The 115,343-nt window shown below is 65.2% G+C and carries 98 protein-coding genes, 1 tRNA gene and 2 pseudogenes (1 of these 101 running past the window's edge); 48 read left to right on the top strand and 53 right to left on the bottom strand.

The window, feature by feature from the left end:
• On the top strand, positions 1 to 352 hold the 3' portion of the coding sequence (locus U1H99_RS27220; protein WP_323144765.1) for a YgjP-like metallopeptidase domain-containing protein. The gene continues 167 nt to the left of window position 1, outside the view; only the last 352 of its 519 coding nucleotides appear in the window; its start codon lies beyond the left edge, outside the window; the stop codon is at positions 350 to 352.
• Between the two features lie 91 nt (positions 353 to 443).
• Here the strand turns inward: U1H99_RS27220 and U1H99_RS27215 are convergent, their stop codons facing one another.
• The 5 genes from U1H99_RS27215 to U1H99_RS27195 form a co-directional block, all read right to left on the bottom strand.
• On the bottom strand, positions 444 to 3,575 hold the full coding sequence (locus U1H99_RS27215; RefSeq protein ID WP_323144764.1) for an efflux RND transporter permease subunit: 3,132 nt from the start codon (positions 3,573 to 3,575) through the stop codon (positions 444 to 446).
• Positions 3,576 to 3,585: 10 nt separating this feature from the next.
• The gene (locus tag U1H99_RS27210) at positions 3,586 to 4,809 is read right to left on the bottom strand and encodes an efflux RND transporter periplasmic adaptor subunit (RefSeq protein ID WP_323144763.1); all 1,224 of its coding nucleotides are present in this window, start codon (positions 4,807 to 4,809) and stop codon (positions 3,586 to 3,588) included.
• Positions 4,810 to 4,817: 8 nt separating this feature from the next.
• A complete protein-coding gene (locus U1H99_RS27205; protein WP_323144762.1) occupies positions 4,818 to 6,095 on the bottom strand; it encodes a TolC family protein in 1,278 nt (425 codons plus the stop codon).
• A gap of 83 nt (positions 6,096 to 6,178) precedes the next feature.
• Positions 6,179 to 6,553, bottom strand: a complete 375-nt coding sequence (locus U1H99_RS27200; RefSeq protein WP_323144761.1) for a hypothetical protein — start codon at positions 6,551 to 6,553, stop codon at positions 6,179 to 6,181.
• A gap of 92 nt (positions 6,554 to 6,645) precedes the next feature.
• Positions 6,646 to 6,978, bottom strand: coding sequence for a YnfA family protein (locus U1H99_RS27195; RefSeq protein WP_375341655.1), 333 nt, complete (start codon positions 6,976 to 6,978; stop codon positions 6,646 to 6,648).
• 271 nt (positions 6,979 to 7,249) lie between these two features.
• On the opposite strand from U1H99_RS27195, the gene U1H99_RS27190 reads away from it, so the two are divergent.
• From U1H99_RS27190 to U1H99_RS27175, 4 genes are read left to right on the top strand one after another with little or no spacing between them, the layout of a single operon-like run.
• Positions 7,250 to 8,530 carry a hypothetical protein gene (locus U1H99_RS27190; RefSeq protein WP_323144760.1) on the top strand — a complete coding sequence of 427 codons (1,281 nt, stop codon included), beginning with the start codon at positions 7,250 to 7,252 and terminating at the stop codon, positions 8,528 to 8,530.
• 1 nt (position 8,531) lies between these two features.
• Positions 8,532 to 8,984, top strand: a complete 453-nt coding sequence (locus tag U1H99_RS27185) for a phosphate ABC transporter substrate-binding protein (RefSeq protein ID WP_323144759.1) — start codon at positions 8,532 to 8,534, stop codon at positions 8,982 to 8,984.
• Complete coding sequence (locus U1H99_RS27180) at positions 8,981 to 11,683, top strand: bifunctional diguanylate cyclase/phosphodiesterase (RefSeq protein WP_323144758.1); 2,703 nt, start codon at positions 8,981 to 8,983, stop codon at positions 11,681 to 11,683. The genes U1H99_RS27185 and U1H99_RS27180 overlap by 4 nt, the downstream gene beginning before the upstream one ends.
• Positions 11,684 to 11,688: 5 nt before the next feature.
• On the top strand, positions 11,689 to 12,798 hold the full coding sequence (locus U1H99_RS27175; RefSeq protein ID WP_323144757.1) for a diguanylate cyclase: 1,110 nt from the start codon (positions 11,689 to 11,691) through the stop codon (positions 12,796 to 12,798).
• Here the strand turns inward: U1H99_RS27175 and U1H99_RS27170 are convergent.
• From U1H99_RS27170 to U1H99_RS27160, 3 genes are read right to left on the bottom strand one after another with little or no spacing between them, the layout of a single operon-like run.
• On the bottom strand, positions 12,795 to 14,450 hold the full coding sequence (locus U1H99_RS27170) for a glycoside hydrolase family 43 protein (RefSeq protein ID WP_323144756.1): 1,656 nt from the start codon (positions 14,448 to 14,450) through the stop codon (positions 12,795 to 12,797). The two genes, U1H99_RS27175 and U1H99_RS27170, sit on opposite strands and share 4 nt — an antisense overlap.
• Positions 14,447 to 15,994 (bottom strand): glycoside hydrolase family 28 protein, encoded by a 1,548-nt coding sequence (locus U1H99_RS27165; RefSeq protein ID WP_323144755.1) that lies wholly within the window; start codon positions 15,992 to 15,994, stop codon positions 14,447 to 14,449. Before U1H99_RS27165 ends, U1H99_RS27170 begins: the two co-directional genes overlap by 4 nt.
• On the bottom strand, positions 15,994 to 19,149 hold the full coding sequence (locus U1H99_RS27160; RefSeq protein ID WP_323144754.1) for a TonB-dependent receptor domain-containing protein: 3,156 nt from the start codon (positions 19,147 to 19,149) through the stop codon (positions 15,994 to 15,996). Before U1H99_RS27160 ends, U1H99_RS27165 begins: the two co-directional genes overlap by 1 nt.
• A 196-nt stretch (positions 19,150 to 19,345) precedes the next feature.
• On the opposite strand from U1H99_RS27160, the gene U1H99_RS27155 reads away from it, so the two are divergent.
• A complete protein-coding gene (locus U1H99_RS27155; protein ID WP_323144753.1) occupies positions 19,346 to 21,511 on the top strand; it encodes a hypothetical protein in 2,166 nt (721 codons plus the stop codon).
• On the opposite strand, the gene U1H99_RS27150 is transcribed toward U1H99_RS27155, so the two are convergent.
• From U1H99_RS27150 to U1H99_RS27130, 5 genes are all read right to left on the bottom strand, one after another.
• On the bottom strand, positions 21,460 to 22,296 hold the full coding sequence (locus tag U1H99_RS27150) for a DeoR/GlpR family DNA-binding transcription regulator (protein ID WP_323144752.1): 837 nt from the start codon (positions 22,294 to 22,296) through the stop codon (positions 21,460 to 21,462). The genes U1H99_RS27155 and U1H99_RS27150 overlap by 52 nt on opposite strands.
• 368 nt (positions 22,297 to 22,664) lie before the next feature.
• A complete protein-coding gene (locus U1H99_RS27145) occupies positions 22,665 to 23,228 on the bottom strand; it encodes an LOG family protein (RefSeq protein ID WP_323144751.1) in 564 nt (187 codons plus the stop codon).
• A 9-nt stretch (positions 23,229 to 23,237) separates the two neighbouring features.
• Complete coding sequence (locus U1H99_RS27140) at positions 23,238 to 23,939, bottom strand: TetR/AcrR family transcriptional regulator (RefSeq protein ID WP_323144750.1); 702 nt, start codon at positions 23,937 to 23,939, stop codon at positions 23,238 to 23,240.
• Positions 23,940 to 23,974: 35 nt separating this feature from the next.
• Positions 23,975 to 24,925, bottom strand: coding sequence for an esterase/lipase family protein (locus U1H99_RS27135; protein WP_323144749.1), 951 nt, complete (start codon positions 24,923 to 24,925; stop codon positions 23,975 to 23,977).
• A gap of 223 nt (positions 24,926 to 25,148) precedes the next feature.
• A complete protein-coding gene (locus U1H99_RS27130; protein ID WP_323144748.1) occupies positions 25,149 to 25,907 on the bottom strand; it encodes an RNA methyltransferase in 759 nt (252 codons plus the stop codon).
• 181 nt (positions 25,908 to 26,088) lie between these two features.
• On the opposite strand from U1H99_RS27130, the gene U1H99_RS27125 reads away from it, so the two are divergent.
• The 7 genes from U1H99_RS27125 (at position 26,089) to U1H99_RS27095 (ending at position 32,317) form a co-directional block, all read left to right on the top strand.
• A complete protein-coding gene (locus U1H99_RS27125; RefSeq protein ID WP_323144814.1) occupies positions 26,089 to 26,868 on the top strand; it encodes an inositol monophosphatase family protein in 780 nt (259 codons plus the stop codon).
• A gap of 342 nt (positions 26,869 to 27,210) precedes the next feature.
• Complete coding sequence (locus tag U1H99_RS27120; protein WP_323144747.1) at positions 27,211 to 28,689, top strand: DEAD/DEAH box helicase; 1,479 nt, start codon at positions 27,211 to 27,213, stop codon at positions 28,687 to 28,689.
• Positions 28,690 to 28,981: 292 nt separating this feature from the next.
• A complete protein-coding gene (locus U1H99_RS27115) occupies positions 28,982 to 29,419 on the top strand; it encodes a MarR family winged helix-turn-helix transcriptional regulator (RefSeq protein WP_323144746.1) in 438 nt (145 codons plus the stop codon).
• Positions 29,420 to 29,500: 81 nt separating this feature from the next.
• Positions 29,501 to 30,277 carry a 2-oxo-tetronate isomerase gene (gene otnI / locus U1H99_RS27110; protein WP_323144745.1) on the top strand — a complete coding sequence of 259 codons (777 nt, stop codon included), beginning with the start codon at positions 29,501 to 29,503 and terminating at the stop codon, positions 30,275 to 30,277.
• Between the two features lie 85 nt (positions 30,278 to 30,362).
• The gene (locus U1H99_RS27105) at positions 30,363 to 31,229 is read left to right on the top strand and encodes a hypothetical protein (RefSeq protein ID WP_323144744.1); all 867 of its coding nucleotides are present in this window, start codon (positions 30,363 to 30,365) and stop codon (positions 31,227 to 31,229) included.
• Between the two features lie 24 nt (positions 31,230 to 31,253).
• Entirely contained in the window at positions 31,254 to 31,865 is a 612-nt protein-coding gene (locus tag U1H99_RS27100; protein ID WP_323144743.1) for a hypothetical protein, read from the top strand.
• Between the two features lie 95 nt (positions 31,866 to 31,960).
• Positions 31,961 to 32,317 (top strand): TraR/DksA family transcriptional regulator, encoded by a 357-nt coding sequence (locus U1H99_RS27095; RefSeq protein ID WP_323144742.1) that lies wholly within the window; start codon positions 31,961 to 31,963, stop codon positions 32,315 to 32,317.
• Between the two features lie 105 nt (positions 32,318 to 32,422).
• Here the strand turns inward: U1H99_RS27095 and phbB are convergent, their stop codons facing one another.
• The 5 genes from phbB to U1H99_RS27070 form a co-directional block, all read right to left on the bottom strand.
• On the bottom strand, positions 32,423 to 33,166 hold the full coding sequence (phbB, locus tag U1H99_RS27090) for an acetoacetyl-CoA reductase (RefSeq protein WP_323144741.1): 744 nt from the start codon (positions 33,164 to 33,166) through the stop codon (positions 32,423 to 32,425).
• A gap of 158 nt (positions 33,167 to 33,324) precedes the next feature.
• On the bottom strand, positions 33,325 to 33,879 hold the full coding sequence (locus tag U1H99_RS27085) for a hypothetical protein (RefSeq protein WP_323144740.1): 555 nt from the start codon (positions 33,877 to 33,879) through the stop codon (positions 33,325 to 33,327).
• A 137-nt stretch (positions 33,880 to 34,016) separates the two neighbouring features.
• The gene (locus tag U1H99_RS27080; RefSeq protein ID WP_323144739.1) at positions 34,017 to 34,889 is read right to left on the bottom strand and encodes a M90 family metallopeptidase; all 873 of its coding nucleotides are present in this window, start codon (positions 34,887 to 34,889) and stop codon (positions 34,017 to 34,019) included.
• Positions 34,886 to 35,692: a glutathione peroxidase gene (locus U1H99_RS27075; RefSeq protein ID WP_323144738.1), complete on the bottom strand. Its 807-nt coding sequence runs from the start codon at positions 35,690 to 35,692 to the stop codon at positions 34,886 to 34,888. The genes U1H99_RS27080 and U1H99_RS27075 overlap by 4 nt, the downstream gene beginning before the upstream one ends.
• A gap of 156 nt (positions 35,693 to 35,848) precedes the next feature.
• A complete protein-coding gene (locus U1H99_RS27070; protein ID WP_141828820.1) occupies positions 35,849 to 36,457 on the bottom strand; it encodes a winged helix-turn-helix domain-containing protein in 609 nt (202 codons plus the stop codon).
• A gap of 601 nt (positions 36,458 to 37,058) precedes the next feature.
• On the opposite strand from U1H99_RS27070, the gene U1H99_RS27065 reads away from it, so the two are divergent.
• The 4 genes from U1H99_RS27065 to U1H99_RS27050 all read left to right on the top strand — a co-directional run bounded on the left by U1H99_RS27065 (position 37,059) and on the right by U1H99_RS27050 (position 39,967).
• Positions 37,059 to 38,090 carry an OmpA family protein gene (locus U1H99_RS27065; protein ID WP_323144737.1) on the top strand — a complete coding sequence of 344 codons (1,032 nt, stop codon included), beginning with the start codon at positions 37,059 to 37,061 and terminating at the stop codon, positions 38,088 to 38,090.
• A gap of 98 nt (positions 38,091 to 38,188) precedes the next feature.
• Positions 38,189 to 39,208, top strand: a complete 1,020-nt coding sequence (locus U1H99_RS27060; protein ID WP_323144736.1) for a YihY/virulence factor BrkB family protein — start codon at positions 38,189 to 38,191, stop codon at positions 39,206 to 39,208.
• Positions 39,209 to 39,449: 241 nt separating this feature from the next.
• Complete coding sequence (locus U1H99_RS27055) at positions 39,450 to 39,665, top strand: hypothetical protein (protein ID WP_323144735.1); 216 nt, start codon at positions 39,450 to 39,452, stop codon at positions 39,663 to 39,665.
• A gap of 167 nt (positions 39,666 to 39,832) precedes the next feature.
• On the top strand, positions 39,833 to 39,967 hold the full coding sequence (locus U1H99_RS27050) for a hypothetical protein (protein WP_323144734.1): 135 nt from the start codon (positions 39,833 to 39,835) through the stop codon (positions 39,965 to 39,967).
• Between the two features lie 15 nt (positions 39,968 to 39,982).
• Here U1H99_RS27050 and U1H99_RS27045 read toward each other — a convergent pair whose 3' ends face one another.
• The 3 genes from U1H99_RS27045 to U1H99_RS27035 form a co-directional block, all read right to left on the bottom strand.
• The gene (locus tag U1H99_RS27045; RefSeq protein ID WP_323144733.1) at positions 39,983 to 41,275 is read right to left on the bottom strand and encodes an AI-2E family transporter; all 1,293 of its coding nucleotides are present in this window, start codon (positions 41,273 to 41,275) and stop codon (positions 39,983 to 39,985) included.
• A 47-nt stretch (positions 41,276 to 41,322) separates the two neighbouring features.
• Positions 41,323 to 41,637, bottom strand: a complete 315-nt coding sequence (locus U1H99_RS27040; RefSeq protein ID WP_323144732.1) for a BON domain-containing protein — start codon at positions 41,635 to 41,637, stop codon at positions 41,323 to 41,325.
• 91 nt (positions 41,638 to 41,728) lie between these two features.
• The gene (locus tag U1H99_RS27035) at positions 41,729 to 42,277 is read right to left on the bottom strand and encodes a hypothetical protein (protein WP_323144731.1); all 549 of its coding nucleotides are present in this window, start codon (positions 42,275 to 42,277) and stop codon (positions 41,729 to 41,731) included.
• Between the two features lie 214 nt (positions 42,278 to 42,491).
• On the opposite strand from U1H99_RS27035, the gene U1H99_RS27030 reads away from it, so the two are divergent.
• Both U1H99_RS27030 and U1H99_RS27025 read left to right on the top strand, forming a co-directional pair.
• Complete coding sequence (locus tag U1H99_RS27030; RefSeq protein ID WP_323144730.1) at positions 42,492 to 42,959, top strand: outer membrane lipoprotein; 468 nt, start codon at positions 42,492 to 42,494, stop codon at positions 42,957 to 42,959.
• A gap of 91 nt (positions 42,960 to 43,050) precedes the next feature.
• Positions 43,051 to 43,431, top strand: a complete 381-nt coding sequence (locus U1H99_RS27025) for a hypothetical protein (protein WP_323144729.1) — start codon at positions 43,051 to 43,053, stop codon at positions 43,429 to 43,431.
• A 230-nt stretch (positions 43,432 to 43,661) separates the two neighbouring features.
• Here U1H99_RS27025 and U1H99_RS27020 read toward each other — a convergent pair whose 3' ends face one another.
• From U1H99_RS27020 to U1H99_RS26995, 6 genes are all read right to left on the bottom strand, one after another.
• Entirely contained in the window at positions 43,662 to 44,036 is a 375-nt protein-coding gene (locus U1H99_RS27020; protein WP_323144728.1) for a hypothetical protein, read from the bottom strand.
• 28 nt (positions 44,037 to 44,064) lie between these two features.
• The gene (locus U1H99_RS27015; protein WP_141828811.1) at positions 44,065 to 44,451 is read right to left on the bottom strand and encodes a phage holin family protein; all 387 of its coding nucleotides are present in this window, start codon (positions 44,449 to 44,451) and stop codon (positions 44,065 to 44,067) included.
• A 21-nt stretch (positions 44,452 to 44,472) separates the two neighbouring features.
• A complete protein-coding gene (locus tag U1H99_RS27010; RefSeq protein ID WP_141828810.1) occupies positions 44,473 to 44,811 on the bottom strand; it encodes an ElaB/YgaM/YqjD family protein in 339 nt (112 codons plus the stop codon).
• A 44-nt stretch (positions 44,812 to 44,855) separates the two neighbouring features.
• Positions 44,856 to 45,392, bottom strand: a complete 537-nt coding sequence (locus tag U1H99_RS27005) for a ferritin-like domain-containing protein (RefSeq protein WP_141828809.1) — start codon at positions 45,390 to 45,392, stop codon at positions 44,856 to 44,858.
• A gap of 64 nt (positions 45,393 to 45,456) precedes the next feature.
• Positions 45,457 to 46,380, bottom strand: a complete 924-nt coding sequence (locus tag U1H99_RS27000; RefSeq protein WP_323144727.1) for an OmpA family protein — start codon at positions 46,378 to 46,380, stop codon at positions 45,457 to 45,459.
• A gap of 31 nt (positions 46,381 to 46,411) precedes the next feature.
• On the bottom strand, positions 46,412 to 46,810 hold the full coding sequence (locus U1H99_RS26995; protein WP_255517274.1) for a DUF4398 domain-containing protein: 399 nt from the start codon (positions 46,808 to 46,810) through the stop codon (positions 46,412 to 46,414).
• 182 nt (positions 46,811 to 46,992) lie between these two features.
• Here U1H99_RS26995 and U1H99_RS26990 point away from each other — a divergent pair, with 182 nt between their 5' ends.
• From U1H99_RS26990 to U1H99_RS26980, 3 genes are all read left to right on the top strand, one after another.
• The gene (locus U1H99_RS26990) at positions 46,993 to 49,062 is read left to right on the top strand and encodes an AsmA family protein (RefSeq protein ID WP_323144726.1); all 2,070 of its coding nucleotides are present in this window, start codon (positions 46,993 to 46,995) and stop codon (positions 49,060 to 49,062) included.
• A gap of 264 nt (positions 49,063 to 49,326) precedes the next feature.
• Positions 49,327 to 49,641 (top strand): BON domain-containing protein, encoded by a 315-nt coding sequence (locus U1H99_RS26985; protein WP_323144725.1) that lies wholly within the window; start codon positions 49,327 to 49,329, stop codon positions 49,639 to 49,641.
• A gap of 29 nt (positions 49,642 to 49,670) precedes the next feature.
• Positions 49,671 to 49,892, top strand: coding sequence for a YMGG-like glycine zipper-containing protein (locus tag U1H99_RS26980; RefSeq protein WP_141828806.1), 222 nt, complete (start codon positions 49,671 to 49,673; stop codon positions 49,890 to 49,892).
• A 131-nt stretch (positions 49,893 to 50,023) separates the two neighbouring features.
• On the opposite strand, the gene U1H99_RS26975 is transcribed toward U1H99_RS26980, so the two are convergent.
• Complete coding sequence (locus U1H99_RS26975) at positions 50,024 to 50,755, bottom strand: Crp/Fnr family transcriptional regulator (protein ID WP_323144724.1); 732 nt, start codon at positions 50,753 to 50,755, stop codon at positions 50,024 to 50,026.
• A gap of 213 nt (positions 50,756 to 50,968) precedes the next feature.
• Between U1H99_RS26975 and U1H99_RS26970 the strand changes: the two genes are divergently transcribed.
• The 6 genes from U1H99_RS26970 to U1H99_RS26945 all read left to right on the top strand — a co-directional run bounded on the left by U1H99_RS26970 (position 50,969) and on the right by U1H99_RS26945 (position 57,134).
• Complete coding sequence (locus tag U1H99_RS26970; protein WP_323144723.1) at positions 50,969 to 51,772, top strand: glycine zipper 2TM domain-containing protein; 804 nt, start codon at positions 50,969 to 50,971, stop codon at positions 51,770 to 51,772.
• A 208-nt stretch (positions 51,773 to 51,980) separates the two neighbouring features.
• Entirely contained in the window at positions 51,981 to 52,199 is a 219-nt protein-coding gene (locus U1H99_RS26965) for a hypothetical protein (RefSeq protein WP_323144722.1), read from the top strand.
• A 91-nt stretch (positions 52,200 to 52,290) separates the two neighbouring features.
• Entirely contained in the window at positions 52,291 to 52,437 is a 147-nt protein-coding gene (locus U1H99_RS26960) for a lmo0937 family membrane protein (protein WP_105378160.1), read from the top strand.
• A 131-nt stretch (positions 52,438 to 52,568) separates the two neighbouring features.
• Positions 52,569 to 53,240 (top strand): YiaD family glycine zipper/OmpA-like lipoprotein, encoded by a 672-nt coding sequence (locus U1H99_RS26955; protein WP_323144721.1) that lies wholly within the window; start codon positions 52,569 to 52,571, stop codon positions 53,238 to 53,240.
• 350 nt (positions 53,241 to 53,590) lie between these two features.
• Positions 53,591 to 56,455 carry a TonB-dependent receptor gene (locus U1H99_RS26950; RefSeq protein ID WP_323144720.1) on the top strand — a complete coding sequence of 955 codons (2,865 nt, stop codon included), beginning with the start codon at positions 53,591 to 53,593 and terminating at the stop codon, positions 56,453 to 56,455.
• Between the two features lie 109 nt (positions 56,456 to 56,564).
• Positions 56,565 to 57,134 (top strand): DUF3617 family protein, encoded by a 570-nt coding sequence (locus tag U1H99_RS26945; protein WP_323144719.1) that lies wholly within the window; start codon positions 56,565 to 56,567, stop codon positions 57,132 to 57,134.
• Between the two features lie 150 nt (positions 57,135 to 57,284).
• Here U1H99_RS26945 and U1H99_RS26940 read toward each other — a convergent pair whose 3' ends face one another.
• Entirely contained in the window at positions 57,285 to 58,121 is an 837-nt protein-coding gene (locus U1H99_RS26940) for a branched-chain amino acid aminotransferase (RefSeq protein WP_323144718.1), read from the bottom strand.
• Positions 58,122 to 58,246: 125 nt separating this feature from the next.
• Between U1H99_RS26940 and U1H99_RS26935 the strand changes: the two genes are divergently transcribed.
• Positions 58,247 to 60,373: a site-specific recombinase gene (locus tag U1H99_RS26935; protein ID WP_323144717.1), complete on the top strand. Its 2,127-nt coding sequence runs from the start codon at positions 58,247 to 58,249 to the stop codon at positions 60,371 to 60,373.
• The gene (gene cls, locus U1H99_RS26930; RefSeq protein WP_375341654.1) at positions 60,370 to 61,785 is read left to right on the top strand and encodes a cardiolipin synthase; all 1,416 of its coding nucleotides are present in this window, start codon (positions 60,370 to 60,372) and stop codon (positions 61,783 to 61,785) included. The genes U1H99_RS26935 and cls overlap by 4 nt, the downstream gene beginning before the upstream one ends.
• A gap of 15 nt (positions 61,786 to 61,800) precedes the next feature.
• Here the strand turns inward: cls and U1H99_RS26925 are convergent, their stop codons facing one another.
• From U1H99_RS26925 to U1H99_RS26915, 3 genes are read right to left on the bottom strand one after another with little or no spacing between them, the layout of a single operon-like run.
• Complete coding sequence (locus U1H99_RS26925) at positions 61,801 to 62,637, bottom strand: metallophosphoesterase family protein (RefSeq protein ID WP_323144716.1); 837 nt, start codon at positions 62,635 to 62,637, stop codon at positions 61,801 to 61,803.
• Between the two features lie 22 nt (positions 62,638 to 62,659).
• Positions 62,660 to 63,589 (bottom strand): diacylglycerol/lipid kinase family protein, encoded by a 930-nt coding sequence (locus tag U1H99_RS26920; RefSeq protein ID WP_323144715.1) that lies wholly within the window; start codon positions 63,587 to 63,589, stop codon positions 62,660 to 62,662.
• A complete protein-coding gene (locus U1H99_RS26915) occupies positions 63,586 to 64,293 on the bottom strand; it encodes a phosphatase PAP2 family protein (RefSeq protein ID WP_323144714.1) in 708 nt (235 codons plus the stop codon). Before U1H99_RS26915 ends, U1H99_RS26920 begins: the two co-directional genes overlap by 4 nt.
• A 162-nt stretch (positions 64,294 to 64,455) precedes the next feature.
• Here U1H99_RS26915 and U1H99_RS26910 point away from each other — a divergent pair, with 162 nt between their 5' ends.
• The 4 genes from U1H99_RS26910 to U1H99_RS26895 all read left to right on the top strand — a co-directional run bounded on the left by U1H99_RS26910 (position 64,456) and on the right by U1H99_RS26895 (position 68,161).
• The gene (locus U1H99_RS26910) at positions 64,456 to 64,668 is read left to right on the top strand and encodes a hypothetical protein (protein WP_323144713.1); all 213 of its coding nucleotides are present in this window, start codon (positions 64,456 to 64,458) and stop codon (positions 64,666 to 64,668) included.
• A gap of 89 nt (positions 64,669 to 64,757) precedes the next feature.
• Complete coding sequence (locus tag U1H99_RS26905; protein ID WP_323144712.1) at positions 64,758 to 65,768, top strand: sulfate ABC transporter substrate-binding protein; 1,011 nt, start codon at positions 64,758 to 64,760, stop codon at positions 65,766 to 65,768.
• A 306-nt stretch (positions 65,769 to 66,074) separates the two neighbouring features.
• Complete coding sequence (locus tag U1H99_RS26900) at positions 66,075 to 67,112, top strand: SDR family oxidoreductase (protein WP_323144711.1); 1,038 nt, start codon at positions 66,075 to 66,077, stop codon at positions 67,110 to 67,112.
• 14 nt (positions 67,113 to 67,126) lie between these two features.
• The gene (locus U1H99_RS26895; protein ID WP_323144710.1) at positions 67,127 to 68,161 is read left to right on the top strand and encodes an SDR family oxidoreductase; all 1,035 of its coding nucleotides are present in this window, start codon (positions 67,127 to 67,129) and stop codon (positions 68,159 to 68,161) included.
• Between the two features lie 180 nt (positions 68,162 to 68,341).
• Here U1H99_RS26895 and U1H99_RS26890 read toward each other — a convergent pair whose 3' ends face one another.
• Entirely contained in the window at positions 68,342 to 68,779 is a 438-nt protein-coding gene (locus U1H99_RS26890) for a hypothetical protein (protein WP_323144709.1), read from the bottom strand.
• A 199-nt stretch (positions 68,780 to 68,978) separates the two neighbouring features.
• Entirely contained in the window at positions 68,979 to 69,848 is an 870-nt protein-coding gene (locus U1H99_RS26885) for a porin (protein ID WP_323144708.1), read from the bottom strand.
• Positions 69,849 to 70,281: 433 nt separating this feature from the next.
• Here U1H99_RS26885 and U1H99_RS26880 point away from each other — a divergent pair, with 433 nt between their 5' ends.
• Positions 70,282 to 71,529: an alpha-amylase family glycosyl hydrolase gene (locus tag U1H99_RS26880; RefSeq protein WP_323144707.1), complete on the top strand. Its 1,248-nt coding sequence runs from the start codon at positions 70,282 to 70,284 to the stop codon at positions 71,527 to 71,529.
• Positions 71,530 to 71,701: 172 nt separating this feature from the next.
• The gene (locus U1H99_RS26875; protein WP_323144706.1) at positions 71,702 to 73,873 is read left to right on the top strand and encodes a TonB-dependent receptor plug domain-containing protein; all 2,172 of its coding nucleotides are present in this window, start codon (positions 71,702 to 71,704) and stop codon (positions 73,871 to 73,873) included.
• A 16-nt stretch (positions 73,874 to 73,889) separates the two neighbouring features.
• On the opposite strand, the gene U1H99_RS26870 is transcribed toward U1H99_RS26875, so the two are convergent.
• Entirely contained in the window at positions 73,890 to 74,621 is a 732-nt protein-coding gene (locus U1H99_RS26870; RefSeq protein ID WP_323144705.1) for a transcriptional regulator, read from the bottom strand.
• 183 nt (positions 74,622 to 74,804) lie between these two features.
• Here U1H99_RS26870 and U1H99_RS26865 point away from each other — a divergent pair, with 183 nt between their 5' ends.
• A complete protein-coding gene (locus U1H99_RS26865) occupies positions 74,805 to 75,374 on the top strand; it encodes a TssQ family T6SS-associated lipoprotein (RefSeq protein WP_323144704.1) in 570 nt (189 codons plus the stop codon).
• Positions 75,375 to 75,448: 74 nt separating this feature from the next.
• Here the strand turns inward: U1H99_RS26865 and U1H99_RS26860 are convergent, their stop codons facing one another.
• A complete protein-coding gene (locus U1H99_RS26860; RefSeq protein WP_323144703.1) occupies positions 75,449 to 76,012 on the bottom strand; it encodes a porin family protein in 564 nt (187 codons plus the stop codon).
• Positions 76,013 to 76,425: 413 nt separating this feature from the next.
• Positions 76,426 to 78,141 (bottom strand): pectinesterase, encoded by a 1,716-nt coding sequence (locus U1H99_RS26855; RefSeq protein WP_323144702.1) that lies wholly within the window; start codon positions 78,139 to 78,141, stop codon positions 76,426 to 76,428.
• Positions 78,142 to 78,440: 299 nt separating this feature from the next.
• Between U1H99_RS26855 and U1H99_RS26850 the strand changes: the two genes are divergently transcribed.
• A complete protein-coding gene (locus U1H99_RS26850; RefSeq protein ID WP_323144701.1) occupies positions 78,441 to 79,478 on the top strand; it encodes an acyltransferase family protein in 1,038 nt (345 codons plus the stop codon).
• 321 nt (positions 79,479 to 79,799) lie between these two features.
• Here the strand turns inward: U1H99_RS26850 and U1H99_RS26845 are convergent.
• The 3 genes and pseudogenes from U1H99_RS26845 to U1H99_RS26835 form a co-directional block, all read right to left on the bottom strand.
• Positions 79,800 to 80,133: pseudogene (locus tag U1H99_RS26845) on the bottom strand (transposase); the annotation flags it as partial.
• 69 nt (positions 80,134 to 80,202) lie between these two features.
• Entirely contained in the window at positions 80,203 to 83,184 is a 2,982-nt protein-coding gene (locus tag U1H99_RS26840; RefSeq protein WP_323144700.1) for a CHAT domain-containing protein, read from the bottom strand.
• 74 nt (positions 83,185 to 83,258) lie between these two features.
• Positions 83,259 to 83,783, bottom strand: coding sequence for a hypothetical protein (locus U1H99_RS26835; protein ID WP_323144699.1), 525 nt, complete (start codon positions 83,781 to 83,783; stop codon positions 83,259 to 83,261).
• 593 nt (positions 83,784 to 84,376) lie between these two features.
• Here U1H99_RS26835 and U1H99_RS26830 point away from each other — a divergent pair.
• The 6 genes from U1H99_RS26830 to U1H99_RS26805 all read left to right on the top strand — a co-directional run bounded on the left by U1H99_RS26830 (position 84,377) and on the right by U1H99_RS26805 (position 92,054).
• Positions 84,377 to 85,750: a GTPase-associated system all-helical protein GASH gene (locus U1H99_RS26830; RefSeq protein WP_323144698.1), complete on the top strand. Its 1,374-nt coding sequence runs from the start codon at positions 84,377 to 84,379 to the stop codon at positions 85,748 to 85,750.
• Positions 85,751 to 85,757: 7 nt separating this feature from the next.
• A complete protein-coding gene (locus tag U1H99_RS26825) occupies positions 85,758 to 86,708 on the top strand; it encodes a TRAFAC clade GTPase domain-containing protein (protein WP_323144697.1) in 951 nt (316 codons plus the stop codon).
• Between the two features lie 3 nt (positions 86,709 to 86,711).
• Entirely contained in the window at positions 86,712 to 87,548 is an 837-nt protein-coding gene (locus U1H99_RS26820) for a TRAFAC clade GTPase domain-containing protein (RefSeq protein ID WP_323144696.1), read from the top strand.
• Positions 87,538 to 90,048 carry a GAP1-N1 domain-containing protein gene (locus tag U1H99_RS26815; protein ID WP_323144695.1) on the top strand — a complete coding sequence of 837 codons (2,511 nt, stop codon included), beginning with the start codon at positions 87,538 to 87,540 and terminating at the stop codon, positions 90,046 to 90,048. The genes U1H99_RS26820 and U1H99_RS26815 overlap by 11 nt, the downstream gene beginning before the upstream one ends.
• A gap of 26 nt (positions 90,049 to 90,074) precedes the next feature.
• Positions 90,075 to 91,166 (top strand): caspase family protein, encoded by a 1,092-nt coding sequence (locus tag U1H99_RS26810; RefSeq protein ID WP_323144694.1) that lies wholly within the window; start codon positions 90,075 to 90,077, stop codon positions 91,164 to 91,166.
• Positions 91,167 to 91,805: 639 nt separating this feature from the next.
• Positions 91,806 to 92,054, top strand: a complete 249-nt coding sequence (locus U1H99_RS26805; RefSeq protein WP_323144693.1) for a helix-turn-helix transcriptional regulator — start codon at positions 91,806 to 91,808, stop codon at positions 92,052 to 92,054.
• Between the two features lie 118 nt (positions 92,055 to 92,172).
• On the opposite strand, the gene U1H99_RS26800 is transcribed toward U1H99_RS26805, so the two are convergent.
• From U1H99_RS26800 to U1H99_RS26770, 7 genes are all read right to left on the bottom strand, one after another.
• The gene (locus tag U1H99_RS26800) at positions 92,173 to 93,312 is read right to left on the bottom strand and encodes a Fic family protein (RefSeq protein WP_323144692.1); all 1,140 of its coding nucleotides are present in this window, start codon (positions 93,310 to 93,312) and stop codon (positions 92,173 to 92,175) included.
• Positions 93,313 to 93,368: 56 nt separating this feature from the next.
• Complete coding sequence (locus U1H99_RS26795; RefSeq protein ID WP_323144691.1) at positions 93,369 to 94,565, bottom strand: tyrosine-type recombinase/integrase; 1,197 nt, start codon at positions 94,563 to 94,565, stop codon at positions 93,369 to 93,371.
• A 190-nt stretch (positions 94,566 to 94,755) separates the two neighbouring features.
• Positions 94,756 to 94,845: transfer RNA gene (locus tag U1H99_RS26790), tRNA-Ser, on the bottom strand.
• 65 nt (positions 94,846 to 94,910) lie between these two features.
• Positions 94,911 to 96,971 carry a putative bifunctional diguanylate cyclase/phosphodiesterase gene (locus tag U1H99_RS26785; protein WP_323144690.1) on the bottom strand — a complete coding sequence of 687 codons (2,061 nt, stop codon included), beginning with the start codon at positions 96,969 to 96,971 and terminating at the stop codon, positions 94,911 to 94,913.
• Positions 96,964 to 98,100, bottom strand: coding sequence for an HDOD domain-containing protein (locus U1H99_RS26780; RefSeq protein WP_323144689.1), 1,137 nt, complete (start codon positions 98,098 to 98,100; stop codon positions 96,964 to 96,966). Before U1H99_RS26780 ends, U1H99_RS26785 begins: the two co-directional genes overlap by 8 nt.
• Positions 98,101 to 98,231: 131 nt before the next feature.
• Complete coding sequence (locus U1H99_RS26775; protein ID WP_323144812.1) at positions 98,232 to 98,903, bottom strand: response regulator; 672 nt, start codon at positions 98,901 to 98,903, stop codon at positions 98,232 to 98,234.
• 31 nt (positions 98,904 to 98,934) lie between these two features.
• Positions 98,935 to 100,320, bottom strand: a complete 1,386-nt coding sequence (locus tag U1H99_RS26770; protein WP_323144688.1) for a cache domain-containing protein — start codon at positions 100,318 to 100,320, stop codon at positions 98,935 to 98,937.
• 259 nt (positions 100,321 to 100,579) lie between these two features.
• On the opposite strand from U1H99_RS26770, the gene U1H99_RS26765 reads away from it, so the two are divergent.
• From U1H99_RS26765 to U1H99_RS26750, 4 genes are all read left to right on the top strand, one after another.
• Complete coding sequence (locus tag U1H99_RS26765; protein ID WP_323144687.1) at positions 100,580 to 102,658, top strand: carbon starvation CstA family protein; 2,079 nt, start codon at positions 100,580 to 100,582, stop codon at positions 102,656 to 102,658.
• Positions 102,658 to 102,855, top strand: a complete 198-nt coding sequence (locus U1H99_RS26760; RefSeq protein WP_141828777.1) for a YbdD/YjiX family protein — start codon at positions 102,658 to 102,660, stop codon at positions 102,853 to 102,855. The genes U1H99_RS26765 and U1H99_RS26760 overlap by 1 nt, the downstream gene beginning before the upstream one ends.
• Before the next feature lie 287 nt (positions 102,856 to 103,142).
• On the top strand, positions 103,143 to 106,070 hold the full coding sequence (locus U1H99_RS26755; RefSeq protein WP_323144686.1) for a response regulator: 2,928 nt from the start codon (positions 103,143 to 103,145) through the stop codon (positions 106,068 to 106,070).
• Position 106,071: 1 nt separating this feature from the next.
• Complete coding sequence (locus U1H99_RS26750; protein ID WP_323144685.1) at positions 106,072 to 108,270, top strand: putative bifunctional diguanylate cyclase/phosphodiesterase; 2,199 nt, start codon at positions 106,072 to 106,074, stop codon at positions 108,268 to 108,270.
• 71 nt (positions 108,271 to 108,341) lie between these two features.
• Here U1H99_RS26750 and U1H99_RS26745 read toward each other — a convergent pair whose 3' ends face one another.
• The 6 genes and pseudogenes from U1H99_RS26745 to U1H99_RS26720 all read right to left on the bottom strand — a co-directional run.
• Positions 108,342 to 110,756 (bottom strand): penicillin acylase family protein, encoded by a 2,415-nt coding sequence (locus U1H99_RS26745; RefSeq protein ID WP_323144684.1) that lies wholly within the window; start codon positions 110,754 to 110,756, stop codon positions 108,342 to 108,344.
• 403 nt (positions 110,757 to 111,159) lie between these two features.
• Positions 111,160 to 112,053 (bottom strand): DUF2334 domain-containing protein, encoded by an 894-nt coding sequence (locus U1H99_RS26740; protein ID WP_323144683.1) that lies wholly within the window; start codon positions 112,051 to 112,053, stop codon positions 111,160 to 111,162.
• A 4-nt stretch (positions 112,054 to 112,057) separates the two neighbouring features.
• The gene (locus U1H99_RS26735) at positions 112,058 to 113,224 is read right to left on the bottom strand and encodes a glycosyltransferase (protein WP_323144682.1); all 1,167 of its coding nucleotides are present in this window, start codon (positions 113,222 to 113,224) and stop codon (positions 112,058 to 112,060) included.
• Between the two features lie 131 nt (positions 113,225 to 113,355).
• Positions 113,356 to 113,946, bottom strand: a complete 591-nt coding sequence (gene recR, locus U1H99_RS26730) for a recombination mediator RecR (RefSeq protein ID WP_323144681.1) — start codon at positions 113,944 to 113,946, stop codon at positions 113,356 to 113,358.
• Positions 113,947 to 113,959: 13 nt separating this feature from the next.
• Positions 113,960 to 114,286 carry a YbaB/EbfC family nucleoid-associated protein gene (locus tag U1H99_RS26725; protein WP_323144680.1) on the bottom strand — a complete coding sequence of 109 codons (327 nt, stop codon included), beginning with the start codon at positions 114,284 to 114,286 and terminating at the stop codon, positions 113,960 to 113,962.
• A 51-nt stretch (positions 114,287 to 114,337) separates the two neighbouring features.
• Positions 114,338 to 115,343, bottom strand: a pseudogene (locus U1H99_RS26720) (DNA polymerase III subunit gamma/tau); the annotation flags it as partial.

The raw sequence follows: 115,343 nt of genomic DNA, 5'->3' as shown, positions 1-115,343 counted from the left end.
CCTGAAGGACGAATACCTGCGCAACGCCGATCCGGTGACCAAGGTCGAATACGACAGCAAGATCGCCATCGTGCAGCAGGCGCTCGGCCTGCACACGCAGATCTCGCGCGTCCAGGGCGGTAAATTGAAAGCCAAGCGCGAGATCCGCATCGGTACCGTGTTCCGCGACGCCCCGCCCGCATTCCTGCGCATGATCGCCGTGCACGAGCTGGCGCACCTGAAGGAAAAGGAACACGACAAGGCTTTCTATAAGCTCTGCTGCTGGATGGAGCCGGACTACCACCAGCTCGAATTCGACGTGCGCCTGTACCTCACCCAGCTCGAGCTGGGTGGGGACAGGCTGTGGGCTTAGAGCGTCTAACAAAGCCTTCAGGGCAAGGCGCGGCGTCGAAGACAGTACGCTAGTACGGCGAGACGCCGCAACGCTGTCATGAAGGCTTCTGTTAGGCGCTCTTAGTTTCCTTCCGGTGCGCCCATGCGTACAACGCGGGCAAAATAAGTAGGGTCAGCGCCGTCGACGACAGAATCCCGCCGATCACCACCGTCGCCAGCGGCCGCTGCACCTCGGCCCCGGTGCTGGTCGCCAGCGCCATCGGCAGGAAGCCGAGCGAGGCAACCAGCGCCGTCATCAGCACCGCCCGCAGGCGCACCTGCGCCCCTTCGCGCATCGCCTGCTCCGGCCCCATGCCCTGCTCGCGCAGCGCGCGGACAAAAGAGATCATCACCAGGCCGTTCAGCACCGCCACCCCGGACAACGCGATGAAGCCGATCGCCGCCGAGATCGACAGCGGCAGGCCGCGCAGCCACAGCGCCAGCACGCCGCCGCTCATCGCGAACGGGATGCCGCTGAAGACCAGCAGGCCGTCCTTGACGCTGTTGAACATCAAATAGAGCAGCGCGAACACCAGCGCCAGTGCCGCCGGGATCACCAGCGCCAGGCGCCGGCTGGCGGTCTGCAGGTTCTCGAACTGCCCGCCCAGGCCCAGCCAGGTGCCCGGCGGCAGCTTCACGTGCGCCAGCCGCGCCTGCACGTCGCCGACGAAGGAACCGAGATCGCGCCCGCGCACGTTGGCACTGACGACGATGCGGCGCTTGCCGTTCTCACGGCTGATCTGGTTCGCCTCGGGCACGAAATCGAGAGTGGCAATCTCCGACAGCGGGATGCTGGCCGCCGGTCGCCCCGCCACTGCCGGCAGCGCAACCGGCATGCGGCGCAGGACGTCGATGTCGTTGCGCTGACCTTCCCCAAGCCGGATCGTGAGCGCGAAGCGGCGGTCGCCCTCGAACACGGTGCCGGCATCGCGGCCGCCGACCAGCGCGCCGAAGGTATCCTGGACGTCGGCCACGTTCAAGCCGTAGCGCGCGGCCCGGGCGCGGTCCACCCTCAGCGTCAGCGCCGGCAAGCCTTCGACCTGCTCGACCTTGACTTCGGTGGCGCCCGGCACCTCGTTCAGCACCCGCGCCACCTGCTGCGCGGTAGCCGCCATCGCCGCCGGATCGTCGCCGAACACCTTGACGGCGACGTCGCTGCGCACGCCGGAAATCAGTTCGTTGAAGCGCAGCTGGATCGGCTGCGAGAACTCGTAGTTGTTGCCCGGGATGCGCCCCGCTGCTTCCGTGATGGCGGCAACCAGCTCGGCATGGCTCTTGCGCGGCGCCGGCCAGTCGCGCTCGGGACGCAGGATGATGTAGCTGTCGGCGGCGTTCGGCGGCATCGGATCGGTCGCCACCTCGGCCGTGCCGATGCGCGCGAACATGCGCTCGATTTCCGGGAACTGCTGCAACAGCGCGCTTTCCAGGTGCTGCTGCATCGCCACCGACTGCTGCAGGCTGGTACCCGGGATGCGCATGGTCAGCACGGCGAGGTCGCCCTCGTCCAGGTTGGGGGCGAACTCGATGCCCAGGCGCGTCGCCAGCATCCCGGACAGCAGCACGGCCAGCACCGCAAAGGCGAGCGCCACCGGGCGGTTGCGCAGCACTCGGTCCAGCAGCGGCAGGTAGAGGCGGCGTGCGCCGTGCACCAGCCGGTTCTCGTGCTCGGCCACTTTCCCGCGCACGCACAGCGCCACCGCCGCCGGCACGAAGGTCACCGACAGCAGCATCGCCGCCGCCAGCGCCATCACCACCGTGATCGCCATCGGGTGGAACATCCGGCCCTCGACCCCGGACAGGGCAAAGATCGGCAGGTAGACGGTGATGATGATCAGCTGGCCGAACAGCAGCGGACGACGCGCCTCGGCCGCCGCCGCGGCAACTTCGGCAAAGCGCTCCTCTCGCGTCAACAGCCGTCCGTGCCGGGCCTGGGCCGCGCCCAAACGCCGGATACAGTTCTCGACGATCACCACGGCGCCGTCGACGATGATGCCGAAGTCGAGCGCGCCCAGGCTCATCAGGTTGGCGCTGACCCCGGCCTGCACCATGCCCGTGAACACCATCAGCATCGACAGCGGAATCACCAGCGCCGTCACCAGCGCCGCGCGCAGGTTGCCGAGGAAAAGGAACAGGATCGCAATCACCAGCACCGCCCCTTCGAGCAGGTTGCCGCGCACCGTGGCGATGGCCTTGTTGACGAGCACCGAGCGGTCGTACACCGGCAGCGCCTGCACCCCGGCCGGCAGCGAACGGTTCACCTGCGCCAGTTTCAGGCGTGCAGCCTCGGCCACGGCGCGGCTGTTCTCGCCGATCAGCATGAACACCGCGCCCAGCACCACTTCGCGCCCGTTCTCGGTGGCGGCACCGGTACGCAGCGCGCGCCCCGGCTCGACCGCGGCGACGTCGCGCACCCGCAGCGGCATGCCGTCGGCCAGCGCCAGCACGATGTCGCGGATCTGGTCGAGCGATTGCACCTGGCCCGGCGCGCGCACCACGAACTGCTCGCCGCCGCGCTCGATGTAGCCGGCGCCGGCGTTGGTGTTGTTGCGCTCGAGGGCGTCGTGCAGCGCGCCCAGCGACAGGCCGTGCGCCGCCAGCTTGTCCATGTCGGGCGCCACCTGGTATTCCTTGAGGTGGCCGCCGATGGTGTTCACCTCTGTCACACCGGGCACGCCGCGCAGCTGGGGCGCGACGATCCAGTCCTGGATCTCGCGCAGGTCAGCCGGGGTGTACGGCTTGCCGTCCGGCTTGCGCGCGCCCTCCTTCGCTTCGACGGTCCAGTAGAAGATCTCGCCCAGGCCAGTGGCGGTCGGGCCCAGCCCCGGTTCGACGCCGTCCGGCAGGCGCGCGCGCGCCTCCTGCAGACGCTCGTTCACCAGCTGGCGCGCGAAATAGATGTCGGTGCCGTCCTTGAACACCACCGTCACCTGGGACAGCCCGTACTTCGACAGCGAGCGCGTGCCCTCCAGCCGCGGCAGGCCGTTCATCACGCTCTCGATCGGGAAGGTGATGCGCTGCTCGGCTTCGAGCGGCGAGTAGCCGGGGGCGGCGGTGTTGATCTGCACCTGCACGTTGGTGATGTCGGGCACGGCGTCGATCGGCAGGCGCCCGTAGTTATACACGCCGAGGCCGCCCAGGCAGGCCACGGCGAACAGCACCAGCCAGCGCCGGGCGATGGCGAATTCGATGAGTTTCTGGAACATGGTCGCTCGCTCAATCCTCGTGTTCGGCTTCGCCCTTGCCGAGATCGGCCTTGAGCAGGAAGCTGCCGGCGGTGGCATACGGGATGCCGGCCGCCAGGCCGTTGATGATTTCGGTGCGCTTGCCGTCGGTGCGGCCCAGGGTGACGGCCTGGGCGCGGAAACCGCCCGTGGTGCGCACGAACACCACCGGGCGCTCGTGGACGGTCTGGACCGCATCGCTGGACACCGTCACCGCCACGGTCGACGCCGGTCCCAGCAGGTCGACGCTGGCCAGCATGCCGGGCCGCAGCGCACCCTGGGGGTTCGCCAGCACGATGCGCGCCGTGGCCATGCGCGAGGTTTCGCCCAGCACCGGGGCGACCAGGTCGACCTTGCCCTCGATCGGCTGCGGCCGGGTGCCGATGCTGACCTGGGCCGCCATGCCGGTGCCGACCTGGCCCAGGCTGCCCGCCGGCACCGCCGCTTCGACCCACACCTGCGACAAATCGGCGATCGTCAACAGCGGCTTGCTGTCGTCGACGGCCTGGCCGGCCACCGCCGGCTTGTCGACCACCACGCCGTCCAGCGGCGCGCGCACCGTCAGCGCGCTCGATATGCCATCGCGGGCGGCGTCGATACCCAGGGCATCGAGCCGCTGGCGCGCGGCCTGCACGGCGATCCCGGCTTCCTTCAGCGCGGCGTCGGCGGCGTCGAGGTCCTGGCGCGCCGAGATGCGCTGTTCCCACAGGCTTTTCTCGCGCTCGTAGGTCGTGCGTGCCAAGGCCTGGCGCTGGCGCGCGGCCACGAGTTCGGCGCGCCACTGCGCCACCGCCGGACTGCGGATCACGGCCAGGGCCTGGCCCTTGCGCACCGCGCTGCCGACCGATACCGCCACCGATTGCACGATGCCCTGGGCCGGCGCCGCCAGCGCCACGGTGCGCTCGGCATTCGCCGCGATCCGGGCAGGCAGGTGCAGGCGTTCGCCGATCAGCGCCGGGCGCGCGCTGTCGATGGCGATGCCGTTGGCCTTGACCTGGGCGTCGCTCATCGCGACCACGCGGTCGTCGGCATCGGCGCCGGCGTCGGCGGGCGGGCCGCCCTCCGAAGGGTGGCGATCGTCGTGGCCGTGGGAATCCTGATGGGCGTCGTGGCCTGCGCCGGCGGGTGCTGCCGGTTGGCGCCACAGCATCAGGGCGGCCAGCACGGCGGCGACCGCGCACATCAGCGCGATCGTCCATTTCTGTTTATTCGTCATGTTCGTTCTCATTCGGATGGGTCGTCGGCGCCGGCCAGGCGCTCGATGTCGGCATAGGCGTTCCAGGCCGCCAGCAGCGCGCCGGCCCGGCGCACGCGCGCCTGGAACCAGGTGCGCTGGGCGTCGAGCACGTCAAGGAAGCCGAACTTGCCGGCTTCGAAGCCGCGCAGCGTCAGCGTCCAGGCACTGTAGGCGTGGGGGATGGCGTCGCGCTGCAGCAAGGTGGCTTCGTCGCGGGCGGCGGCGTAGCGGGTCCAGGCGGCGTCGAGGTCGGCGCCGGCCGCGCGCTCGGCGGCGGCCAGCTCGTCGCGCGCCTTGTCGGTACGGCGCAGCGCTGCCGCCAGGCGGCCATCGTTGCGGTCGAACAGCGGCAGCGGCACCGATACGCCGAACACCGCCTGCCTGCGCCCGGCCGTGCGCAGTTCCGGCTCATCCTCGCGTTGGCTGCCGAGCGTGATCGTCAGGTCGGGCACCCGCGCCGCGCGCTCGACCCCGGCCTGCGCTTCCTGCGCCGCCAGCTGGCCGCGGGCGCGCACCACCGCGCCGCTGCCAGGCACGCGCGCCTGCAAGGCCGGCCGCGGCGGCGGTGCGGGCAGCGCATCGGCGGCGCCATCCAACGCGGTGGACGGCGGCGCGGCGCCGACCAGTGCGCCCAGCCGGGCGCGGGCGACGTCCAGTTCGGCCCGGGCGCGGGTCAGTTCGGTGGCGGCATCGACCGCGCCGAGGCGGGCCCGGGTCTCGTCGATCGGCGACACCTTGCCGGCCGCGACCCGCCGGGCGACCACGTCGACGCTGCGCTGCGCCAGTCCGGCCAGTTCCTGGGCCAGCGCCTGGCTGTCCTGCGCCACCAGCACCGTGTACCAGGCGGCAATGACGTCGGCGCGGATGGCACGCCGGCGCAGCGCCAGCTCGCTGCGCGCGACATCGGCCTCGCTGCGCGCCAGCGCAATGCGGGCCTGGCGCTTGCCGCCCAGCTCGATCGGCTGGCTGATCTGCACGGTGGTGCTTGGGGCGCCGGCCTGCTGGCCTTCGCGCAGCCAGGAAAGTACCGGGTTGGGAATCTTGCCGGCCTGGCCGACGGCGGCGTCGCTGGCCGCCACCTCGTGGCCGGCGGCGCGTACGGCCGGCTGCTCGAGGGCGCGCCGGATCGCGTCCGCCAGCGTCAGCGGCGCAGCAAGGGCTACCGTGGGTGCGGGCTGTGCAGTGCTTGCACCAGGTAATGCAAAAAGAAATGCGAAAAGAAATGCGGCAGGCATGCGCGCCGGCCGCATGGATCGAGGGTCCATGATCTGCTCCTGATAACGATGTCGTTCAGGCGCGCAGGCGGGCGCGGGCCTCGCGGCTCGCGGAAAAAGGAAAAACCTGCGCGCTACTCAGTGGCGGCGGCAGGCCATTTGGGACGTTCGGGACGCGCCGCGGACAGCGAGTCGCGCAAGGACGGGACGGCGGCGACGGCCGGCCCATGATGCGGCCGGACCGGGATCACGCCGGCCTCGGAAGGCAACGTCAGGATGTGGCCGAACATGCAGGCCGGACAATGCGGGTCGGCCATCGAGGGGCCGTCGTCGTCGGCCAGGAACACTGGTTCCGGCACGGCAGCCCAGCCGTCGTCCAGCATCGTCACCGTCTGCGCCACGTGGTGGGTCACGCCGGCGGCGGTCGTCACGCAGCACTTGTCCGCCATCGCCAGGGCAACCTGGAATGGATAGACCAGCAGCAGGAGAATGAGGACCCAGCGGCGCATCGGGGTGGTTGGCGGTTAGTGGTTGAGCTGACGTGATTGAATGCTGGCGCAATGATACCTGCAATCGGCGCCGCGGGGGATGTTCATGGCGCTCAGCCGCTGCGGCCCCAGCCCGACACGATGATCGCCATGCCGCACAGGGCCACCGCCGCCCCCGCCCAGTCGCGCGTGGTCAGCGCGACGCTGTCGACGAACCGCAGCCAGCCCAGCGCGGTGGCCACGTACACCCCGCCGTAGGCCGCATACACGCGTCCGCTGGCCGCCGGGTGCAGCGTCAGCAGCCAGACGAACAGCGCCAGGCTGGCCGCGGCCGGCACCAGCAGCCATGCCGGGCCGCCCTTGCGCAACCACAGGTAGGGCAAAAAACAGCCGAGGATTTCGGCGATGGCGGTCAGGATGAACAGCAGGCCGGTCTTCAGTATCAATTCGCATTCCGGTTGGCGTGGACAGGCCAGCATCATAACCGCCCGGCGTCAGACACCGATATAGTTACCTATACGCAACAATATTTTACAAATTGCATAACAGTCATCCGAAATCCTCGACTTTCCTGTAGGCTACGTTTACAGTCAAGGGTCGCGCACACTCGTGCGCCCGGCCTGCCCTGTCCCAGCAGGCCGCCAATGCGCACTCCGTTCCGGCCATCCATGAACCATGCTGGCCGCGAAGAGGCAGGGCCTACGTAGAAACCAGCACATGCAGCAGCCATTTCGTCGTCACTTCCTGACCTTTACCGGGCTCGCGCTCGGCCTGATGACCGGTGGCGCCGCCCATGCCGAGGATGGCGCGGGCGCGCCGTCCGGTGTTTCCCCGTCCTTGTCGCCGTCCTTGTCGGTATCCGGCTTCGGCACGGTCGGCCTGGTCCATTCCAGCGCCAGCCACGCCGACTTCACCTCGTCGGTACTGAAGAAGAACGGTGCCGGCGCCAGCGGGCGCTGGAGCCCCGACGTCGACACCCGCCTCGGCCTGCAGCTCGACCTGGCGCTGAGCAAGCGCTGGTCGGCGGTCCTGCAGGTGGTCAGCGAACAGGACCTGGACAACAGCTACCGCCCGCGCGTGGAATGGGCCAACATCAAATACCAGGTGACCCCGGAACTGGCGCTGCGCGTGGGCCGCATGGCGCTGCCGATGTTCCTGGCGGCCGAATACCGCAAGGTCGGCTACATCTACCCGTGGGTGCGCCCGCCGGTGGAAGCCTACGGCTCGATGCCGTTCACCAGCGGCGACGGTGCCGACATCAACTACAGCTGGAGCCTGGGGCCGCTGCGCAACGTGTCGCAAGTGTTCTACGGTTACGCCGACATCGGCCTTGGCAAGCCGCGGCGCGCCTATGGCCGCCACATTACCGGCCTGGCCCATACCAGCGACTGGGGCGCGCTCAGCGTGCGCGCCAGCGTGATCGACACCGAAGCCACGACCGACATCGCAGGTGAACTGTTCCAAGCCTTCGACGCCTTCGGCACGGCCGGCGCCGCGATCACGCGCGCCTATGCGATCGACCACAAGCGCTTCACCGTCGCCAGCCTCGGCGTCAACTACGATCCCGGCCGCTGGTTCGCGATGGCCGAAGCCAGCCGCACGCTCACCCACTCGCTGCTGGGCGCGACCCGCAGCATGTATGCCAGCGCCGGCTGGCGCCAGGACAACTTTACCCCATACCTCACCTGGTCGCGCGTGCACGCCGCCAGCGCCACCAGCGACCCGGGCCTGCCGCTGGCCGGTTTGCCGCCCGCGCTGGCGGCCCGCGGCGCGGCCCTGAACCAGCTCCTCAACGGGATACTGGGCACCATCCCCGAACAGACCTCGAGCAGCGCCGGCGTACGCTGGGACCTGCGCACCAACATGGCCCTCAAGCTGCAGTACGACCGCGTCACGCCGCGCCGCGGTTCACGCGGCACCCTGATCAACCCGACGCCCGACTTCGTGTCCGGTCGCACGACCCATGTCGCCAGCGTCGCCCTCGACTTCGTGTACTGACATGCGCCTCATCAAGCTATTCCGTCACGCCGCCGCCGCCGCGCTCCTGCTGCCGGCCCTGGTGTGCGGCGCGAACGCGCCCGCCTCAGCCGCCGAGCTGGTGGTGATCGTGTCCGCCAAAAGCGCGTTGACGACGCTGCGCGCCGACCAGGTGGCGGCGATCTTCCTCGGCCAGAGCGCGCGCTTCCCGGACGGCACCGAAGCGGCGCCGCTCGACCAGCGCCTCGGCACCCCGCTGCGCGACGAGTTCTACCTGCGCATCACCAATAAAACTCCGGCGCTGCTCAAGGCCTGGTGGTCGAAAATGGTGTTCACCGGGCGCGGCCAGCCGCCGCTCGAAGCGCCCGACAGCATCGCGGTGCGGCGCTGCGTGGCCGACAGGGCCGACACCATCGGCTACATCGACCGCGCCGCGCTCGACCCGAGCGTGCGCGCCGTGCTGGTGGTGCAATGATGCGTGCCCGCTCCTGGTTCGGGCGCCTGCTCGAGACCCATTTCGTGCTGCCGCTGTTTGCCCTGCTGCCGCTGGCCGCGATCTGGATCTCGACCTTCCACTTCATCGACGCCGAACGCAGCACCGCGGAAAACACCGCGCGCGACGCCGTGCATGAACTGGTCGAGACCTACGAAGCCCAGGTGGCGCGCAACCTGAACGCGATCGACCAGACCCTGAAGGTGATCAAGTACGCGGTGCAGGTGGACGGTCCCGCCGGGGCGCTGCCGGCGCTGCGCCGCCAGGGCCTGCTGCCGCCCGGCCTGGTGTTCGCGGTGGCGATCGCCGACCGCGACGGCCGCATCGTCGCCAGCAATCCGGACCGCCCGCTGCACGAGGTCGCGCACGAGCCCTGGTTCACCGTGCACCGCGACGGCGGCGCCCAGCCCTTCGTCAGCCGCACCGGGGGCACGCCGGAAGAACCGCACCTGCGTTTCACGCGCCGCATCGAGGCTGCCGGCGGCGGCTTCGGCGGCATCGCCATCGTCGACGTCGACCCGGCCTATTTCACCAGTGCCTACGAACGCTCGCGCCAGGGCGAGCAAGGCCTGCTGGCGCTGGTCGGCAGCGACGGCGTCACGCGCGCGCAGCGCGTCGGCGAACGCCTGTCCTGGGGCCGGACGATCAACGTCGACGCCATCGAGGCAGACGCCAGAGGCGCCGACGTGACGATGCCCGACGGCGTGGCGCGCTGGCTCAGCGTGCGCCGCCTGCACGGCTTCCCGCTGGCGGCGGTGGTCGGCCTGTCCGGGGCCGAACAGATGGCCGAATTCGAGCAGCGCCGCGCCAATTACCTCACAGCGGCGTTGGCCGGCAGCCTGTTGCTGGTAGTGCTGGCCGGCCTGGTCAGCGCCTGGTCGTGGCAGCTGGCCAAGGCGCGCCGGCGCGAACGGCAAGCCCACGAGACCTATGCGGCCGCCTCCGAGGCCAGCCTGGACGCGATCTTCGTGCTGCGCTGCGTCTACGGCGCGGACGGCGCCGTGAGCGACTTCACGGTCGAGGAAACCAACCGCCCGGGCGAGGCGCTGACCGGCTACGCCAGGAACGTGATGAGCGGCCGCTGCCTGTCGGAGCTGATGCCGTCGTACCTGGGCAACGGCATCTTCGACGAGCTGGCGCGCGTGGCCGTGCACGGCGGCGTGGCCGAGGGCGAATGGCAGGCGGTAACGCCGCCGGCCACCGGCCGCTGGCTGCAGCGCCAGGTGGTGCAGGTCGAGAACGGCGTGGTGGCCACGGTGCGCGACATCACCGAGCGCAAGCTGACCGAAGACCGGATCCGCCACCTGGCCCACCATGACGAGCTGACCGGCCTGCCCAACCGCACCCTGATCCGCGACCGTCTGGAAGAGGCGATGCGCAAGGCGCGCGAGGAAGGCGGCTGCCTGGCACTGGCCTTCGTCGACCTGGACGGTTTCAAGCTGGTCAACGACGGCCTCGGCCACAACGCCGGCGACGCGCTGCTGCAGGCGATCGCGGCGCGCATGTCGGGCTGCCTGCGCGGCGGCGACACGCTGGGCCGCCTGGGCGGCGACGAGTTCGTGATCCTGTTGCCCGACGTGAGCGACAGCGCGCAAGCCCTGAACCCGCTGCTGGAAACTATCCGCGACGCGGTCGGCGCGCCGGTGCTGGTCGACGGCCAGGCGGTGCAGGTCGGCTGCAGCATGGGGGTGGTGATGTACCCGCGCGACGGCGCCGACCCCAAGACCCTGATGATGAATGCCGATGCCGCGATGTACCGCGCCAAGGACCTGGGCAAGAACAACTTCCAGTTCTATACGCGCGAGATGAACGCCAGCCTCGAGGAAAAGCTGGTGCTGATGGAAGGCCTGCGCCAGGCGCTTGACGCCACGCTGGCGGCCGAGGCCGCAGGCCAGGGCAGCCCGGACGGCAACGGCTTCCACCTGCTATACCAGCCAAAGATCGACCTGCGCAGCGGCCGCCTGTTCGGGGTCGAGGCGCTGATCCGCTGGCACCATCCGGAGCATGGCATCGTCTCGCCGGCGCGCTTCATCGGCCTGGCCGAGGAGTCGGGCCTGATCGTCGCCATGGGCGAATGGGTGCTGCGCACCGCGTGCCGGCAGGCGCAAGCCTGGCTGCAGGACGGTATGGAATCCTTTACCGTGTCGGTCAACGTCTCGGCGCGCCAGTTCGAGGAAAAGCACCTGGTCGGACGCGTCGCCGCGGCGCTGCAGGCATCCGGACTGCCGCCCGGCGCGCTCGAACTGGAAGTCACCGAGAGCCTGCTGATGCGCGACCTGAACGGCGCCCTCGGCCGCATGGAAGAACTCAAGGCGATGGGCGTGTCGCTGTCGATCGACGACTTCGGCACCGGCTATTCGAGCCTGTCGGCGCTGAAGTCGTTCCCGATCAGCACCCTCAAGATCGACAAGTCCTTCGTGCGCGACCTGGCCGACAGCCCGGACGACCAGGCGATCGCGCTGGCCGTGATCTCGCTCGGCCACCGCCTCGACCTGCGGGTGATCGCCGAGGGCGTCGAGACCGAGGAACAGCGCGACTTCCTGCGCGCCCACGAGTGCGACGAGATGCAGGGCTACCTGTTCAGTCCACCGGTACCGGCGCAGCGCATCGCCGCGCTGCTGCATGACCAGCCGGGGGGCCTGCCCAGGCCAAGCCCGCCGCCCGCAAAACTGGTAGCATGAACGCCATGCGCCCCACGACACAGACCCGCTTCACGATTGCGCGCCTGCTGTTCGGGGCGGATCCCAAGCTGCACCGGATGCTGCAGTACTGGGCGGCGACGGCCGTGCTGTATGGCTTTTTCCTTTTCCTGTTCTACAACCAGCGGATCGCCGCCGCATCGCAGGCGGTCGATGCGCTGGCGCTGTACACCGGCGGCGGCATCGCCGCCTTCTACCTGCTGGTGCGCGCCAGCGGCGTGCTCGGCCTGAAACCCACCACGCTGGCGGTGGCGCAGGGCCTGTTCGGCATCGGCTGCAACATGTGGGCGTATTCGATCGCCGGCCCGCTGCGCGGCACCACGCTGATGGGTCTGATGGTGGTGGTCGTATTCTGCACCTTCGCGCTGCGCCCGCGCCAGACCCTGGCGCTGGCCTTCGCCGGCCTGTCCGGCATGGGCCTCACCATGTGGTGGCACCAGGCCCACGATCCGCTGCATTATCCGCCGGCGGTGGAAGGCGTGACCTTCGCGATCATGGCGGCCTGCTCGCTGGCGGTGACCTTCCTCACCGGCGAGATGACCAAGCTGCGCGCGCGCCTGACGCGCCAGCGCGAGGAGCTGGCAACAGCGCTCGACACCATCCGCAAGCTGGCCACCGTCGACGAACTGACCGCGCTGGCCAACCGCCGCCACATGAACGAGGTGCTGGCGGCCGAGGAACGGCGCCAGCCCGCCGCCGGCGGCGCCGGCACCTGCATCGCCCTGCTCGACATCGACCACTTCAAGCAGATCAACGACCGCCACGGCCATGCCGCCGGCGACGCCGTGCTGCGCAGCTTCGCGGCCGCGCTGCGCGACGGCCTGCGCGACGGCGACGTGGTGGCCCGCTGGGGCGGCGAGGAATTCCTGCTGCTTCTGCCGGACACCGGCGCCGAGCAGGCGGCGGCGCTGCTGGAACGTATCCGCCTCGACGTCGCCGCGCTCGCCGTGGCCGGCCTGGACGGGCTGCGCATCGCTTTCTCGGGCGGCCTGTGCGTGCGCGCCGCCGGCGAGTCGTTTGCTGACACCATCAATCGCGCGGACAAGGCGCTGTACCGCGCCAAGTCCGCCGGGCGCGACCGGGTGGTGGCCGACTAGCGCGGCTGTGCCACCCGCACCCAGTCGACGTCGACGTAGTTCTGCTCGATGCGATGCCCGGCCTCCGCGCTTTTCGGCGCATCGGTTTCCGCCTTGATATAAGTGAACAGGGCCGGCCGGCTGCCCTTCCACCATGAAAAAGGCGCCAGCGGGATCGCCGGACCGACGTCGACAAAGTGCGCGCGGCGCTCTGCCGAAGCGTCGGGCGCCCAGGCGAACTGGACGTCTTGGGCGGCGCTCACCGTGGCGCGCAACAGGATCGCCTTGCCCTCGACGCGCGCCACACGGGTTTCTTCACCGGCATTGGCCCAGGCGAGGAAATTCGCCTGGCCCTCGCGGACGATGCCGATCCAGGGCACCTTGACGCCGAACAGCGCCAGTCCGGCGCGCTGCTGCTCGCCGAGTCCGCCGAGTTCGAGGCGCGCCGTGACCTGCGAGGCCGGCCCCTGCAGCACCTGGGTCAGCACGTTGCGCGCCCCGACCAGGTAGCGTGCCTGGCCGGCTTCGAGGCGCAGGTAGCCGGGCCGCTGCGCCAGGCTCCAGCGCGCGTCGTCCGGATTGTGGTTCCAGGACCACTGCAAGCCGAGCCGCCCGCTCGAGAATTCGTCGCTGTCCTGCAGGCGCTCGCTCGACGGTGCGGCGCCGGTATCGGGCATGGCCCCGCCGGCCACCGGCAGCCCCGCAGTGCCATCGTCTGCCGGTGCGCCGATCACCGGCCAGTCGTCGCGCCACACCAGCGGCTGCAGGTGGCCGATACGGCCAAAGGCGCCGGTGCTGTCGAAGTGGACGAACCAGCCCTGGCCGGACGGCGTCTCGACCCAGCCGCCCTGGTGCGGCCCATCCAGCCCGTTCCCCGGCAACAGCACCTTGCGCTGCTCCCAGGGCCCGTCCAGCCGGCGCGCGCGCAGCACCGCCTGCGGCCCGGTGCTCACGCCGCCGATCGGCGCGAAGATGTAGTAATAGCCGTTGCGCTTGTACAGCTTCGGCCCTTCCAGCACCGGCAGGTTGACCTTGTCCTCGACGATGGTCTTGCCGGCGTCGAGCACGCGGGTGCCGTCCGCGCTCATCGCATGCAGCACCAGCGGGCCGGCGCCGACCTTCGAATGGACCAGGTACGCCTTGCCGTCGTCGTCCCAGAACGGACACGGGTCTTCGTAGCCGGCGCCGGGCAGCACCGCGACCGGCGCGCTCCACGGACCGGCGGGGTCAAGCGCGCTGCTCATGAAGATGCCCTCGTCGGGCGTGGCCCAGTACACGTAGAAGCGGCCGCCGTGATGGCGGATCGACGGCGCCCACACGCCGCCGGCGTAGCGCTGGCCGCTGCCGACCGGCTTCGAGATGGCGTCGGTCAGGCTGTAGGGCGGCACCATGTCGTAGGCGGGGTGGAACGGCAGGCGCGGCAGCACGTGCCCGGCGATGCGCCAGTGCACCAGGTCGGTCGAGTGCAATACCGGGATGCCGGGCGCGAAGTGGAAGCTGGAGGCGACCAGCCAGTAATCCTTGCCGACGCGGATCACGTCCGGGTCCGAATAGTCGGCGTACAGGATCGGGTTGCGGTAGCCGGCGGCGGCCTGGACGGCCCCGCCCTGGGCGGCGTGCGAGAACGCGCCGGCGAGCAGGCAGGCACCCAGCAGTGCCGAGAGGGTCTTCATTCTTTGCATGGGCGGGAAGGATCGTTTGTCGTGGTGCGCAGCGGCAGCAGCATCGGGCGCGGGTCGCCGCCCGGACTGCGGAAGCGCACCCGCGCCAGGCTCAGGCCGCGCACGTCGCGCGTCCACAGGCCGTAGGCCGGCATCACCGCCGAGAACATGTGCGGGTCCGGGTAGTCGGCGCGCGCTTCCGGGATGGCGTCGGCACGCGCCGCCGGCGTGATGGCGGCATCCATCGCCACGTCGACGTCGCGCAGCAGCACGTCCTCGATCGGGCGTTCCGGCAGGCCGGTGAAGAAGGAACCGCGCACGCCATTGTCGTCGCCTTTGACGCGGTCGAACACCAGCCGGCGCAGGCGCCCGGCCGGCGGCCGCGGCTGGCCGGGCATGACGCGGCCGCGGTCGCCCAGGCGCAGGAACAGCGGGCTCTCGGCGCGCACGATATGGGCGTCGTGCACCAGCACGCGCTCGATCGTGTTGCCGTCCACCGACTCCCAGGAGATGCCGCCGTCGGCCTTGCGCCGCTTCAGCGCGCGCATCTCTTTCGACGGTCCGCCCACCTCGACGTGGCGCACCAGCACGTTGCGGAAGTCGCCCTGCGAATCGGTGCCGAACTTCAGCGCATTGCAGGTGCTGTACAGGCGGCAGCGCTCGACCAGCACCTGCTCCATCGGCCGTCCGCCGGCGCCCTTGAAGCACAGGGCGTCGTCTTCGGCGCTGATGAAGCAATCGCGCACGATGACGCGGCGGCAGCCGTCGATGTCGAGGCCATCGTTGTTGTGGTTGGCCTGGTTCTCAACGTGGATGCGCTCGACCAGCAAGTCCTCGCAGTTCAGGTAGTTCTGCATCCAGCACGGCGAATCGCGCATCCGCACATCCTGGATCACGACCTGGCGGCAGTCGAGCATGCGGATCAGGAAGGGCCGGCCCGGCGTGGCGCCGATGGTTTCCTCGCCCGGGAAGTTGTCATGGGTGCCGCGCCCGTCGATCGTGCCCTTGCCGCGGATGCCGACCCGCTCGCAGCCTTCGGCAAAGATCAGCGACTGGTGCATGCCCATGTTGCTGTCCATGACCGTGGGCCGGCGCGCACGCCGCTCGGGGTAGTCCTTGAGATCGGTGCTGGCCAGCAGGCGCGCGCCCTCCCCGATTTCCAGCATCACCCCGGAACGCAGGTCGATCGTGCCGCTGACGTAGTCGCCGCCGGCCAGTCGCACCACGCCGCCGCCGGCGGCCGCACAGGCATCGACGGCGCGCTGGATCGCGCCGGTGGCGAGGATGCCGGGTTGGCGCCCGTAGTCCTCGGGCCGGAACACCCGTGATGGTACCGGCCAGGGACGCAGGCTGCGCGTCAAATCCTGCGCCATCGCATCGAGGTCGCGCCGCAGCGCATCGGCCCAGCCGGGACCCGGGCCGCAATCCGCTGCCGCCGCCACGGGCCGCGGCCACGGTGCGGTGAGTACCGCAGCGGTCGCGGCGCCCAGTACCATGCCCAGCCGGCGCCGGCGCGGGTTTGCCGGCGCATCCACATCCATCGTCGGCCTCTTCATCACAGCTTGACGTTGAGGGTGACGAAGAAGGACCTGCCGAGCGTGTCGTAGGTTGCCGGCACCGTGTTATTCGACGGCAGCTGCGAGGAGCCGAGGATGGGCGGGTCCTTGTCCAGCACGTTGCGCACGCCGCCCAGCAGGTTCACCGTGCGGTTGAATTCGTAGCCGGCGGTCAGGTCGAGGTAGGTGTAGCCCTTGATCTTGGGATTGGTCAGGCTGTCCAGCGCCGGCGGGTTGGCGGCCAGCGCATAGGTGTCGACCGTGACGCCGCCGGTGTAGCGGGCGCGCGCCGACAGCAGCAGCGGGCCGGTCTTCATGCTGACGCGCGCCGTGCCCTTCCAGCGCGGCACCGGCTGGCCGCAGGTGGCGCCCCAGGTGCCGACGCAACGGTTCTTCAGGTCCGGCAGTTCCTGGATCGGCGTGAAGGTCAGCTCGTCGGTGAAGGTCCAGTTGGTGTCGAGGTTCCACTGCATGTCGGAGCCATAGCCGCGACCGGCCCAGCCCTGGCTGGTGCGGAAGCCGTAATGGGCCGCGAGGTCGACACCGCGCGTGAGGATGCCGCCGATGTTGGCGGCGGTCGTGGTCACATAGGTCGGGGCCGCGATCTGGCCGGTGATCGGGTCGCGGTTGATGGCGCGGCAGTACACGCTGGCCGCGTTCTGGATCGTGTTGTAGCACAGGTTGAGCACCGATTGCACGCCGCCGCCGCCGAGGGTCGAGATGGCATCGTTGACGGTGATCCGGTAGAAGTCGGCGCTCATCTGCAGGCCGCGCACGGCGGTCGGCATGTACACCACGCCAACGGTGGTGGTGTGCGAGTCTTCGGCGTGCAGTGCCGGGTTGCCGCCGACGACCTGGGTGATGAAATTGGTCGGCTGGACCGAGGCGTCGAACACGCGGCCGGCCGGCACACCGGTGGCCTCGCACAGCGCGCGCACGGCGGCGGTCTGCTGGGCCAGCGGGGCACGGTTCGAGCACGGGTCGGTGGCGCTTGGGCCGTTGGTGCCCTGCCCGCCGAACAGCTCGCCGACATTGGGCGCGCGGATCGACTTCTGCTTCTGGGCGCGGAAGGTCAGCGAGCGCACCGGTGCCCATTCCGAGCCGATCGAACTGGTCCAGACCTTGCCGACCGAGGCGATGTCGTAGTCGGAACGGCGGAAGGCGCCGCTGACGCTCAGGCTCTTGGCGAAGGGTTGGTCGGCCAGCAGCGGCACGCGCACCTCGCCGAAGATTTCCTTGACGGTGGTCGAGCCGCGCGTGGCGCGCGCCGCGTTCCAGCCCGAGACGTCGCCCGAGGCCAGGAACACGTCCGGGTTGTACTCGCTATAGGAATAGCGGCGCTCCAGCCCCGTCGAGAAGTCGACCGCGCCGGCCGGCAGCTCCATCAACTGGCCGGTGAGGTTGGCGGCGGCCACGTTCTGCTCGGCCAGGATGGTCGATTTCGAGGACACCGCGATGGCGTTGCCCGACGCCTGGGTCAGGTTCTGGCCGAACGGGTTCAGCACCGGCGCCGCGCCGTTCTGCGACAGGATCGCATTCTGGAAGCGGCTGAGCGAAATCGAGCCGCCCTGGTCCTGGGTCTCCTTGGTGCGCGCACGGGTGGCGTAGACGTCGTAGCGCAGGTCGCGCAGGTAGCTGCCGGAGACGTCCGGCAGCGTGCCGCGCAGGCCGAGGGCGATGCGGTACACCTGGTGGTCGGTGTCGGCCACGCGCCCGCCGAGGTCCGAGAAGCGGCGGTTGTAGTTCAGCACCGCCAGGCCGTCGCCAGGCACCGTGGTGATCGACGAGGTGCCGTTGGTGACGCGCGTGGTGCCGCTCTCGCGCAGGTCGAGCTGGCGCAGCACTTCCTTCATCGGCGCGCTCAGGTAGGGGTTGTTGGTGTTGAACAGGAAGTTGCCGCTGGCGCTGGTCGGTCCGATCTGGACGTTGGCCGTGTTGCTGCTGAAGTGCGCCTCCATGTAGCCGATGGCGCGTTCATGGAAATCGTAGTGGGCGAATGCATTGCTCATCCAGCGCTTCTGCGGCGTGACCATGTACGACAGCGGGCCGAGGTCGTAGGCGTCGCCGGGCGCCACGTAGGGGCGGACGGTCTTGCCGGTGGGGTCGAACACGGCGCCGAGCGTGCCCATGCCCTGCAGGCCGGCCGCGATCAGGGCCGCGTTCAGGGCCGGGTTGCTGGCGGCGGAGCCGACCAGCGGCAGGTTACCGATGCGCCCGTTCGGCACGTTCGAGGAGCCGCTGTAGATGAGGCCGGGCCGGCCGCCGGCGCCCTGGCAGGTCTGGCCGGACGGCACCGTCAGCGGCGTGCCGGGACCGGTGGCCGACCAGGAATCCGCGGTGACGCAGCCGTCGCCCAGCGAAGGCAGCGCCCAGCCGCCGCGCTCGCCCCGGGTGAAGCCTTCGCGGTTCATGTAGTTCAGCGAGAACACGACGTTGCCCTTGCCGCCGCCGAAATTCCCGCCCACCGTCAGGTCGAGGCTGTTGGTCGGGGTGCGGGTCGGCTGGTCGGCCGTGTGCTGGGCGTTGATTTCCACGCCTTCGAAATTGTCGCGCAGGATGAAGTTGACCACGCCGGAGATCGCATCCGAGCCGTACACCGCGGACGACCCGCCGGTGACGGTTTCGACGCGCTTGACCAGCGCCGAGGGAATCGTGTTGATGTCGGTCGTGAAGTCGGGACCGGTGATGGCGAAGCGGCGGCCGTTGACCAGCACCAGGTTACGGGTCGGTCCCAGGTTGCGCAGGTTGAGCGTCGAGGTGCCCGAGGGCTGGCCCGGCTGCACGGTGTTGGCGGTCGGGCTGCTCAACTGGTTGGCCGTGAATTGCGGCGTGTCCGACAGCATGACTTCGAGGTTCTGGGTGCCGCTCAGCTGCAGTTCCTGCTGGTCGACCGTGGTGACTGGGGTCGGCGCCAGGAAACCGCGGTTGATCAGGCGGGTGCCGGTGACGACGACCTTGTTCTGTTCGCCCGTCACGGCCGGCCTGGTGTCGGCGGCCGGCGCATCGGTGGTGGCAGTGGCAAGGTCGGGCGGCGGTGCCGCAGTCTGCGCGCTGGCCTGGCAGCCGAGGTTGGCCGCGATCAGCATGGCCGACAGCGAGCCTGCGCGCCTGGCTCGGCTGCGCGCTCCAGAGTGCTTGCGATGATTGGTTTTCATTGTGCGATCCTTTTATTAGGGGCTTCGTCTCCATCAAATCGATGGTAGGCAGGTGCGTGAAAACCGGTCAATCGGCGAGCGCTCACCGGGATGACCAAAACGAGATGTGGTCAAAAACGTGATCGCAATGTCGAAATCCGTATCGCAGGGCCGCGTTATGATTGCTTGCGTACAACAATCAATCATGGAAACGCCGATGCCGCGCCTGCCTCCTGCCCTGCTGTTTGCGTCCGCTCTCGCGGCCCTGCTGCCGATGGCGGCCCATGCGTCCGAGCCGCCCGCCCGGCGCATCGACCGCCAGGCGCTGGTCGCGCGCCATGCGCCGCACCTGAAGGCGATCGATCCCTGGGCGCCGCTCAGCGTCGGCAACGGCCAGTTCTGCTTCACGGCAGACGTCACCGGCCTGCAGACCTTCCCCGACCACTACCGCAGCCACGGTATCGGCCTCGAGACCCAGGCGCGCTGGTCCTGGCACGAAGATGCGAATCCGCAGGGCTACACGCTGGCCGACACCGAGCAGCCCTACACGGCGCACGGCCGCACCGTCAACTATCCGACCCGGCTCGACGTGCCGGCGGCGAACTGGCTGCGCGAGAATCCGCACCCGCAGCCGCTCGGGCAGCTGGGCCTCGCCTACACCCATCCGGACGGCACGCCGCTGGCGCCGGGCGACATCAAGGACATCGACCAGACCCTGGACCTGTGGCGCGGCGTCCTGACCAGCCGCTACACCATCGACGGCCAGCCGGTCGCCGTGACCACGGCCGCCAGCCCGGCGCACGACACGCTGGCGGTGCGGGTCGAATCGCCGCTGCTGGCCAGCGGCGCGCTGGCGCTGCGCCTGGCGCTGCCGCGCGGGTATGTCGGCGGCATCAAGCAGAATCCGCCGCTCGACTGGTCGCAACCGGCCTCGCACACCACCACGGTCGTCACGCAGGATGCCCGCACGCTGGTGCTGGAACACGTGCGCGACGGCGCCCGCTACGCCGCGGCGCTGCGGGCCGGCATGCCGCTGACGGTCACGGCCCCGGCGCCGCACGTGTTCCAGCTCAAGCCGGCGGCCGGGGCGGTGCTCGAATTCACGCTGTCGTACGGCGCGGCGCGGAAGCAGGCCGCGCAATCCGCTTCAGCGCAAGCGGTGATCGGGCACAGCGCGGCCCACTGGCGGGCTTTCTGGCAAAGCGGCGGCGCCGTCGACTTCAGCGGCAGTAGCGATCCGCGCGCGCAGGAACTCGAGCGGCGCGTGGTGCTGTCCCAGTACCTGACCGCGATCCAGTTCGGCGGCACCGCGCATGCCTTTTTACCGCCGCAGGAAAGCGGCCTGACGACGTCCACCTGGTACGGCAAGCACCACACCGAGATGATCTGGTGGCACACCGCGCACTTCGCGCTGTGGGGCCGTCCCGCGTACCTGGAAAACGCGCTGCGCTGGTTCCAGGACACGCTGCCGGCCGCGCGCGTGATCGCCCGCGCGCGCGGACTCGACGGCGCGCGCTGGCCCAAGATGACCGGTCCCGGCGGACGCGAAAGCCCGGGCGGCAATCCGCTGATCGTGTGGAACCAGCCACACACTATCCACCTGGCGGAATTGCTGTACCGCCAGGCGCCCACGCGCGCCACCTTGGCGCGCTACCGCGAACTGGTGTTCGCCAGCGCCAACGCAATGTCGTCGATGCTGCATTGGGACGCGGCAGGATCGCGCTGGGTGCTCGGCCCGCCGCTGTGGATCGCCCAGGAGATCCACGATCCGGCGGCCAGCATGAACCCGGCCTACGAACTGAGTTACTGGTCGACCGGGCTCGAGATCGCGCAGCGCTGGCGCCGGCGCCTCGGACTGGCACCGAACCCTATCTGGGACGCGCAGCGCAAGCAGCTGTCGGCGCTGCCCGTCAAGGACGGCAGGTACGTCGCCATCGAATCGATCCCCGACACCTGGGACAACCCGGCCAGCCGCCACGACCACCCCTCCTTCCTGATGGCGCTGGGCCAGCTGCCCGGCGTCGGCGTCGACCGCGCGACCATGCGCCGCACGCTGGAGGCGGTGCTGGCGCGCTGGGACTGGAACACCAAGATCTGGGGCTGGGACTATCCGATGATCGCGATGACCGCGGCCCGCCTCGGCATGGGGCGCGAAGCGGTCGACGTGCTGCTCAAGACCGATGGCCCCAACAACGCCTACACCGCGGCCGGGCACAACCCGAACACCGAGCTGCCGGTCTACCTGCCGGGCAACGGCGCGCTGCTGGCGGCGGTGGCGATGATGGCCGGCGGCTGGGACGGCGCGCCGGCCGGGGCGGCGCCGGGCTTTCCTCAGGACGGGACCTGGGTGGTCCGCAGCGAAGGCTTGCAGCCCTTGCCCTGAAGCGCGGCATCGGCCGGGGGCACCACGATCACCTCGATCCCGGCCTGCTCCAGCCACTGCACCGACAGGTCGCTGACGCCGCTGTCTGTGACCACGGTGTGCACCTGTTTCAGGCTGCACAGGATGAGGCCGGCGCGGCGCGCGAACTTCGAGCTGTCGACCATCACGATCAGCTTTTCGGCCTGGCCGATCAGGCGCTTCTCGGCGCGGATCAGCATCGGATCCGACTCGACCAGGCCCAGCATCGACAGGCCGTACACGCTCATGAACATCTTCGATGCATATTGGTCGCCGGTGGCGTCGTTGTCGAAGGGCGACAGGATCACGTTCTGGTCGCGGTAGATCCGCCCGCCCGGGATCACGACTTCGTTCTGGCTGGTGCGCAGCAGGTGCTCGGCCATCATGAAGGAATTGGTTATGATCTTCAGGCTCTTACCGGCCAGGAAGTCGGCCATCATGAAGGTCGTGCTGCCGCCGTTGATGATGACGGTCTCGCCATCGCCGCACATGGCGGCGGCGCGGCGCGCGATGGCCAGCTTGCGCTCGGCGTTGCAGCGCACGTTCTGCTCGAAGCTGTCGCCGGCGATGCTGCCCAGGCGTTTTTTCTGCTGCAGGGTGCGCGCGCCGCCGCGGGTGCGCGACAGCAGGTGACGCGCGGCCAGCCAGCTGATGTCGCGCCGGATCGTCGACGGCGAGGCGTCCAGGGTTTCCACCAGCTGGTGGACGGTGGCCGACTGGCGGTCGGCGAGCAGCTTCAGCAAGTCGTTGCGGCGCTTGTTGATCATCGTGTTTGTCTCCACTGTGCACGCCTTCGGGCGCGTTCGTTCAGGCGTGTCGGCACGCTCCTGTTTTCGGCCAGCCGGGCCTGGACGCCAGCGCCCGGCGACCGTTCGCCGAACGATCAACGTGGAAACTGCCGCGCTACTGATGATAGCGCGCTCAAAAATGTTAGGAGTATGTTATTCCAGCGCCGATCAATCGTCTTCGCGAGCGTTGCCGGCGGGCCGCAAAACCGGCCCATCGCGAAATCGATTTCATGAATCGTGGGTAGTTGACGGGCGCCGGGCGCGCCCGAGCGTTCCGCCGCAGTGCCGGCGCCATTTGGATGATTGCGCAAACACGATGGCCGCAGACGGACGCCGCGGCGGCGGCATCAGCCGGCGGCGGTGCCGGGGACCGCGCGCTGCATCAGGCGCTGCACCAGCGCATCCGGGCTGGCGTCCAGCGTCAGCAGCTCGGCGTGGGCCGGGCGCACGAAGCCCTGCCCCACCATGTGCTCGACAAAACGCGCCAGGCCGTCGTAGAAGCCGTCGACGTTCAGCAGGCCGATCGGCTTGGCGTGGATCCCGAGCTGGGCCCAGGTCACCATCTCGAACAGTTCTTCCAGCGTGCCCATCCCGCCCGGCATGGCGATGAAGCCGTCGGCCAGGTCGGACATCATGGCTTTGCGCTCGTGCATGTCCTTGACCACGAACAGGCGCGTCAGGCCGGCGTGGCCGACTTCGCGCTCGACCAAAGCTTTTGGAATAACGCCGCTGGCTTCGCCGCCAAGGCGCAGCACTTCGTCGGCGATCACGCCCATCAGGCCGACCTTGCCGCCGCCGTAGACCAGCGCGATATTGTGTTCGACCAGTACGCGCGCCAGGCTGCGCGCGGCGTCGGCATAGACAGGATCGGCGCCGGGAGAGGCGCCGCAGTAGACAGCGATGGATTTCATGGAGGCTTTCTAGTTGGCCGCGCCGGCGTCGGCATGCAGGGCTTCCGGCGGCAGCTTCTTGAGGTAATCGTCGGACAGGCGCTGGAACAGCGCGCGGGTCTCGCCGCGCAGGTAGGGGCCGACCATCGACAGCACCTGGTAGCAGCCGCGCGCCAGGGCATCGGCGATCGCCTGCTGCTCGCTGTATTTTCTTGGGTTGCGCACGTATTCGTAGGACAGCCAATAGGTCGCCACCACCACCATGTTGGTGGCCATGGCGCCGATCTCGGCGTCGCCGGCTTCCAGCGAGCCTTCGCTGCGCAGGTCTTCGCACAGCTGGCGCGCGACCTTGATCTTGTGGGCCAGGATCGCCTTGAAGCGCAGTTCCAGCTTGCGGTTGCGCGACAGCAGGTCGTTCAGGTCGCGGTAGAAGAAGCGGTAGCGCCAGATCAGCTCGAACATGTGGTGCAGGTAGAACCAGACGTCCTGCATGTTCGAGCGGCGCCCGGCCGGCACGGTCAGGATGCGCTCGATCTCGGCCTCGAACTGGGCAAAGATCGAATTGACGATGTCGTCCTTGTTACGGAAGTGGTAATACAGGTTCCCCGGCGAGATATTCATCTCTTCGGCGATCACGGTGGTCGTGATGTTCGGCTCGCCGAACTCGTTGAACAGCCGCAGCGACAGCTCGAGGATGCGTTCGCGCGTTCGGCGTGGGGCTTTTTGTTGCATGGAAGGCGGCATGGTTGGATTCAGTCGCAAGCATATCATTGCGCGCGCAACCGGGCCACCGCGACATTCAGCGCACTCAACTCGCGCATGACCTCGGCCAGCACGCGCCGGTTGCCGCCTAGCGCCACATGGCCGACGCCGCCGAATGCGACGTGGCGCGCCCCCGGCAGCACGCTGGACAGCTGCGGGGCGACGATGTTGTCGTGGTGGCTGTAGAGCGAAGTGAGCAGCGCGCGCGTGGCCGGGTCTTCGCCAGCGCCGAGGCGCTGCAGCCAGGCCGAGGCGCCATCTGTTCGCGACCAGCGCATCTGCCTGGCGTTGGCGCCCGGACCGAAGCCGGCCAGCGCGGTGCCGTGGTGCGGCGTGCCGAGCGTGATGACGCGCGCCACCTGCGCCGTGCCGCAGGCGCGCATCCAGGCGCGTGCCACCAGCCCGCCCATGCTGTGGCCGACGATGGCCACCTGGCCTTGGCCGCTGGCCGCGCACAATTGCTCGACCGCCCGCTGTACCTGGGCCGCGTAGGCGTCGATGTCGCCGCCGATCGGTTCCAGGTCGACCGTGGCGTGGCTGATGCGTTCGGCGTCCAGCAGCGGCAGCAGGCGCACCCAGTAGCCGCTGTTGCAGCCGTAGCCGTGCACCAGCAGCACTGGCACATTGACGCTGTCCGGATGGATGCGCATGCCGGCCACGGCGCGCGGCATGCGCCACGAGGTGGTCAGCATGCTGGCGCAGAACTCTTCGGCCAGCAGGCGCAGGCGCGCCGCCGGGCCGAGCCGGAACGCGGCCGGGGTCGGGCTGGCAAAGCAGGCCGCCAGCAAAAAATTGTTCATGTTAATCAGCAGGCGCAGCGCGACCACGGCGGCGACCCCGGCGAAGATCGCCCATCCCGCCGTGAGCCCAGCCCAGCGCTGCAGGCACCATCCGATCAGCAATGCAGCCGCGGCCTGTGCCAGCAGGAGGATCCGGGTCATCCAGCGCACGCTCATCCTGCTATCTCCTGAAAATTCGGGGTCAGAGCGCAATCTCTGCCAATTCGGGGTCAGAGCAAAAACTGGCCGGCGCCCGGCGGCAAACAAGCGATGTCATTTTGACGCAAACCTCGCGTGGGGTGTACATGGATGAGCGTGGCGGCGAATCTTCTTTGCCGCGCTACTACGTGAACTTGCACAGCAAAGTGCTCTGACCCCGAATTTCTGCTCTGACCCCGAATCAGGGTGCGCGCCGGCCCTGCATGTGGCGGGCGATGCCGCGCAGGATGTTGACTTCCTCGGTTTCGAGCCCGGTGCGGGCAAACAGGCGCTTCAGGCGCGGCATCAGCTTTTTCGGGTTGGCCGGGTCGAGGAAGCCGATCGCCACCAGCGCTTCTTCGAGGTGGGCATACATGCCTTCGATCTGGGCCAGGCTGGCGGCTTCGCCGTGGAAGCCGACGCCGGTCTGGGTCCGATTTTCACCTTGGGCGGCCAGACGGCACTCGTAGGCCAGCACCTGGGCCGCCTGCGACAGGTTGAGCGACGAATAGTTGGGGTTCGCCGGGATGTTGATCAGCACGTTGCAGCCCTCGACGATCTCGTTCGGCAAGCCGAAGCGCTCGTTGCCGAGGATCAGCGCCGGGCGCAGTTCGGCCCCGTCGGCGACATGGCTGGAGAAGTCGCGCGGCGACCACACCGGCGGCGAGAACTCGCGCAGGCGCGCCGACACCGCCGCCGCGAAATTGCAGCCTTCCAGTGCCTCGGCCACGCTGCCGACGATGCGCGCCCCTTCCAGCACGTCGATGGCGCCGCTGGCAAAGGCAACCGCTTCCGCATCCCGCAGCGGCGCCTCGCAGCGCGGCGTCACCAGCACCAGGTCGGAAAATCCCATGGTCTTCATGGCGCGCGCCACCGAGCCGACGTTGCCCGCGCGGCTGGTTTCCACCAGCACGAAGCGCAGGCGTCGGAAAAGAGATGTGTCAGTTTCGGTCGGGTTCATTTAAAATAGCGCTATCGCGCGGTGACGAGCAGTTGAAATCGGGCCAGGGTCTTGTCGATCCGGCTCGCGATTTTAACGGTTTCGGCACCGCTTTGCTCTTTGTCATTCTCATCGTTCGTCACGTTCACTGCGCCTGTTCGCCGTGGGCGTCAGCATTTTTCACGGAAGCCCTATGCACCCAATGCTCAACACGGCCATCAAGGCCGCCCGCCGCGCTGCAAGCGAGATCAACCGCGCCTCCTTCGACCTCGACCGCATTACGGTCAGCGAAAAGAACCACAACGACTTCGTCACGAATATCGACCAGCTGGCAGAGCAGGTGATCGTGGAAGCCCTGCTGAAAGCCTACCCGGATCACGCCATCCTCGCCGAGGAAAGCGGCGCTTCCAAGAACCTGAACGACGAGAGCGAAAACGTCTGGATCATCGATCCGATCGACGGCACCACCAACTTCCTCCACGGCTACCCCAACTTCTGCATCTCGATCGCGCTGCAGCAGCGCGGCGTGATCACCAACGCGCTGGTGTACGACCCGGTCCGCAACGACCTGTTCACCGCCACCAAGGGCGCCGGCGCCTACCTCAACGAAAAGCGCATCCGCGTGCGCAATCCGGACCGCATCAACAAGGCCCTGATCGGTTCCGGCCACGGTGCCGACCCGCGCGCGCTGGCCGAGTACCTGCGCATGTACGAAGTGGTCGCCTCGCGCTGCCACGGCGTGCGCTCGAGCGGTTCGGCCGCGCTGGAACTGGCCAACCTGGCCGCCGGCCGCACCGACGGCTTTTTCGAAAAAGGCCTGAAGGTCTGGGACATCGCCGCCGGCTCGCTGCTGGTGACCGAGGCAGGCGGCATCGTCGGTGAATTCAGCGGCGAATCGGATTACCTGCACAAGGGCGACATCATCGCCGCCGGTCCGAAGGTGTTCGCCAACATGGTGGCCCTGCTGAAACCGTTCGCATAAAAACGCACATCCGGTCTTTCGCGTAAAATAGAGTCTGTGTAAGTCTGGATCACCCGGTAGCGGTCTGCACGCGCTGATGCGTGCATGACCGCTGCCCAGCCCTGTCGCTTCCGGCCCCCATGAGGTGCCGCGCCTCCCGCTTCCACCGGCCCTGCCCTGATCGGCACGGGCTGCGCTAAATTTCCATAGCGAAACATTTTTAAAATATAATGCTACGTGGCTTCATTGAGCCGCGTCTCGGCGTCCCGGCACCAGTACCGGCCGCCCTGCTTGTGTAATCCGATCGGCTGGACTGGCGCCCAGGTCAACAACGGGCGACGCGCCGATCCCTACCAGAAAACTATGTCATTCAATACTCTCGGTCTTACCGACGCCATCGTGCGCGCCGTTACTGAAGCAGGCTATACCGCGCCGACGCCGATCCAGGCCCAGGCCATCCCCGCCGTCATCAAGGGCGGCGACCTGCTCGCCGGCGCGCAGACCGGCACCGGCAAGACCGCCGGTTTTACGCTGCCCGTGCTGCACCGCCTGTCGACCGACAAGGTGGGCGCGGCGCTGACCAATAAAACTTCCAAACGCGCGATCCGCGCATTGGTGCTGGCCCCGACCCGCGAACTCGCGGCCCAGGTCGAGGAAAACATCCGCACCTATGCCAAGTACACCAACTTGAATTCGGCCGTGATCTTCGGCGGCGTCGGCATCCACCCGCAGATCAAGCTGCTGGCGAACGGCATCGACATCCTGGTCGCCACCCCGGGCCGCCTGCTCGACCACGTCGGCCAGGGCACCGTCAAACTCGACAAGGTCGAGATCCTGGTGCTGGACGAAGCCGACCGCATGCTCGACATGGGCTTCATCCACGACATCAAGAAAGTGCTGGCCGTGCTGCCGCCGAAGCGCCAGAACCTGCTGTTCTCGGCCACCTTCTCGGACGAGATCAAGGCCCTGGCCGACAAGCTGCTGGACAATCCGGCGCTGATCGAAGTGGCCCGCCGCAACTCGACCGTGGAAGTGATCGCCCAGACCATCCACCCGGTCGACCGCGACAAGAAGCACCCGATGCTGGCGCACCTGATCAAGACCAACGACTGGAAGCAGGTGCTGGTGTTCACCCGCACCAAGCACGGCGCCAACAAGCTGGTCGAGCAGCTCGCCAAGGACGGTATCGGCGCGATGGCGATCCACGGCAACAAGAGCCAGTCGGCGCGCACCAAGGCGCTGGCCGAGTTCAAGGACGGCAGCCTGACGGCGCTGATCGCCACCGACATCGCGGCACGCGGCATCGACATCGACCAGCTGCCGCACGTGGTCAACTACGACCTGCCGAACGTCCCGGAAGACTACGTCCACCGCATCGGCCGTACCGGCCGTGCCGGCGCCACCGGCGAAGCCGTGTCGCTGGTCTGCGTCGACGAGCACCAGATGCTCAAGGACATCGAAAAGCTGATCAAGCAGACCCTGCCGCGTGAAGTGATCCCGGGCTTCGAGCCGGATCCGACCGCCAAGGCACAGCCGATCCAGCTGCGCAGCGGCGCGCCGGGCCACACCGGCCGTGGCGGCCGTCCGGGCGGCAACGGTGGCGGCCGCGCACACGGCGGCGGTAATGGTGCGGGCAACGGCGGCAACAAGCCGCGCAGCGCGGCCGGCGCCCCGTCGGGCGGGCGCAGCGGTAGCCCGGCCGGCAACGGCGGCGGCGGCGGCCGTGGCGGCCAGCCGGGTAACCGTGGCGGCAATGGCGGCAATGGCGGCGGCAACGGCGGCCGTCCGCAGAACCGCGGTCCGCGCCCGGCGTCGGCACGCTCGGGTAGCGGCGAGCGTTGATTTTTTGGGGTGGCGATAAGCGCTGACTGACAGCGTTTATCGTAGTCGGCCCCAGCACGTCGTCCCTGCGCAGGCGGGGGACCCAAGTTCTGCAAGCACTCACGATATGCGTGCAACTTGGGTCCCTGCCTTCGCAGGGACGACGTTTTTATTGTGTCGGTGCTCACACCGCCGGCGCATGTCAACCGCCCCCGACATGGCACTATATATTTGATCACTCAAGTACTTGCGCATAATTAAAGCCATGCCTATACTTGACAAATCAAGTACCAATCCACAAAAGGAGCCTGCCATGTCCACCGACACCCTCACCACCGAATTCTGCCTGCGCCTCTCGCGCGCCTGGGCCACCCTGTCGCGTCGCCTCGACAGCGCACTCGGCAGCCACCACGGCATCAGCTTTTCCGACTACCAACTGCTGCTGCAACTGCACCGCGCCCCCGGCGGCCGCCTGCGCCGGGTCGACCTGGCTGAAAAACTGGGGCTGACCGCCTCCGGCGTCACCCGCTCCCTGCTGCCGCTGGAAAAGATCGGCCTGGTCACGCGCCAGAGCGATCCGCGCGACGCCCGTGTCGGCTATGCGCTGATCACGCCGACCGGCAGCGAACTGGTGACCAATGCGACCGTCGTGGTCGACAACGTCAGCCGCAACGCCCTCGTCGGTCCCGGGCGCGACCGGATCGAGGCGGCCTCGTCGCTGATGGCCCAGCTGGCCGGCGTGTCGCAGTAATAACCACGAGGCCGATCTCGTGGGCTAAGTTGCGCCGGATCGTTTAGCATGGCGGGCTGTCCAACCCGAGAAAGCCCTGTCATGCCACGCTTCGCCGCCAATCTGAGCCTGATGTTCAACGAGCTCGGTTTCCTCGACCGCTTCGCCGCCGCGCGCGCGGCCGGCTTCGACGCGGTCGAATTCCTGTTTCCCTACGCCTTCGAGCCGGAACAGATCGCCGGCCGCCTGCAACGCTACAACCTGGAGCTGGCGCTGTTCAATTTCCCGGCCGGCGACTGGGCCGCGGGCGAGCGCGGCTTCGCCTGCGATCCGCGCCGCATCAACGAATTCCAGGACAGCGTCGAGCTGGCGCTCGAATATGCGCCCGACCTCGGGGTCAAGCGCCTGCATTGCCTGTCCGGCCGGCTGCACCCGGCGGTGGCGCCGGAACGCGCCCACGCCACCTTCGTCGACAACCTGCGCTTCGCCGCCGCCAAGATGGCGCCGCACGGCATCGACGTCCTGATCGAGCCGATCAACACCCGCGACATCCCCGGCTACTTCCTGACCGGCACCGCCCAGGCAGCCGAGGTGATCCGCGATGCCGGCGTCGACAACCTGTTCCTGCAATACGACATCTATCACATGCAGCGCATGGAAGGCGAACTTGCCAACACGTTGCGCGAACGCCTGCCGCTGATCCGCCACATCCAGCTGGCCGACGTGCCGGGACGCCACGAACCGGGCACCGGCGAGATCAACTTCCCCTACCTGTTCCGGGTGCTCGACGAGATCGGCTATGACGGCTGGGTCGGTTGCGAATACATTCCGCAGGGCGATACCGTCGCCGGCCTGGGATGGCGCGACACCGTGCGCTGACTTGATAGCGGGCAATATCTCTAGGTAAAACTTTTGGAAGAATGGGACGTTTCGGGCACGGCCTTTTGCCGTCCAGAAAGGACCCATGAACCTGCGCCGCTTTCTTTCGCTTCCCGCCCTCCTCGCCCTGGCCGCCAGCCTGCTGCTGGCCAGTTGCGCCACCCCCACCAGCGGCCCGGTCAGCCTGTACGAGGTGCGCCAGTTCGCCGATGCCTCGGCCCGCATCGGCGGCTATGGCGAACTGTCGCGCCGCTACCGCGACACCTACCAGCGCGAACAGCCCTACCTGTCGCCGGCCGCCGACCGCATCGCCAAGGAAAACGATGCGCGCCGGCGTGCCGTCTACGACGACTTCGTCAGTATCCAGAAAAGCCTGGTGCTCTACATGCAGACCCTGAGCCTGCTCGCCGGCGAAGCGCGCTACGACCTCTCGACGCAGCTCGACGACCTCGGCACCGGCCTCAAGGCCAATGCCGAGTCCGGCTTGCAGGGGCGCCACATCGCCGCCTACACCGGCTTGACGCGGCTGCTGACGCGCGTGATCGCGTCCGGCTACCAGAACCGCAGCGTGGCGACCATGGTCCGCGACGGCGATGGCGACGTGCAGGCGCTGCTGGAAGCGATGATCACCCTGACCCGGCTGTACGCCAAGACCAACGACAACGAGAAGAAGACCGTGCTCGGCATCTTCGACGTCGAGATCCCGTTTTCGGCCAAGAACCAGGACCGCATGCTGGTGACGCTGGCCAAGGTCCACTACCTGAACAAGGCCACCGAATACAAGCTGGTCGACAAACGCTACGACCTGGCCCTGCAGGGCTTGACCAAGGTCGCCCAGGGCCACCAGCGCATGCGCGAGAATCTGAACAACCTGACGGGTGACGAGATGCGCAAGCTGCTGGCCACCTACGGCCGCGACCTGGTGGCGCTGCGCGACGCCCTGTCGGATTGAGCCTTTACGAGGCAAGGAGATAGCATGGCAAACGAATCCCCCCCCCGCCAGCCCGGTGCCGCCGGCGCCGCGGCCGCTGCAAGCCCCGCCGCTCCACCCCCTGCCGCGGCACCCGCATCAAAGCCGCCGGTGCCGGCTGAGGCGCTGGCCACCGCGAAACAGGTCGAGGAGCTGGCCGACAAGCTGTCCGCCTGCGCCGACAGCATCCACGCGCGCGTGATGGCCGACATCCGGCGCCATGGCGGCGGCGAGGTGCCCGAGGCCGAGCAGGCGGTGGCGCGCGCCCTGCTCGACGCCGAGATCGAACTGCGCCAGCGCGCCAACCGCCTGTATGCGGATGCGGCCGCCTGCATCGTGTCGTCGCTGGGCCAGTCGCAGCAGAAGCTGGTGCAGCTCACCATCGATGCCGCCGCAAAAATCCAGCAGATCACGCGCATCAGCGACGGCATCACCCTGGTCGCCCGTTTGCTCGGCCTGGCGGCGGCCGCGGCCAGCGGCCAGGTCATGCCGATCCTGGCTGCGGTCGGCGCGCTCAAGCTCCAGCTCGACACGATCGCCCTCCACAATCCCGCCGCATCGGCAAGCTCGTCGGCAAAGCCGGCGGCAGACGCCAACACCCCCGCCTCCGACGCCTGAACCGGCCGGCCCTCGCGCTCCGCATGGCGCTTGGGCCGCGCCGCGCGGTGCGCTACACTGGTCGCGCAATCGGACCAGCGCCGGGAGGCATCACCATGGACACGTTGACCGAGGAGCAGCTCGGCCTGCTGCGCTCGATGCTGGCGCAGCGCCTGGATGCGCTGGTGCGGGTCGGGGAACCGGCGGCGCGCGAAAGCGGCCTGCCGGTGTCGGAGGTGGAAGCGTCGCCGCTCGACCGCGCCACCGCGCGCCTGCTCAACGACCTGACGCTGGAAGCGGCCGGCCAGCACACCGCCCAGGTACAGGTGCTGCGCCACGCGCTGGCCAAGTTCGAGGATGGCAGTTACGGCATGTGCGAGGAATGCGGCCAGCCGATCGGCGTATCGCGCCTGCTGGCGCGGCCCGAAGCCCGCCTGTGCATCGCCTGCCAGACGCGCGCCGAAAAACGCTGAGCGCCCGATACAGCCGCCATGGCGGCGTTGCAGCGTCTCGACGTACTAATGTACTGTCTTCGACGCTGCGCCTTGCCCTGGAAGCTGTCTCAGGCGCTACTTATATTAGTACATGTGCTGCCCACCGTTGATCGCCAGGTTGGCCCCGGTCATGAAGCCGGCGTCCTCTGACACCAGGTAAGCGATCAATGCCGCCACCTCGTCCGGTTCGCCCAGCCTCCCCATCGGGATCTGCGGCAGGATCTTGCCGCTCATGACCTCGGCCGGGACCGCCTCGACCATTTTGGTGCGCAGGTAGCCGGGCGAGACGGTGTTGACGGTGACGCCGTGGCGCGCCATCTCGAGTGCCAGCGCCTTGGTGAAACCGTGCATCGCAGCCTTGGCCGCGGAGTAATTGCATTGGCCAAAGGCGCCCTGCTGGCCATTGACCGACGAAATGTTCACGATGCGGCCCCAGCGCTGCGCCATCATCGGCTCGATCGCCTGCTTGCTCATGTTGAACACGCTGTCGAGGTTGGCGCGCAGCACGGCCTGCCAGTCTTCGTGGTCCATCTTGCGCAGGCTACGGTCGCGCGTGATGCCGGCGTTATTCACCAGCACATCCAGGCGCCCGAACTCGGCCAGCAGCTTCTGCACCATCCATTCGCAGTCGGCGTAATCGCCGACGTCGACTTTGTAGGCGGAAAAACGGTAGCCTTCGTCGCGCTGGGCTGACAGCCAGGCGTCCGGCGTCGTATTGCCGGGCGAAAAAGTCGTGGCCACCCGAAAGCCATCCGCATGCAGCCGCCGGCAGATCGCCGTGCCCAATCCGCCCATTCCTCCAGTCACCAACGCCACCCGGTTGTCCATGATCGTCTCCTGTCTTATCGTGTCAGCTGCGCTGGATGCGCGGCATGAAACGACGAGTCTAGGACGGCGTCAGCGCCGGACTTTGATCAGGATCAAACCGGCAATGGGATGAACCCGCTTGCCAGCGATGGCATGAGCGAGTAGCAAAATAAATTGATTCAGCGAATGATATCCGGAATGCTCGACGGATCGAAATCGGCCCAGTCGCCATCCACGATATTCCCCTGCGCGCGCTCGATGTGGTGGGCGCCCAGGCGCCGCAGCAGCGCGACCGCCTCCTGTTCCCGGCCCGCATCGTCGAAGGCCACCGCGACCAGCATCCCGGCCGGACGGTTCTCGACCGGCGCGCGGCCGCCCTCTTCTTTTTCGCCGGCATCCTTCATCTTGGAAAAGCTAAACAGCGAGCCGACGTGGGCGCCGACCAGGCCACCGACCACGGCGCCGAGCGGACCGGTGATCGGGGCCGTGGCGGCACCGGCCACCGCCCCCACGGCGGCCCCGGCACCTGCGCCCTGCACCACGCCTTCGGGCGATTCCTTGGCGCCCGGCGAGTGCAGGTGGTCGCCGCCGATCGGCGTCATGTCGTGCTGGCCCGGCTGGCTCAGGTAGAAACCGCTGATGCGCTCGCTGGCGAAGCCGGCATCGACCAGCGCACGGCGCGCGGTCTCGACCTCATCCTGGAGCTGGAAATGACCTGCAATGATATTGGACATGGTTCCTCCGTCGACGGTGGTGCACGCCACAGTCGGCGCGCGGACACGCCCAGCATGCGCGTGCCAGCTCGACCGTTCTGTACGCGAACGCACGCAGCCGGTGCCGCCACGGCGGCGTACGTCGAGTCACGCCGCTGCTACTGCCATTGTCCATAGACCACGCCCCAGGGCTCGGGTTCAAGCCGCGGTGGCGCCGCCAGCCACTCGCGCGGATCGACCCGGAAGTAGGCCTGGAACTCGGCATACAGTTCGGGATGGCGTGTTGCCAGCGCGTGCGGCAATTCGAAAAAGGTTTCGGTCGCCACCGCGAAGAACTCGGCCGGGTTGGTCGCGCCATACGGATCGAGCACGTCGCGGTAGCCCCAGGCAGTGTCGCGCCGTAGCAGCGCGAAGTCGCGCCCCAGCGTTTCCGACCAGCTGCGGTAGCGTTCGGCGCTGCCGAGGAAGGGTGCGCCGTTGGTGCTGCCCGACTCGCTGTCGAGCTGGTGCGCAAATTCGTGCAGCACCACGTTGTGCGTGCCCTCGGCCTCGTGGCCGGCGCGGCGCACGTGTTCCCACGACAGGATCACGCGGCCGTCGCCCCAGGATTCGCCCAGCAGGTCCTGGCGCGTCTCGGTAACCACGCCGGCGGCGTCGACTTCGTTGCGCGGCACCAGGAAGGCGCCCGGATACACCAGCACCGAATGCAGGCCGGGGTACACCTTGCCGGGCCGCCCCAGCAGCAGCAAGCAGGCCTGGGCCGCGATCGTCACCCGCATCTCTTCGGTGACCTCGAGTCCGGCGCAGCCGACGAAAGTCTTGTGATGCAGGAAGCGCTTGACCAGGTCTTGCAGCTCGCTGCGGCGGGCCGCCGCCATGCCGCGGTATTGCGCCACGTTGTGCTCGATGATGGCGAGCTGGGCCGGCGTAAGCGGACGCGCCAGCGCCCGCCGCAGGCGCCAGCGCGGCGTCAGCCAGACCCCCAGCAGCGCCAGGGCCAGCAGCGTGGGAACCAGTGCGTCTTCCATCATGCCCCGCCGCCGGCACTGGCTGCAGCCTCGGCCTCGGGCTGCACCACCGGCGCCGGCCCGAAATGGGCCACCACCTCGTCGGCGCCGCCGATCAGGCGCCCGCCCTCGAATACCTGGGGCCAGGTGGTGCCGCCGGACACGGCGCGCAGCACGCTGGTCGTGATCTTGCTGTCCTGGGAGATGTCGGTGAAGTCGATGCCGCGCGCCTTCAGCACCGCCTTGGCGCGCGCGCAGAACGGGCAGCCCGGCTTGGAAAACATCACCACCGGTTCCGGCGCACTGGCATCGGGCGCGATGTGGCGCAGCATGGTGTCGGCGTCGGATACCTCGAACGGATCGGCTTCCTGGTCGTTCTCGTCCTGGGCCTCGATGAACATGGTGTCGACGACGCCGTCGCGCACCAGCATCGAATAGCGCCAGGAGCGCTGGCCCAGGCCGAGCGCGCGCTTGTCGACCAGCATGCCCATGCCGGCGGTGAATTCGCCATTGCCATCGGGGATCATGGTGACGTGCTCCGCTTCCTGCCCACGCCGCCATTCGTCCATCACGAAGGCGTCGTTGACCGAGATGCAGATGATATCGTCGATGCCGTGGCCGCGCAGGGCTGGCGCCAGTTCGTTATAGCGCGGCAGGTGAGCCGACGAACAGGTCGGCGTATAGGCGCCCGGCAGGGCGAACACCACCACCGTCTTGCCCTTGAACAGCTCGTCGCTGGTGATATCGCGCGACTGGCCGCCGCTGCGCGTCTTGAACGTGACTTGTGGAACAGGTTTTCCTTGCAATGAAGCGGCAGTCGGTAACATTTTCTCTCCTGGATGGGCGGACAAGATGCCGCGTTCGCCTGCATATGCGCGCCATTGCCAGGTTTTCAATGAAAAAAAACGCCACCCTGCACGAAGCAGGGTGGCGCTTATGGGAGAACTGCGCTCAGGAGCGGCCTGCGCTCCTGCCAAGCAAGCTTATTTGGCGACGGTCTGGCCCGGGGCCGGGCCGAACAGTGCGGCGACCAGCGGGTCACGGGTGACCGGGCTGCGGTTCACGCGGATCGCGTAGTGAGTGTCGTCGGCCAGGATGTGGAAGTGGCGGCCGGTGCCAGCCATGCTCTGCTCGCGCAGGCCCGGACGTTCCTTGCGCGGCGATGCGCCTTCGCGTTTCGGCTGGCAGATCGCACCCAGGAAGGTCTTGACGCGGTCCGGATCCGGCGAGATGCGGTACACGGCCTTGCCCAGGTAGGTGGCGGTGCCTTCGATATAGCGGGCCAGCTCGATCACGCCGGCTTCGCGCAGGTCGCGGATGTACTTACGGGCACCCGACGGCGAGAACTTCAGGAACCAGGCGATTTCGTCGGCCAGCATTTCATGGGTTTGCAGCTCGCCAATCAGCTTCTGCATGTTCTCGATACGGCGCTGGGTAGCGGAAGTCGACCGCACACGTTCGATCGGCGCCAGCGAAATCGGGGAGCGTTCGGTCGGTTGCGGCGGGACACGTTCGATCAGTGCAGAGTTGCTGGACGTGTGCACTGCGTTGAGATCGCCTTGCACCGCATTGTGGTGAGTCGCTGCATGCATATTGGTTTGCTCCGTATAAAAGACAGTGTTCTGGTGAGGCTGCGGGCCCATCGTCTGTCTTATGACCTAATGACAACACGGCGGTTCCGCTTAACTGGATACAAGATTGCCTGTGTCATCACGCCTGGTCTGTGCGCCATCCAACATTGCCGGAAAATTCCGAACGAGTAGGAAATGGCTGAGCTAACGCTCTCCACTATGCCCGAACACCTGGCCAGCACACCTTCGCACGATTGAAACGACAAGAAAACAACATGCGGACCAAATATTTTGTTGGCGCTCAAAAAAAATTGTGAATGGGCAAACATGTCGGTTTTATGACATCTTGCACGCTTATGTAGGCTCTATATAGGCAGATTGCTTACATATGGAGCAATATCTGACTGCAAATATGGACAAAAACACTTAATTCCGTAACATTCGGAAACACTCACTCGACAGTTTGTAACCGCTCACGTTGTAAAATTTCCACACCAGCCGTTCCTAGGTGCGCTAGCGCACGGACCTCAACGAGGAACGACTTGTAAGCTTGACATCAACATCACTGCAAGGCATGCGATGTCAGTACCTTTACAACTTATGGGAGTTACCTGTGAATAACATGAAGAAGATCGCTCTGGCTGCCGCCATCCTCTGCTCGGCCGGTTCCACGCTGGCACAAGAAGTCATCAATCCGTCGTGGTACATTGCACCGACCGTCGTCGGTATCAAGCCGGACGCGGATTTCGGCGTCGATGACAAGGACTGGGGCGGCGGGTTGAAATTCGGTAAGCCTGTGCACCCGCTGTGGGACATCCAGATCGGCGCAACCCACGCCCGTGCCAAGGATAACGGCAACGACTACCGCCAGACCCTGGTCGGTATCGACTCCCTGCTGATGCTGTCGCGCCAGAACTTCCGCCCGTTCCTGCTGCTGGGCGTCGGTGGTCAACGTGACCACATGAGCACCCCGCTGCGCCGCGCTTCGGGCTGGTCGCCATACGCGACTGCAGGCCTGGGCTTCCAGGTCGGCATCAACGACCGCCTCGCGCTGCAAGCCGACGTGCGCGCTGTGAAATCGAACCTGCGTGACGACGACAAGTACGGCTTCAACAAGTCCCTGACCAAGTACGCTTCGGTCAGCCTGAACTACGCCCTGAGCCCGGCACCGCAGCCGGTCCCGGTCGCAGCCCCGACCCCGGTCGTCGAAGCCCCGCCGCCGGTCGCTCAGCCGGAACCGGTCGCTCCGCCGCCGCCGCCGCCGGCACGTTTCGAGAAAGTCACCCTGGACGCCAACAAGACCTTCGGTTTTGACAGCGCCACCGTGATCACCCCGGCACCGCAACTGGACGAGATCGCCGCTGCCCTGCAGGCCGACACCTCGATCAGCAACGTCGACGTCACCGGCTACACCGACCGCCTGGGTTCGGACAAGTACAACCAGAAGCTGTCGGAGCGCCGCGCCAACGCCGTGCGTGACTACCTGGTCGCCAAGGGCATCGACGGCAGCCGTCTGCGCGCTTCGGGCAAAGGCAAGGCCAACCCGATCGTGACCGATTGCAAGCAGAAGAAGAAGTCGGACCTGATCGCCTGCCTGGCACCGAACCGCCGCGTGGAAGTCGAGCAGATCACCATCGAACGCCGCGTGCAGTAATTGCTGGCTTGAATTGACGGCGCCCTCCCGGGCGCCAGTCGAGTGGGCGTAGGCCCGAGAACGCGCCTTCGGGCGCGTTCGTCTTTTGGAGATGCGCTATGGAAGTAAAAAACTTTATGCCGTACATGCGCAAGCTCATCCATGTGATGCGCTGCGCCATCACGGAGTGGATAGACCATCGCGCGGCCAGCAAGGGCGCAGCCCTGGCATTCTATTCGCTGTTCTCGCTGGCACCGATCCTGGTGCTGGTGATCGCCGTGGCCGGCTTTTTTTACGGTCGCGAAGCTGCTCAAGGGCAGTTACTTAACGAATTGCGCGGCTTGGTCGGCCCGCAAGGGGCCACTACCATCCAGGCGATCCTGGCCGGCGCCCAAAACAAGGACAGCGGCCTGTTCGCGACCATCCTCGCCTCGGTCCTGCTGGTGGTCGGCGCGACCAGCGCCTTTTCGGAATTGAAGGACAGCCTGGATGAAATCTGGGGCGTGCCGCCGCCCAAGGATGCCAGCTGGTGGGACACGGTGCGCACGCGCCTGCTCTCGTTCGGCCTGATCCTGACCCTGGGCCTGCTCCTGATGACCTCGCTCGTCGTTTCCGCCGCACTGACCCTGGTCGAAAAATACCTGGGCGGGATCTGGCACTCCACCACCGTCATCCTCGGCTGGGTGGCATGGGCATTCGGCTTCCTCGTCATCGCCACCATGTTCGGCGCCATCTACAAGCTGCTGCCGCGCATCCACCTGTCGTGGCACGACGTGACCATCGGCGCGCTCGGCACCGCCGTCATGTTTACGCTGGGCAAATTCGGAATTGGACTGTATATCGGTAACAGCGGCACCGCCGACAGCTTCGGCGCGGCCGGCTCGCTGATTGCGCTGCTGCTGTGGGTATATTACTCAGCACAAATCTTCTTCCTCGGCGCAGAATTCGCACGCCAGTACGCGCTCCAGATGGGCAGCCTGAGCAAGAAAGACCGCCACACGTCCGCGGCGATGGCCACCCTGCCCGACGGCCGCCCGGAACGCCGCATCCGCGAACGCCGCAGCCCGGGCTCGCGCGACCGCCGCGGTAACACCGGCCAGGACCGGCGGCTCGGCGTGGCAGTCAGCCATACGCATTGACCGCAGCGCCTGACGGCGAGCACTCCGCGAACGGTGAAAGCCACCTTCGCGGAGTTTTTTTATTCAATCGAGGAAAAGCACGTCATTTCCTTACCTGGGCAACGTCGTCTATTTCCTGACCAGGGTGCGCCTGCCCCTGCCCTTCGCCACCTTCGCCCTCTGGTCGCTCTGGCGACCTTGACTGCCGCAGCCTGCTTGCGACCGCGAATTACGCCGGCTGCACGCCGAGGGGCGCATCGGCATGGCCAGGCGCTTCGCGAAAGACGGCGAGAGACGGCGCATCGCGGTCGAACATGCCCCGCATACGCTGGTCGGCGATGTAACGATGGTCGTGCTGTGCGCGGGCATCGGCGGGGCGCGCCTGTTCCATGTCCTGGAAAACGGCGACCTGTTCTGGCGCGATCCGCTGGTGCTGATCTCCAGCCGCTCGGGACCGAGCGTATTCGGCGGCCTGTGAGCTGATCGCTACCCCCGGCGTCTATCCGACCCCGGTCTACGAATCGGCGATGGCCCTGTCCTACTTTGGCGTGCTGTGGGCGCTGCGCAGGCATCCGTGACAGGCCGGCTGTTCTCAGGCTGTCTGCTGCTGGCCGGCATGGAGCGTCTGTTGATCGAGCAGATCCGGTGATCGAGCAGATCCGGATCAACGTCAGGTTCGCGCTCTACGGCGTGCATTCCACCCAGGCCGAATGCATTGCCGTCCTGTTCACCGCCATGGGCGCGGTCGGGATGGGCTTGCTGTGCCGCACGCTAACCTGACGGTAAATGGCAACGCTATTCGCCGAGCAGCTCCGCCACCACTTCCATCCCTTCCACGCGCTCGGCGACGACCTTGATCACCATGACCATCGGCACGCCGAGCAGCAGGCCCCACATGCCCCATAGCCAGCCCCAGAACAGCAGACTGACAAAGACGGCCGCCGGGTTCATCTTGGCGATCTTGCCGGTCATCCAGGTGGCAACCACCATGCCGACCAGGGTGGCGATCGCCATCGAGGCGCCGGCCACCAGGATTACCATGCGCACCGACTCGAACTGCAGGAAGGCGACCAGGCCGGTGGCGGTGGTGATCAGCAGCGGGCCGAAATACGGCATCACGTGGGCGACGCCGGCAAAGATGGCCCAGGCGCCGGCATTCTCGAGACCGATCAGGCGCAGCGCCACCCACATGAACAGCGCCAGCAGCACGTTGGTGACCAGCAGCATGAACATATAGTTCTGGATCGAGGTGTTGATGTCCTCGAGGATGTGCACGGTGACTTTTTTCTTGGTCAGCGAGGGGCCGGTCAGCTTGACGAGCTTACGCTTGAAGGTATTACCGGCCAGCAGCAGGAAGAACACCAGGAAGATCACCATGGTCGCCTGCGAAAGGAAGCTGGCGAGGCCGACCGAACCGGCCAGCAGCCAGTCCATGATACGGAAGTTGCTCGAGCCGGCACTGGCCGCCTGCTGGGCGGCCGCTGCCACCGCGCGCCGCTGCTGCGCCGCACGGCGCGCATCGGCGCCGGAGTTCGACGCCGCCTGCTCGATCTCGGCCGCCGCGGCCTGCATCTGCTGGATGGTCGACGGGGTGCCGTCCGAGGCTTGGGTGATCAGCTTGGTCACCTTGTGCGTCAGGGCCGGCAGTTCGTCGACGATATTGAATATTTCGCCCTGTACGCGCTGCACGGTGAGCGCCAGCCCGGCCAGGATCAGGCCGGTGACCAGGGTGGCGCCGATGGCGCGCTTGATGTGCCAGCGCTCGAGCCAGCGCACGACCGGACTGAGCGTGTAAGCGATGAAAATGCCGAGTAACAGCGGCACGAAGAAATTCTTGGCCCATTGCAGGGCGTAGACGAAGGCCACCGTGGCGATGATGCCGAGCGACAGCCCACGCGCATTGACGTGCATCGGCAGGCGCAGCCCGCCATGCTGGGCGCCCAGCGCTTCGCCGGTGGGCGCACCCGCCGGCGACAACAGGCCGGCGGCGCGTGCAGCCGCCTCCGGCTCGGGTTCCGCGGCGGTCGTCGCCGGGTCCGCCGGCTCGGTTGCCTCGGAAGATACCGGGCCTGGTTTGGCGAGCTGCATATGTCCTGCCTGATAAAAATGCCGGATCGACCGGCATTGTAGACTGCTTACTTGACGCGGATGTCGTTCTTGACCGAGTTCACGCCCTTGATGCCACGTGCGACTTCAGCGGCTTTCTGTGCATCTTGCGCCTGAGCCACGAAGCCCGACAGCTGGACGTCGCCCTTGTAGGTCTCGACGTTGATCTCGGTTGCCTTCAGGCTCGGCTCGTTGAAGATCGCGGCCTTGACTTTACCGGTGACGACGGAGTCGTCGACGTATTCGCCGGTCGATTCGCGGGTGCCGGTCGACGAGCAGCCGACGATGGTGAAGGCAACGGTAGCGGTGAAGATGGCGGTAGCGACGCGTTTGGTCATGTTCATGGTGGACTCCTTGTTGTTGATGATGTGTTGCTGGTTGAGCTCTGGTGAGCGGGTGGCGGAGCGATCCGCCCTTCGTTGAAACGATTCCTCGTTACCTGTTGAATGCCGTCCGGGCTGCCGAGACGCACTGGTCCTTGGCGGCACCGGCAAAGGCATCGCATTTCTCCATCTCGACGCGGTAGGCCGCGCTAAGCTTGTCGGCGCGCGCATCGTTGCGCGCCTCGATGGTCTTCTGGTCGGCGCGGGCGTCGGCTTCGGCCGCGACCAGCGTGACCTTGGCCTGGGCCTTGCAGACATCCTTGTCGTTGCCGGTCATGCCGGCGCAGCGTGCCTGGTCGCGCTGGTAATTGGCCGCGGCGATGCGCACGCGGGCGCGGGTAAAGGCCTTCAGCGTGTCTTCATAGCGGGCGCGGGCGGATTCCTCGGCCTGTACGCGCTGGGCCTTGGCCTCGGCGACGCAGATGTCCTTGGGATTGCCGGTGATCGCATCGCAGCGGGCACGCGCATTCTTGTAGGAGGCGCCGGCGGCATCGCGTGCCTGCTGGTAAGCCAGCTTGGCCTCGGGGGTGGCCGCACGCGCATGCCCGGCCGCCCACAACAGGGCGGCGGCCAGCAGCAAGATCATATGGGGTGTTCGCATCACGACTCCTGTTTTCGTTCTTTTCAGTCCTTGATGACGTTTTACTCTGCCGTAAGGAAGCTTTCTGTTCGGTGCCGTACACATGCATCCGAATCCCACTAGAAGCTGATAAAAGTCTATAGCCCTAGCGTATAAAGACACGGTTAGCCATCGCACAGACCCTGGTGCGACGAGTGCTTAAGCTGAACTGACATTTTTGCCAGGAGAACAAGTCATGAAAGCACCTCATACCTTGGTCGCACTCGTCGCGGCCAGCGCGATCCTCGGCGGCTGCGCCAGCAGTAATCCGCAACCCTACTACGGCAGCAACGACGGCTACCGCCACGGCTACGACAACACGGCATCGGCAGGCTACGGCACGATCGAATCGATCCAGGTGAGCAGCGGCGACGGTCGCACCGGAGGCGGCGGTGCCCTCCTCGGCGGCGTGGTCGGTGCGCTGGCGGGCAACCAGGTCGGCAGTGGCGGCGGCCGTACCGCGGCCACCGTGGCCGGCGGCGTGGCCGGGGCCGTGATCGGCAACCGGGTCGAAGCCAACCGCAATGCCGAAGGCCAGCAGATGTATCTGGTCAGGGTCCGCCTGGACAATGGCGAGTACCGCGACGTGACCCAGGACAGCGTGTATGACCTGCGCGAAGGCAACCGCGTGCGCATCGTCGACGGCCGCGTTTACCGGTACTGAGTCGCTACTGAGCCGCTAACGAAGCGCAATCCTACCCGCCGGCGCCTGCGCCGGCTTTTTCATGAGCAAACGGAAATGTGAAGGAGGCACGATGCGCACATCGATCCCGACCTTGTGTAGCCTGGCACTGGCCTGCGCCCTCGCACTGAGCGGCGCCGCCCACGCGCAAAACGACGCCGCCAAGGCGGAAAGCGAAGGTCGCCAGGCAGGCTTGAAAACATTACAGAAGGAAATCGGCGCGGCCTACGACGAAGCGAAGCGCGCCTGCGCCAGGGGACCGGCGAACGAGCGCAGTGCCTGCCTGCAGAAGGCGCGCCAGACCCGGCAGGAAGACATGAAGGCGGCACCGGCCCAGGTACAGGCCGCGGGTGGCATGGGCAGCGTGACGACGACCAGGACCACCACCGTCGGCGACACCAGCACCACCAGCGTGACGACCACGCCGGCGACCGCCGAACCCGGCGTGCGGTAAGCGCACGGGCGCCCGGGCACGCAAGCGGCAGACAAAAAGACGGCGCCCAATCGGAGATTGCGGCGCCGCTCAAGCCCCACCATATGCATTGCGGCATGGCCCCACACCTTGTCGTGCGTGTCATGCCTTGCCATAAACTGCGGCGCCGGACCGACGCATCGGCCCGGCGGCTGCGCGTACCCTGCAGCCGGAAAGAAGCTGCAAAGTGCGCGCTACGGGATCAGCATACCTCAGTATGACACTTGCTGCGCGCGTTTGCGCTGCAAATACCATCCGATCGCGCCAACCAGCAGGCCGGCGCCGAGTGCCTGCTTGCCGAGCTTGCGCTTGCGGATGAAGCTGATCGCGGTCAGCGCGTACGGCGCCAGCACCGACACACTGGTGCCGGTCGGCTTCAGCAGCGCATCGGCGCGGGTACGCAGCACCCAGGTCGCGTGGTCCAGCACTGAGTGGAACATCACTTCCGGACGGGCCGAATGCGTGATCTGGGCACGCGCGTGGGCCACGCCCGCGCGGTAGAACTCGCCGTCGCGCAGCAACGCGCGCTTGCGCTCTTCGGGAGAACCGTTGTGGCCGGGGCTGACGTGGTAGTCTTTTGCTTGCATGGGAACACTCTCCTTTTACATCAGCGCTTTACAGCAACATGTCGCGGTCGTTCCGCAGTTCCTTCATGGTTTCCGGGAAAGTCAGCTTGCCCTGTTTCAGCATCGAGATCCCCTTCATGACCAGCACGGCGGTCAGGACGACGAACACGATGAACATGACCAGCAGGATCTTCCAGCCCATTTCGTCCCAGGCCAGCGCCACGATCGTCGCAGTGCCGTAGGCCAGCGCGAACCAGGTCGCCATGACCGCCACCGCGAAGATGGCGACCAGTTCGATCAGGTGGTTGCGCACCTCGGCCATTTCGAGCGCGGCCAGTTCCGCACGCGAGACCAACAGCCCCACCACGTTCTTGGCCAGCGCGGTGATGCCACCCAGCAGGCCGGGGCTGTGCACGACGTTTTCTTGGTTATCCATGGCTGCTGCCCCCGTCCGCTATTATTTACGTCCTAATGCAACGCCGACCAGCAGGCCGACACCGGCCGCCACGGCGACGGTACGCCACGGGTTATCCTTGACATAGACATCGGCTGTCTTCGCCAGTTCCTTGCTCTTGACGACGGCTTGATCCTGGTACTTGCCAGCCTTGCCCAGCGCGGAATCCAGCAGCGCCATGCCGCGCTCGCGCAGATCGTCGGCCTTGGTGCCGGTCAGGGCAGCGGCGGCGGTCAGGAGCGACTGCGCGTCCTTGACCAGGGCTTTCACGTCGGTGTTGGCATCGTCCAGCTTGCTGTTGACGGCGGCTTCGTTGGCAGTGGCGCGGATATTGTTCAGCATGTTCTACTCCTGTTGTTGGTGGGTGGTTTGTAATCGATTCTGGTTCAGGCCAGCAGGTCGCTCATGTCGTCCGCGTGCTCTTCTTCGGTGGCAAGGATTTCCGTCAGCATCAGCTTGGTGGTCGGGTCCTTGTCGCCGATCGCCTGGATCATCTGGCGATAGGATTCGATGGCGACGCGCTCGGCGATCAGGTCGGCGCGGATCATTGCTTGCACGTCGTCGGAATCGTCGTATTCGGCGTGGCTGCGCTGGGTCAGCGTGGCCGGGTTGAAGTTCGGCGAACCGTTCAGCTGGACGATGCGCTCGGCGATACGGTCGGCGTGGTCCTGCTCCTGCTGGGCGTGCTCGAGGAACTCGGCCTTGATGTGGCCGGTGTTCGGGCCGCTGACGGTGAAGTAGTGGCGCTTGTAGCGCAGCACGCACAGCAGTTCGGTGGCAAGCGCGGCGTTCAGCATCGAGATCACGGCCTCGCGGTCGGCGGCGTAGCCGTCGGTGACCGCGCCGTCTTCGAGGTTGGCGGCGGCACGGCGGATCTCAGCGACGTCGAAGCCGTGGCCGAGGTTGGAATTCGTTTCGTTCATGATGACTCTTCCTTATTTCTTTTGCTTGGGTTAAGACGGTTCAGCGCGCGGTTCAGCGCGCAGTTCAACGTTGCGCTGCGCGCGGCGGAATCGCCGCGCCTTGGTTCGACAGCACGATTTCCACGCGGCGGTTGAGCTGGCGGTTGCCCGCCGTGTCGTTGGCGGCGACCGGGTAGGCCTCGCCGTAGCCGCGCGTGGCCACGCGTTCGCGCGGCACGCCCAGGCCGGTCAGGGCCTGCGCCACGGACGCCGCGCGGCGCTCGGACAGGTCCTTGTTATGGGCCGAGCCGCCGGTGCTGTCGGTAAATCCTTCGACCAGGACCGTGCGGTCCGGGTTCTGCGCCATGACCTCGGCCAATTTGCGCACCGTGGCGACGCCGTTCGCATTCAGTTCGGCACGGTCGGTGCCGAACAGGACGTCGCCGATGGTCACGACCATGCCGCGGTCGGTCTTCTGGGCATGCAGCTCGACCAGGATGGCTTCCAGGCGGGCCGAACGCTCGGCCAGCTGGGCGGCCTGCTGCTGCGCCGCCTGGGCCTGTGCCTGGGCATCGGCGGCCTGGGCCTGGGCGGTGGCAAGTTGGGCCTGGGCAGCAGCGGCGTCGCGCTTGGCACGTTCGGCCTCGGCGGTGCGGGCTTCCAGCTGTACGCGATCGCGTTCGCGGCTGGCGTTGGCGATCTCGGCTTCGGCGGTCTTGGCCTTCGCCACTTCCTGGGCGGTGGCGATGCGCTGCTTGGCCACGTAGGCCAGGCGGTCGATGGTGTCCAGGCTCTCGCGCTTGGCGGCGGCCTGGTTGGCGCGGTCGAGCGCGTCGGTGGCCTGGCGGAATTCGTTCGGCGCGTAGCTCGACACCTGCGGGTTGTTGTTGGCGGCGACGAAGTCGGCGCGCGCCTCGTCCAGGGTGGGCGTAGTGGTCGGCACCGAGCTGCAGGCGGCGAGGAATACGCTGCCGGCGAGCATCAGCGACTTCGTGAAATGCGCTTTCATGTGCTATCCCTTTCTATCGGTGCTGTTTTTCTTATTGCGAATTGGCGCGGTCGACTTCCTGGCGCAGCACGCGCAAGTCCTGGTTGAGTGCGTCGGCGGCGGCCGTGGCCTTGGCCGAGGCGGCCTTGCTCTGGGCCAGCTTGGCGTCGGCCTGGGCCTGCACCGCCAGCTCGCGTGCCAGCTTGTAATCCTTGGCGGCCAGCGCCTGGTTGGCACGCATCATCTTGTCGCGCGCCGCGTTGATTTCCTGCGGCGCCAGTTCCGGCGCGCCGGCCGAGACCGCGTTGTCGACGGCGTTGTGCGACACCGCGACAGCGGCCGTGGCCGGGGTCCTTTCCTCGCTGGCGCAGGCAGCCAGCGACAATACGGCGGCGGCAGCGCCGACCCGCAGCAGCACCTGCAGCGGATTCATCGATTGTTTTGGCATCATGTCCTCCTGTTCAAGCTTTCTGTGTTGGTAACGTTATAACCCTATTAATAGACGCTTTCGGTTCGCTGGCGCACATTGCCCACCGCTTACCCAGCAGTTCCCCCTCTCACGGTGTGCCACCGCACATTGACGGATAAACCTTTACGTTAATCTGCGGCTAACATCTCGTATAGAGGACAGCCATGACAGACCAGCAGACCAAGCCGGCCAGACACATGTCGCGCCCGCTGAAGATCACCCTCAGCATCGTCGGTATCCTGATCGCCCTGCCGATCATCGCCATCATCATCCTGCTCACCTTCGACTGGAACCGCGCCAAGCCCTGGCTCAACGCCAAGGTTAGCGAAGCCATCGACCGCCCCTTCGCCATCGTCGGCGACCTGACCGTGCACTGGGAGCGGCCGTCGGAGAGCATCATCCCGAACCAGCGCACCTGGCGCGACTACATCCCCTGGCCGCACCTGTATGCCAATGACGTCCACGTCGGCAACCCGGCCGGCCTGCCGCAGCGCGACATGGCCAGCGTGCGCCAGTTTTCGTTTTCCCTCAATCCATTTGCCCTCCTGAAGCACACCATCAACATCCCGGTGCTGCGCTTCGACGGCCCGCGTGTCGAGCTGCTGCGCACCGATGCAACCCACTACAACTGGGTCTACAAGCATGAAGAGAAGGAATCGAAGTGGAAGCTCGACCTCGAGCGCCTGGTGCTGTCGCGTGGCCAGGTCCACGTGCTGGATGCGATAACCAAGGCCGACGTCACGGCCGACATCGATACCCTGAACAACGATCCGACCTACGGCATCGGCTGGAAGCTGCGCGGCACCTATAACGACGTTCCGGTCGGCGGTGGCGGCAAGGCCGGCGCGGTGCTGTCGCTGCAGGACCAGGACGCGCCCTTCCCGGTCCAGGCCGACATGCATGGCGGCCCCTATCGCGTCGCGCTGGAAGGCACGGTCACGCGCCCGGCCAAGCTGTCCGGTCTCGACCTCAACCTGAAGCTGGCCGGCCCCAGCATGGCGCGCCTGTACGCCCTCACCGGCGTGGTGCTGCCGGAGACCCCGGCATTCTCGACCGAGGGCCACCTGACCGGCTCGATCGGCGAGGAAGGCAAGAGCCGCTGGACCTACGACAAGTTCAAGGGCAAGGTCGGCCAGTCCGACATCGGCGGCACCCTCAGCTTCGCGGCCCAGAAACCGCGCAACAAGCTGACCGCCACCGTGGTGTCGCACCAGCTGCGCTTCGAGGACCTGGGTCCGCTGGTCGGCGCCGACTCCAACGCCGACAAGAAGAAGCGCGGCGTGGCCGACGTCCAGCCGGAAGGCAAGGCGCTACCGGTCGAGAAATTCCACACTGAAAAATGGAAGGCGCTGGACGCCGACGTCAAGTTCTCGGCGGACCGCATCATCAAGACCGCCAACCTGCCGCTCAGCAAGCTCAACACCCACCTGGTGATGAACAACGGGGTGCTGACCCTGAACCCGCTGAACTTCAATTTCGCCGGCGGCAGCGTGACCTCGCATATCAAGCTCGACGGCAGCAGCGGCGGCAACGCCAAGGGCGACGCCATCAAGGCCACGCTCGACGCCACCGCGCGCCAGATCAAGATCAAGCAGCTGTTCCCGGCGGTCGAGAAGATCCAGCAGGCCACGGCCGGCGACATCTATGCCGAGACCAAGCTCAGCGCGACCGGCGATTCCGTCGCCGAGATGCTGGCCAAGTCGAACGGCGAAGTGAAGGGCCTGGTGAGCCAGGGCGTGGTCAGCAAGCTGCTGCTCGAAGAGGCCGGCCTGAACGTCGGCAACGTCATCATCACCAAGCTGTTCGGCGACAAGCAGGTGCAGCTGAACTGCCTGGCCTCGGACCTCGCCGTGACCAACGGCGTGGCGCAGACGCGCACCTTCGTGCTCGACACCGAGGAAGCAATCGTCGACATCGACGGCTGGGTCAACCTGAACAACGAGCAGATGAACCTGCGCGTGAAACCCGAGACCAAGGGACTGCGCCTGTTCACCCTGCGTACGCCGTTCTACGTCAAAGGCACCTTCAAGAAGCCTGACCTGTCGCTCGACAAGAAGGTGCTGGCGCTCAAGGGTGGCGCCGCGGCCGCGCTCGCAGTGATCGCGGCACCGGCCGCCGCCCTGCTGCCGCTGATCAACACTGGACCAGGCCACGACAGCCCGTGCTCCTCGCTGCTGGCCAAGGCGCGTGCCAAGCCGGAAGCGCCGCCGCCGGGCAAGACGGCCAAGCGCTGACATGTTGGACATGCGCTCGGCAAACCGTAGCGAGCAGCAGCGCTGGCGGTCGCGAAGCGCAACTGTACGGAGGTACGGTGAGCATCGCAGACCGTCAGCGCAACGCGCAGCAGGCTTGCCGTGCGTCCGAGTGTTATTTGACGTACAGAGCGGTAGTCAAAAGAGCACTATTCTGCAGTCATGGTGGTGCGGCGGGAATGTCCCGTCGCTGCCTCCGCAAGAACGAACAATAACTCGCATAAACAATAATTCAAGGACTCCATCATGAAGCATTTCGGTACCACCGCGACCCTGGCAACCGCCCTCCTGCTTGGCATGGTGACCGGCTGCGCCAGCGACGGCGGCAAGCGTGAAAGCGTTGGCCAGTACATCGACGACGCCAGCCTGACGACCAACGTCAAGGCCGCCATCCTCGCGGATTCGCGCCTGAAATCGACCGAGATCAACGTCGAAACCTATCAGGGCGTAGTCCAGCTGAGCGGCTTCGTCGGCCAGGCCAACGATGTGGCGACCGCCGCATCGGTGGCCCGTACCGTGAAGGGCGTCAAGTCGGTCAAGAACGACCTGCGTCTCAAATAAGCAGTAAAACCTCATCAAAGGAGAACATCATGAAAGCCATCAAACACATCATCGCTACCGCTTCGATCGCCACCGTCGCATTCGGCCTGACCGGCTGCGCCGGCATGTCGCAAAATGACAAGAACACCGCTGTCGGCGCTGGCGCCGGCGCCGTGATCGGTGGCGTCCTGACCGGTGGCAGCGCCGTCGGTACCGTGGGTGGCGCAGCCGTCGGCGGCGTGATCGGCAACCAGGTCAAGACCACGCACTGATCGGCCAGCCATATATCCTGCCAGCCACATTTACAAAAAGCCCCGCTAGACGCGGGGCTTTTTGTTATGGGGCTTTTGTTTTTGTTATGTGAGCAAGCGCCGGCAACGGCAGGAAAAACGGATGTGCGGGATCAGGCGAATGCCGGCGCACCGATGCTGGCGCCGGCTTCGCGCACGATTTCGTAGCAGGTGCAGGCCGCCGCCGCCAGGCCGGCGGGATCGAGGATCTCGATATTGCCGCGGCTGTAGTTGATCAGCCCGTGCTGCTGCAGCGCGCTGGCGGCCTTGGTGACGCCGACGCGGCGCACCCCGAGCGCGTGCGCCAGGAATTCATGGGTCAGGTGGAAGCGGTCGGAGTGCAGGCGGTCGCGCGTAACCAGCAGCGAACGCGCGAGCCGTGCTTCGAGCACGTGGTAACGGCTGCAGACAGCGATCTGGATCGCCTGGGCCAGCAGCGAATCGGTATAGCGGTACAGCACGCGCTGCAGCGACGGATTGCGCGCGAATTCGTCGCGCAGGTGGGCAGCGTCGATGCGGCTGGCGCTGCCGGCGCGCTGGACCACGGCGCGGACCTGGGTCACGTCGTGGCCGAGCGCGACAGTGGCGCCGAGCATGCCTTCGCGCCCCACTTGGCCGACCTCGAGCGTCATGCGCCCTTCAGCCACGGCCATCAGCGAGATCAGGCAATCGTGCGGAAAGTAGATGTGGCGAATCGGATCGCCCGGTTCGCACAGGACGGCGCCGACTTCCACCTGGACGTGGTCGAGCGCCGGCAGCATGCGGTCCAGCTCCTCCAGTGGGAGCGCGGCCAGCAGCAGATTGGCGTTGTGCTCGGCAACCACTGGTGGAGCAGGAGAATTCATCGGACCCTCACGGTTGGGCAGCAATGGCGCAGCATCAATACCAAGAACATTTTAAAAATCAAGTACATACGCCAGGCACTAAGGTTAACTAACAACTTGTTACCAGCGTACTGGCTGTGCAGGGCGAAGTATGTACGGTGACGCACGGAACCTGGTGTTGTTGACAAGGACAATCGAGGAACCGGACTGAACACCATATTTTGAGGAACCTTTATGAACCCACACCAGCCACGGCCGGCCACGCCGCGCCAGCACCCTCTCCTGATCGCCGCCGCCCTGGCGGTGATCCTGTTCTGCGCGGTGGGTACCGCCGCCATCATGGGCTGGTTGCCCGCCTCGAAAGGCAGCAGCCGCAACCAGCTCAGCGACACCGACCGCGCCGCGCTGACGGCCGGCCTGCAGCAAGAGACACAGCCGGCCTACGCCCCGCCGCCACCGGCGCTGGCAGCCCCGCAAGCGATGCCGCCGCAGCCGTTAGCGCCGGCAACTGGCGTGCCGGTGCAGGCACTGGCCGCCGCGCCGGCAGCGCCGGCCTACCCTGCCGGCAGCGTCCAGTACGGCGCCAGCGGCAGCCAGGGCGCGACCGTGTCGGGCGCCGCCACGGCCTACCCGTCAGCGCCCGCCGAACCGGTGCGTGAGGCCACGCCCGTACGCACGGCCGAGGCCGATACCGGCGCACGCTGGTGTGGCACCTGCGGCAACGTCGAGTCGGTGCGCACCATCAGCACGCGTGCGCGCGCCAGCGGCGTCGGCGCAGCCGGCGGCGCGATCCTGGGCGGCCTGCTCGGCAATCAGGTCGGCGGCGGGCACGGACGGCAGCTGGCCACGGTTGCCGGTGCAGTCGGCGGCGCCGTGGTCGGCAACCAGGTCGAAGGCAACATGAAGGCGACCCAGAGCTTCGAGATCCGGGTGCGCCTGGATGACGGCACCCTGCGTACCTTCCACCAGCAGAGCGCCCCGCGCTGGCGCAACGGCGACCGCGTGCGCATCGTGAAGGGTTCGCTGCGCGCGGCCTGAGCCGTCATGCATCCTCTGGAATAGGCGTATTCCGGCCCTTTCGGCGTTGCGGGAAGCGGCCTCCAACACCTGGAAAAACGATTTGCCTTGCGGCAAATCGTTTTCTTTTTCGCAATGTGTGCCAGCGCACGGACCTGTTTTTAATTGCATATAAGAATCCTTTCACGTCGAAAGACAATGACGGATACCAACGGAAAGGAAGCACATCATGAACAGCCTTGCATGGATCGGTATCATCCTTTGGGGACTTTTATTGACGGGTTTTGGCCTGGCAAGCGCGCCTCAGGCCGGCGGCGAGCTCGCGCCCCAGGATGTCATCTTCCTGATCGGCGGCGGCCTGCTGACTTGCCTCATCGGTTGCGTCGGCCTGATGGGCTTCATGGGCTGGATCCCGGGATTGCGAAAAGAACAAAAAAATCTGGCGTAATGTACGGCATCGAACGGAGCGTAGCCAGCAATGATCGGATACTGATTTCACGGCACACGCAGCGCCGGTTCAATCAAAAGAGGACACTATCATGCTCTACACTATCGCCGTCATTCTCATCATCCTGTGGCTGCTCGGTCTGGTCACTTCGTACACCGTCGGTGGTTTCATCCACATCCTGCTGGTCGTCGCCGTCATCATGATCCTGGTGCGCCTGATCAGTGGCCGAGGCATCTAGCCTGAGGCATCTAGCCCGACTCATTACGCCAGGCATCCGCCTGACCCGCATTACCTGCGATCCGTTTCGCGATCACGGCTCCCTAACGAGAGTGTGACCACGAAACGGATGTTTTTTTTGGGAGAACGACGATGAACATCACTTTCATCCGGTCGACGCTGTGCGCGACCGCTTTCGCCGTGGCCGCCTCCGGCTGCGCAGACATGAACGCCACCCAGCGCGGCACCGCAACCGGCGCCGGCGTCGGTGCCGGACTGGGCGCCCTGCTCGGCGCCACCACGGGCGGCGGCGGCGGTGGCCGTACCTCACGCGGCGCGCTGCTGGGCGCGGCTGCCGGCGCGGTGGTCGGCAACGTCTGGTCCAAGCGCATGGAGCAGCAGCGCCAGGCCATGGAACAAGCCACCCGCGGCACCGGCGTCGAAGTCTCGCAGACCGCCGACAACCGCCTCAAGCTGCAGATCCCGAGCGACATCTCGTTCGACACCGGACGCGCCGACATCAAGTCGAATTTCCGTCCCATCCTCAACCGCTTCGCCACCACGCTGAACGACAACCCGGCCGCCTTCGTCACCATCATTGGCCATACCGACAGCACCGGCGGCGACGCCATCAACCAGCCGCTGTCGCTGGACCGCGCCGCCAGCGCGCGCAGCTATCTTGCGCAGCGCGGCGTCGCCAGCAACCGCATCACGGTCGAAGGCCGCGCCGCGCGCGAACCGATCGCGTCCAACGACGATCCAGCCGGCCGTGCCCGCAACCGCCGGGTCGAGATCTATGTCAGCGAACCGCAGCAGCAAGGCTGAACACGGGCCCGCGTGAAATACGCGCGATGCGAGCGCGGGCCGCTGTACATCGACAGCGATCAGGCGGGGACCGCAAGCCTGTCCCCGCAATTCCATGCCTGCTTCACATCGCTCACGCCCTACGCCAGGGAAACATATACATAAAAACGCGGTAACGCATCGACGTTATCGCATCCTTTTATACCCGTTGTAATACTCATACAAAATCACAATCCGCTTTGACATTTTCCTATCGAAAATGTTTTCATGCTTGCCCTCGGCTGTCTTGACATCCGGGACATAACAGGCAGACCCGGCCCTTCCAGCGATGGACGGCCCAGGGTTTCAAAGCTTCACAGATTGGAGAGATTTTGACCAAGCAATTCGCAGTCAAGTACAGCGTCATCGCTGTTGCCCTTACCCTTGCTTCACCCGCCACCGTCCTCGCGCAGGCCCAGGAGCCGATGCAGAAGGTCTACGTGACCGGTTCCAACATCAAGCGCGCCGACAAGGAAGATTCGTCGCCGATCAGCGTGCTGAATGCGAAGGAAATCGCTGCCACCGGCGCCAACACCGTCGCCGAGCTGCTGCGCAATATCCCGGCCATGGGCTCGGGCACCGCCAACGACATCCGCGACGACGGCGGCTTTTCTAAAGGCGCATCGACCGCGTCGCTGCGTGGCCTCGGCACCTCGTCGACCCTGGTCCTGCTGAACGGCCGCCGCATCGCCGCTGCCGCCTACGCCGACCCCAACAACGGCAAGTCGACCATCTATGACCTGAACAGCATCCCGGTATCGGCCATCGCCCGCGTCGAAGTGTTCAAGGATGGTGCCTCGGCCGTTTACGGCTCGGACGCGATCGCCGGCGTGATCAACTTCATCACCAAGGACGACTACCAGGGCGCCGAAGTCTCGGCCTCGACCTCGGCCAACGACAACGGCGAATTCAACCGCAACAACGTCAACGGCGTGATCGGCTTCGGCGACCTCGAGAAGAACCGCTTCAACGCCCTGATCAGCTTCGACGTGTCGCAGCGCGGCCGCACCGGCATCAAGGACGTGCGCGACATCGAGCAGGACGAGTACGCCCGCATCAATTACCGCCTGAACGAGTACAGCAGCTATGTCTCGGGCAACCCGTTCATCTTCCGCCAGTCGAAGCCGGGCGCGGCCTTCTCGACGAGCGCCGCCGCTGGCCCGTTCATCAGCAACAGCACCGCCGGCTGTGCCGGCAACCTGGTCACCGGCAGCAAGGCGAACGGTATCGCCGTCAACCCGGGCACCACCTCGATGCTGACCGGCCGCACCTTCTGCAACTTCGACCTCAACGAGTACAACGAAGCGCAGTCGAAGGGCACCGACGTCAACCTGCTGTCGAAGATCACTGTCAAGCTGAGCGATAACGTCAACTCGTTCACCGAGATCGGCTTCTCGCGCGTGGAACGCGAATACAGCGGCGCGCCGAAGTCGATCAACTCGACCAGCGCGACCACCGTGTTCCGCGTCAACGGCCTGCCGACCAGCTACCAGCTCCTGCTGCCGTCGGGCCACCCGGACAATCCGTACACCGGCTACAGCGCCGCTGCCGCCTTCCGCTTCGTAGGCACCGACGCCAGCTCCGAGGCCGTCAACAAGACTTACCGTTTCCTGACCGGCCTGAAGGGCACCACCGGTAGCTGGGATTGGGAAACCGGCCTGCTGTACAACCGCGCCGAGCGCAACGACCTGGGCCACGGCTACCTGTACTTCCCGGTGATCAACCGCATCGTGACCGAGCGCCGCACCATCGCCGCCACCATCGCCGACCCGAACGCCGTGCGCGACGTCGAGAATACCGGCTACTCGCAAGTCACCCAGCTCGACGCCAAGGCCTCGACCTCGTTCGGCAAACTGGCCGGCGGCGAGATCGGCCTGGCCTTCGGCGCCGAGATCCGCCAGGAAAAACTGGGCCTGACCTCGGACCCGGAACTGGCCAAGGGCAACATCATCGGCCTGTCGAACTCGGTGCTGGAAGGCCAGCGCAACGTCAAGTCGGCCTTCGTCGAAATGCGCACCCCGTGGACTAAGACCTTCGAGATGGACTTCGCCGGCCGCTACGACAAGTACCCGAACGCCAAGAGCTTCGTGCCGAAAGTCGGCGCCAAGTGGGCCGCCACCGACAAGGTCACCTTCCGCGGCAGCTTCGCCAAGGGCTTCCGCGCACCGGCGCTGTCGCAGGTGTCGCCGGGCGGCGTGCAGTCGTTCAACAACAACTTCACCGACGTGCTGCGCTGCCCGGACGGCATCGTCCCGGTGGCGGGCGCCGACCTGCTGGATTGCAAGCGAAGCGTGTCGTCGATCTCGACCCCGAACCCGGCGCTGAAGAACGAGACCTCGCGCAGCTACTCGTTCGGCGCGATCATCAACCCGACCCGCAACCTCGACCTGCTGGTCGACTGGTACCGCATCGTCAAGAAGAACGAGACCGTCCTGCTGTCAGCCGGCACCGTGGTCCAGCACCCGGAGCAGTACCCGGGCCTGGCCGTGCGTGACAACAACAACCTGGTCGATGCGAACGGTAACGTGATCCCGAACTCGGGCCAGTTGCTGGCGATCAATCGCACCTTCATCAACCAGGGCAGCACCGACACCTCGGGCATCGACTTCGAAGCCGCATACCGCATGAACCTGGGCGAGTCGGGCCGCATCACGACGCGCGCCAACTACACCTACATGCTGCGCTTCAAGCGCGTCGAGCGTCCGGGCGAAATCTCGCACGACCTGACCGGCACCAACGGCGGCCTGTACGACTGGGCCACCTCGGTCGGCGACATGCCGCGTCACCGCTTCAACCTGGCCTCGACCTGGAGCCGCGGCGACCACAACGTGACCCTGACGGCCGACTACGTGTCGTCGGTCTCGCTGCAGCGCCGCTACGACAGCGCCGTCACCTACCCGGCGCCGTTCTGCCACTACGGCACCAACACCGGCACCTTGCCGGCCAACGTGTCGCTGGGCGGCCTGCCGAACTACCTGGAAACCAACGGCGACTGCAACGTCGACGAATGGCTGACCTTCGGCGCCAGCTATTCGTATACCGGTTTCAAGAACTGGACGCTGGCGGCCAACGTGCGCAACCTGTTCGACACCAAGGCACCGTACGATCCGCGTGAATCGGTTACCGGCTTTAACACCCAACTGCACAACGGCATGGGCCGCTACTTCCGCCTGAGCGCCTCCTACAAGTTCAAGTAATCACCGACTGAACCCAGATGGTCGAGCCGCCCCGCGTCAGCCGGGCGGCTTTTTTCATGAGCACGGTGTATGCTGGGAACATGACTTATTGTCCGACAACAGGAACACCATGAAACGCAGCTTGTCCCTCCTCGCCCTGCTGGCTTGCGCCGGCGCCGCCCTTCCTTCCGCGGCCGGCGCGGCCCAGACCCTGAACATGAAACCCGGCCTGTGGGAATTGAACAACCGGGTCAGCTCGTCCGACCCGCAGATCCAGTCGGCCATGAGCGAGATGCAGAAGCAGCTGGCCAACATGTCGCCCGAGCAGCGCCAGTCGCTCCAGCAAATGATGAACCGCAACGGCGTCCAGCTGCAGCTTGGTGAAGGCGGCAACATCCACTCGTCGGTGTGCATGACGCGCGAGATGATCGACCGCAAGACTTTCCCGGTCCAGGGCGGCGAATGCAGCCAGAACGTGACGCCCTTGTCGGGCAACCGTTTCAAGGTCGCGTTCAACTGCACCAAGCCGCGTGCGCGCGGTGAAGGCGAGATCAGCATGGAGAGCGATACCAGCTACCGCGGGCGCGTGCAGATCACCAGCGAGGAGCGCAGCGGGACGGTGGACATGGATGTGACCGGGCGCTGGGTGGGGGCAGATTGCGGTGGGGTGAAGCCGATGGGCACGCCGAAAGGAAGGTAAGCGGGCGGCGAGTGCTCTTCACTGCGCCGCAATACGCACGTCGCCCCTGCGCAGGCAGGGGCTCAAGTTGCTGGCGTTATCGAAACGCGTACAAACTTGGGCCCCTGCCTGCGCAGGGACGACGACGTTTTATGCGGCGGTCGTTCTACTTCAAGTGGTTTCTGTAAAAGCCAGATACAGCTCCCGCGCCCGCTGCGCCACCGGCCCCGCCGCCATCTCGTGCGCTTCGAAACGCGTGCACGGCGTCACCTTCCCGTAGTTACCGGTGCTGAAGATCTCGCGCGCCGTCGCCAGCTCTTCCACTTGCACCGACCGTTCCTGCACCTGCACGCCCTCTGCCGCCAGCAGCGCGATCACGCGCGCGCGTGTGATGCCGGCCAGGAAAGTGCCGTTCAGGGCCGGGGTCACCACGACGCCGTCGGCCGTCACCAGGAACAGATTCGAGGAAGCGAACTCGGTCACCTTGCCGGCCGCATCCAGCAGGATCGCATTGTCGAAGCCGCGCGCCTTGGCTTCGCGCAGCGCGCGCGAGGTGTTGGCGTACAGGGCCGAGGCCTTGGCGTCGGTCGGGGCCATCGAATTGTCCGGGCGGCGCAGCGTCGACAGGCAGCTCGAGAAGCCGGTGAAAGGCGGCAGCGGCGCGTCGAACAGGGTCAGCACGAAGGAGGCCTTATCGGGCACCGGGATCAGGAAGCCTTCCGAGGCGAACACCAGCGGACGGATATACAGTTCGGCATCCGGCGGGAACTTCGCCACGCCCTCGCGCACCAGCGCTTCCATCTGGTCCACCGACAGCGGGCAGCGCATACCCAGCTTGTCGGCCGAGTCGATCACGCGCTGCAGGTGCGGACGCAAGTCCGGCAGGCGGCCGTGCAGCGCCCGCGCGCCGTCGAATACCGACGAGCCGAGCCAGACGCTGTGGTCCATCGCGCCCACCAGCGGCGTATTTCCTTCGGTCCATTCTCCATTGTAGTAAGTGAGATACATGTGCTTCCCGGGTGGTGACTGAATGCATGAGTATACGCCAGCCGCCGAGCGCTGGGTTCGGTGCCGCACAGCGCCTGCGCCTGACCACGGTTACACTGGCATCTTCAAGTTGTATATCGGAAGTCATGCTAGCCATTCTCGAACGCCTCGATCCGCACAGCGACCAGATCGACCTCCTGGTCGACCTGGTCGACAAGCTGCGGCCGCACAACCCGCGCAACTACGACTATGCGCGCGCCCAGGTACGCACCCTCACCCAGCTGCTCAAGGGCAATGCGGAACAGGCATGGGCGCTGCGGCGCTACATCACCACGCTGCTCGAAACGCGCCGCCATACCAGCCTGTATTCGGACGTCGGGATCCTGTCGAACGACGGCTTCTTCACCGAACTGAAAAAACGCATCGCCTACCGCATCCTGCCGCCGGCGCTGGACGAAAAATATCTCTCCGACACCCTCGACCGCGTGCTGTGCCGCGAAGACGACTACAAGTGGATCCGTGCGGTGCCGACCGCCGACTGGCTCGAATTGTTCGACGTCATCTCCGAGGCGCCGCCGCCCAGCGACGCCGCGCCGGACCGCGCACGCCAGGTCACGCTGCGCGGCCTGCTGGACGCGGTGCGTACCCTGTCCTGCCGCATCTGCGCGCTGGGCCTGGAGCCGCGCCTGATCCATGCCCACATGGAAATCGAGGAAGTCGACTCGCCCTTCCTGATGCAGAACATCGAGACCAACCATTACCTCGACGGCTACGCGCGCCTGATGGCCGGCGACGCCACCGTGATGGAAGACGCGCGCCACCTGCTGGTGATGCTCGACCAGTGCGAGGACGTGGTGCTCAAGATCCGCCGCAGCGCGATGGCGTCCGGCACCACCGTGGCCCTGACCTACCTGCTGGTCGCGCTCACGCAAAGCATCGACCGCATGCGCAAGCTGCTGTACCTGGTCGACACCAGCGGCGCGCTGCCGCCGCCGCCGACGGTCGACGTCGAAGCACTGGCGCGCGAAGCCGCGGCGGCGCTTTCGGCCTCGGGCGGACCGGTGGCGCCGGTGTCGCAGCGCCGCGCGGCCGCGGTCGCCATGGCCGAGGAACTGGCCGAAGCCCACAACACCAAGTACCGGGTGCGCGGCCTGCTGCGCGACAACGTCGACCTGCTGGCGCGCAACGTCACCGAGAATGCCAGCCGCACCGGCGAGCATTATGTCGCCGAACGCCGCACCGAGCTACGCGGCATGTTCCGGCAAGCGGCCGGCGCCGGCCTGATCGTCGGCTGCATGGCGATCATCAAGATCCTGATCTCCTACCAGCACCGGGCGCCGCTGATCGAAGCCCTGCTGTACAGCGTCAACTACGCCTTCGGCTTCATGCTGGTGCACGTGCTGCACTTCACCATCGCCACCAAGCAGCCGGCCATGACCGCGGCGCGCATCGCCGCCGCCCTGCACGAGACCGCGCAGCACGGCAGCGCGCGGCGCCAGGTCGACGTCGAATCGATGGCGTCGCTGGTGACCAAGGTGTTCCGCACCCAGATCGTGGCGGTGCTGGGCAACCTGGTGACCACGATCCCGACCGCCTTCGCCCTGGCCTACGGCTGGTGGTACGTGTTCGGCCAGCACCTGGTGTCGCCGGAAAAGGCGCACCACCTGATCGACGACAGCCATCCGTGGCAATCGCTGGCGCTGCTGCATGCGGCGATCGCCGGGGTCTGGCTGTTCGTGTCCGGTCTGGTGTCCGGCTACTACGACAACAAGGCGCTGTACACGCGCATGAGCCAGCGTGTGCAGCAGCTGCGCTGGCTGCGGCGCCTGCTCGGCCAGGACCGCTCGCTGCGCTTCTCGCGCTACCTCGAGAACAATCTGGGCGGCCTGATGGGTAACCTGGTGTTCGGCGTGCTGATGGGCGTGACGGCCACGGTCGGCTTCCTGCTCGGCCTGCCGCTCGACATCCGCCACGTGACCTTCTCGTCGGCCAATTTCGCGATCGGCTTCGTCGGTCTCGACCAGCAGGTCGACCTCCATAAGGTAGCCATCACCGTGCTCGGCATCGCCCTGATCGGCCTGGTCAACCTGACGGTCAGCTTCGGGCTGGCCCTGTGGGTCGCGCTGCGCGCCCGCAAGGTCCGCTTCCACCACGGCATCCGCCTGCTGCGCGCGCTGGGAAGGCGCGTGCGTACGGCGCCGCTCGATTTCTTCATCGGTCCGCGCGATGCCGACAGCATCGCCGAACCGGCACACCACCGAGGATTCAAATGAAACTCACCGACTTGCTGCGCCCGCGTCAACGCTCCGCTTTCGCGCTGCCGCCCTGGCTGGCAGTGCTCGCCCTGATGTGCGCGCTGGCGTCCTGCAAGTCGCTGCCGGACGTCGAGCCGATCACGCCGGCCAAGCCGGCGCCGACCATCGAGACCGCACGCGGTACGCTGCCGCTGAAGCAGGCGTCCCTGCTGACGTCGAAGCGCTGGGCCAACGCCGGCACCGACCTCCAGGCGCTGGCCGCGGCCGAGGAACAGGCCACCGGCGTGCCGCTGATCGCCGGCAACCGGGTCAGCCTGCTGTTCGACGGCCCGGCCACGATGCGCGAAATGATGGACGCGGCGCGCAACGCCACCAGCAACATCAACCTCGAATCGTATATCTTCGACGAGGACGAGATCGGCACGCAGTTCGCCGACGTCTTGATCCAGAAGCAGCACGACGGCGTGCAAGTGAACGTGATGGTCGACGCGGTCGGCGTGCTGGCAGTCAAGCCGGCCTTCTTCGACCGCATGCGCGCGGCCGGCATCCGCGTGGTGATCTTCAATCCGGTCAACCCGGCCAAGGCCAAGGGCAAGTGGGAAGTCAACAACCGCGACCACCGCAAGCTGATGATCGTCGATGGCCGCACCGCCTTCACCGGCGGCATCAACATCAGCAGCACCTATGCCAACAGCTCGCTGTTCCGGTCCAAATACAAGAAAGCCAAGGTCGACGGCGACAAGGTCGGCTGGCGCGATACCCACGTCAAGATCGAGGGGCCGGCGGTGGCGGCGCTGCAGTATTCCTTCGTCAACCTGTGGCTCGAGCAGGCCGGCAGCGAGCTGACCAAGGCCGACTACTTCCCGCCCCTGGCGCCGGTCGGTGACAAGATCCTGCGCGTGCTGGCCACCAACCCGGACGGCGATTTCGAGATCTACAAATCGCTGATGGTGGCGATCGCCGAATCGAAGAAGTCGGTCCACATCACCTCGGCCTATTTCGTGCCCGACCAGCAGATCGTCGATGCGCTGGTGGCTGCCGCCAAACGCGGGGTCGACGTCAAGCTGGTGCTGCCGGGCGTGTCCGACCACGGCATGATCCGCTACGCCGGCCAGGCCTTCTACGACCAGCTGCTTGCCGGCGGCGTCAAGATCTTCGAGCTGCAAATCGCGGTGCTGCATGCGAAGACGGCGGTGATCGACGGCGCGTGGTCGACCATCGGCTCGTCGAACATCGACCGCCGCAGCTTCATCCACAACTACGAGCTGAACGTGGTCGTGGTCGACCCGGCCTTCGGCGGCGCCATGGAGAGCGCGTTCAACGAAGACCTGCGCGACAGCAAGGAAGTGACGCTGGAGGGCTGGCGGCACCGGCCGTGGGGCGACCGGATCCGCGAGTGGGCGGCCAGCCTGGCCGGTTATTGGATTTAAATACGTGGATCTGACTTAAATGCCGGCGGCCATCATGCCGTCGACGGCTTCGGTCCACACGTTCCCGCTGCGCAGGAATTTTTCGGTGTGCAGCAGCTGGAACTGGGAATGCACCGTGTCCCAGCCCATGCGGTCGACCTCGATCCGGTCGGCATCGATCCGGATCACGTTGAAGGAATTGACCTCGCCGCGTCCGCGCGTGGACGTCGCGGTGCCGGCTTGCACCACCAGTGCCGCGTACTCGCTGATCTTGTAGCGGGCCGAGGTGTTGGCGGCGTGGCTGGTGTGCAGGTGCCCGGCCATCAGCAGGTCGACCCCGACCTGCGAGAACGCCTCCATCGCCATGTTGGCGCGGTCGACCAGGTCGCTTTCCTCCGCGCCCGGCGGCAGGTCGAAGGGATGGTGGGTCACCACCACGCGCGTGATCTTGGGGTCGAGGTCGGCCAGGGTGGCGCGGATCTTCTCGACTTGTTCCTTGTTCAGGCGCCCGTCCTTGACGGTCAGCGAGCGCGCCGTGTTCACCCCCAGCACCGCGATTTCGTCGTCGATGTAGACCGGATCCAGGTCATCGGTGATGTAGCGCTTGTAGCGGTCGAGCGGCTGCACGAAACGGCGGAAGACGTTGTACAGCGAGATGTCGTGGTTGCCCGGCACCACGATCTGCGGCCCCGGCAGGGTGTCCAGGTAAGCGCGCGCCGCTTCGAATTCCTCGCTCTTGGCGCGCTGGGTCAGGTCGCCCGAGATCACCACGACGTCGGGCGCGACTTGGCGGACCAGGTTGCGCAGCGGGTCGAGCAGGGCCGGATCGACGCGGCCGAAATGGAGGTCGGACAGGTGGACGAGTGTTCGCATTGGGTTTCCTTGTCTGTTTTATTTATGGTTTCTTGGTCGGCGGCACCAGCACCCTGAGTGCCCCCGGCAGGCTGCGGTAGTGCAGCGGCGCGGTCATCACCGTGACCTCGCCGTCGGTCGCCACGTGCAGGCGCTTGCGGTGGGTGTCGAGCTCGAACGCCGCTGCGTGCAGCACGTCGAAATCGCGCTCTTCGCCCAGCCGGCCGCGCAGCGCGTCGAACGCGAAACGCAGCAGGCCGAAACGCGTGGGGTGCTGGGCCACGTACAGGCTAAGGGTCCCGGCGTCGAGGCGCTCGCGCGCGCCGATCGACAGGCCCTGCATCGTGTAGGCATTATTACCGATGAAGACGAAAGGGGTGCGTCTTGCTAGACGTTCACCCCCGCCGTCCTCGCCCTTCACCGCGAGCCGGAGCGACAGGAAGGGATAGCGGCGCAGCGCGGCCAGGCTGGCCCATAGCGCGGCCGGCCATTTGCCGCGCCCCAGGCGGCTCTGCTGCTTCTCGCGGTCGCGCACGATGTCCGGGTACAGGCCGAGGCCCGAATTGTTGAGGAAGATGCGGCCGTTCACTTCGCCGACGTCGACGCTGACCGGCACCCCGGTGACCAGGTTGCCGATGGCGGCGTCGAGGTCGAGCGGGATGCCGAGGTCCTTGGCGAAGTGGTTCAGCGTGCCCATCGGCAGCACGCCGAAGCGGATATTGGCGGCCGCGCCGGTCCCCACGATCTGCGAGGCCACCGCGTTCATGCTGCCGTCGCCGCCGCCGGCCACCACCAGTTCCGCCCCGCCCTCGCGCGCCCGGCGGGCAGCCGCGATCAGTTCTCCGCCGCCGGCGGCCAGGGTCAGCTCGGCATCCAGGCCGGCATCGCGCAGCTTGCGCCGCAGTTCGCCGGCACGGTCGTCGTCATGGCCGGTACCGGCGCCGGCGTTCACGATCACTTGTACGGGCTTCATATCGGGTCCCTTCTTTCGCTCCAGGAAGGGCGTCCGCGCACCTTGCGGCGCCGGTGCAGCGTCGACACGGCGGTAACGCATACCGCCAGCCAGAGCGCGCCTTCCATGCTGGCGGCCATCACGTCGGACAGGTAGTGCACACCCAGGTACATGCGCGACAGCGCCACCAGCATCACCATCGCGCAGGCGGCGCCGACGATCAGCACGCGCCGCGGCCACTGCGGGTTGCGGCGCACCAGGTAGCAGGCCAGTACGCCGTAGAACAGGGTGGCGGCCACCGTATGCCCGCTGGGGAAGCTGTAGGTGCTCAGGGTCAGCAGCGGATTGTCGAGGCTGGGGCGCTGGCGCCGGAAAATGTGCTTCAGCACCACGTTCAGCAGCATGCCGCCGGGCACGGTGGCCAGCACCACGATCAGCCAGTAATACGCCTTGCGCCAGGCGAACCAGCACGCCAGCAGCGCCGTCATGACGCCCGTGCCGACGATGCCGTTCCAGTGCGTGACGAACAGCATGGCGCGCGTGAAGCCTTCGGTGGCATGCGCACGGAACCAGTGCGCCAGCTGGACGTCGATGACGGTGATGGTGTCGCCCTCGACCACGTCTTCGGCGATCTCGCCGAAGGCAATGCCCGCCAGCACGATGAGCACCAGGCCGACCGTCAGGTGCAGACCGAACTGGCCTTCCGGCGATAGGCGCGCGGCCAAAAAGCGTTTGATTAAATTGTTTGATGGCAAGCTAAATCTTTCCTTTGCGAAAAAACAACGTGCTTTATGCACACTGGTTTTTTATACAGTAACTGTGGATTTATACAGTGTTTGTGTTATTCTTTACTCACTTGACCAACACTACTCGAAAAAGGGATCGTCATGACCACGCTGAATAGCTCCTTCGGACTGCACACCACCCCAACACCTTTCCTGGCCCGCTTCGGCCGCCGCGAAATCCGGGTGACGCGCGACTTCCGCAAGCGTTTCTACCCGGTCAACCCGCTTATCGAGTGCGACACCGGCATCGAGCCGGGCCACGTCGAAGTGCTGCTGTTCGCGCGCTGGCTCGTCGTGCTGTCCAAGGCCCACTGAAATCCGCATAAGGATCATCGTTTTAATTCGTTTTCTTTCGCTCATCAGCGACCTACCCTAGCGGTTCCTGATCCGTCCGAAAGAAAACGATGTTCCATAAAAAAATCGCAGCCGTCCTCGCAACCGGTCTTTTCTTGGCGCAATCGGCCGCCTACGCCGCCGACTACACCCTGCTCAACGTCTCCTACGACCCGACGCGCGAGCTGTACCAGGACTTCAACCAGGCCTTCGCCAAGCAGTACAAGGCGAAGACCGGCGACAACGTCACCATCAAGCAATCGCACGGCGGCTCCGGCAAGCAGGCGCGCTCGGTGATCGACGGCCTGTCGGCCGATGTTGTCACCTTGGCACTGGCCTACGACATCGATGCTATCAGCGAACGCGGCCTTATCGCGCACAACTGGCAAAGCCGCCTGGCGCAGAACAGCACGCCCTATGCCTCGACCATCGTGTTCCTGGTCCGCAAAGGCAATCCGAAAGGCATCAAGGACTGGGCCGACCTGATCAAGCCGGGCGTCTCCGTCATCACCCCGAATCCCAAGACGTCCGGCGGCGCCCGCTGGAACCACCTGGCCGCCTACGGCTATGCGCTGCGCCAGCCCGGCGGCAACGACGCCAAGGCCAAGGATTACCTGGCCAAGCTGTACAAGAACGTGCCGGTGCTGGATTCCGGCGCCCGCGGCGCCACCACCACCTTCGTCGAGCGCGGCATCGGCGACGTGCTGATCGCCTGGGAAAACGAAGCCCTGCTGGCCGTCAAGGAACTCGGCCCGGACAAGTTCGAAGTCGTGGCGCCTTCGGTCAGCATCCTGGCCGAACCGCCGGTGGCGGTGGTCGACAAGGTCGTCGACAAGCGCGGCACGCGCAAGGTCGCCGAAGCCTACCTGCAATACCTGTACAGCGCCGAAGGCCAGCAGATCGCCGCCAAGCATTACTATCGTCCGGTAGTGCAGCCCTATGCCAAGCAGTACGCGGCCCAGTTCCCGGCCGTGAAACTGTTCACGATCAAGGATGTCGGTGGCGACTGGACCAAGGTGCAGAAGACCCATTTCGCGGATGGCGGCGTGTTCGACCAGATCTACCAGCCGGGCAGCAAATAAGTTCTTGCCAATAATTTAGATACACCCTTGTGGGGCGCCAGCTTGAAAAAGCTCGCGCCCCACACTATTTGCATAGTGCCTGACCAGAGATTGTTCAAAACAGGCCGGGGCTATGCGTGGCGCCGAAGACAGTGCCTTTGCACGGCGAGGCGCTACAACGACGCCCTGGCCTGTTTTGAACAATCTCTTGAAAAAATGACTTGAAATCTCGGGGATGAGCACGATTGTCGTATTCATAACCTCGCGTTGTCGCGTGCTTTTATGCGGTGCGACAACTCTTCTCCAACATCTCTGAAGGAGCAAGTCATGGCAGTGCAACTACGCAAGATCGACGAACAAGTGATGGTGATTACCGGTGCCACCAGCGGCATCGGCCTCACCACCGCCCGCATGGCCGCCGACCAGGGCGCAAAACTGGTGCTGGCGGCGCGCAACGGCGATGCCCTCGACACCCTGGCCAGCGAGCTGCGCCGCAAAGGGTCGCAAGTCTGCACCGTGACCGCCGACGTCGGCGTGCCGGCCGACGTCGAACGCATCGGCGAGGCCGCGATGGAGCGCTTCGGCCGCATCGACACCTGGGTCAACAATGCCGGCATCTCGATCTTCGGCCGCAACGAAGACGTGCCGGTGGAAGACATGCAGCGCCTGTTCCAGACCAACTACTGGGGCGTCGTGCACGGCTCGCTGGAAGCGGTCAAGCACATGAAGACACGCGGCGGCGGCGCCATCATCAACCTCGGCAGCGAACTGTCCGAGCGTTCGGTCCCGCTGCAGGGCATGTATGCCGCCTCCAAGCATGCCGTGAAAGCCTTTACCGATGCGCTGCGCATGGAACTCGAAAAGGAAAAGGCACCGCTGTCGCTGACCCTGATCAAGCCGGCCGCCATCGACACCATGTTCGCCGTCCATGCGCGCAATTACATGGACAAGGAACCGGCGCTGCCGGCGCCGATCTACGCGCCGGAAGTCGTCGCCAACGCCATCCTGTACGCCGCCCAGCAGCCGAAGCGCGATGTCTTCGTCGGCGGCGCCGCCAAGGCCATCTCGTCGAGCAGCTTCGCGACGCCGCGCGTGATGGACAAGTTCATGAACGCCTCGATGTTCAAGCAGCAGCAATCCGATCTCCCGAGCTCGCCCAACCGGCGCGACGCCCTGTACGAACCCGATACGCGCAACGAGCTGCGCCAGCGCCAGGGCATGTCGAACCACGTCGCCGAGAGCAGCGCCTACACCGCTGTCACCCTCCGTTCGCACAAGATCGCGCCTGCCCTGCTGGGCCTGGGTGCGCTGTTCGCGGCCTGGACCCTGGCACGCCGCCCGGCGCTGCGCAAGGCATTCGGTTAAGAAAGGAACATACCATGGCAACCAAGCTCAAGAAACTGAATGAACAAGTGATCGTGATTACCGGCGCCACCAGCGGCATCGGCCTGGCAACGGCGCGCATGGCGGCCGAGGCCGGCGCGAAACTGGTACTGGTCGCGCGCGAGGGCGATGCCCTGGACACCCTGGCGCACGAGATGCGCCAGCGCGGCGCCGAGGTGGCGACAGTCGCGGCCGACGTCGGCGTGCAGGACGAGGTGGCAAAGATCGGCCGCGCCGCGGTCGAGCGTTTCGGCCGGGTCGACACGTGGATCAACAACGCCGGCGTCGGCACCTTCGGCACGCTGGAGCAAGTGTCGCTGGAAGACATGCAGCGCCTGATGCAGACCAATCTCTGGGGCGTGGTCAATGGCTCGCTGGAAGCGGTGAAGCTGCTCAAGACCCATGGCGGCGGCGCCCTGATCAACGTCGGCAGCGAAGTTTCGGACCGCTCGCTACCGCTGCAGGGCACGTATGCGGCCTCGAAACATGCGGTGAAGGCGTTCACCGAATCGCTGCGCATGGAACTGGAAAAGGACAAGGCGCCGATTTCCGTGACCTTGATCAAACCGGCCGCCATCGCCACGCCATTCCCGATGCACGCCAAGAACTACATGGAAAACGAGCCGACCCTGCCGTCACCACTGTACTCGCCGGAGCTGGCCGCGCGCACCATCCTGCACGCGGCCGAGGTGCCGGAGCGCGACCTGTTCGTCGGCGGCCAGGCCAAGCTGGCCTCGGTGCTGAGCCAGATCCTGCCGCGCACGATTGACCGCTTCATGCGCGCCGCGGTGTTCAAGCAGCAGCAAACCGACCGGCCGAGCGCGCCGGCACGGCGCGACGCCCTGCACGAACCGGATGCGCGCCGCGAACTGCGCCAGCGTGCCGACCTGGGCAAGAAGATCACCGAGTCCAGCCCGTATACGGCCTTCCAGATGAAGTCGACCGCGACCAAGACCTTGCTGGTGGGCGGTGCGCTGCTGGCGGCCTGGGCGCTGACGCGCAAGCCGGCGCGGCGCCTGTGGCAGGCTTGAGGCAAGTTCGGAAATGATATAAACGGTTTTTGTAGGGTGGGCACCCTGTGCCCACGCGAACGCTTGCATCATGCCGGCATCCGCGTGGGCACAGGGTCCCTACCCTACAATGCTGGTACTCCAGGTAAAAAAGGCTGGGCAGCTTGCGCTGACCAGCCTTTGTTTTAGTACGCCCCAGATTTATTTACCCGGCGCCGGCCCTTTCGGCGGTTCGCTGCCGAGGAAGTCGACGTCCTCGTCGGTCAGCGGCAGGTCGGGAATCGATTCGATGTGGTCGGTGCCGATATCGGCACCGTCGCGGGCCAAAATGTCGCGGCCGGCGGCGGCGCGTTCACCGGTACCGCCGAAGTCGCTATCGGACTCCATGTTGGGATCGCCAACGTCCGCGCCGGCGCTGTCGTGGGCATAGCTGGCCTCGTTGTCCGAGGTGGTGCCGGTGTCCAGGTCAAGCGTCTGGTCGTCGTCGAGTGCGGCGGCAAAGCCGGGGCCGCCGACGACGTCGCTGCCCGAGTCGGAAATATCGCTGGGGCCGAGCGAATCGACGCCGTGGCCTTTGCCGAGACTGCGGTCTGGTGCTTCCGGGAAGTTATCCGGATCAAGGGTGCTCGTGCCAGTCATAAAACCTCCAATTCAATCCTGTGAAAACATGGTAACAGCCTACCTGCTTTTGCAATTTTGCGGCGCAGCGCAGGCTGTCATGTGAACCGCCAAGACAAGCTCCAGGGCAAGGCGCATCGCCGCAGCGATGGACCGCGAAGACAGTACGCTGGTACGGCGAGACGAATGCAACGCCGCCATGGGGCTTGTCTTAACGGCGCTAGAATGCGTGGCGCATGCCGACGTTGACTGCCGAACTGCCGCTGGGCCGGGCCGCGCCGCCGATCAGGATGCCGGTGCTGTTGGTGTTCACGGTGTGCGAGACCGCCGCATAAAAGTCGGTCTTGCGCGAGACCACGTAACTGGCGCCGAGCGCGAACTGGTTAGCGTCGCGGTTGGCCAGGTCGCGGTCGTTCTTGTGGATGTAGGACGCCAGGAAGGTCGTCGAACGCGTCATCGGCACCGCGATACCGGCGATGGTATCGCGGCTGTTGGTCGACGAGGTGCTGGCGACGCCGGCGCCGTAGGGATTGTCCGGGTTGTACAGCGGCGAGCCGCCCCAGCCGCGGTTGGCGGCGTAGGCGGCATAGGCCGTGCCCCAGCGCGTGCGCAGGTTGGCCGCGAGGATCGAATTCTTCGCATCCATATTGCTGCCGGTCAGGTTGTACAACTGGACCTGGGCCACGTGGCGGTTCTGGTGCGCCGCCCGCAGCGACAGCGGACCGAAGTCGGCGCCGACCGTCATGCCCCAGGCACGGTCGGCCGTCGCATTGCTGCCGAGGGTGTCGACGGTCCAGGAACCACCGGTCGAGATGTGGTCGATCTGGGTGGTGTAATAGCGCACACTGCTCTCGACCGGGGTACCGCTCGGGTTCACCAGGTTGCTGGCCTTGCCGGCGGTGCCGGTATGGAAGGGATCGGCGACATCGGCCCGGGTCAGGTATTCCAGGTTGTACTGGCGGCCCAGCACCATGCCCTCGCCCATCGCCGCGCCGGACTGGCTGCCGCGACCATAGCTGCGGCGCACCGGCGTGGTCCAGTCGGCGCCAGCGTTCGCTCCACGGGCGCGCTCCGGTACACCGCTGTACACGGCAATATTGTGTCCGCCCGCTGACTCATGACGGACGGAACCGTCCGAGGCAGCGGCGTTCTGCGTGGTGTCTTGTGCGTATGAGCATGTCGTGCTGCCACCAAGCACGATGCACGCGATCCAGACCTTGTTCATGGCGTATTCCCTTTCTACGCCTTTACCTTATCCGCTTGTGGGCGGGCTTATCTGTCCAATATCGCACAAACCAAGAGCAAATTCCGCTCGACGTATTGTCAGCAGATTCTGACGCGATTTTCAAGGCTGGTGAAGGGGCACGTTCCAGTCTACAATCGCATGGTCGATAAAGTAATTAAACTACACAATAAAACGAGTGGAGAGACACATGAAACGTACCTTGACTACATTAGTACTGAGTTTGCTTGCAGGCATGACAGCTGTCCCAGTACTGGCAGCAGCTCCTGCCGCTACGCCCATGAACCATGTGGAATGGTCGCGCAACGCCAACATCTACGAAGTCAACATTCGCCAGTACACGCCGGAAGGCAGCTTCAACGCTTTCGCCAAGCACCTGCCCCGTCTCAAGAAGATGGGCGTCGACATCCTGTGGCTGATGCCGGTGCAGCCGATCGGCGAGAAGAACCGCAAGGGCAGCCTGGGCAGCTACTATGCAGTGCGCGACTACACCGCCGTCAATCCGGAATTCGGCACGCTGGATGACTTGCGCAGCCTGGTCAAGCAGGCGCATGGCCTTGGCATGCGCGTGATCATCGACTGGGTCGCCAACCACACCGCCTTCGACAATCCGTGGACCGTCCAGCACAAGGACTGGTACCTGAAGAACGAGAAGGGCGAGATCTTCCCGGTCACCTATACCGACGGCGCCGAGCCCGAGTACTGGACCGACGTGACCGGCCTCGACTGGACCAACAAGGCGCTGTGGAAAGGCATGAGCGATGCCATGCTGTTCTGGGTGCGCGAGGCCGATATCGACGGCTTCCGCTGCGACGTGGCCGGCAAGGTGCCGACGCCGTTCTGGAACGAGGTGCGCACCACGCTCGACCGCGTCAAGCCGGTGTTCATGCTGGCCGAGGCCGACAAGCCGGAACTGCACGAGCATGCCTTCGACATGACCTACGGCTGGGACACCAAGGATATCTTCAAGGAGATCGCCAAGGGCAAGGCCGATGCGCGCACGCTGCAGGCGTTCCTGGCGAAACCGCCGAAAGCCTTCCCGCCGGGCGCCTACCGCATGCGCTTCACCAGCAACCACGACGAGAATTCCTGGTCCGGCAGCGACGTCGAACTGTACGGCCCGGCCTTCAAGGCGATGGCGGTGCTGGCCGCCACGCTGCCCGGCATGCCGCTGATCTACGGCGGCCAGGAAGCCGGGCTCGACAAGCGTATCGCCTTCTTCGAGAAAGACCCGATCGCGTGGAAGACGTATGCCTATGCCCCCTTCTACACCGACCTGCTCGCGCTCAAGCACGGCAACCGGGCGCTGTGGAACGGCCAGTACGGCGCCGAGCCGCAGGTACTGGCGACCGGCAACGACAAGGTGTTCGCCTTCCGCCGCGCCCTGCCCGGGAATGCGGTGCAGGTGACGGTGAACGTGTCCGGCCAATCGCAGCGCTACACCCTGGCGGGCGGCGCCGCGCAAACGCTGGCGCCTTGGGATTACCGCATCGACGTCCAGCAATCCAAGGCGCAAGCGGCGCGCTGAGCGGCGCTACCGGCGCGCGCATGGATCGCGCGCACTCAGCGCGCGCACTCATCCCGCTCCTGGGGGCATTCATCCCAGCCTGCTGGAAAGCTTGACACCGCCCTCGCATAATCCAGCGATCGAACGGGCGCCGCCGGCGCCCGTCTTCCTGACCTGGAAAGCCGGACCCGAGATGCGACCGATTCGAACCCGCGGCGCCGCTGCGCTGCTGCTGGGCGTGTGCGTCCACGCCCCGAGCCTGGCACAGCAGGCGCCGCCACAGCCACAAGAACAGCAGGCAGCGCCCGCCATGCAGCAGGTGATGCAGCAAGTGAGGGTCAGCGCCGGCGCCACCGACCTGCGGCGCCAGTCGACCACCACCGCCATCGTCATCGGACGCGAGGAACTGCTGCGCCAGGGCGACAGCAGCCTGTCCGAGGTGCTCAAGCGCCAGCCCGGCATCACCGTCGACGCCGTGCCCGGCCGGGCGCCGGCGATCCGCATGCGCGGCATGGGCAGCGGCTACGTCGTGATCCTGCTGGGCGGCGTGCCGGCGCCGTCCGGCTTCGCGCTGGAATCGATCAGCCCCGACCTGGTCGAACGGGTCGAGATCCAGCGCGTCGCCACCGCCGAGACCAGCGGCCAGGCGGTCGCCGGCGCCATCAACATCATCCTGCGCAAGGCCGGCGGCGGACGCGACGAAATCAAGGCCGGCAGCAGCGTGGTCGGCGGCTACGCGGCGCCGAGCGTCGTGGCCCAGCATAACGGCAAGGCCGGCGCCCTCGACTGGACCGTGATCGCCACCCTCAGGCGCAACGTCAACCCGGTCAGCGCGGCCGACCTCGAGGAAGGCAATGCGCCGGCGCTGCTGCGGCGTACTGCCTGGAGCGACCGCCAGCGCGAAGACATGCTGGAACTGGCGCCGCGCCTGAACTGGAAGGCAAGCCCCGCCGACACCTTCAGTTCGCAGACCTTCATCCGCGCCCGCCGCATCGACAATCTGGCGGCGCAGCAGCAGACAACCGAGATCGGCACCCCGGCCGAGTTCCAGCGCGCCACCTCGCGCTATCGCACCCAGCCGCTGAAGGCCTACCTCGACGGCGCCTGGACCCGGCGCCTGGACGGCGACGCCAGCTTGAGCACCAAGCTGATCGGGTCCTATACGCGCAGCGAAGCGGATTTCCTGTATCGCGGCATGGATGGCGGCGGCGCGCTGCTGGAGACCCACCAGGTGGCGTCCGGTCCGGTGGAGCGCCAGCTTCTGTTCAACGGCAGCTGGCGCCGTCCTTTCGGTGGCGGCCATGCGCTGGCCGCCGGCTGGGACTTCAGCCAGAAGCGCCGCAGCGAATACCGGCGCGAACACCAGTACGATGCCGCCGGGACCGGACTGCTGGCCACCGACGAAAGCTACCGGGCCACGGTGCGGCGCGCCGCCCTGTTCATCCAGGACGAGTGGGACCTCAATGCGGCATGGTCGGCCTACCTGGGCCTGCGCCGGGAAACGCTGCACACGCGTGGTGGCGGCAATGCCGCCGTGTCGGTGGACGTCGGTGCCGGCGTGTGGAGCCCGATCCTGCAGACGCTATACAAGCTGCAGCCCGATGCGCAAGGACGCAGCGACCAGTTGCGCCTGGCCGTCGGACGCAGCTACAAGGCGCCGGAGATCACCCAGCTGATGCCGCGCCGCTACACGGTCGACAACAACAACAGCGCCAACAACCCCGACCAGCAGGGCAACCCCAACCTGCGGCCGGAACTGGCACTGAACCTCGACCTGGCCTGGGAACGCTACTTCAGCAAAGACAGCATGCTCGGCATCAGCGCCTTCGACAAGCAGATCCGCGACATCACCCTCGACCGGGTGTACCAGAGCGGCGGCGTCTGGATCGTCACGCCGGTGAATGCTGGGCGCGCCCGCGTGCGCGGCCTCGAGTTCGAAGCCAAAGCCACGCGCGGCGCGGTTGCCGGCCGCGCCAACCTGGCCCGCAACTGGTCGCGCCTGGAACAGGTGCCCGGCCCCGACAACCGCATCGACGGCCAGCCGGCCTGGACCGGCAACCTCGGCCTCGACGTGGCGGCCGGCGCCAAGCTCGACCTCGGCGCCAGCGCCAGCTACCGCGGCCGCTACGCCTCGCGCGAGAGCCTTACGCTGGCCGGCAGCGGCTCGCCCAAGCGCCAGCTCGACCTGTATGCGGTATGGAAGAGCGGCCGCCATGCCCGGCTGCGGCTGTCGGCCAACGACCTGCTGCACCAGGACTACACCGAACGCAGCCTCTATACGGATGTGGACAAGGGCCACCGCGCCCGCAGCACCGTGTACCGCCCCCACACGACCTGGCGCCTGATGTGGGAACAGTCGCTGTGACGGGCAGCCGGTTCGACTAGCGCCGCAGCGCCGTGAAGCCGGCCGGCTCCCACTCGCGCAATGCCAGCAGCAGGCCGCTGCCGCGGCGCTTGGGCAGCGGCGAGGCCAGGCTTTCCTCATGCAGTTCGGCAAAACGCGTACGCAGTTGGCGCAGCTCGGCCTGCATGCGCGCGAGCGCGCCCTCGGTCAGCATGCCGTGGGTGAAAGCCAGCGATTCGTCGGCCTTGTCGAAGCGGCTGCCGAGGAAATCGTCGAGGCCCTGGGTACGGAAGAACTGGCGGATCGGGCCATCCGGCAGCCAGTCGAAATCGCGCGCCACGTTCAGGCGGATGCGGTTGCCCGGCATCAGGGCGATCAGGTGCAGGCGGTCCAGGTGCAGCAGCTTCTGCAGGCACTCGGCTTCGCTCAGCCGGTACACGGCCAGCATGTCGCGCAGGGTCCAGTGATTCAAGGCGCATACCGCGACCAGCAACAGCTTGGTATCCGACACCAGCTCTTTCTCCTGGGCCGGCGCCAGCGTGCGCAGCCGGCTTTCGCTGAGCGCCGCTTCCTGGGTCAGCTCGGCCAGGGTGAAGCCGAGCAGGTTGCCGATCTCGACCAGGCGGTCGACGCCCAGCGTTTCCGAGGTCAGCAGGCGCTTGACGCTGGCTTCGGACAAGTGCAGCGCCGCGGCGACGTCGCAGTAGGTCTTGCCCTGTAGCTTGAGCTGGCGCTTGATCGTGCTGAGCAGTTGGGAAACTTCGGACATGGTAGCGGAATCCGATACAGGCGGGCGGAATGATCGATCGACAGCGCTGATCGTATCACGACAGCGGCCAGGGCAATAGTCCGCCATGTAACTTCAGGTTGCAATCTTATCTTGAAAAACGATAAACCGGACTCATCTGCATAAGCCGAGTTACGTTGCGCACCCACGGGTGGCCCACTGGTCATGACACGACATCGCACCCTCCTTGCCTGCCTGCTGTTGCCGCTGTCGCTCGCCGGCTGTGCCGGCATGGCGAATTCCATTACGGCCGCGCGCGGCGGCGTCCGCCCCGCTACCGAAGCCGGCGCGCCCGGCGCCGACGAATGGGCGCAGCGCTGGTCCGCACAGGCGGCTCCGCAGGATCAGGAACCCGAACAGGACCGGATGCGCAAGGCCGCCGCCGCCATGGTGGACGGCATCCGGCTGTACGACAACGGCGATTTCGAGGACGCCATCGCCAGGCTGAGCGAACCCGAGATCCGCAGCGCGCCCGCTCCGATGCGGGTGGAAGCCCTGAAATACATCGCCTTCAGTCATTGCGTCACGCAAGACCTGCCCGACTGCCGCCTCGCCTTCGACACGGCGCTCGCCCTCGACCCCGACTTCGCACTGGGCCGCGGCGAAGGCGGCCATCCGATGTGGGGTCCGGTGTTCGAGCAAGCCAAGGCCGCGAGCGAACAGTTGCGCGAACGCGCGGCGCTGGCCCAAGCGCGCGAGCGCTTGCGCACCCAGGACTTGTGGCGGCCCTGGTAAGACCAGGGGCCGCACAAAAAAAAGCCGGCGCTTCACGGTGGAAGCGCCGGCCTGGATGGGGGTGAAGCGGTGGCTTAGAAGCCGTACTTCAGGCCCACGTTCAGGGCATCGGCCTTCGAGCCAGTGGCCTTGTCCTTGCCGTAGCGCTCGTATTCGCCGACCACCGAGACGTTCTGGTTCACGGCGTACTGCACGCCGATACCGCCGTACACGCCGGTGTCACGGTCGTTGATGCGGCCCAGGCCGCCCAGGTCGTTCTTGCGCTCGCTGTACGATGCGCCCAGCTTACCGTAGGCCGACACGCGCTCGTTGACCGGCACGGTGTACTTGGCGGCGAGGTAGGAATCCGAACCCTTCACCGATGCACGGACCGGGGTCGCGTTGCGGGTGGTGTTGTAGTCTTCGCTGCCGTGGTGGGTGTAACCAGCTTCGACGCCCCAGTTCTGGGTGATGTCATAGCCGGCGAAGACCTTCGGGCTGGCTTTCCACTCGTCGGCGGCCTGGTTCTTGGCGCCGGAGACGGCGACGCCGACGTAAGGACGCGGCGAGTAGGTGTTGGCATCCATCAGGGTGGTTTGTGCCTGGGCTGCGCCTGCGGCGGCGACGGTTGCAGCGACTGCGATGATCAGCTTTTTCATGTGGTGTTCCTCTTCGTATAGTGACTTGGCAGGCAACGTCTATCTGCGTTGCATGAATAGACCTTAACATTGCGACTTTATTCACTCGTAGGCTCAATCCGTAAGGAACTGTAACGAGAAGGGGCATTGCTGACTGTCCGGTCACATATTATTTGTCTAACCCATGGTGGATAACGCCACGTTGCGGGACGTAGCCGGATGTTCTATTGATTGTTGGGATACACAATTTGTTACATCATTACGTAACGTAGTGACACTGTTTTGCCACAAACGGTGATTTTGTTGTTTTTATGTCAGTTTAAGGCTGCCTCAAGTTATTTCATATAGGTGTCGGCTGCAAACGCTCCATCCATGCGGGGCACTACCAAAAAAACGCCCGGTTGATGCCGGGCGTTTCTCGCTCAATGCTTCTCTCAGGGCGCTGGTACCCAGCCCGCGCCGTTGTTCCAGGCGGCGAAGATCTTGCCGCGCGCACTCACCCCGCTCAGGTCCGCCGCAGTGCTGGCATAGCCGCTGCGTCCTGTCACATCAAGCGGCTTGCCGTTCAGGTCCATGCTGCCGCTCTCGCGCCATCCGGCGGCGGCGCTCGGCGTCGACGGGTCCGGCAGTGGCGAGTTGGCCGGCTGGGTGAACCAGCCGGCGCTGGCGATGTGCGGGCCGATCCTGTTGCCGACGAAGGCGATGTTGTCGCAGCCGAGGTTCGGATTGCCGAAGCTGCCGCCCGTATACAGCGTATTGCAGTAGCCGTTGGCGACCGTCAGCCCACCCGAGCGGCCGAGGTAGGCGCTGCCGGCGGGCACGTTCGAGTCCGCGCTCAGGGTGCTGTTCAGCACCACGAAGCCCGGATAACCGTAGGCGTCGCGCGCCTGGAACAGGTAGCCGCCCGAGTAAGGACCGAGCGCGGCCCCGGTCGGATCGTAGACGGTGTGCAGTTCGCTCTCTTCGAACAGCGCCGCGAATGGCGAACCCCAGATGAAATCAACGTCGCCGGCGATGTACGACTGGTAGTACCAGGCCCAACCCTTGGTCTGGACCGTGTCCTGGGCGCTGAGGAAATTCATATAGGTCGCGACGAAGCGGCTGCCGTTCAGCGTGGCGCTGTTGAAATAGATCGTCTCGGCCTGGTTGTTGAAAATGGTCTGCTTGACGTGGGTGTTCTTCAGCGTGAAGTTGCTGAGCTTGAGCAGGTCGGCGTTTTCCACCAGCAGCACCGCGCGGCCGCCGCCGAGCGCACGGCGGGTGGCGCCCTGCACGGTGGACAGCGTGGTCTGGGCCGAGGTCTTGCTGCCGCCGGTGCTGGGGTTATAGGACTCGAAATTCTCGTGGTGGACGACCACGCCGGCGCGGCTTTCGCCGGCGATCGTCAGGTTGTTCACGTTGCGGATGAACAGCAGCTCGTCGTAGTCGCCATTCTTGATCGTGATCGTCTTGGCATCCGCCGCATTCGCGCAGCTGACGCAGCCGTTGGCCATGATCCAGTCCAGCGCGCCCTGCACGCTGCGGAAGTCGGCGCTGCCGTTGTCGTCGACGGTGACCGCCGTCTTCGAAGCCGGCGCGCTCTTGGTGTGGAAGGTCCAGGCCTTGGCGCCGGTGATCGCGGTCAGCGGCGCGCCGTTCGAGCGGCCCGCCAGCGTGCCCGGGTCCATCGTCACGTAGTAATCGGTGCCGTAGGCCAGCACGCCATCGTGCAGCTTGATCGTGGCGGTGTTGCCGGCGATCGTCACCGGCTGGTAGTACACGTAGCGCCATTGGGTCAGGTTGGCGACGTTCTTGCCGATCTGGTCGATCTCGGTGTTCGCATATGGCAGCACCTGCTGGTTTTCGCCGCCGGCGCTCACGATCGTGCTGCCGACATCGATGGTGTCGACCAGGGTGTTGTCGGCCGCCTTATAGACCTTGAAGGTGCCGCTGGTGGCGAGCACGGGTGGTGCGTCGAAAGTGAGTTGCAGGCGGGTGTCGACGTAGGCAGCTTGCTCACCCTGGGCCGGCAGGTAGGTGGCGACCGGGTTGGTGACCGGTGCAGTTGCGCCAGTGCCGGGCTGATTCGTCGATGGATTGTCGCTGCCGCCGCAGGCGGCGAGCAGGATGGCGGATGCGGACAGGCTGGCTGTCGCAAGGAGTTTACGCATGTGTCTACCTCGGTTCTCTTTTCTTGTTCAAAAGCCGATCCGAATCGCGACATAACGCTTTGGGAATGATATATCAGATCGGCATTTCTAATATATCAGAACTGGACGGGTAATTTCTAAAGAAAAAGTTTGTGCAGAATTCGCTGAGTCCCGGTCATTCATTTCTGGTGCCATACATACTGTTGTGATACCTATACTATCTATATTGCATAGTAACAAATTTTGTATATATTTTGCAACTTTTGTAATAGCATAGGGATATTTAACAGACGCGGATGGTTCATAATGAGACGAATTGAATGGATCGATGCCGCCAAAGGCTTGGGCATTTCCTTGTCGTGCTCGGGCACGCATTCCCATCTGCGGCGGGCGCTGCAACGGCGATCTGGGCATTTCACATGCCTCTCTTCTTTTTCCTGTCCGGTCTTACGGCAACGCCATGGTCTGCCGGAGCAGGGCCAAAATTCGTGCGCGGCCTGAAAGGCCTTCTTGTTCCCTATCTTTTTTTCAGCCTTGTTTCGATTGCCCTTTTCATGGCTACCGGGAGCAACCTACCGGAAAAAGGTTCATGGACCGGCCAGCTGCAGCAGAAGGTGTACGGCGTCGCCGGTCCGGATGGACAAATGCGCTACAACGTTCCACTCTGGTTTTTTACCTGTCTTGTGCTGGTTCGGCTGGCTTTCGCTGCGCTTACCTCGAGAGTGCAATCCAAAGGCGCACAACTTGCCTGCGTCTTGTCTGGCGCCTTGATCGCACATGGTTATGTGTTTCCGCACTTTACGTCGATGGTGTGGAACCTTGACGTGGCGTTGGTCGCGCTGGTCTTCTTCACGACCGGCTACTACGTTCAGGGCCTCAACATCAAACCGGGCGCCTGGCCCAGGACACTGCAATGGAGTGCGGGCCTGATGGTGGCCGTGGTTTTCGTCGCCGCAGTCGCCACGAATGGTCGGGTCGACATGAACGGCAGAAGCTTCGGGAATCCGTGGTGGTTTTATGTGGGTGCTTTCGCAGGCATCGCCTTGACGGCCGGTATAGCCAACCGGCTTGGTCACATCAAGTTCATCAAATTGCTGGGTCAAGCATCGATCGTCATCTTTCCGGTCCATGCGTTGTTCTGGCTGCTTCCCAGCCGGGCATTTTCGATGGTGACGTGGTACGCGTCGAAAATCAGCGATACCGATCTCTTCGTTTCCACGGTCGTCGCCTGTATCGAGATCGCCGCATGCCTGCCTGTGTATTTCGCCATCGTACGATGGGTGCCGTTCTTCATCGGACAGCCTGCCAGGCACGTACCAATCTTGCAGACGCAACCCGCACAACTTCCAGTTTCCTAGCGGCGTGGAAGAAAAAAAGCCCCATCGAATGGGGCTTTTTTATTGTTCTTGGCGGAAGCGGTGTCAGCAGTAGTTTGTCTATGAAAACGGAGACATGTTTTTGTGGCTACCCACCGGGGTGCCCACTGGGCTATTTAGGCTAATTTTTACGGCCCGCGATAGTATGGATGCGGGATCGACCTGTCCGCAGGCGCCCGCTATCGACCTATTTCGTTGAAAAATTCTTGAGCAACACAGCCGCCGAGCAGCACTGATGAGGTAACTTTACAGGAACTAAGGCTCGATGGGGCATCGTTTAGCTCGTTCGGTCGGGCGCCAGATTCAAATTCGTAGCTCCTTGGTCAGTCTTTTGGCCATTAGCCGAAGATTTTGCGCCACGGCGGCCAATAGAAACTCGTTGCGTACATCGCTCGGCCCGCGCAGGCGTAATCGGCCAACCTTCAAGATGCGTTTTAGATGGGCAAGTAGAATTTCGACTTTCTTCGGTTCCCGGCGAGATTGACAATAAGCCTCGGTCTTGCCAACGGCGCGTGCCATGTCGCGTGCAGGTTCTTTGGGTGCGATCGATTTTACGGATTGACGTATTGGGGCAGCTCAATGGTTTAAGCTGACAAACCTGATAGTCGTACAGGCTGGCGCGGTAGCGAAATGGGTTCTTCTTCTGCCTACGGTCCGACGTCTCGACCTGATAAGGCTTCGTGTACATCGCCTTCGTCATCGACGTCTAAGAAATCCGCGCCGTAGCAACTATATAGGGAGCCCAATGAGCAGGGTGAATGAACTCTGCTTTGCAGTCGCCGCTAGGTGTCAGCAGTGCTAACTGCGCCTCTCTTGCCGCCAAAGCAGTAGTACCGGCAGAAGGCGAGTTCCCAACGTCGGCGTAAAAGCGGCGGAAGAATGCTGGTGCGGATGCGTCGAACGTCTCCCACAGCGTGGAGAGGACGGTCCGAACCCCGGACCGCAGCAAAACCGAGCTAAAGCCCTCGACGTCAATGTCCTGGCGGGCCGTGCCGCAGGCGGAGAGCACGAACAGGCCGGTATCGCAACCCGATTCCTCAAGCAATGTCCTGAGCGTACGGATGCTTAATTCCTTGTCCAAGAAGGCGAGACTTGAGGACGCATCGCTCGAAGGGTCGAAGCTGGCATGCGTTGCCAAATGAACCAAGCCGCGTCCGCCACGAGGCCTGACGATCTCGCGAAGGAAGCCCTCAACCGTGCACTGCTGGTCGATATAACAGTCGAGTTCCATCGCTGGCCGCATGCTCAATTGCCTAGAGATAATTTCCGCCTCCCGGGCAGCCCCTGGTAGCTCCTCGCCAAGCAGATTGGTGCAAGCGAAAATGGCGGCATGCTCGGCGTTGCCCACACTCGTCGCTGCATCCCCATATAGCGCAACCCTGTTCAGGTAGGCAAGCGAGAAGCGCTGGACCAAGTATCCGTGGCCGTCGTGAAGAGCGGCGAACGGAATGCTGGCAAGGAGCCGGTCACTCTCGATGTACAGGTGCGCGATTTCCTTACCGATGGCGTCTTCGATAGGATCAAACAGGATGTGGTACAGCTTCTGCCCAAGTGCATGTACGGATGGAAGGTCCGATGAAGACGAGCGGCATTGTTGCCTAAATTCGAAGATCAGCAATCCCAGCGCGCGTATATCGATGGGCACCACGAGTTGTTTCTTCTCGTAATAGGTCGACAAGGAGATCGACAGTGCCGATCCGGAGGCAATGAAGCGGAGGATCGCGTCGGTCTTTCCGAGATTCTTCGCCGGATCGATGCCGTCCCTTGCAGGGGGCTGTGCCTCGGAAAAGCGCCTGCTGTCGATCATCCCCTGTATGGTTCCATTCAGCCCCGAAAATATGTCAGCGAGTCGATTGACTATGGCATCTCTGCGATCGAGGCACTTTACGTCAAGGACGGCTGCGCCAAGCCCCGATTGTCGGATTGCGTCCAGTTCGAAGGGTGTGAGCGCGACATGCTGGGCGACGACCGCCTCGGCACCGGAGCGCCGGGTGAACTCGTTGTACTCGTTCTCCTTTAACAGGTCATACGCCAGTTCGCCCTCGTTATACCGCCCGACTTCACTAAGTTCGTTAATCAAGGTTCTATGCGCCAGGGTCCGTGTGCCAATGTATGCTGAAGCAAGGTCCCTAGCTTCCTCCGATGCAAGGTCCTCAATTGCCTCCGATGGGGCCGCGTAATGATGGATCCCGCGGACTGCTGCCTTTGCTAACAGGATAGCGGTATTGGTATCACCTATGTCCGCCAAGACTTCGCTGTACTTTAGCCTCGTATCTTCATCCGGGCTGAAGAAGTGGACGAGGTTTTCGACATTGAGTTGATAATGCGTCGCGCCTGCCAGCAAAGCAGCGGCAAAGCGCCAATGCATGTCGTGCATACGGCCGCAAGCTGCTTCAACCCGCCCGGCGACGGCCCAGACGCGCGCTTCGATCCATCGGTCACGGCGGAGCTGCTGAAGCAATCCAATAGCATGATCGAGGTGCCGCTTGGCATTCGAATACAGGTCCGTTCGTTCGTCATGCCCAGCCGTCCTGGCGAGATTGGAGTACGAATAGCCGATACCGGCATGAGCCTGGGCTACCTGATACTGGACGTCCGGGCTCGTTCGGATCTCGCCGCAGTCGACCAACTTGATCAGTTCCTCGAAATACTGGCGCGCCCACAGATTCCACTCCGCTGCCAGATCTACATTTCCCAAGACGGCATTGCCCGCATTCACGAAGGTCATCGCCAGCGATTCGTCGTCGAGGCCTAGTGGTGGTGCCTCCCGCATGATGCGAAGTACCGTCATGCTTGATAATGCAGCGAGGCCGGGATACCGACTTCGATCGAGTCCATGCATCAGCATATCGATGTCGATAAGATCGTCGGTAGCCGGGCGTCGTTTCGCGATGTGTTTCAATGCTTCCACCGAAACTGCGAAGAGCCGCGGGGGGGAGGTCATGGCGACCATCGCAGTTCGGCAAATCGCCAATGTCCAGGCAATATCCACCTGGAGCGACGACAAACCATAAACTGTTTGGGCGCGCGGTTCGGCCTCGGCATTCAGGAGAAAAACTGTCGCGATCTTGGTTTGCAGGGCGCACACCACAGCTAGCAAGCGCAATGCAAAATCGGCTGTGATGGGCCGGACTGCGCCAGTACGTGCCATCGTCTGAACATGTCGCAACAGCGCTTCAGCGCGCTTAGGGTGCTCCAGGAGGTCGAATGCCACTGCGAGCTGTGAAAAAAGATCGGCTTTGTTCGCTACCGCGCGGCCATAGCAACTTAGCAGTAATCTGACCAGTATTTCCTTGAACAGGTAGGGGTGCCCACAGTTGAGCGAATAGATGGCTGCAGCATAAGCGGGATGTTCATGCACTTCTTCGGCTTCGCCGTGGATTGCCGCGACCATCCGGGCGCAAAAGCGGCATCGCTGCCGATATGCATGATTGGGCGGGCCTGCCTTCACCTCACTCATCAGTACGTCGACGACCAATTTTGCTGCAAACAGCGGATCGTCCTTGCCTCCCATCCATGACGTGAGAAACAAACTCGCCTCGGTATTCGTCCTCATCGAGCCAGAGCAATACGCAGAATATGCCCCCGCCAGCGCCGCCTCTAGCTCCTGCCGCCACTCTGGGACTTTGAGCAACCGCTTGGAAAAGCGGCGATGCAGCGTACGAAGGACTCTGGTAAAAAGTGACATAGTGGCCTAATCGACTTGATTCGGAAACGGAGTGGCCAGGCCAAGGGCATCGCGTGCATGGTCTAATGCGCCTGCTAGGGAATGATGCTGACCTTCTTCACCTTGATGACGCCCTGCCGTTCGTTATAGCGTTCGGCGAAGTCAAAGAAAATCCCGAAGTCAGCGTAGTCTGTGCTGATGCCGCTCATAAAGTACGTGTTCTGCCGAGCTTGGAGGGCATAGTATCCAAACATGTATAGGGCGAAATCCTCCGACATGTAGCCTGCCCGCACGAGAAGTACCATCTCTTCGAAGAACGTGATCAGCTTCCGTTTTTTGTTGCCCATGGAAGGGTTTGCCAGAATACTTTGCTCGCCCTCCGGGGCATCGATGAGGTTTAATATCTCGAATAGTTCCTCGTCGTCGAAGAGGCGCCTATGCTGGTCGAGGGAAAATTTCACGATATCCAAAGCGCGCTGCTTCTTTTGTGTATAGAAATAGCTAAAGATAGTGAAAATGGCGACTAGCGCGGCAATACTGTAGCCAGTGCTCTGGATCCACTCAGGCCGAGTCATGCATTCTGACGCAATACAGTATAAATCCGGGGTAACAGTTGGCATAAGGTATCAAACGATAAACATCGGTAAAAAGCGCTGCGTTGAACTGAGCCATACTAGCTGGACAATTCCATGGACAACGGGAGCCTAAATCCTGCAGTATTAAACACAAGACTTTCTTAATAATATCGTAAATTTACAGCAGGCAGGTTCCGATCCCAACGACTTTGTTCCGATTCGGAGGAGGATCGCCCTCCAGTGCCGCGCTGGAACCGGCGATCGCGAGTAGACGAGCTTCAGCGCTTGCTTGCACTCAAGATTTCACAGGAGACGGTGAACTGTCTTACCTCCACGATGCGCGAGAGGCCTTCTGTAACTGGTGTGGAGATGGCTACTACAGATTTCGTTTGAAGCTCATCGCGCTGTACCCAGTATCGAATTGGAGTGCAGCCATCTTCTTCTGCCGTGTGTTACGCATCATGCAATCATCAGCTAATCCACTGCCTAAAGGCGATCGAAAGCGACCACTGAACTCTCCCGTGCACTGGATGCTTTCTCAGAAAGTAGATGCAGGTTGGAAATTGGCGCATGTATAATCTGCTCATTAACTTCGCAGAAACGAGGCTCATGATCTGGAATGAGCCGAGCGGTTCCCAATGTCGAACCTAGGCTCATCTTGCGACATCACAACAAAATCGGAAGGCCAAGAGATGGAACAAGAATTTCTGCTGAGGTTCCTTGAGATTGGAGCGATAGACCTCAAAGGCGATGACATCAAACTCGGCAAGCTTCGGTCCACTGCAAAAGACTTGGCAGCTGCCCTCCGAAAAGCGCCCTCCAAGACGGCTAGCTTTACGATGGTAGCGGTCGATCCTCACGTTGCAGCTACCGACCCTACCGTAGAGGAGGCAATGACCGCCCTCCGAAAACAATGGGAAACGGTGGCAAACGCCTTCAGCGGGCGGCCTGTCGCCATCTTGCGGGCAATTCTACTTGACGCCACCGTGCAGGCGGCTCGTGCGGACGATGCGATTGCCGTCGCCTTTGTCAATACGGCACGCAATGCCCTAGCCTATGCCGAAACGTCCGATGAGGCTGAGGTTTGGCGCGAAGCGGTCAGCGAAGTTGAGACGAAGGTCGATGTGCGCGCCGAGGCAGAGTGGGCTACGCCGGAGATGGTAACGGTCGATCCGCTGCGTTATACACCACCATCCCCAGTGTCTGCGCACTATGATGCACCGACTGTCGATCGGAAGGAGCTGCAGGCGAAAATCTATTCCGCCGCCGGGCCTTGGGGACCAAACAACCCGAATCAGCATCAGCCTCAAAGCAATCCCCAGCAGTGGTCGAACGTCTTTGCAGATAAGATGAGCGTCATCATTGCAGAGGCGTTGGATGGGATGGCGGAGGAGATTGCTCCAGTTCCAGTTGACCTCTCGGGTCCGTTGTCTGCGCTGGCGAAGGCCGTCTCCGCTCACGTTGATAACACATTAGCTAGCTTCAGCGGCGCGACGGCAGGTCTGCAGCGTCGCACAAACCTGCTGTGGTGGAAGGAAGCGATGTATTCTCCAAGCGCTCATGCAAGCTACCTTGATCTCCCGCCGTTTGAGGCATCCGCTTTGATGGCGCTCGACTTACATGAACAGGTGCCAACGTATTCACCAGCGAGCGTGCCGACCTTCCTGCGGGAAGCCATTCGCTGTCTTCCAGTTAAAGAAGGTGACGAAGGCAATGTCGAGCGTGACGTCGCCAGTCTTGTGCGCGACGCAAGGACGACCACTTTCATGCAGCCTTTCCGCACATTGGCTGCTCAGTACGCGCCTGCACCTGCTGGTCGAGGCCCGCTGTTGTCGTTGATTGGACACCCTCAAGACTTAGGCTCAGGCAAAGAGACAACCCTGCGTGCGCTTAGTGGCTTGGACGCTTCCACCAAGATGACCCCGTCCGAGTGGGGGACTCACCTGTTCCGTGAACTCCAGGCCGCACGCTCCACCAACGAAAGCTCAACCAAACGGTCCAGGAAGAAGTGAAACACTCATGGACCGATGCCCCCAACCCAACTGTTTTGCTGACGACGACACCACGTGCACACTGGGCCATATCAGACTCGATCTATGTCCAGAATGGAAGCGCGTTAGCGGAAACGCGCTAGCCACTTTATCTGACGCCGGTCATATACTGCTCCCATGGAGCGGCTTGGCGATGGGAGAGTCTGACCTAAACTTCGTAACCGGCAGGGCTAAACCCATCACTGTCGGTATCATCGGCGCGGAAAGCGCTGGGAAGACGACTATCCTCGGTGCGTTCTACCTGCTGATGGGTCGGGGGACACTGACTACTGACGCCAATTTTTTCAGCAACTCATACACGCTGGCAGGTTGGGAGGCAGTGGCAAACTCTTTGCGCTGGAAGCCGGCGCAGTCCCCAAGGTTTCCGTCCCACACACCTAGTGGAGCGGCCCGAGCACCTGGCATGCTTCACCTTGCCTTTCGCCGAAAGGATGGGGCGCTGCGCGACATTCTTTTTGCCGATGCACCCGGAGAGTGGTTTCAGAAGTGGGCGATCAACGAACAAGCACCCGACGCGGAGGGGGCCCGTTGGATTGCCCGGCACGCCGACGTTACGCTGCTGATTGCTGACCGTCAGGCACTTTCCGGCCCCAAGATGGGGACCGCTCGAAACGAGTTTCAGCTACTTGCTCAGCGTGCAGTGGCTGAGACCCGTGGACGGCGCCTGGCTCTCGTGTGGACGAAGGGGGACGTAGACGTGGCGCCAGCCATGGAAGCTCAGATTAGAAAAGCGGTGGCGTCGGTCTCATCAACCGTCCCTGAGTTCACAGTTAGTGTGTACCCGCGTGGGGACTGCGATGCCGCAGAAGGCTTTCGCGAGCTATTTGGCTGGATTCTTTCCACCAAGCGCGCCGGGGTCGATCTGCCCACATTAGGGGCGTCTAGTCACGACCCGCTTTTTCGATTCGGTAGGAGATAGTCGGTGGCTGCTCAACACACCATTTTGTTGGTCGGTGAGTCGAACGTCGGGAAAACGCATTATGGAGCCCAGTTTTTGAAGCGGCTCATGGTCAAATCGTGTGCACTTAAGATGTCTGGCGCTGCAACAAACTTAGAGGCGTTTACTACAGCCCTGAGCTGCCTGACTGAAGGAAAGTCGACCGATCACACACCGGCGAATACCTACGTCGAGAGCGTCTGGCCCATTACGGACGAAGCTGGGCGCTATGCCGATCTGGTCTGGCCTGACTACGGCGGCGAACAAGTCCGCAACCTTGTTACGCAGCGACGAATTCCAGCCGCTTGGCGTGAGCGCGTGCTTGAAGCCACGGACTGGGTCTTGCTCATAAGACTACATTCGCTTCGGTCCGAGGACGATTTGTTTTCGCGCCCGCTACAGTCATTTGCTGCAGCAGAGCCTGCGGGGGAGAGAATCGTACATGAGCCCTCAGATCAAGCAAGGGCAGTTGAGCTCCTTCAAATGCTGCTCTATCTGGCGCAGTTTCATTTGGACAGCCCGCTTCGCAAGCCTCGCTTGACCATCTTGCTGAGCTGCTGGGATGAGCTTGAAACGACAGAGCTGCCGGCTGACCTCCTTGCATCTCGATTGCCGATGCTTTGGTCATTCGTGCGCAGCAACTGGGTCTCACCCACCGTCATGGGTCTGTCGGCGCTCGAACGCGCACTCAGCAAGACGGATGCGGATCAGGAGTACGCAATCCGCGGCCCCGAAGAGTTTGGCTACATCGTGCTACCCGATGGCTTGAAAAGCAATGACATCACCCTGCCAATTCAACGCGTGATGGCAAATGGGACCTAAGAGAGTGCGAGTCGAGCAGGCCGTCTATGGCGAGGTATCAGGCCGCGGTCATGGACTCATTGTATCGAGTTCAAATGCGCCTGTAGCCGTTGCCATCGCATCAAAGCTCGATCTGCCCGATGCAGTGCCACCAGGTGTCCAAGCTTGGTCCCCGTTCGTTCGCGGTTTTCCTATCGACGACACTTACATTCTCGCTCGCACATTCCTAGATCCGAGGGCGTCGCGTGGCGGTATGGTGCTGACTCACGCACTACTCGTTAGCTTAGACGAAATATGCGAGGCTAAAAGCCTGGAAGCGTTGTTTGGGTTGCTGGCGCCTTCGGTCACAGACTGCCCGAGTTCGGTAGCGATGCTTGAGCTTGAGCTGGACACAGCTAGTAGCACCAACGCGCCTGCCGCTGACTTGATTGGAACTGCTAACGGGTTGGTAGCCCAAGGACTAGCTCCAGTTGTACGACTAGGCGTCGAGCAATTCGAGCATCTCGTCGATTCATTGTGGAAGAACCTCTGGCCGGCCGTAAGACGAAATTTCGCATTCAGGTTGAGCTTTGGTCCGAATGACGTTGTAGAGCAACCGACGCCAGCGCTGGTATGCACTCCTGAGCAGCTCCAAGCTCGCTGGACGAAGCACCGAATCGTCGACCGAGACAACCAGATGCCGGAATCTGAAGCGGCAAGGATTCTTTCCGGTCAGCGCGACGTACAGCCGATTCTCGCTCTTGCCGAGGGCCTTGGCCTCGAGGTCAATACGCTTAGGGAACTGAGCAAGCTCGAACGGCTGCACACACTCATCTTTGACGGCGAAAGCTTCGATGACCTGCTGGCTGCCATTCGCTTGGCAGAAAGCGTCTCGAATCAGCCACAGCTCGCAGTCGGCATTAAAGAAAAGCTCATGGGGCGGTTCATAGCATTGATCCCAGGCGCAGGCTGCAAGCAGCTACTGTTGATGAGGAATTTGACGCTTTCCGGTTTTGCCTACACGCGCTCGCTTTGGTCGGCCGTTGAGCTCACCATCAGCAACCTTGGATTTGTACCAACAGACGATAGCGACTTGATTGCGATGATCACGGCTTCGATTGATGAGGATATCGCATTGCCGCCGTGGCGCGCTGCAGTGATAGCCGGCTTATCAGCCGCAGCTCGTCGAGACAAACCCGCCATATTTGAGGCTATTTGGAGGTGGGCCGAGCGAAGTCATGCCGCGTTTTCTGTAGTCGTAGGCATCCTACCGCCTGACGCTGCAGTTGAACGATGGCTGGCGAAGGAGGTGCCCAAAAATCTTCACGTCACCACCCCGGCCGCTCTGCTATCGCCACTGTTGAAGAAGCGTTGGCTGACTGCTTATGGGGCCGTACTGGCTTCAACTCTGCCTCCGCTCGATGCCACTGCTCAGCAACTCAAGGTAGACAAGGATTCAGACTACAGCGCCGGCTTGCGGTCGGCCCTTCGGTACGCTAGCCCTGACCAGATCTTGGAATGCACACTTGCGCATAAAGACTTGCGCTTGGTTAGCTTGTGTGCAGACCTAGCAGTTGCCCACCGTGAGATTCTGTTAAACATTCGTGGCGACGATATTACAGAGCAAAAGGTTTGGGGCGCTGCTATTCGCAAGAATTCTTCGCTGTGGCGCGCACCAGATAACATCATCGGTGTGCGCGACACCGTTTTAGCTCAACTCACTGAAGGACGGCCTGTTGATACCGGGCTGCTGGAGGCGCTATCACAGACACCTTTGGCTGACCTAACTGCCGCCCCGGATCGGGCGCGGCTTTGGCCACTTCTGCCCGCTCTACAGCTTGACCACTACCTGCAGGCAACCGCAATCGGTTGGCTAGACGTCGCTGCGAAGGGCGTGGTAATGGCTCCCCCTGAAACTGCACTTGAACTCGCAATCCTATCGAGTTCGAGCTTGCAGACGAGACTTGAAAAGTCATCCGTGAGTGTTAGTGCACGTCTAGCAATTGTTAGCGCCCTCCCGTCATTTCGCGAAGAGGTGCTCATCACATGGTTGAACAACCTTTTGAGGAACGTCCAGATTCTTTGTCGATCGGATTCTGAGCAACTGGGAGTGCTTGTAGCGTCCCGCCGTTGGGAGCGAGCCGCCAAATATCTTTCGGACCGGCTCGCCGGCCAGCGCTCAGATCTCATGCCAGGGCTACGGCTGTGCGCGGACCTACTCAGCTTGTATACGCGTTGGACGTTAGGAATTTCGAAGCCAAGCGCTGCAGAGAAGTGGAACGCATTCGAGAAAGAGGCTCAGGAACTTTATCCAAGCGGTCCAGATAGCGACGAGCTCTGGTCACGTGCCGGAGGTAGAAATTCCGATCTGCCGGGAACGTCTCAAAATGGGGCGACACGTTGGCATACCGTATTGAATTCAATCCGTTGTGGCGCCCGTCCGACTGCGCGTCAGCTCCTTACTATGATGTGCGAGGATTTTCCTTTAAACGAAAAATTACACCTGTATGCCAGCGACCCGGACATCGTTGGCTGGCGTTGACGCTCCCACATACTCATCGTTGAAACATGAATCCAACTAGATACCCGCAAGGCCGCGCCCTCCTTATCGGTGTCGCGAACTATCAGCAAATATCCAGCTTGCCTGCTGCGATCCTGAACGACGTGAACGATGTCGCCGCGACGCTCTCATCGCCGAATTACTGTGCCTATGCCCCGGCTAACGTCGTCACTCTCTTGGACGCAAACGCTACTCGGGCTGCTGTTTTGAAGGGTCTTGATGAACTGGCTGCTCGGGCGATCCCTGATGACACTGTCTGCGTTTTCTTCTCCGGCCACGGTGCTATCGTGGGCAGCCCAGGTAATGAGGATAGCGTCTTGGTGACGGTGGATAGCGACCTCACTGACATTGAAAACACAACCATTAGCTCGGATGAGTTAGCTGTGGCACTTGCAAAGATCAAGGCGAAGCGGTTGTTGGTCTTCATCGATGCCTGTCATGCCGGAGGCGCTGCAATCTCGAAGAGCTTAACCGATGGCAAAGACCATGAATTCAAGTCTGGCTATACCCGAAACGCATTTGCGAAGCTGGCTGCCGGGAGCGGACGCGCTCTGATGGCGTCGTGTCGCGCTGACGAAGAATCAGCCGTATTTATTGGCGCGAGGAACAGCGTTTTCACAACCGTACTGCTGGCAGGTCTGCGCGGAGCTGCCGACAAGAACGTCAGCGGCTTCATTAAGGTCTTTGACTTGTTTAACTATATCGCCGAGGAGGTGCCTAAGCTCGTGCCAGATGACCAACACCCAATTTTTAAGGCAGACGACCTTGAGGTGAACTTCGCTGTCGCGCTGAGCCAAGGTGGGAAAAAATCGCCGTACTGCTCCGAGGCTAAGCCCGCAACGCAACAGGAAGATCCTTGGTCAGTGTTAGAAGGGATACTGGCCGAGCTATACCCGTTCGGGCCGCGGGATCAGGAAATGTGGAGCCGCGCCGGTGGTGATCTGTCCCGTCTCCAGTTCCATTCCAGTGGGCACGCTGCATGGCATGCAGCGCTTCGCACGCTGAAACAGGGCGGTGGAGGCAGAAATATTAACTTTAGCAGCCTACTTAGGACAGCGAAGGAAGACTTTTCAAACCATCCGCAGTTGGCCACGCTTTAGGCGCTTTAGGCGCAGTCGTTTGAGGACAATCGCCTGAAGCAAAAGGGTCTGGCGGCAGCCAAAGCTGAAGATCAAATGTACAGCTCTAGTTCGTGCATGGCATACAGTAGACGGCCGACGTTAATGGCCCCAGATTCGCCGTCGACTTTCGGCAGTTGCCGAATTTATAGAATAATGTCAAACGTTTGAGATCAGCCTTAGGCTGATGCTCGGTCGAACTCTTCAAAGACTGCTCCTAGCCCGACAGCGGCCCTTCCTTGAGTGTCAGTGTACGGGCGTGTTGCTCCAACAGCAAGTAGTAAGATTTGTCAGGCGCGTAAGGCCGCTTGCCCGCAGTCCCAAAGGGACGAGGACCATTGTGAATCTCGCAGAGATTAACAATGCGAGACGCTAGTCTATCCTGCCTCAAAAACCAGAACGAATAAACCGTCTTCAACGCGTTCGAGTCTTCTGCTATGAAGCGTGCATAGGTGCTGGCGCAATGTCTCAGCAGCCACGTGATCTCAAACTGGTTTGGCATTGTGGGTACCCCGCGACCTATGTCCGTTAGGAGCCTTGTAGGTATGAGAACGTTTCGGTACCTGAACTACCGCCTAACGTGCCCACGATGTTTCATTCACCTTCGTCTTGGAGGCATCCATGGATCAACAAGCTCTTAATGTGGCTGTCGAACGCCGTGCATCGAGTAATCGTCCAGGCGTGCAATTTATCAGGTTAAAGGAAGTGCTTGCCATCTGCGGCAGATCGCGCAGCAGCATCTACGAGGCGATTAAGAAAGGAAATTTCCCGAAACCCGTGAAGCTGCAGGGCAGGTCGTCGGCCTGGATCAGATGTGAAGTCGAACAGTGGGCAGTCCAGTGCATCCGTGCCAGTCGGCCTGATTCGTAGCGCAGCACGTGAAGAAAAAAGTTCGTCATGACGAACTCCGCGATTTCGTCATGATGAAATTTAGACGCCGCCAACATAGCTGGCACCGGCATCAATCCGCCCCAACTTGTGACAATACTCAGGGCAGCGGAGACGCTGGCCCTCGCACCAGGTCATAGCTGGTGCTGCGCCCTCCAGCACCAGACCGCTGCAGGATGCCAAGTTCGACCAACTCGTTGATATCGCGTAGCGCGGTATCGGTAGATGATTTCGCGATTGCCGCCCACTTGCTGCTGGTGAGCTTGCCCTCGAAGCCATCGAGCAGGCGATTGATGATCTTGACTTGCCGCTCGTTGAGCGCCAGGCCCGAAACCCGCTGCCAGAAGTGGGCCTTCTCTAACACGGCATCGAGCGCATGGTGGGCGAGGTCCACAGCTTCGCCGAGCATCTGGAGGAACCACAGCAGCCATTCGCTCACTTCCATGTCGGCCTTTTGGGTGCGCTCGAGGATGTCGTAATACGCCTTACGCTCACGCTGGATCTGCGCCGACAGGCTGTAGAAGCGCTGCGGACTGCCATCGGCGCGTGCCAACAACAGATCGCCGATGGCCCGCGCGATACGGCCATTCCCATCATCGAATGGGTGCAGGGTCACGAACCAGAGATGCCCCAGCCCGGCGCGAATCAGTGCCGGCTCGGCCTGGACCGGTGCGTTGACCCATGCAAGGAAGCCCTCCATTTCGCCAGTCAGGCGCTGCGCCGGCGGGGCCTCGTAGTGGACGCGCTGCCGTCCCATGGGCCCGGACACAACTTGCATCGGACCGTGCGCATCGTCGCGCCATGTGCCGGTGCTGATCTTGCTCAGGCCAGAGTAGCCGGTCGGGAACAGCGCCGCATGCCAGCCGAATAGGCGTTCCTGTGTCAACGGCGATGCGCTGTTGATGGTAGCGTCGAGCACCATCTCGACCACGCCCTCAACGTGACGGTCCACCGGCGCCAGCGAACCGATGTCAACGCCCAGGCGCCGTGCGATGGATGAACGGACCGAGGCGACATTCAGATGCTCGCCCTCGATTTCGCTCGTCTTGATCACGTCGTCGGTCAATGCGGCCAGACTGGCCTGGTCGCGCAGGCCCAGCCCGATGTCGGCAAGCCTGCCGAGCAGCAGGCCCTGACGCTGACTGACCTGCGCAAGCGGCGACGCCAGCGCCGCCAGGTCATAGCGCCAATTCGGCCAGTCCGGAGCCTGCCAGATATATGTGTAATCGCCGCAATTCATGCGGTGATTGTATGGACTAAACGCCGCATTGCCAATGCCTGAACAGAGCAGGCTCCCTACTCCATCCCGCCACAATAGTCAGCCCATGCCTGCATCAGCACCACCCGCTTATCGAGCAGGTCGCCGCGCCGATACGCCGCCTCGACCTTGTCCGGCAAGCCATGCGCAAGCGCATGTTCGCAGACCTCGCGCGAAAACGAATTCTTGCCGTACTCCGAGCACCAGTCACGGAAGGTCGAACGGAAGCCGTGGACCGTGATGTCCGTCCTTCCCATGCGCCGCAAAACGCTCGTGAGGCTCATATCGGATAAAAGCGTCTCCTTGTCCCGGCCGGGAAAGACAAAGCCGCCACGCTGCTCTATCGCAGCTAGAATGGCCACGGCGCCGGTAGACAGAGGAACCCGATGCTCCTTCCCAGCCTTCATCCGCTCGGCGGGGATCGTCCACAGCTTTGCGTCCAGGTCGATCTCGGACCAGCGCGCCCCGCGGACCTCGCCCGATCGGCACGCCGTCAGAATGGCGAACTCGATCGCCCGCGCCGACACGCCCTCCCTCTTGCGCAGTTCCGTCATGAACCCACCGATTTCACGCCAGGGCAGCGCCGGATGATTCTTCACCGGTGCGATCTTGTTCGGGTTGGCGAGCAGGTTCTCCAAGTGCCCACGCCAGCGCGCCGGATTTTCGTCGCGACGAAATTTGTGTGTAGTGGCCCAGTCGAGGATGGACTCGATGCGTCCGCGCAGACGCGTGGCGGTTTCGGTCTTCGTAGTCCAGATCGGCCTCAGCACCTTGACGACGAGGGCCGTGTCCACATCGGCCACCGGCAGCGCGCCGATGATGGGGCTGACGTATGCCGCAATCGTGGTCTCCCACTGCGCCGCATGCTTGGCGCTCTTCCAGCTGCCGCGGTGCGCCGCGATGTAAGCTGAGGCGCATTCATCGAAGGTGACGCGCTTGGCCTGCTGGTGCACATACTCCGCCCTGGCCTTGTCACGCTCCTCGATCGGATCGCGCTTTTCCAGCAGCACGAGGCGGTATTGCTTCGCCTTTTCGCGCGCCAGCGCCAGGTCGACGGTGTGGCAGGAACCGAGCCCCATCTCGCGGCGCCGGCCGCAAAAGTCGTAGCGGAAGATCCAGCTTTTGGCGCCGCTCTTCGACACCTGCAGCCATAGCCCGGCGCCGTCGCCGTACATGCCGGGCCGGGTCACGCTGCGGACCTTGATCGCGGAAAGCTTGTTGATCGTGTAGCTCATCGGTGTCTACCCACCTTTCGGTGCGGTCTCCGCCAAGATTTTCACTCTTGAAACGACCCATATTCCTACCCACCCCTCGTGCGTGGATGTGGGTAGATTCTAGTGGACGTCACTGGACACCGATTTTGACTTTTCTCCTATGAGAAGACGAAAAAAAGCCCCAACTTGTGGGGCTCTTGTTCAGTATGCTTGGCGGAAGCGGTGAGATTCGAACTCACGAACGGGTTCCCCCGTCGGCAGTTTTCAAGACTGCTGCCTTCAACCACTCGGCCACGCTTCCTTGGGGAACCGGCATTATACATAAACAAGCGCCCCCAAGGCCAGCCGCGCTGCTGAGCAAAAAACCTACCCTGTCGTAAGCAACCAGTTCTCGCGCAAGCCGGTCTCGAATTCATAGGCCGGCAGCGGCTTCGCATACAGGTAGCCCTGCACCTCGTCGCATCCCGCTTCGCTCAGGAATGCAAGCTGCTCCAGGGTCTCCACCCCTTCCGCAATCACCCGGTGCCCCAGCCTGCGCCCCATGCTGATGATGGTGCTGGCGATCGCGCAGTCGTTGCTATCCGCCGGTAGGCCGTTGGTGAACGAGCGATCGATCTTGAGGGTGTCGATCGGGAAGCGCTTCAGATAGCTGAGCGACGAGTAGCCGGTGCCGAAGTCGTCCAGCGACAGCGCCACGCCGAGGGCGTTGATGCGGTCCATGATGGCGATCACGTCGTCGATGTCGTGCATCAGCGTGCTTTCGGTGATCTCGAGTTCGAGCCAGGACGGATCCAGCCGGTAGCGCGCCAGCGTGTCGGCCACGCGGCCCGGCAGGGACGCCGTGAATTCGCGCGCCGAGACATTGACGGCCAGGCGGAACGGCGGCAGGCCGGCGCCCTGCCAGACCGCGGCCTGGGCGCAGGCGCGTTCCAGCACCCATTCGCCGAGCTGCACGATCAGGCCGGTACTTTCGGCCAGCGGGATGAAGTCGCCGGGCGGCACCATGCCGCGCTGGGGGTGGCGCCAGCGCACCAGCGCTTCGGCGCCGACCAGGCGGCTGCTGCCGATCTCGAATTTCGGCTGGTAGTGCAGCACCAGTTCGCCGTGGCCGAGGGCGTGGCGCAGGCCGGATTCGATCTGCATGCGCTGCTGCATGCCTTCGTTCATGTCCATGCGGTAGAACGCGATGCTGTGGTCGGGGTTTTCGGCCTTTTCCTTGGCCCGCTGCATGGCGATGTCGGCCATGCGCAGCAGGGTTTCGGCATCCTGGCCGTCCTGCGGGTAGACCGCGATGCCGACGCTGGCGCCGACGCGCAGTTCGTGCTCGCCGACCGTCAGCGGCGCCGCCAGGCAGGCCTGCAGCTTTTGCGCGACCGTGGTGGCTTCGAAGTGCTGGCGGATGTCGAACAGGCCGACCGCGAATTCGTCGCCGGACAGGTGCGCCACCACGTCTTCGTCGCGCAGCACGCCGCGGAAACGCTCGGCCACCCGGCGCAGCAGTTCGTCGCCGACGCGGCGGCCGAGGGTGCCGTTGATCAGCTTGAAGCGGTTCAGGTCGATGTACAGCACGCAGGCGATGGCGTCGTTGCGCTGGGTGACGGCGAGTGCCTGCTCGACTAGGCGGCCGAACAGGGTGCGGTTGGGCAGGCCGGTGAGTTCCTGGTAGTAGGCCAGGTGGTGCAGGCGTTCTTCGGCCTGCTTGCGCTCGGTGATGTCGGTCAGGTAGGCGATCAGGCCGATCGGGTGGTCTTCGAGGTCTCGCAGCGGCGACAGCGACAGGCTGGCCCAGAAGACCTCACCGGACTTCTTTCGGCGCCGTACCTCCATCATGCGGCCGCCCTGCTCGGCGAAGGCATCCGGGATGTCCTCCGGTGGATGATGCGGGTCTTCATCGGCGTACAGGAACAGAATGTGGCGGCCGACCGCTTCCAGCGCGCTGTAGCCGAACAGCTGCTCGGCGCCGCGGTTCCAGCTGGTGATGTAGCCCATGAGGTCGGTAGTCAGCACCGATTCGTGGATCTGGTCGAGGATCTGCGACTGGTGCGCGAGCTGGGCTTCGACCTGGGCGTAGGCATGGGTCGTGCGCTGCGCCAGCGCGTGCACCTGCAGCAGCGTGGCGGTGAGGCCGGCCAGGCTGTCGAGCTGGCGCCGGTCGTCCGCGTCGTAGCTGCGGCCTGTCACCCGGTAGCGGCCGAAGCGCTCGGCGCCGGCGACCACGTCTTGCCCGAGTGTGCCCGCTTCCGGAGCGGACGCCTGGCCTGGCCCTGTGTCGAAGCTACCCTCGGGGCTGGCGAGCAGCGCCGCGGCGATGCGCCCCAGCGCCGCATGCAGGGGCGCGCCGCGCAGCTTGAGCACGGCGTCGCAGACGGCGGCGCTGCTGGCGGCCAGGTCGAGCGGTGCCGGTTCGGTGAGGTGCAGCTCAGACATTGCGCACCACCTGGATCGCCCAGTGATGGGCATGGAGCTGGGCCTGCCACCAGCCAGCAGCATCGACGCCGGCCGCGGCCAGCAGCGCCGGCTCCGGGTGGCCGGCGGCCGCCAGCCGCAGGCGCTGCCCGAGCCGGCCTTCGCCCCGCAGCAGTGCGGCTTCGACCTCGCCAGGCAGCGGCAGGTCGGCCACGACCGCGGCCATCGGCATCCGGAGAAGGCGGTCCAGCAGCGAAAACACGCCGGCCATGAAGGCCTGGTCCTGGGCTTCGCGCTCGCCGCCGTCCTGCTTGCACAGCGCCTCGAGCAGCGCGCCGCGCAGGGCCGCCAGCGGCAGCAGCAGGCTGGGCGGACCGTCGGCGCCGGTGCGGGCGTACAGCAGCAGTTGCAGCCAGCGCTGCAGCTGGCGCCGGCCGAGGCGTGCGATGGCCTGGCCGAAGCTGGTGATCTCGGTACCGCACGAGAACGCGGCCGAGTTCACCAGTTTCAGCAGGTGGTAGGAAAGTGCCGGGTCCCGCTTCAGCTGACGCTCCAGCTCGCGCGAATCGGCATCGCGCGCCAGCAGGGCCAGCAGGGTGAGGAGGCGCTTGCGCGAACCACCGTCTTCGCTGCCGGCGGGTGGCGGGTCGAGCGGATAGTCGCCCTGGAACCAGCCGAAGCCGGCGTTCTCGCACGCCTGCAAGCATGCCCGGCTGTCCACGTTCCTGGCCAGGTGCGGGCCGAACAGGGCGGACAGGGACGACGGCGGCGGCACGCCGGCCGCACAATCGCGCGCGACCGTACGCAAGGCCGCCGCCGAGCCGGGACCGGGCTCGCCGTCGACCAGGATCCGGTAGCCGGCCTCCTGCAGGACGGTCAGCCGGCGCGCCGCGCCCTCCTGCGCCAGCGCGGCGGCGCCTACTGCCAGCAGCACGCGGCCGGTCGGCAGCAGGTCGAGGATGGATGGTGCCAGCGCGCCGGCGTCATCCAGCAGCAGGATGCAGTCGAGCGGGGCCACCGCGGCCAGCAAATCCGGTGTGCCGAACAGCGACTGCAGGGTGGCCGCATCGATGGCCTGGCCAGCGCTGCCGCCGAGCAGCAGCGCGACCCACTCGTTCTGGGCGTTGGCGACCGGGCGTACTTCTACCAACGGGGCTTGGGTTGGAACCATGAGTCAAGCGCGCGAGCGGCAATGCATATTTATGCATCTAATATAGAGCAGTGATTATCGAAAAGCAACTAATTAGATGCCATATGGCTATTTCTGTGGCATAAGCGTTTTCAGCTGCCGCCACTGCCGAAATGGACGTGCTGGACCGCGAACTTGATCAATTCGGCCTGCCCTTCGATGCCCAGCTTGCGCTTGATGTTCAGGCGGTGCGTCTCGACCGTGCGCACCGACAGGTCGAGTTCGCGCGCGATCTGCTTGTTCGACTCGCCGTTGGCGATGTGCTGCAGCACTTCTTGTTCGCGCGTGGTGAGCTGGCTGTCCTGGGCCAGCGCGTTGTCCCTGGACTGGCCTGCCGGACGCGCCAACTGGCGCGCCAGGGCCGCGCTGTAGTAAATGCCGCCCGCCATCACGGTGTCGATCGCCAGCACGATGTCCTTGCCGGGCGCGTCCTTCAGCACGTAGCCGCGGGCGCCGGCCTGCATCGCCTGGGTCACGTATTCGAGCTTGTCGTGCATCGACAACATCAGCACCGCGATGCCGGGATGGTGCGCGCTGAGGCGGGCGGTGGCGTCGATGCCGCTGCCGTCGCGCATGGTGATGTCCATCAGCACCAGGTCGATGCCGCCCACGTCGGCCAGGCCCAGGGCTTCGCTGCCGGAATCGGCCTCGGCCACCACCCGGAAGTGCGGCACCGCCTCCAGGCGCGCGCGCAGGCCGTCGCGCACCAGCGGGTGGTCGTCGACCAGCATGATGTGTACCAGCGCATGGGCCGGGTCGGTCATTGTATTCATCAGGTTCTCCATCGGTTTCTGCTCACTGCGCCAGTTCGACGCTGGCACACAGCGTCGTGCCCGCCGCCGTCGACGAGATGCCGAGCGTGCCGCCGACCGCATCCAGCCGCTCGGCCATGTTGCGCAAGCCGATGCCGCGCTGCGGGTGGGTTTCCACGCCTTGGGCATCGAAGCCGGCGCCGTCGTCGGCGACCGTGAGCCGCACCAGGTCGGGCTCGTACCACGCCGAGGCGCGGCTGCGCGTGCGCTCCAGCCGCAGTTCGATGCGGTGGGCGCCGGCGTGGCGTTCGATGTTGGTCAGGGCCTCCTGGGCAATGCGGAACAGGACGGTCGACACCGGCGTCGGCAGGCCGTCCAGCGCGCCGTCGGCGCTGAATGCGACCGGCATCCCGCTGTGTTCCTCGAACTCCTCGGCCAGGTGGCCCAGTGCCGCCGCCAGCCCGAGGTCGTCGAGCAGCGCCGGACGCAGCCCGTGCGAGATGCGACGCACCTCGCCCAGCACCTTGTTCAATTCCTCGGCGGTGCGCTCGAAGCTGGCATGCGCCTTCTGCTGCTGCTCGGCGTTGCCCTTCATGCGGATGATGCCTGCCTCGATCTGCAGCTTGATCGACACCAGCCACTGGCTGATGCCGTCGTGCAGGTCGCGCGACAGGCGTGCGCGCTCCTGTTCCTGGCCGTCGACCACGCGCTGGGCCAGCGCCCTCAGCTTGGCGTCGGCCACGCGCGATTCGCTGGCGTTCAGCGCCAGCCCGGCCGCGCCGACCGCCAGCGCCGACAGGATCGCCACGCCGGCGATCCACCACAGCGTGGTCTCGATATTGCGCGACTGGCGCGCGTCGACCTTGTCGAGCGCGGCCTGCACGTCGTCCAGGTACAGGCCGCTGCCCACGATCCAGCCCCAGTGCGCGATCGGCACCACGTAGCCGAGCTTGGGTACCGATTTCCCGGTGGTCGGCTTGACCCAGTTGTAGCGCACCAGGCCGCCACCCTGGCGTGCCACCTTCACCAGGTTCTGGATCGTCGGCGTGCCGTACTGGTCGCGCAGGTTCCACAGGTCGCGCCCGACCAGTTCCGGCTGGCGCGGATGCATCAGGTTGCGGCCCTGCATGTCGTAGACGAAGAAATAGCCGTCGTCGCCGAAGCCGAGCGACTGCAGCGTGCGCTTGGCCTGTTCCAGCGTGGCCGGGTCGCTGCGCCCGGACGCGCTCAGGTGCGCGATCGCGTGCGACGCCAGTTCCACGTAGTGCCTGAGCTCGGCCTGGCGGCTGTCCATGTAGGCCTGCTGGATGGCGGCGCGCTGGTCGTGCGCGAGCGTGACCGCCTGCTGGCGCACGAACAGGGCGATCGCGCACAGGGCCACGATCAGCGGTGCGATCGCCAGGAAAATCACCTTCTGTCTCAACTTCATGCCGTGCGCGCTATTCCTGCTGTTTTCGTCGTAACATGAAATTGTACGACCGATCAGGCAGGCGCGCCCGGCGGCTTTCGGGCGCGCGGCTCCCCGGTGCTACGTAATGCTACGTAGGGGACTCAGTAATCATGCGCTTGCCGGTCGGGGGTCGGTGCAAGATACTGACCGGATGCTGCAAAAAATGTAAGCGGACCTCGCATGTCCGTACAGCCGATTAATCGTCGGTCAACGCAGAAAAGTCTACGGAGGAGTCACAATGAAAAGTCTCAAGAGCCAGCTCGGTTGGGCTGCGCTTTCGCTCGCGGGCGCCGGGTCGCTCGCTTTCGTCGCGCTGAACCGCGGCGAGTCCATCAACGCGGTCTGGATCGTGGTGGCCGCGGTCTGCGTCTACCTGATCGCCTACCGCTTCTACAGCCTGTACATCGCCGACAAGGTGTTCGGCCTCGATGCGCGGCGCCAGACCCCCGCCTACAAATATAACGACGGCCTGGACTACGTGCCGACCAACCGCTACGTGCTGTTCGGCCACCACTTCGCGGCCATCGCCGGGGCGGGACCGCTCGTGGGACCGGTCCTCGCTGCGCAGATGGGCTACCTGCCGGGCATGCTGTGGATCCTGGCCGGCGTCGTGTTCGCCGGCGCGGTGCAGGACTTCATCGTGCTGTTCATGTCGATGCGCCGCGACGGCCGCTCGCTGGGCGACCTGATCAAGTCCGAGATGGGCGAAATTCCCGGCGTGATCGCGCTGTTCGGCACCTTCATGATCATGGTGATCATCCTGGCCGTGCTGGCGCTGATCGTCGTGAAGGCGCTCACCGGTTCGCCGTGGGGTTCGTTCACCGTGATGGCCACCATCCCGATCGCGCTGTTCATGGGCGTGTACTCGCGCTACATCCGCGTCGGCCGCATTGGTGAAGTGTCGCTGATCGGTTTCGTGCTGCTGATGCTTGCCATTATCAGCGGCCAGTGGGTGCACGATTCGCCGACCTGGGGTCCGATGTTCACTTTCACCGGCACCCAGCTGACCTGGATGCTGATCGGCTACGGCTTCGTCGCTTCCGTGATTCCGGTGTGGCTGCTGCTGGCGCCGCGCGACTACCTGTCGACCTTCCTGAAGATCGGCACCATCGCGGCGCTGGCGCTGGGCATCGTGTTCGTCGCGCCGCACCTGCAGATGCCGTCCGTGACCAAGTTCATCGACGGTACCGGCCCGGCCTGGGCCGGCTCGCTGTTCCCCTTCCTGTTCATCACCATCGCCTGCGGCGCCGTGTCCGGCTTCCACGCGCTGATCTCGTCGGGCACCACCCCGAAGATGATCGAGAACGAACGGCACGCCCGCTTCATCGGCTACGGCGGCATGCTGATGGAGTCCTTCGTCGCCATCATGGCGCTGGTGGCCGCCTCGACCATCGATCCGGGCGTCTACTTCGCGATGAACAGCCCTGCCGCCCTGCTCGGCACCACCGCCCAAAGCGCGGCCACGGCGGTCTCCAACATGGGCTTCGTGATCACGCCTGAAACACTCACCCAGATGGCCAAGGACGTCGGCGAGAACACCATCATCTCGCGCGCCGGCGGCGCGCCGACCCTGGCCGTGGGCATGGCGCACATCCTGTCGAACGTGGTCGGCGGCAAGGCCATGATGGCCTTCTGGTACCACTTCGCGATCCTGTTCGAGGCACTGTTCATTCTGACCGCGGTGGACGCGGGCACCCGCGCCGGCCGCTTCATGCTGCAGGACCTGCTGGGCGCCTTCGCCCCGTCGTTCAAGCGCACCGACTCGCTGCCGGCCAACCTGATCGCCACCGGCCTGTGCGTCGCGGCCTGGGGCTACTTCCTGTACCAGGGCGTGGTCGATCCGCTGGGCGGCATCAATACCCTTTGGCCGCTGTTCGGCATCGCCAACCAGATGCTGGCCGGTATCGCGCTGACCCTGGGCACCGTCGTGCTGTTCAAGATGAAGCGCGGCAAGTACGCCTGGGTCACGATCGTCCCGACCATCTGGCTGCTGATCTGCACCCTGACCGCCGGCTGGCAGAAGATCTTCCACGAGAACGTGAAGATCGGCTTCGTCTCGCACGCCCGGAAGTTCCAGGCCGCGCTCGACGGTGGCCAGGTGCTGGCCCCGGCCAAGTCGCCCGAGCAGATGAGCCGCATCATCTTCAACGACTACCTCGACGCCACCCTGTGCGCCTTCTTCATGCTGGTCGTGCTGGCGGTGGTGTTCTACGGCCTGCGCACGATCGCAGCGGCGCGCAGGGATAACAAGCCGAGCGTCAAGGAAACGCCGTACGTGCCGGCGCCGGCAGCGGCATCGGTGGCCGAGGTGCAGTGATGTTCAGCACGCTCGCACAGGCCGGCCGCTACCTCGGGCAAAGCATGCGCCTGATGGTCGGCCTGCCGGAATACGACACCTACGTGGCGCACATGGAAAAGACCCACCCGGGCGAACCCATGATGAGCTACGAGGAATTCTTCCGCGAGCGGCAGGAGGCGCGATACGGCAGTGCCCGCAGCGGCGGCTGCTGCTAGTCGCGCGACACAAAGCCTCCAGGGCGGCGTTGCATCGTCTCGCCGTACTAGCGTACTGTCTTCGACGATGCGCCTTGCCCTGGGGGCTTTGTGAGACGCTCCAATCTAGAACGAAAGGGACGCCGCGGCGTCCCTTTCCTTTTGCTTTTGCGATAACGCAAAAGCAGCGCCATAGCCCTCACCTATAGTCATTTCTTGCGGGAACTTGCCCTCTCGCATGGTGAGCCCGTGCCCGACGGACTCGTATTGCAGCCGAACAGCGCAGCCGAAGTCGATCCGTGCGAGCCATGCCGAAATTCGAGCGTTCCAGCCTCAACCAGAAGTTGACGAACATGTGCCTGCTGGCTGCGGCCAGTGCGCTGCTGGTCGCTTATCTCGCCTTTGCCGTGACCTCGGTGCTGGCGCACCGCCGGGCCGAAACGATGCAGCTGTCGGCGCTGGCCGGCGTGGTCGCCGCCAACAGCGTCGATGCGCTGTCCTTCAACGACCGCCGCCTGGCCGGCCAGGTGCTGGCGGGGCTGCAGGTGCAGGGCAACGTCGGCGCGGCGGTGCTGTACGACCGCAAGGGCCAGGTGTTCGCATCATGGCGCGCGCCGCAGCGCAAGGGCGCGTCGGCCTCGGTATTCAACTACCTGGCCAAGGAGCCGCCCGCGCTGGACGGCCTCGACCCGGCCGCACTGGAACAGGCGAATGCGGATGGCAGCCTGCCCTGGCTGCGCGCGATGCGCACCTACCGCGCGGTCGGCGGCGCCTCCGGCGCGCCCGATGCGGCGCCGGCCGGCGTCGTGATGATCGAAGCCGACCAGCTGCCGATGTGGCTCGACCTGCTGCGCGCGCTCGGCGTGATGGCGGTGGCGATGGGCGCCGCCCTGCTCACCGCGCTGATGCAGGCGCGGCGGGTGCGGCGCGGCATCGCCGACCCGATCGGCAAACTGATCAACACCGCGCAGAAGGTCGCGGCCAGCCAGAACTACACGCTGCGGATCGCCCACGCCCGCACCGACGAACTGGGCACGCTGATCGACAGCTTCAACACCATGCTGGCCCAGGTCGAGGGCCGCGGCGCCGCGCTGACCCACCACCGCGACGAGCTGGAACGGCAGGTCTCGGTGCGCACCGAGCAGCTGGAACGGGCCAAGAACGCGGCCGAGGCGGCCAGCCGCGCCAAGAGCGCCTTCCTGGCCACCATGAGCCATGAAATCCGTACCCCGATGAACGGCGTGCTGGGCATGACGGAAATGCTGCTCGGGACCGAACTGACCGAGACCCAGCGCAACTACACGCGCCTGGTGAAGCAGTCTGGCGAGCACCTGCTGGTGATCATCAACGACATCCTCGACTTTTCCAAGATCGAGGCCGGCAAGCTGACCGTCGAATACATCAATTTCAACCTGTGGGACCTGCTCGACGACATCCATACCGTCTATACCCCGCAGGCCGAAGCCAAGCGCATCAGCCTGCACTTCGAGATCGCCAACGACATCCCGGTGGCGATCTGCGGCGATCCGAACCGGCTGCGCCAGATCATGGCCAACCTGCTCGGCAACGCGATCAAGTTCACCAACGACGGGCGCATCCTGGCCAAGGTCCGCGTCGCCAGCGAAGACAGCCAGGCCGTGATGCTGCGCTTCGAAGTGCACGACACCGGCATCGGCATTTCGCACGAGGCGCGCGGGCGCATCTTCGAAGCCTTTTCGCAGGCCGACGATTCGACCACCCGCAAGTACGGCGGCACCGGGCTGGGCCTGGCGATCTCGAAACAGCTGGTGGAACTGATGGGCGGCGCGATCGGCGTCGAGAATGCGCTGATACAAGGCCTGGAAAGCCGCGGCTCGGTGTTCTGGTTCACGGTCGCCTTCGACAAGCGCCGCGTCGATCCGGATGCGCCTGGCGACCACCAGCACACCATCGACGGCTTGCGCGTGCTGGTGGTCGACGAACGCGAGACCAGCCGCGTCGGTCTGCAGGCCCACCTGGCGGCCTGGCGTGTCGAATGCGATGGCGCCGCCGGCAGCGACGACGCCTTGGCGCGCCTGCACGAGGCGGCGCGGCTGGGGCGCCCCTACGATGCCGCGGTGCTCGACATGGAGCTGGAACACAGCAGCGGCCTGCTGCTGGCGGCAGGCATCAAGGCCGACCCGGCTACCCGGGCCACTCGCCTGATCCTGCTGTCGCCCGAGAAGCTGGCCGCCGATCCAGTGCAGCGGCGCGAGGCCGGCGTGGCCTACCAGCTGATCAAGCCGGCGCGCGCGGCCGACCTGTTCGCCTGCCTGGCGACCCGCCCGCGCGGCCAGGTGGCGCCGGCGCTGCGCTTCACGCCACCGCAGCCGCTAGGGCGCGACGGCAACAACGGCAACGGCGGCGCCGGCGCGCGGCGTGCCCGCCATGTACTGCTGGCCGAGGACAACCCGGTCAACATCGAAGTCGCGAAGGCGATGCTGGAAAGCCTGGACCTGCGCGTCGATTGCGTCGGCAACGGCGCCGAGGCGGTGCATGCGCTGCAGGCGATGCGCGCCCGCGGCGGCGAAGGCACAGGCGCGGGCGAATACGATGCGGTCCTGATGGATTGCCAGATGCCGGTGATGGACGGCTTTGCCGCCACCGCCGCGATCCGGCGCGAAGAACGCGAGGCCGGACGCGGACGGGTGCTGCCGATCATCGCCATCACCGCCAACGCGCTGCAGGGCGACCGCGAAGCCTGCCTCGCCGCCGGCATGGACGATTACCTGTCCAAGCCCTTCACCCAGCAGGAGCTGGCCGCGGTGATCGGACGCTGGATCGCGCTGCCGCTGGCAGCCACGGTCCACCATGGCGACGCGCCGCCGCGCCTGCCTTCGGCGTCGGTCGAAGTGATCCAGCGCGACGTGGTCAACCGCGCCGCGCTCGACAAGATCCGCATGCTGTCGCGCGAGCGCGGCGACGCCCTGGTGCAGAAGGTGATCGCGGCCTACGTCGACGACACCCCACAGCAACTGAGCACGCTGCGCCACGCCATCGACGGCTTCGATACCGGCAACGTGCGCCGCATCGCGCACACGCTGAAGTCGGCCAGCGCCAACGTCGGCGCCGAGGCCCTGGCCGCGCTGTGCAAGGCGATGGAACAACTGGGCCGCACCGACACTACCGAAGGCGCCGGCGCCATCCTCACCGACATGGAGCACGAGTTCCAGGCCGTCCGCAACTCCCTCACCGCGATGCTTGAGAAGGAAACCTGACATGCCAGCCCATAATGCCACCAAGCGCGCCAGCAAGCCCGCGGTCGTGCTGGTCGCCGACGACGACCCGGTGATGCGCCTGCTGATGGTCGAGATGCTCGACAGCGTGGGACTCGACGCCATCGAAGCCGAAGACGGCGCCCAGGCGGTCCAGCTGGCGCGCGAGCGCTCGCCCGACCTAATCCTGATGGACGTCGAAATGCCGCACATGGACGGCTTCGCGGCCTGCCGCGCGATCCGCGACGCGGCCAACGGCGTCAGCGTGCCGATCGTGATGGTCACCGGCGGCGACGACCTGGAGGCGGTCACCAACGCCTACGAAGCCGGCGCCACCGACTTCGTGTCGAAGCCGATCAACTGGCCGATCCTGGGACACCGCGTGTTGTACGTGCTGCGCGCCAGCGACGCCATCGTGCGCCTGCGCATCGCCGACGCCCAGAACCGCGCGGTGCTGGCGGCGATCCCCGACACTTTCTTCCGCATGTCGCGCGAGGGCATCTACCTCGACTATGAGCCGGGCCGCGACCACCCCGGCCGTGCCAGCCGCGGACAGCAGGCGCATGCATATCTGAATGCTTATCCGGTCGACGACTGCGTCGGCAAGCATGTCGCCGAGGTGCTGCCGCCCGAGATCGCCGAGCGCATGCTGGAACAGGTCGAGCTCGCGCTGCGGGTGCAGCAGGTGCGTTCGGTCGAGTATGAACTGATCCGCTTCGGCGAAGCCCAGCACTTCGAGGCGCGCCTGGTGGCGACCGGCTCCTCGGAAGTCCTGGGCCTGGTGCGCGACATCAGCGAGCGCAAGCGCGCCGAAGAACAGATCCGGCGCCTGGCCTATTGCGACAGCCTGACCGGTATCCCGAACCGCCAGGCCTTCCTCGAAATGCTGGAACGCGAACTGCAGCGCTCCAAGATCGGCAACAAGAAGTTCGCCGTGCTGTTCATGGACCTGGACGCCTTCAAGCGCATCAACGACACGCTCGGCCACAACGTCGGCGACCAGTTGCTGCAGCAGGTGTCCGAGCGCCTGCGCGAGACCATCCGCCCGAGCGACCTGCTGTCGCGCGCCGAACTGGTCACGCGTGCGGCGCCGCTCAACAGCACCGGCAGCACCGAGGGCACGAATCTGGCGCGCCTGGGCGGTGACGAATTCACGATCCTGATCCCGGACCTGGAACGCGTCGAGCATGCGCTGAACGTGGCCCACCGCGTGAAAGATGCGATGCGGCGGCCTTTCCTCATCGAAGGCAACGAGATCTTCGTCACCGCCAGCATCGGCATCTCGCTGTTCCCGGAAGACGGCGACGATTGCACCTCGCTGCTGAAGTTCGCCGACACCGCGATGTACCACGCCAAGAACTGCGGCAAGAACAACGCCAAGCTGTACTCGTCGTCGCTGACGATGCAGATCATGAGCCACGTGAAGCTGGAAGTCGGCCTGCGCCGCGCGCTGCAGAACGACGAGCTGTACCTGCTGTACCAGCCGCAGCTCGACGTGCGCTCGAACGAGATCGTCGGCGTCGAGGCACTGGTGCGCTGGCGCCACGCCGAGCGCGGCATCGTCTCGCCCACCGAGTTCATTCCGCTGGCCGAAGAGACCGGCCTGATCGTGCCGATCGGCGAGTGGGTGCTGCGCACCGCCTGCATCCAGGCGCGCCACTGGCAGAAGCTGGCGCGCCGTCCGGTGCGCATGGCGGTGAACCTGTCGGCCAAGCAGTTCAAGGACGAGAACCTGAGCCAGATCGTGCTCTCGGCCCTGCAGGACACCGGCCTCGATCCACGCCTGCTGGAACTCGAACTGACCGAGGGCACGCTGATGGACGACGCCAAGGCCACCCTGTCCACGCTCGAGCAACTGCGCGGCATCGGCGTCCACCTGTCGATCGACGACTTCGGCATCGGCTACTCGTCGATGAACTATCTAAAACGTTTCGACGTGCGCGCGCTGAAGATCGACCGCAGCTTCATCAGCGGCCTGCCGCAGGATTCCGAGAACGCGGCGATCACGCGCGCCATCATCGCGATGGCGCACGGCCTGAAGATGGTGGTGGTGGCGGAAGGGGTCGAGACCGGGGAGCAGCTCGGCATGCTGGAAGAGTATGGCTGCGACCTGGTGCAGGGGTTCTATCTGGGGCGGCCGGCGCCGGCGGAGACGGTGAGCGGGATGCTGCAGACGTTGTGGGTGCCTTTGGGGGCGAAGTAGCCGGTTCGGCACACAATGAATGAACGCGCACTAATACAACGTCGTCCCTGCGGAGGCAGGGGCGACGGCAACTACCGCGAAAACGTCAAGGTATACACCGTTTTCCCCGGCAACAAAGGCTTCGCCTTCCCCTGCACCCAGTCCTCGTGCCCCTTCAGGAAGAACGGCGACAGCGGATGCCCGCTCTGCCCCCCGGGCATGTCGAACAAGCCCTCTTCCTCCCTGCCCGGCGACACCGTCAGCCGCTCCGATTGCCCGAAGCGCGGCCCGGCCACGCGCGGCATGTTGGCGTCGCCCGGCAGCGCGTCAGGCGGCGCGCCCAGCCAGCGCGCCAGGAAAGGCAGCGCCATCGTGAACGGATGCGCGATCGCGGCCGTGTTCTTGCGGCCCCAGGTCGCCTGCGCCAGCGGCACGCCGCCGCTCGTCACCTCCATGATCGTGCGGTCGACGGCGGCCAGCTCCACGGCGTGCCAGCTGGCGTAGCCGTCCGGTAGCCAGGCCGCCGGCCGCTCGTCGAGCAGGCGCGCCACCACGTCGGACCAGCGCGTGGTCGCCGCCAGCATGGTCGCCTTGGGGTCGAGCGTCTTCATCTCGGCATTGACGCCGGCGAACAGCAGGTCGTGCAGCGACCAGCGGAACTGCTGCGCCAGGCGGTAGCCGACCGATCCGACACTGGCGCGGCCATCCCAGCTGGTCTGCAGCAGGCGCCTGAATGCGAGGCGCTGTGGATGGCCAGCCACGGCCGCGTCGTCGAGGGCGGCCAGCGCGCGCCGGCGCCACTCGGCCACGTACAGCGCGCGGTCGTCGAGGACGGCGCCGAATGCCGCCGCGACGTCGGTCCTGGGTCCCAGTTGCGCCAGGTGGTCGCGCAACTGGCGCGTGCGCGCGCCGAGATCAAAACCGGCGTCGCCCAGCACCGCAGCCGCGGGTCCGTCCAGCTGGCGGCTGTTGGCGGTCACCAGCTGGCCGCCGGGCGGATTCACCACGCGCGGATGCTCGCCAGGAGCCAGGAAACCGTCCCAGGTCGGCACCGCGCCCTCGGCCGCCAGCGGGAACGAGACGACCGTGCCGCCCTGCGCACGGCGCGGCAGCGCCCCGGCGACGGTCCAGCCGATGTTGCCGCGCGCATCGCCGATGACGATGTTCTGGGCCGGGATGCCGTCCGCCGCCGCCGCATCCAGCGCCTCGTCCAGCGTGGCCGCGCGCTCCAGCCGCAGGTGGTTCAGGTTCAGCGCGTCGGGCGAATGCGCCACCCAGTGCACCGCATACAGTGCGCCGCCGGCCTCGCGGATCGGCCCCAGGCTGGTCTCGCGCACCACCAGGCGCTCGGCGGCCTGGCCCTTGACCAGGATGGTCTCCACGTGCTCGGCCGGCGCCTCCCAGCCGGAAGGCGTACGCACCTGGCCGGCGTGCGCAGGGTCTTTTTGAAGCCGCACCAGGTCGAGCGTGTCGGCATAGCTGTTGGTGAAGGCCCAGGCGACCCGGCCATTGCTGCCGACGATGACCAGCGGCGGCGCGCCCGGCAGGCTGACCCCGACCAGGCGCCGCGGCACGCCGCCTTCGTCCGGGAAGCGCAGCGCCAGCCGGTACCAGATGTTGGGCAGTTGCAGGCCGAGATGCATGTCGTCCGACACGATCGCCGCCCCGCTCGCGGTGCGCGACCCGGCCAGTGCGTAATTGTTGCTGCCGACCGCGTCGGTGAAGCCGATGCCGGCCACCTGGCGCGCCGGCACCGCATCCTTGCGGCCCCACCAGGCCGGCGCCGTCGCCGGGATCGGGACCGTTGCCAGCGCCAGTGCCGGCGCGTCGAGCGGCGCATCCCAGCGGCTGCCTTCTGGCAGAAGGAAGGCGCGCTGGGCCGGATCGAGATGCTGCGCCAGCCAGCCGCGCGCCAGTTCGCGCGAAGGCTGGTTGCCCTGCAAATCGAGGTACATCGCCCACACCACCAGCAGCGAATCGGCCGCCGTCCACGGCCGCGGCGCGGCGCCATTCAACAGGTATTCAAAGGGCCGCGCGCCGAGGGTGTCCAGCCCGGCGTTGACGCCGGCCACGTAGCGTTCGACGAAGCCGCGTTCAGCCGGCGTCATGCGCTGCAATGCGGCGGCGGCGCGGGCACGGAAGCGGTGCAGCCGGTGCGCGCGGTCGAGCGGCAACGCGCGCGGCCCGAACAGTTCGGCCAGTTCGCCGGCAGCGCTGCGGCGCAGCAGGTCCATCTGGAAGAAGCGCTCCTGGCCATGGACGAAACCGGTGGCATATGCCAGGTCGAGGCGATTGGCGCCGCTGATCAGGGGCACGCCATCGCCATCGCGCGCCACCGTGACCGGCGCCGACAGCAGCGGCGCATGGTGCGTGCCCTCGAGCTGCGGTAGGCTGGCGCGCAGGATCAGCCAGGCGCCGAGCAAGGCCAGTACCAGCAGAGCCAGCAACAGTAACAAAAGGCGCCGGCTCCAGCGCGCCCATCCGCGTCCGCGTCCCAGGTGTGGCATCGGCCCCTCCCCAATCGGAAAAACCGGCATTTTCCCAGAAAATTGCCAGAAAAACCATATTAGCGCAGCCGATATGCCGTGTCGGTAAATTCCCGCGTAACGTCGAGGCCGGCGCCGACTTGCGAACCTGCCTCCACTGGCATACGCTGAACACATGAAAACACACCAGCATGTGTGTTCCGATTCCTGTCCAGGGAGGTTTCTATGCGTCCATTAATACGATACTTGAGTCCGCTACTGGTAGCGCTGCCCGCCCTGGTACTCACCGGCTGCGCGACGCCGCAGGAACGCGCCGCACAAAAGCAGGCCGAGGCCGAACAGATGATGGCCGTCTATGGACCGGCATGTTCACGGCTTGGTTATGCTGCTGGGTCCGATCCCTGGCGCAACTGCATCGTCAACCTCAGCACAAAGGACGAAGTGCAGCGTTATGGACCGTATGGTCCTGGCGGGTACTATCCGGGCCGCTGGCGGGGTGGCTTCTGGGGTGGCTGGTAAGGCCTGCATCGGCAGCCTCCGCTGCACCTGATATGCCATCAAGGCGGTGTGCGCAGTCCAGCTTGGTCACCGCCTCGCGTGACGCCAGCAGGCGCTCCAGTACCTGCTGGATGTGCCGCACCAGCTCCGGGTAGCGCGCATCCGGCGGATGCAGGCTAAAGCGCACAAGGGGTTTGTGCGCCAGCATGGCCGCGGTGGCATCGGCCACGCGCGGCGACAAGATGCGGCCGCTGCGGTTGCGCGCCGCATACACCACCGACGGCGACAGCACGGCCTTGCCGCTTTCCAGACAATGGAAATGGCTGAAGGTGGTCGTGTAGACCAGGCCGGAGGCGCGTAGTGCGCGCCATGATCCCTCCCCCAGCAGCCAGGCCGGCGGCACGAAGCCCTGCGGGGTCCAGCCGCGCTCGGCAAACCAGGCCATGCCGAGTTCGAGACGGCGCCGCGCCTCGGCTTCGTCGAGCGCCGCAAATTCCCCTTCGCGCTGCGTGTACACATTGCGCAGGAAACGTGCGCGCAAACCGCCGCCATTTGCTTCGGTGTCGAGATGGCTGTAGCCGTGCAGGCACAGCTCGTCGCCGCGCGCCAGGCTGGCATCGAGGCAGGCTTCCATCTGCGCCGACCGCTCGGGCCGGAAGTGGTAGTGCGGCACCACTAGCCAGGTCAGCGGAATGTCGGCGACCGCGCGGATCGCCTCCACCAGGCGCAGGCAGTCGGGCCAGGTGGCCGGCGCGACATCGTGGATCGATACGCACAGCAGGGATGGCTGCTGTGCCTGCGCCGACGTCGGCGTCGGCAAGGGTTCAATCCGTGACACAGACGCGCCCTCCGGAAAATGCCGCCAAACGGTGACCGGCCAGCAACAAGTCATAGCGTCCCAGCACCTGCGGCAGGATCGCATTCCAGTCGTAATGCCCGGCCGCCTTGCGCCGCGCCGCCTGGCCCATGGCGGCCATGTCGCCTTCGTAGATCGCTTCGATGGCGCTGGCCAGGCTGTCCGCGCTGTTGGGCTGCGCCAGGATGCCGGTCTCGGCGTCGACCAACTCGGCCACGCCGCCGCCGTTGACGGCCACCACCGGCAGCCCGCAAGCCATCGCTTCGAGGATGATCAGGCCGAAGGTCTCGGCGTCGCCCGGATGCACCAGCAGGTCGGCACTGGCCAGCAGGCGCGCCAGCGCGCGCTGGTCGCGCTTGAACGGGATGTGGGTGATCCATGACGCGGGCGCGACCGCTTCGGGCAGCGCGTCGCCGCCACCGACCAGCAGCAGGTGGTAGGGGGCGCCCAGCTTGCCGACCGCCTCGACCAGCACATCGAGCTTTTTTTCCGGCGTGAAGCGGCCGGCATAGACCAGCAGGCGGCAGTCCGGATCGAGGCCCAGTTGCGCGCGCAGCGTGGTGTCGCGCCGCTCGGGGTGAAAGATGGCGCTGTCGATGCCGAGCGGCTGCTGCACCGCGCCATGCACGCCGATCGATTCCAGCTGCTGCACCATCACGCGGCTGGGCGCCAGCACCAGGTCGAACTGGCGGTAGAGGTTGGCGAGATAGCGGCAAGTGCCGCGCGCGATCCAGCGCCCCAGGCGCGGCTGCACCAGGCTGGGCAGGTCGGAGTGATAGAAGGCCACGGCCGGGATGTCGTACTCCTTGCGCATGCGCAGTGCGGCCCAGGCGCAATGGCCGGCATCGCCGGCTTCGACCAGGTCCGGCCGCGCCGACGCCAGCAGGCGCGCCGGTGCCGACACCGACAGCGGCATGCGGTAGCCATGGAAGCCGGGCAAGCCGGCCGCGGGAATGCGGATCAGAGCAGCGTCGCCATCGTCGCAGGTGTCGACGTTGGGACTCATGATGGTGTGCCGCAGGACGGTGCTCTGGGTACGGCGGCGGCGCGCCAGCCAGTGTGCCTTGGCGTTCAGGTAGGTGCTGACGCCCCCGCCCTCCGCCGCGTAGAACATGGTGATGTCGACAAGATGCATGCTGGGTTCCGGTCACGATAAAACCCACGATAGCAGTGGAACTGGTCCACAGTTTGCGCACTATCAACCGGAACAGCCACTTCAACAGGACCGCATCAACATGCTCGAAGCGGTCTCATGTGGGTGACCCATTATGCACTGCGCCTATCGAGCATGGCGCGCGCGATGGTGCCGGCGTCCACGTACTCGAGTTCGCCGCCAACCGGTACGCCGCGCGCCAGGCGGCTGACCTTCAGCCCTCGCGCCTTGAGCATCTCGCTGATATAGTGGGCGGTCGCTTCGCCCTCGTTAGTGAAATTGGTGGCGAGCACCACTTCCTTGACCTCGCCATCGGTGGCGCGGCCCACCAGTTTTTCGAGGTGCAAGTCCTTGGGACCGATGCCGTCCAGCGGCGACAGCCGGCCCATCAGGATGAAATACAGGCCCTTGAAGGTCAGGGTCTGCTCGATCATGATCTGGTCGGCCGGCGTCTCGACCACGCACAGCAGCGCGCGGTCGCGGTTCTCGTCCGCACACAGTTCGCATACCTCGGTTTCCGAGAAGGTATTGCACATCGCGCAGTGGTGGACCGCCTCCACCGCCTGGTACAGCGCGCGCGACAGCATGGCCGCGCCTTCGCGGTCATGCTGCAGCAGGTGGAAAGCCATGCGCTGCGCCGACTTCGGTCCGACGCCCGGCAGGCGGCGCAGGGCCTCGGTCAGGAAGTCGAGCGATTTGGACACAGGCGCTCCGGACTCAGAACGGCATCTTGAAGCCGGGCGGGATCGGCAGGCCGGCGGTCAGGCCGCTCATCTTTTCCTGGGTGGTCGCCTCGGCCTTGCGGATGGCGTCGTTGAACGCGGCCGTGACCAGGTCTTCCAGCATGTCGCGGTCGTCGCCCAGCAGCGACGGGTCGATGGTGACGCGCTTGACGTCGTTCTTGCAGGTCATGACGACCTTGACCAGGCCTGCGCCCGACTGACCCTCGACTTCGATGAGGGCCAGCTCCTCTTGCGCCTTCTTCATGTTGTCCTGCATGGACTGGACCTGCTTCATCATGCCTGCGAGCTGGTTCTTCATCATGGTGTGTTCTCCAAAAAACGGATGGTTGAAAAGTTTGTGCGGCCAGGCCGCTCAGGTCGCGATCGGACGCACCGAACCCGGCACCACGAAGGCGTCGAAGGTGCGTGCCATGTCCTGCACGAACGGGTCGGCTTCGACCGCGGCTTCGGCTTCCTGCTGCAGCCGTTCGCGCCTTGCCTTGGCTTCGGCGCTGGCGGTGTACCAGACCGGGCCGATCTCGGTATCGAGGTTCACGCGCACCGCCGGGAAACATTCCTGCAGGGCCGCGCACAGTTTCTCGCTGTTGCCGCTGGCGCGCAGGGTATCGACCGGCACGCGCAGGCGGAAGGTAGCGGACCCGGCTTCCGCCACGCATTCGATCAGTTCGGTCTGCAGCGCCAGCTGCTGCGACACGCCGCGCAGCTGCAGGCCGGCAGCCAGCGCCGGCCAGTTGCCGTCCCAGCCGATCGCCGGCACCGGCGTGACCACGTAGGCGTGCGGCGCCCTGGCCGGGGCCGCGTTGCGCACCGGCGGGCTGACGGCGGCGGGCGCCTCGGCCGGCGCGGCAGCGGCCACGGCGCTGTCGTCGGAAAATTCGGTGACCCAGGACGGCACGTCGTCGTCGGCCACGGCCTGTTCGCCGGCGCGCGCATACGCCTGGGCATTACCCGGGGCCTGTGCCTGCGGCTGGCCCTGGTAGTGGCCCTGAGACTGGCCGGGGTGCTGGCTTTGCGGCTGCGGCGCTCGGCCCATGGCCTGCGGCTGCATCGGGCGGTTCTCGACAGCGCGGCTGTCCGGCTGCGGACGGGCGCCGGCGCCCGGGGTGCTGTCCCAGGGCGCCGCAGCGGCCGGCGCAGCGGGACGGACCGGTGCCGCGGGGGCCGGCGGCGCTGCGGGCGGCGCGGACGGCTGCGCTGCGGCGGCGGCCGCATCCGGCGGACCCGCCGGCGTACGCTTGGGCTGGCCCGGCGACCGCGCGGCGGCGCGCGCCGCTTCCAGCGCGGCATTGATGGCGGCGCGGGCCGAGGTCATGGCCGGGGCCGCGCTTGCCGGAGCCGGCGTGGGCACCGGCTGGGCG

The sequence above is a fragment of the Massilia phyllosphaerae genome (genome assembly GCF_034659755.1).
Taxonomy (GTDB): Bacteria; Pseudomonadota; Gammaproteobacteria; order Burkholderiales; family Burkholderiaceae_D; genus Telluria; species Telluria phyllosphaerae.
Note: the sequence above shows the minus strand (reverse complement) of the source record. Positions and strands in the feature narration are given on the sequence as shown.

Coding starts and splice junctions, on each gene's coding strand:
- U1H99_RS27030 (WP_323144730.1), top strand. CDS start 42,492: ATGAAAGCACCTCATACCTTGGTCGCACTCGTCGCGGCCAGCGCGATC.
- U1H99_RS26895 (WP_323144710.1), top strand. CDS start 67,127: ATGGCAACCAAGCTCAAGAAACTGAATGAACAAGTGATCGTGATTACC.
- otnI (WP_323144745.1), top strand. CDS start 29,501: ATGCCACGCTTCGCCGCCAATCTGAGCCTGATGTTCAACGAGCTCGGT.
- U1H99_RS27040 (WP_323144732.1), bottom strand. CDS start 41,637: ATGAACATGACCAAACGCGTCGCTACCGCCATCTTCACCGCTACCGTT.
- U1H99_RS26975 (WP_323144724.1), bottom strand. CDS start 50,755: ATGAATTCTCCTGCTCCACCAGTGGTTGCCGAGCACAACGCCAATCTG.
- U1H99_RS26905 (WP_323144712.1), top strand. CDS start 64,758: ATGTTCCATAAAAAAATCGCAGCCGTCCTCGCAACCGGTCTTTTCTTG.
- U1H99_RS26960 (WP_105378160.1), top strand. CDS start 52,291: ATGCTCTACACTATCGCCGTCATTCTCATCATCCTGTGGCTGCTCGGT.
- U1H99_RS26860 (WP_323144703.1), bottom strand. CDS start 76,012: ATGAAAAAGCTGATCATCGCAGTCGCTGCAACCGTCGCCGCCGCAGGC.
- U1H99_RS27190 (WP_323144760.1), top strand. CDS start 7,250: ATGCAGCAGCCATTTCGTCGTCACTTCCTGACCTTTACCGGGCTCGCG.
- U1H99_RS26830 (WP_323144698.1), top strand. CDS start 84,377: ATGTCGAACCTAGGCTCATCTTGCGACATCACAACAAAATCGGAAGGC.
- U1H99_RS27150 (WP_323144752.1), bottom strand. CDS start 22,296: ATGATCAACAAGCGCCGCAACGACTTGCTGAAGCTGCTCGCCGACCGC.
- phbB (WP_323144741.1), bottom strand. CDS start 33,166: ATGGACAACCGGGTGGCGTTGGTGACTGGAGGAATGGGCGGATTGGGC.
- U1H99_RS26870 (WP_323144705.1), bottom strand. CDS start 74,621: ATGTCCGAAGTTTCCCAACTGCTCAGCACGATCAAGCGCCAGCTCAAG.
- U1H99_RS26775 (WP_323144812.1), bottom strand. CDS start 98,903: ATGACCGACCCGGCCCATGCGCTGGTACACATCATGCTGGTCGACGAC.
- U1H99_RS26815 (WP_323144695.1), top strand. CDS start 87,538: ATGGGACCTAAGAGAGTGCGAGTCGAGCAGGCCGTCTATGGCGAGGTA.
- U1H99_RS27095 (WP_323144742.1), top strand. CDS start 31,961: ATGGACACGTTGACCGAGGAGCAGCTCGGCCTGCTGCGCTCGATGCTG.
- cls (WP_375341654.1), top strand. CDS start 60,370: ATGAAACTCACCGACTTGCTGCGCCCGCGTCAACGCTCCGCTTTCGCG.
- U1H99_RS27215 (WP_323144764.1), bottom strand. CDS start 3,575: ATGTTCCAGAAACTCATCGAATTCGCCATCGCCCGGCGCTGGCTGGTG.
- U1H99_RS27115 (WP_323144746.1), top strand. CDS start 28,982: ATGTCCACCGACACCCTCACCACCGAATTCTGCCTGCGCCTCTCGCGC.
- U1H99_RS26970 (WP_323144723.1), top strand. CDS start 50,969: ATGAACCCACACCAGCCACGGCCGGCCACGCCGCGCCAGCACCCTCTC.
- U1H99_RS26835 (WP_323144699.1), bottom strand. CDS start 83,783: ATGCCAACTGTTACCCCGGATTTATACTGTATTGCGTCAGAATGCATG.
- U1H99_RS27055 (WP_323144735.1), top strand. CDS start 39,450: ATGGCCAGGCGCTTCGCGAAAGACGGCGAGAGACGGCGCATCGCGGTC.
- U1H99_RS26770 (WP_323144688.1), bottom strand. CDS start 100,320: ATGAAGTTGAGACAGAAGGTGATTTTCCTGGCGATCGCACCGCTGATC.
- U1H99_RS26920 (WP_323144715.1), bottom strand. CDS start 63,589: ATGAAGCCCGTACAAGTGATCGTGAACGCCGGCGCCGGTACCGGCCAT.
- U1H99_RS27035 (WP_323144731.1), bottom strand. CDS start 42,277: ATGCGAACACCCCATATGATCTTGCTGCTGGCCGCCGCCCTGTTGTGG.
- U1H99_RS27015 (WP_141828811.1), bottom strand. CDS start 44,451: ATGGATAACCAAGAAAACGTCGTGCACAGCCCCGGCCTGCTGGGTGGC.
- U1H99_RS27180 (WP_323144758.1), top strand. CDS start 8,981: ATGATGCGTGCCCGCTCCTGGTTCGGGCGCCTGCTCGAGACCCATTTC.
- U1H99_RS27075 (WP_323144738.1), bottom strand. CDS start 35,692: ATGTTACCGACTGCCGCTTCATTGCAAGGAAAACCTGTTCCACAAGTC.
- U1H99_RS26850 (WP_323144701.1), top strand. CDS start 78,441: ATGGATCGATGCCGCCAAAGGCTTGGGCATTTCCTTGTCGTGCTCGGG.
- U1H99_RS26800 (WP_323144692.1), bottom strand. CDS start 93,312: ATGAATTGCGGCGATTACACATATATCTGGCAGGCTCCGGACTGGCCG.
- U1H99_RS27065 (WP_323144737.1), top strand. CDS start 37,059: ATGAAGAAGATCGCTCTGGCTGCCGCCATCCTCTGCTCGGCCGGTTCC.
- U1H99_RS26875 (WP_323144706.1), top strand. CDS start 71,702: ATGCGACCGATTCGAACCCGCGGCGCCGCTGCGCTGCTGCTGGGCGTG.
- U1H99_RS26745 (WP_323144684.1), bottom strand. CDS start 110,756: ATGCCACACCTGGGACGCGGACGCGGATGGGCGCGCTGGAGCCGGCGC.
- U1H99_RS26765 (WP_323144687.1), top strand. CDS start 100,580: ATGAAAAGTCTCAAGAGCCAGCTCGGTTGGGCTGCGCTTTCGCTCGCG.
- U1H99_RS26900 (WP_323144711.1), top strand. CDS start 66,075: ATGGCAGTGCAACTACGCAAGATCGACGAACAAGTGATGGTGATTACC.
- U1H99_RS27200 (WP_323144761.1), bottom strand. CDS start 6,553: ATGCGCCGCTGGGTCCTCATTCTCCTGCTGCTGGTCTATCCATTCCAG.
- U1H99_RS26785 (WP_323144690.1), bottom strand. CDS start 96,971: ATGTCTGAGCTGCACCTCACCGAACCGGCACCGCTCGACCTGGCCGCC.
- U1H99_RS27000 (WP_323144727.1), bottom strand. CDS start 46,380: ATGAAAGCGCATTTCACGAAGTCGCTGATGCTCGCCGGCAGCGTATTC.
- U1H99_RS27105 (WP_323144744.1), top strand. CDS start 30,363: ATGAACCTGCGCCGCTTTCTTTCGCTTCCCGCCCTCCTCGCCCTGGCC.
- U1H99_RS27170 (WP_323144756.1), bottom strand. CDS start 14,450: ATGAAGACCCTCTCGGCACTGCTGGGTGCCTGCCTGCTCGCCGGCGCG.
- U1H99_RS26760 (WP_141828777.1), top strand. CDS start 102,658: ATGTTCAGCACGCTCGCACAGGCCGGCCGCTACCTCGGGCAAAGCATG.
- U1H99_RS27005 (WP_141828809.1), bottom strand. CDS start 45,392: ATGAACGAAACGAATTCCAACCTCGGCCACGGCTTCGACGTCGCTGAG.
- U1H99_RS26990 (WP_323144726.1), top strand. CDS start 46,993: ATGACAGACCAGCAGACCAAGCCGGCCAGACACATGTCGCGCCCGCTG.
- U1H99_RS27070 (WP_141828820.1), bottom strand. CDS start 36,457: ATGCATGCAGCGACTCACCACAATGCGGTGCAAGGCGATCTCAACGCA.
- U1H99_RS27120 (WP_323144747.1), top strand. CDS start 27,211: ATGTCATTCAATACTCTCGGTCTTACCGACGCCATCGTGCGCGCCGTT.
- U1H99_RS27165 (WP_323144755.1), bottom strand. CDS start 15,994: ATGAAGAGGCCGACGATGGATGTGGATGCGCCGGCAAACCCGCGCCGG.
- U1H99_RS27125 (WP_323144814.1), top strand. CDS start 26,089: ATGCTCAACACGGCCATCAAGGCCGCCCGCCGCGCTGCAAGCGAGATC.
- U1H99_RS26840 (WP_323144700.1), bottom strand. CDS start 83,184: ATGTCACTTTTTACCAGAGTCCTTCGTACGCTGCATCGCCGCTTTTCC.
- U1H99_RS27080 (WP_323144739.1), bottom strand. CDS start 34,889: ATGATGGAAGACGCACTGGTTCCCACGCTGCTGGCCCTGGCGCTGCTG.
- U1H99_RS27210 (WP_323144763.1), bottom strand. CDS start 4,809: ATGACGAATAAACAGAAATGGACGATCGCGCTGATGTGCGCGGTCGCC.
- U1H99_RS27145 (WP_323144751.1), bottom strand. CDS start 23,228: ATGAAATCCATCGCTGTCTACTGCGGCGCCTCTCCCGGCGCCGATCCT.
- U1H99_RS26935 (WP_323144717.1), top strand. CDS start 58,247: ATGCTAGCCATTCTCGAACGCCTCGATCCGCACAGCGACCAGATCGAC.
- U1H99_RS26955 (WP_323144721.1), top strand. CDS start 52,569: ATGAACATCACTTTCATCCGGTCGACGCTGTGCGCGACCGCTTTCGCC.
- U1H99_RS26825 (WP_323144697.1), top strand. CDS start 85,758: ATGGACCGATGCCCCCAACCCAACTGTTTTGCTGACGACGACACCACG.
- U1H99_RS26910 (WP_323144713.1), top strand. CDS start 64,456: ATGACCACGCTGAATAGCTCCTTCGGACTGCACACCACCCCAACACCT.
- U1H99_RS26925 (WP_323144716.1), bottom strand. CDS start 62,637: ATGCGAACACTCGTCCACCTGTCCGACCTCCATTTCGGCCGCGTCGAT.
- U1H99_RS26865 (WP_323144704.1), top strand. CDS start 74,805: ATGACACGACATCGCACCCTCCTTGCCTGCCTGCTGTTGCCGCTGTCG.
- U1H99_RS26755 (WP_323144686.1), top strand. CDS start 103,143: ATGCCGAAATTCGAGCGTTCCAGCCTCAACCAGAAGTTGACGAACATG.
- U1H99_RS27185 (WP_323144759.1), top strand. CDS start 8,532: ATGCGCCTCATCAAGCTATTCCGTCACGCCGCCGCCGCCGCGCTCCTG.
- U1H99_RS26980 (WP_141828806.1), top strand. CDS start 49,671: ATGAAAGCCATCAAACACATCATCGCTACCGCTTCGATCGCCACCGTC.
- U1H99_RS27140 (WP_323144750.1), bottom strand. CDS start 23,939: ATGCAACAAAAAGCCCCACGCCGAACGCGCGAACGCATCCTCGAGCTG.
- U1H99_RS27060 (WP_323144736.1), top strand. CDS start 38,189: ATGGAAGTAAAAAACTTTATGCCGTACATGCGCAAGCTCATCCATGTG.
- U1H99_RS26880 (WP_323144707.1), top strand. CDS start 70,282: ATGAACCATGTGGAATGGTCGCGCAACGCCAACATCTACGAAGTCAAC.
- U1H99_RS26725 (WP_323144680.1), bottom strand. CDS start 114,286: ATGATGAAGAACCAGCTCGCAGGCATGATGAAGCAGGTCCAGTCCATG.
- U1H99_RS26890 (WP_323144709.1), bottom strand. CDS start 68,779: ATGACTGGCACGAGCACCCTTGATCCGGATAACTTCCCGGAAGCACCA.
- U1H99_RS26805 (WP_323144693.1), top strand. CDS start 91,806: ATGGATCAACAAGCTCTTAATGTGGCTGTCGAACGCCGTGCATCGAGT.
- U1H99_RS26945 (WP_323144719.1), top strand. CDS start 56,565: ATGAAACGCAGCTTGTCCCTCCTCGCCCTGCTGGCTTGCGCCGGCGCC.
- U1H99_RS26735 (WP_323144682.1), bottom strand. CDS start 113,224: ATGCATCTTGTCGACATCACCATGTTCTACGCGGCGGAGGGCGGGGGC.
- U1H99_RS26995 (WP_255517274.1), bottom strand. CDS start 46,810: ATGATGCCAAAACAATCGATGAATCCGCTGCAGGTGCTGCTGCGGGTC.
- U1H99_RS27130 (WP_323144748.1), bottom strand. CDS start 25,907: ATGAACCCGACCGAAACTGACACATCTCTTTTCCGACGCCTGCGCTTC.
- U1H99_RS27045 (WP_323144733.1), bottom strand. CDS start 41,275: ATGCAGCTCGCCAAACCAGGCCCGGTATCTTCCGAGGCAACCGAGCCG.
- U1H99_RS27135 (WP_323144749.1), bottom strand. CDS start 24,925: ATGAGCGTGCGCTGGATGACCCGGATCCTCCTGCTGGCACAGGCCGCG.
- U1H99_RS27205 (WP_323144762.1), bottom strand. CDS start 6,095: ATGGACCCTCGATCCATGCGGCCGGCGCGCATGCCTGCCGCATTTCTT.
- U1H99_RS26965 (WP_323144722.1), top strand. CDS start 51,981: ATGAACAGCCTTGCATGGATCGGTATCATCCTTTGGGGACTTTTATTG.
- U1H99_RS27085 (WP_323144740.1), bottom strand. CDS start 33,879: ATGTCCAATATCATTGCAGGTCATTTCCAGCTCCAGGATGAGGTCGAG.
- U1H99_RS26795 (WP_323144691.1), bottom strand. CDS start 94,565: ATGAGCTACACGATCAACAAGCTTTCCGCGATCAAGGTCCGCAGCGTG.
- U1H99_RS26810 (WP_323144694.1), top strand. CDS start 90,075: ATGAATCCAACTAGATACCCGCAAGGCCGCGCCCTCCTTATCGGTGTC.
- U1H99_RS27160 (WP_323144754.1), bottom strand. CDS start 19,149: ATGAAAACCAATCATCGCAAGCACTCTGGAGCGCGCAGCCGAGCCAGG.
- U1H99_RS27175 (WP_323144757.1), top strand. CDS start 11,689: ATGCGCCCCACGACACAGACCCGCTTCACGATTGCGCGCCTGCTGTTC.
- U1H99_RS27155 (WP_323144753.1), top strand. CDS start 19,346: ATGCCGCGCCTGCCTCCTGCCCTGCTGTTTGCGTCCGCTCTCGCGGCC.
- U1H99_RS26855 (WP_323144702.1), bottom strand. CDS start 78,141: ATGCGTAAACTCCTTGCGACAGCCAGCCTGTCCGCATCCGCCATCCTG.
- U1H99_RS27100 (WP_323144743.1), top strand. CDS start 31,254: ATGGCAAACGAATCCCCCCCCCGCCAGCCCGGTGCCGCCGGCGCCGCG.
- U1H99_RS26750 (WP_323144685.1), top strand. CDS start 106,072: ATGCCAGCCCATAATGCCACCAAGCGCGCCAGCAAGCCCGCGGTCGTG.
- U1H99_RS27025 (WP_323144729.1), top strand. CDS start 43,051: ATGCGCACATCGATCCCGACCTTGTGTAGCCTGGCACTGGCCTGCGCC.
- U1H99_RS27020 (WP_323144728.1), bottom strand. CDS start 44,036: ATGCAAGCAAAAGACTACCACGTCAGCCCCGGCCACAACGGTTCTCCC.
- U1H99_RS27010 (WP_141828810.1), bottom strand. CDS start 44,811: ATGCTGAACAATATCCGCGCCACTGCCAACGAAGCCGCCGTCAACAGC.
- U1H99_RS26985 (WP_323144725.1), top strand. CDS start 49,327: ATGAAGCATTTCGGTACCACCGCGACCCTGGCAACCGCCCTCCTGCTT.
- U1H99_RS26940 (WP_323144718.1), bottom strand. CDS start 58,121: ATGTATCTCACTTACTACAATGGAGAATGGACCGAAGGAAATACGCCG.